Source organism: Pseudomonas cremoricolorata, assembly GCF_000759535.1.
Classification (GTDB): Bacteria; Pseudomonadota; Gammaproteobacteria; order Pseudomonadales; family Pseudomonadaceae; genus Aquipseudomonas; species Aquipseudomonas cremoricolorata_A.
This window is the reverse complement of the sequence record NZ_CP009455.1, coordinates 2809011-2924353: the sequence shown is the minus strand read 5'-3', so window position 1 is coordinate 2924353 and position 115343 is coordinate 2809011. Positions and strand designations below refer to the sequence as shown.

Here is a 115343-nt window from a genome sequence, read left to right as displayed (position 1 = left end):
GCCGCTGATTCTGCGCATCGCCAGGCTGTCGCCGATGACCGTCTGGGCGCAGGTCTCGGAAGCCGACATCGGCCAGGTCAAGCCGGGCATGAGCGCCTACTTCACCACCCTGGCCGGTGGTAAGCGCCGCTGGAGCAGCACGGTGCGGCAGATTCTGCCGATTCCGCCACGCCCGCTCGAGCAGACCAGCCAGGGCGGCGGCAGCCCGGCCAGCATCGGCAATGGCGCCGGCGCCAGCCAAGTGGTGCAGTACACGGTGCTGCTGGATGTCGACAACCCCGACGGCGCGCTGATGGCCGAGATGACCACCCAGGTGTTCTTCGTCGCCGGCCAGGCGCAACAGGTGCTGACCGCGCCGCTGGCGGCGCTGGAGGACGGCCCCGAGCCGGACCTGCGCCTGGCCCAGGTGCTCAATGACCAAGGCAAGGTCGAACAGCGCCAGGTACGCACCGGCCTCAGCGATCGCCTGCGCACCCAGGTGCTCGACGGTCTGCGCGAAGGCGAGCGGGTGCTGATCGGCAACGCCAGTGGAGGCTGAATGTCGCAACCGTTGATCGAGCTGCGCGACATTCGCAAGGTCTATGGCGGCGTCGATTCGCCGACCGTGGAAGTGCTGCGCGGCATCAGCCTGAGCATCCATCCGGGCGAGTTCGTCGCCATCGTCGGCAGCTCAGGTTCAGGCAAGTCGACCTTGATGAACCTGCTCGGCTGCCTCGACCGGCCAACCTCCGGCACCTACCACTTCGCCGGCAAGCCTGTCGCCGAGCTGGATGTCGACGAACTGGCCTGGCTGCGCCGCGAAGCGTTCGGCTTCGTGTTCCAGGGCTATCACCTGATCCCCTCAGGCTCGGCCCAGGAAAACGTCGAGATGCCGGCCATCTACGCCGGCATCCCCGCCGAACAGCGCCACGCCCGCGCCGCCAGCCTGCTGCAGCGTCTGGGCCTGGCCGAGCGTACCGGCAACCGCCCACATCAACTTTCCGGCGGCCAACAGCAGCGGGTGTCGATTGCCCGCGCGCTGATGAACGGCGGGCACATCATCCTGGCCGACGAACCCACCGGGGCCCTCGACAGCCATAGCGGCGCCGAGGTCATGGCCTTGCTCGACGAATTGGCCAGCCAGGGCCATGTGATCATCCTCATCACCCACGACCGCGAAGTGGCGGCGCGGGCGCAGCGGGTGATCGAGATTCGCGACGGACAGATCGTCAGCGACTCGGGTGCCGAGCCACCGCCTGCAGCCAGCGCCGAGCACCTGCAGGCCAACGAGCTGCGCCAGCGCCTGGACCGCGGCGCGACCCTGCGCGGGGCCTGGAAGGGCGAGTTGCTCGAATCGCTGCGCGCGGCCTGGCGGGTGATGTGGATCAACCGCTTCCGCACCGCGCTGACCTTGCTCGGCATCGTCATCGGCGTGGCCTCGGTGGTGGTCATGCTTGCGGTCGGCGAAGGCAGCAAGCGCCAGGTGATGGCGCAGATGGCAGCGTTCGGCTCGAACATCCTCTACCTCAACGGCAAGCACGCGACCCTGCGCGAGACCGCCGGCATCGTCACCCTCGACGATGTCGAGGCGATCGGCCAACTGCCGCAGGTTCAGCGCATCATGCCGGTGATCGGCGGCGAGCTGAGCGTGCGTTACGGCAACAATCATCAGCAGTTCTATGTCGGCGGCAACAACACCCAGTTCGCGCAGATCCTCAACTGGCCGGTGGTCGAAGGCAGTTTCTTCAGCGAAGCCGACGAGCGCCGCGGCGCGGCGGTGGCGGTGATCGGGCAGAAGGTCCGGGAAAAACTGCTGGCCCCCGGCAGCAGCGGCATCGGCGAATACCTGCTGATCGGCAACGTGCCGTTCCAGGTGGTCGGCATCCTCGCCGGCAAGGGCGCCAGCTCCGGCGACCAGGACAGCGACGAGCGTATCGTGGTGCCCTACTCCGCTGCAGCGATCCGTCTGTTCGCCAAGCACGACCCGGAATACGTGATCATCGCCGCCGCCGATTCCAGCCGGGTGGCCGAGACCGAAGCGGCCATCGATCACCTGATGCGCCAGCGCCACCAGGGCAAGAAGGATTTCGACCTGACCAACGACGCCGCGCTGATCCAGGCCGAGGCGCGCACCCAGAACAGCCTGTCGCTGATGCTCGGCGCCATTGCGGCGATTTCGCTGCTGGTGGGCGGCATCGGGGTGATGAACATCATGCTCATGACCGTGCGCGAACGCACCCGCGAGATTGGCATCCGCATGGCCACCGGCGCCCGTCAGCGCGACATCCTGCGCCAGTTCCTCAGCGAGGCGGTGATGCTGTCGATGGTCGGCGGCATCACCGGTATCGTCCTGGCCCTGAGCATCGGTGCCGGCCTGCTGCTGGTCGACATCGCCGTCGCCTTCGCCCTGCCGGCGATCCTCGGCGCCTTCGCCTGCGCCGTCGTCACCGGCGTGGTGTTCGGTTTCATGCCGGCACGCAAGGCCGCCCGTCTCGACCCGGTCAAAGCCCTTACCAGCGAATAATCCATGACCCTGCCCAGCCGTATCAGCCTGTTGACCCTGAGCCTGTGCCTGGCGGCCTGCAGCACGCCGCCCGCCCCCGATGCCGGCATCCAGGCGCCTGCCCAGTGGCAGAGCGGCGCGCCCCAGGCCAGCCAGGCCTGGCCCGACGCACAGTGGTGGCAAGCCTTCGCCAGCCCGACCCTGAACACGTTGATCGAACGTGCCCGGCGCAACAGCCACGACCTCGCCGCTGCCACCGCACGCGTACGCCAGGCCCAGGCCCAGGCGGTAATCGCCGGCGCCGCGCAGTTGCCCGACCTGCAAGGCCGACTCGATGCCGGCCGCCAGCACCTTTTGCACGGGCGTGGTTACGATGGCCTGGATGTCGGCGAACGCTACCGCACCAACACGCGCTTCGACGCGGTGCTGAGCACCCGTTACGAAGTGGACTTCTGGGGCGGCGTGCGGGCGGCCCGCGACAGCGCCCAGCACAGCCTGCAAGCCAGCCGCTTCGAGCGCCAGACCGTCGAGCTGACTTTGCTCGGCGCCGTGGCCGACAGCTACCTGCGCGACCTGAGCCTGGATGAACAACTGCGCATCGCCAGGCTCAACCTGGACAACGCCGGCGACGTGCTGCGGGTGGTGCGCAGCCGCCAGGACTCCGGCGCCGCCAGTCGCCTGGAACTGGCCCAGCAGCAAGGCCTGCGCGCCGCCCAGCAGCGTCAGGTCGAATTGCTCGAGCAGCAGCGCCAGGACAACCGCGTGACCCTCGCCACCCTGCTCGGCGAACCGGTGCAGAACCTGCCCACCACCCAGGAAACCTTCGCCGCGCTGCGCTGGCCGAGCATCGCCCACGGCGTGCCCAGTGAGCTGCTCAGCCGCCGCCCGGACATCGCTGCCGCCGAAGCGCGGCTGGCCGCCGCCCAGGCCGACGTGCAGGTGGCGCGGGCCGCGATGCTGCCCAAACTGCTGCTCGGCGCCAACCTGGGCAGCGGCGCGCGCACCCTGCCAGCGGTGCTCGACAGCCCGTTCTATACCCTCACTGCCGGCCTTGCCGCGCCGATCTTCGACCATGGCCGACTGCGCGCCGAGCGCGACAAAGCCCACGCTCGCCAGCAGGAGCTGCTGGAGGACTACCGCAAAGGCATCACTGCTGGCTTCGCTGATGTCGAGAAAGCCCTCAACACAATTGCTGGGGTCGATCGTCAACGGCAGTGGCAGGACCAAGAGGTGGCGCAGGCGCAACTGGCCTTCGACCTCGCCCAGCAACGCTACAGGGCCGGTGCGGAAACCCTGCTGGTGGTGCTGGAGGCGCAGCGCACGCTGTTCGCCGCCCAGGACCAACAAGCGCGCCTGCGCCTCGAACGCCTGCAAGGCAGCGTGGCGTTGTACAAGGCCCTGGGCGGTGGCTGGCAGGTGGCGCAGGTCGGCGGCGAAACGCCAGAGGGCTGAGCGCCGTTAAAAATCCATGCCAGCCACTGACAGATGCCGCGCATACCACGGCCGCTTCGGCACGCGCCGCACCAGCCCGGCGATGCCGTCATCTTCATTGGCGAAGATGATGCGCAGCGCAAGCTTCATGGTCTCGACGTCCATTTCCACCGACTTGCCCGGCCGCACCCCTGGCACGCTGCTGCAGCCGTGGGTGTCCGGGCCCAGCCATGGGTCAGCCACTTCGACCCAGCGGCCCGGGGCGAACCATGCCACGCCATTGACCACCAAGCGCCGTACCTGGCCGGGGTGGAAGCGTTCGTGGGCGGCGAACCAGTCGTCGATACGGTCGTCGATCCAGCCGTGGAAGCGCCAGAACACCGGGTGCACGTGGGAGGAAAACGGGTCGCCGAGAAAGTCGTTCTCGGCGCTGAACCAGCGCGGCGCGAAGTCGTCCTGGCTGCGCCCATAGGGCACCGGCACGCCACTGGACGGATCGCGCGGCACGGCCGCCCAGCGCATGTGCAGCCAGTCGTGCAGGCCCAGTTCCATTTCCGAGCCGAGCTGGCCCAGGGTCAGCCCGGCCAAGTAGCGCGGATCACGGTACTGCGATTCCCACAGGGCGAAGTTGGCGTGGAAGGTTTCTTCGCGCTTGATGCCGCTGACCCACTCGGTGTAGGTCTCGTCCTCGTCGGCCAGCCAGGTCGGTGGCAAGGCGTTGCCGTCATGGTTGTCGAAATAACGGGCGAAGCCCAATCGGTCGCGCTCCAGCGGCGGCTGCGGCAAGGGGAAGTGCTGCCAGGCAGGCAGCGGCTGCAAGGCGCGGGCGCTGGCCAGCATGTGCCGGTGCATGAAGAAGAAGTCCACGCCCGAGCCATTGCGGTCCTTGTGCCGGCCACGGGCGTCGCGTTCGCGGCTGCGCGGCCCTGGCTGCCAGCCCAGGCCGCGCAGGGCCTCGCGTTTGTCTTCAGGCAGCTTGTGCCACTGGTCGCGGCTGGCGTGCCAGAGCTGGTGGAACAGGCGGTGTTCAGGCGAGATCAGCCAGTCGAGCAACACTGGCTCCAGCCCGGTGCGCAGGCGTGCCTCGGGAAACAGCTGCTTGGTGGCGACGAAGCGGTTGTCCTGCTCGGCCAGGGCCAGCGGCCGTTGCAGGTCGAGCACCTGGCCGCTGAAGGTGTCGCTGCCAGCGTTGCCGAACTGATCCCAGACCTCGTCGATCTTGATCGCCAGCTCCCAGCGCGGCGCGCTGGTGTTGGCCGGCACCAGGCGCCAGTAAAGCAGGCCGGCATCGTCGCGGCGCAGGTCACCGATCAGTTGATAGGCCGGCGCCGGCTCGCCGCGCAGGCGCTCGGGGGTGTCGAGGCAGCCGCGGATGCCGCGGCCGCGGGCGGCGATGTCGATGAACAGTTGCAGCGGCTGCTCGGGCACGCCGGGCAAGCCGGCGTCATGGCCGAACAGGCGCAGGTCCCAGATGCCGCGCAAGCGGTTGGCCAGGTGTTGTTCGGCCACGTCAGCCAGGTCCACCGTGGCTTCGCCGGGGGTCTCCGGTTCCTCGTCGTCCGGCCTGGTCAGTTCGCGGTGGCCGTAGTAGCTCGCCGGCACGGCAGCGCCCAGCAGCGCTGCAGCGGCCATGAAGCCGCGTCGAGAAATCGTCATCACCCCACCTGTGTTCGCCATGAAGCAGGCGCCATCCCAGCAAGAACGTACGCTGGGCCGGCAAATTTAGCGGGCCGACCGCCCAGCGCCCGGTAAATTTGCCCGCGCCATGCTCGTCCTCCCCTGATAGCCCAGGCCCCGCATCCGTGACCCGTATCGAGATGGCAATGACAAGATCGCGCAGCAACAAGACCCTGTATTTCGGCCTGCCCCTGGCGCTGCTGCTCGGGGTAGGTGGTTATGTCGCCTGGCGTCTGCTCGAGCCGACCCCGGCCTACCCGGCAAAAGTAGTGCGCCAGGCCAATGAACTGCAGGAACGGCTGATCTCGTTCGACAGCCATATCACCTTGCCGCTGAGCTTCGGCACCGAGGGGCGTGAGGCGGATAAGTCCGGACCCGGTCAGTTCGACCTGGCCAAGGCGGCGCAGGGCCGCTTGTCGGGCGCGGCGCTGACCCTTTTCGGCTGGCCGGAAATCTGGAACGGCCCAGACGCGCCGCATCGCCCCACCCCAGGCTTCGTCGAGGAGGCGCGCAACCAGCAGGAAGTGCGCTACAAGGCCATCACTGGCATGGTCCGCGACTTCCCGCAGCAAGTCGGCATCGCCTACAACCCCGACGACATGCGGCGCCTGCACGGTGAGGGCAAGTTCGCGATTTTCATCAGCATGCTCAACGCCTATCCGCTGGGCCACGACCTCGACCGCCTCGATCAGTGGGCGGCGCGGGGCATGCGCATGTTCGGCTTCAACTACATCGGCAACAACGACTGGTCCGATTCCTCGCGCCCGCTGCCGTTTCTCAACGACTCGCCTGACGCCCTGGGCGGGCTCTCGGACCTGGGCAAGCAGGCGGTAGCGCGGCTCAACGATCTGGGCGTGATCATCGATGTGTCGCACATGTCGACGCCTGCGCTGGAGCAGGTCGCAGCCTTGAGCCGTGCGCCAATCGTCGCCTCGCACTCGGTGCCGCGGGCCTTCGTCGACATTCCGCGCAACCTCAGCGACAAGGAAATGCGCCTGATCCGCGACAGTGGCGGTGTGGTGCAGATCGTGGCGTTTTCCGCCTACCTCAAGCCGATGACGCAAAAGACCCAGGACAAACTCAACGCCCTGCGCAGCCAGTTCGACCTGCCGCCACTGCCCAACCAGGCCATGGCGCTGATGCCGGGCGACCCGGTGATCGCCGCCTGGAGCGAGCAGAAGTTCGGCAGCTATGCCAGCCAGTTCTACGCCCTGCTCGAAGAAGAACCCAAGGCCAGCCTCAAGGAGTTCGGCGACGCCATCGACTACGCCGTGCGCAAGATCGGCATCGACCACGTCGGCATCGCCTCGGACTTCAACGAAGGCGGCGGCATCGACGGCTGGAACGATGTCAGCGAGTCGCGCAACGTCACCGCCGAACTGCTGCAGCGCGGCTATTCCGAAGCCGATATCGGCAAGCTCTGGGGCGGTAACTTCCTGCGCACCTGGGCCCAGGTGCAACAGGCTGGTCAATCCCCCTCGTCCTCCGTGCAGTGACCCCACCATGAGCGACCGTCGTACCTTCCTCAAACAGGCGGGCCTGCTCGCCGTGGCGCTGCCGCTTGGCGCGAGCCTAGAAGGCTGCGTGCATGCAGCACCCCAGGCCAGCAGCAGCGCGAGCAAATGGACGCACCTGCAAGGGCTGTTCGACCTCGACCCGGACTACCTGCACTTCGCCAATTTCCTCATCACCTCGCACCCGCGCCCGGTGCGCGAGGCCATCGCCCGCCACCGCGCCTGGCTCGACCGCAACCCGGCAGTAGCCATGGACTGGGACCGCCAGGAGACCTGGCGGCACGAGGCGCAGGTGCGCGAATGGGCCGGGCGCTACCTCAACGCCCGGCCGGGACAGATCGCCCTGACCGGCAGCACCACCGAGGGTCTGGCGATGATCTACGGCGGCATCCAGGTGCGCCCGGATCAGGAAATCCTCACCACCAAGCATGAGCACTACTCGACCCATTACACCCTGGCCTTTCGCAGCGAGCGCGAGGGCACCCAGGTGCGCAAGATTCGCCTGTTCGATGATCCGGCGCAGGTGTCAATCGAGCAGATTCTCGACACCATCGACCGCGCCATTGCCCCGAACACCCGCGTGCTGGGCATGACCTGGGTGCATTCGAGCAGTGGCGTGAAACTGCCGGTCGAGCAGATCGGCGCGCTGGTGGCGCGGCATAACCGCAACCGCAGCGAAGCCGAGCGCATTCTCTATGTGATCGACGGCGTGCACGGTTTCGGCGTGGAAGACTTGGATTTTGCGCGCATGAACTGCGACTTCTTCATCGCCGGCACTCACAAGTGGCTGTTCGGCCCGCGCGGCACCGGAATCATCTGCGCGCGCAGTGAAACCGTGGAAAACCTCACGCCGCTGATCCCCACGTTCTCTGAAGACGACAGCTTCGCCACCCGTTTCACGCCCGGTGGTTACCACGCCTTCGAGCACCGCTGGGCGCTGGATGAGGCCTTCAAACTGCACCTGCAACTGGGCAAGGACCAGGTGCAGGCACGCATCCACCAGCTCAACGGCTACCTGCGCGAGCAATTGCTCAGCCGGCGCGATATCGAACTGGTGACGCCGCGCAGCCCGGCGTTGTCGTCGGGCTTCACCTTCTTCCGCGCCAAGGGCCGTGACTGCGATCAGGTGGCTGCGGCGCTGCTCGCGCGCAAGGTCAACGTCGATGCCGTGGCGCGCGACGTTGGCCCGGTGATTCGCACCGCGCCCGGCCTGCTCAACGATGAAGCGCAGATCGATCGATTGATGGCGCAGTTGTCGGCCGTACTGGCCTGAATCCGTTGTCGCTGCGCACGGTTTGCACCCGTGCAGCGTTTGCCAAGAGGAACCCGCTATGCCGCTGGACCCCGACCTGGAAGGTTTTCTGGAACTGGCCGAACTCGGCCGCATGACCGGCAAGAGCCAGCCGATGCACCACCTGAGCGTGACCCTGGCGCGTGAAGAGTTCGAGCGCAGCTCGCAGGTTCTCGACCCCTTGCCTCCCGCTGCGCTGGAGGTTGTCGTGCACAGCCTCGACATGCGCGACGGCGCGTGCATCGAGGCGCGGCTGTATCGCGCTGCGGGCACAGGTGAATGTGCGCTGCCGTGCATCCTGTATCTGCATGGCGGCGGCTACGTAGTCGGCAGTCTCGATTCGCACGACTCGATCTGCCGGCGCCTGGCCGCAGACGGCGAATTTGCCGTGCTGGCCCCGGCCTACCGACTGGCCCCCGAACAACGCTTCCCGGTGGCGGTGAATGACGCCCAGGACAGCGCCGAGTGGCTGTACGCGCATGCCGAGTCGTTCGGCCTCGACCCGCAGCGCCTGGTGGTGGCCGGCGACAGTGCCGGCGCGACCCTGGCCACGGTACTGGCCATCGCCGCTGCTCGCGAGCCTCGAGCCAAGGGCTTCGCACCCTGCGCACAATTGCTGTTCTACCCGGTCGCCGACGTGGCGCAGACCCACCCTTCACACCAGCGCTTCGCCGAGGGGTATCTGCTGGAAAGCGACACCCTCGAGTGGTTCTACCAGCACTACCTGGGCGACCCGGCCCAGCGCGAGGACTGGCGCGTCTCGCCGCTGCGCGCCGAAAGTCTGCCAGCGCTGGCCCCGGTCTACCTGAGCCTGGCCGAGTACGATCCGCTGCATGACGAGGGCCTGGCCTACGCCGAGCACCTGCGCGCCAGCGGCACGCCGCTGACCCTGGTGACCCAGCACGGGCTGACCCATGACTTCCTGCGCATGTCCGGCATCAGCGGGCAGGTCGAGGGCATTTATCGCGCGGTTCGCGAGTGGCTGCGTGCGCAGCTCCATTCCTAGTCGATAAATCGACCTGTGCGGCGCTCGTTCCTTCAGGGAACCCGCCGCACAGGAACCCTGCCATGTCCTCCGCCTCCGCCAGCGCCCAGGCCGACCGCGCCGAGCCCTCGCCCGCAGCGCAACCGCCCAGCGGCTATCGCCTGTTCGACCTCAGGGTCAAGCGCCGCCTGCCCATCACCCCATCGCTGCTGCGCCTGGTGTTCACCGGCGCCGACGTGGCGCAGATGAACACCCTGGCCCCCGATCAGCGGGTAAAGTTGCTGTTCCCTGCCGCAGATGGCTCGCTGCCGGCCTTCGACAACCGCCTGCACTGGAACGACGCGCGACGCCAGCTACCGCTCGACCAGCGCCCGCCAATGCGCACCTACACCATTCGCGCCCTGCGCCGCGATGCAGCGGAAGTGGATGTCGATTTCGTCCTGCACGGCATCAACGGCCCGGCCTCGGCCTGGGCGACCCATGCCACGGAGGGCGACCGGGTGCAGATGGTCGCGCCCAACCTGGCCTTTGCCGGCGACCCCGGCGGCTACGAATGGAAGCCACCGCAGGGCCTGCAACGGCTGTTGCTGGTGGGCGATGAAACCGCCTTGCCGGCCATCGCCGGGATTCTCCAGCAACTGGCCGAACAGGCCAGCCAGGCCCGTGTGCAAGCGTTCATCGAGGTGCCATTGCTGGCCGACTGTCTTGAGCTGGCGCGCCCGGCGCATACCGAACTGCACTGGCTGGCCCGCGAGCAACTGCGCAGCGAGCACGGCCAGGCCATGCTCGAGGCCGTGCGCGAACAGGCCTGGCTGCCGACCGCAGCGGCTTCGGCGGCTGGTGAACTGGATGAGCTGAATATCGACGAAGACATTCTCTGGGAACAGGCCAGTGGCGAGGGCGGTGAGTTTCACGCCTGGATCGCGGGCGAGTCGTCGACGGTGATGACCTTGCGCCGCTGGCTGATCCAGGAGCGCGGCCTCGATCGCCGCACCCTCAGCCTGATGGGCTACTGGCGCGCCGGGCGCAGCCTCGACTAAGGCCGTTGCCGAGCCGTACACACAAAAGCCGCGAACCGCCCAGCAGCGTTTCGCGGCTTTTGCCTTGCAGTCAGGCGGCCAGCGCGGCGCGCACAGCCTGGGCGAAGCGCTCGGCCACTTCGTCGATCTGCTCGGCGCTGATGATCAGCGGTGGCAGGAAGCGCACCACCGCACCATGCCGGCCGCCCAACTCGACGATCAGCCCGCGGCGCAGGCATTCACGCTGCACCTTGGGCGCCAGCTGGCGACAGGCCGGCGGGTGACCTTGGGCATCCGCCGCCCCTGCCGGATCGACCAGCTCGACGCCCAGCATCAGGCCGCGCCCGCGGATATCGCCCAACTGCGGGTAGTCGCGCTGCAATTGGCGCAGATGCCCACAAAGGCGCTCGCCCATGGCGGCGGCGTGGCTGGCCAGGTCGTGTTCGAGCAGGTAATCGATGACCGCAGAACCCGCGGCCATGGCCATCTGGTTGCCGCGGAACGTGCCGGCGTGGGCGCCTGGCCCCCACTGGTCGAGCCATTCACGGTAGACCACCACCGCCAGCGGCAGGCTGCCGCCGATGGCCTTGGACAGCGTCACCACGTCGGGAACGATGCCGGCATGCTCGAAGGCGAACAGCTTGCCGGTGCGGGCGAAGCCGCTCTGGATTTCGTCGACGATCAACGCCACGCCATGCTGCTCGGTGATACGCCGAAGACCGCGCAGCCATTCGACATCGGCCGGGATCATACCGCCCTCACCCTGCACCGCCTCGACGATCACCGCCGCTGGCAGCTGCACGCCCGATTCGGGGTCGTTGAACAGGTTCTCCAAGTAATGCAGGTTGGCCCGCACCCCGGCAGCGCCGCCCAGGCCGAACGGGCAGCGGTAGTCATAAGGGAAAGGCAGGAACTGCACGTTGTTGTTGAGCAGCGCGCCCAGTGCCTTCTTCGGCCCCAGGCTGCCCATCAGGCTCAGCGCGCCCTGGGACATGCCGTGATAAGCACCGTGGAAGGCCAGCACGTTACTGCGCCCGGTGGCGATGCGCGCGAGCTTCAAGGCTGCTTCCACGGCATCGGTGCCGGTTGGGCCGCAGAACTGCACCTTGGCTTCGCGGCGTAGTGCGTCGGGCAGCACGCCGAACAGGTCCTGGACGAAACGGTCCTTGACCGGGGTGGTGAGGTCGAGGGTGTGCAGCGGCAGCTCGTCTGCCAGCACGCGCTGAATCGCCTCGATCACCACCGGATGGTTGTGCCCCAGGGCGAGGGTGCCGGCACCGGCCAGGCAGTCGATGAACTGCCGCCCCTCGACATCTTCCACGTAGATGCCGCGGGCGCGCTTGAGCGCCAGGGGAATACGCCGTGGATAGCTGCGGGCGTTGGATTCCTGTTGCTGCTGACGCAGCAGCAACGGGGAGTCGCTGAATTCGTACAAGGGCTGCGGCGCGGTAGCCGGCAGCACCTGGGCAAGGCTGGAAGCGCTAGACATCGAAGGATCCTCGCAAGCATGCGTCAGTGGCCCGCCCAGCTCTGTTACCGGATATGTGCGGGGCAATGCTTGGAGAACGCTTCGCCCAAGGGCGGATTTAGCGCTACGCAACAGATTTTTACCGGGCGCCGCTCACGCCTCGACGCGCGCGGGCACTTGCAGGCACACGCGCAGGCCGTCGGCCTGGTTGTCGAAACGCAGTTGCCCGGCGCAGCGCTGGGCGATGGCTTCGACGATGGCCAGACCCAGGCCGCAGCCGGCACTTTGGCTGTGCCGCCAGAAGCGCTCGGTGAGGTGCTGCAAATCGGCATTGGCGATGCCGGGGCCGTGATCACGCACCACGAACCCCACCTCGCCCTCGCTCATCTGCACCTCCAACTCCACCGGCGCCTGTTGCCCGCCGTGACGCAGGGCGTTGTCCAGCAGGTTGCGCAAGGCGGTGACGGCGAGCGGGCCGGGCATGCTCAGGTAGGTTCGCGTGGCGGCCTCGGGCAGGTGCAAAACGATGCGCCGGTTGTCGCCGCCACCGGCGTCGTGAATGGCCTGGCGCGCCACCTGCTCGGCGCTGCACTGCACACCGTCGTCGAACGACAGGCTGCCCTCGACACGGGCCAGCATCAGCAATTGTTCGAGGGTGCGGTGCAGCCGGTCGGCGCCCTGCTCGGCATGTTCCAGAGCCTGCTCGCGCACCGCGCCGTCGGTCATGCGTGCCACTTGCAGGTGGGTCTTGATCACCGTCAGGGGGCTGCGCAGTTCATGGGCGGCATCGTCGGTGAGGCGACGCTCGCGCTCCAGAGTCTGGGCGATACGCAGGAACAGCTGGTTCTGGGTATCGAGCAGCGGCTGCAATTCGCTGGGCAAGCCGGCCACCTGCAACGGCTCGACGCTGTCGGCGCGGCGCCGACGCAGCGCATCGCGCATGCGGTTGAGCGGCTCCAGACCCTTGCCCAGACCAATCCACAAGAGCCCCAGGCTGCCGAGCAGGGCCATCAGTACCGGCGCCGAAGCCACCAGCAGGATCGAGCGATTGAGCGCTTCGCGCTCCTGATGGCGGTCGGCGGTGGTGATGCGTACATCGCCGTGGCTGAAGGTGAAGGTGCGCCAGGACGCACCGTCGATGAGCTGGTCGTTGAAGCCATTGCCCTGATCGTCGAGGTTGGCGTCGTGCTGGTGGTTACTGGCCAGGATTTCCCCGCGCAGCGAGGTGACCTGGCAGGCCATGCCATCCGGCACGCTGAGCTGGTCGGCGGAAATGCGCGCATCCTGGCCCTTGGCGCTCAGCGGCTGCGGCAGTTGGTCGATCAGCCCGGCGACCATACGCGCCGAGGCCACCAAGCGCTGATCGAGGGAGAACATCATCTGCTGGCGCAGGTCGCAGAGCATCCACGCCGCCGCCAGCGCCCAGATGAATACGAAGGCGCTGCCCAGAATCAGCGACAGGCGAACGCGCAGGCTCATGACGCCGGCCCCAGACGATAGCCCAGCCCGCGCACGGTCTCGACGATGCCTGCACCGAGTTTGCGCCGCAGGTGGTGGATGTGCACGTTGAGGGCGTTGCTCTCGACTTCATCGGTGAAACCGTACACGCAATCCTTGAGCTGCTCGCTCGACAGCACCCGGCCGGGGTTCTGCAGCAGCGCCTGCAACAGCGCCTGCTCGCGCCGCGACAGGTCGACGGTCTGGCCGTGCAACCAGGCTTCGCAGCTGCTGGGGTCGTAACGCAGGGCGCCGTGCTCGATGGTGTTGACCGCGCGCCCGGCGGCGCGGCGCAGCAGGCTGTGCAGGCGCGCGGCCAGCTCGCGCAGATCGAAAGGTTTGAGCAGGTAGTCGTCAGCGCCGGCCTGCAGGCCATCGACCCGGTCGCTGACGGCATCGCGCGCGGTCAGCACCAGCACCGGCAGCGCCTCGCCCTGCTGGCGCAGGCGCTGTAACAGCTTGAGGCCGTCTTCATCGGGCAGGCCCAGGTCGAGGATCATCACGTCGAATTGCGCGGTCTGCAGCAACTGCCGCGCCGCCGAGGCGGTGGCCACGCGGTCGACGGTCAGGCCCTGGGCGGTAAGCCCGGCACAGATGCCACTGGCGATGAGGTCGTCGTCCTCGCATAGCAGTACGTGCATGGCGGCGGTTCCTGGAGAAAGTGCGGCATTGCAGCGGATGAGGATTAAGCCAGGATTATGCGCCCTCGCGCCGGCATTTGCCCCCCGCCTGCGCGTGCCTCAGCGCTATCGAGGCGAAAAAAAGCCCGCCAGTGTGAGAGCGGGCAAGAACCTTCGATGCGCGTTGCGGCGGCGATCAGCTACCGCGATAGGTGGAATAGCTGTACGGCGAAATCAGCAGCGGCACGTGGTAGTGATCCTGTGCGGCATCGATGCCAAAACGCAGCACCACCACGTCGAGAAAGGCCGGGTCGGGCAACGCCACGCCGCGCGCACGGTAGTAGTCGCCGGCGGCGAACTGCAATTGGTAGACCCCGGAGCGATACTCATCACCCTGCAACAGCGGCGTGTCGAGGCGGCCATCGGCGTTGGTCAGGGCACTGCCGAGCAGCTCCAGACGCTGGCCGTCGACACGGTAAAGCTCGACGCGAATGGCGCTGCCGGGGCAGCCGTGGGCGGCATCCAGTACGTGGGTAGTCAGACGTCCCATATGGCGTAAGGCCTCATGTTGGAGATAGACAGGGGCAATGCAAGGGCGCTCATTAAGACACCGCAACGGAAAATTGTACACAATTTTATAGACCCTTAAGCCAGGGCACTTAGAGCCTTGTGCACCCATTGCAAAGCCACGACATGCGCTATACCTATAGACAATAGCTGACCGATCAGGCAAGTTTGTCGACACGCGCTTGTGGAGGACCGATGGGCGTCTGTAGCGAAAATCGGGCTTACAAAGAAATTATTATCTTGTATACAATCAGCACCACACATGGTGCGACATCCCGACGCGGGTCCGCCTATTCTCTGCACCAACGCACAAGAAGGAAGATTGCAGTGAGCGCCAACTACCCTCGCGACCTGATCGGCTACGGCAACACCCCTCCTCACCCGCAGTGGCCGGGCAACGCCCGCATCGCCCTGTCGTTCGTGCTCAATTACGAAGAAGGCGGCGAGCGCAACATTCTCCATGGCGACAAGGAGTCGGAAGCGTTTCTGTCGGAAATGGTCGCGGCCCAGCCGCTGCAAGGCCAACGCAACCAGAGCATGGAATCGTTGTACGAGTACGGCAGCCGCGCCGGAGTCTGGCGCCTGCTCAAGCTGTTCAAGGACACCGGCGTGCCGCTGACCATCTTCGCGGTGGCCATGGCGGCGCAGCGTCACCCCGATGTGATTCGCGCCATGGTCGACGCTGGCCACGAGATCTGCAGCCACGGCTACCGCTGGATCGACTACCAGAACATGGACGAGGCCCAGGAACGCGAGCACATGCTCGAAGCCATCCGCATCCTCACCGAACTGACCGGCGAACGCCCGCTGGGCTGGTACACCGGCCGCACCAGCCCCAATACCCGGCGCCTGGTGATGGAAGAAGGCGGTTTTCTCTACGACAGCGACACCTACGACGATGACCTGCCCTACTGGGAACGCAACAACCCCACCGACAAGCCGCACCTGGTGATTCCCTACACCCTCGACACCAACGACATGCGCTTCACTCAGGTGCAAGGCTTCAACTGTGGCGAGCAGTTCTTCCAGTACCTGAAGGACGCCTTCGATGTGCTCTACGAAGAAGGTGCCGAAGCACCGAAGATGCTTTCCATCGGCCTGCACTGTCGCCTGGTCGGCCGTCCGGCGCGCCTGGCCGCCCTCAAGCGCTTCGTCGACTACGCGAAAAGCCACGAGCAGGTGTGGTTCGCCCGCCGCGTCGACATCGCCCGCCACTGGCACGCCACGCACCCCTGCAAATGAACCCTGACGACGAGACCTGCCGATGACCGCCTTCCGCACCCTGACCCCGTCTTCCCTTGACCGCGATGCCTTCATCGCCGCCTTCGCCGACATCTACGAGCATTCGCCGTGGGTCGCCCAGCGCGTCTTCGATCAAGGGCCGTCGAGTGAACTGGATCAGGTCGAGGGTCTGCACCAGCGCATGAGCGCGGTGCTGCAGGCAGCCAGCCATGCCGAGCAACTGGCGCTGATCAACGCCCACCCGGATCTGGCTGGCAAGGCCGCGGTGCGTGGCGAACTGACCGAGTCGAGCACTGCCGAACAGGCCGGTGCCGGCATCCACCAGTGCACCCCGGAAGAGTTCGCCCGCTTCACCGCGCTCAACCACGCCTACAAGGCACGCTTCGCGTTTCCGTTCATCATGGCGGTGCGCGGCAGTGACCGGCAGCAGATTCTCGCCGCCTTCGAAACGCGCCTGCACAACGATGCAGACAGCGAGTTTCGCGAAGCCCTGAAACAGATCGACCGTATCGCCCTGCTGCGCCTTTCGCAGCTGTAACCCGTGCAACATCGGCCGCCAGGTGCGTGAAGCGTCCGCGCTGGCTGCCGCCTTTTCGCCTCCCCTTTCGATAAAGAGAACAAGACCATGCGCACCCTGATGATCGAGCCCCTGAGCAAAGAAGCCTTCGCCCCTTTCGGTGACGTGATCGAAACCGACGGCAGCGACCACTTCATGATCAACAACGGCTCGACCATGCGCTTCCACAAGCTCGCCACGGTCGAGACCGCCGAGCCTGAAGACAGGGCGATCATCAGCATCTTCCGCGCCGAGGCGCTGGACATGCCGCTGACCATTCGCATGCTTGAACGTCATCCGCTGGGCAGCCAGGCGTTCATTCCGCTGCTCGGCAACCCCTTTCTGATCGTGGTCGCGCCACTTGGCGATGCACCTGTATCGGGTCTGGTCCGTGCCTTCCTCAGCAATGGCAGGCAGGGCGTCAATTACCATCGCGGCGTCTGGCACCACCCGGTGCTGACGATCGAAAAGCGGGATGACTTCCTGGTGGTTGATCGCAGTGGTGCTGGCAACAACTGCGATGAGCATTACTTCACCGAGGAGCAATTGATGATCCTCAGTCCCCACTAATAAGAAAGGGCCGGTCATCGGCACGGTGGCCGGCGAAAGGTACGAACTGTGGAAGCACACCTTCACGAGTGGCTGAACCTGAGCATCCGCTGGGTGCACATGATCACCGGCGTGGCCTGGATCGGCGCGTCGTTCTATTTTGTCTGGCTGGAAAACAACCTCGACCGCAGGCAACCCCGCGAAGGACTGTCGGGCGATTTATGGGCGATCCACGGTGGCGGTATCTATCACCTGGAAAAGTACAAGCTGGCGCCGCCGCAGATGCCCGAGAACCTGCACTGGTTCAAATGGGAAGCCTATTTCACCTGGATGTCAGGCATCGCCCTGCTCTGCGTGGTGTTCTACTGGAACCCGACCCTGTACCTGCTGGCACCGGGCAGCACACTGTCGGGCACTGAAGGCGTGGCCATCGGCATCGGCTCGCTGATCGCCGGCTGGTTCATCTACGACCTGCTCTGCGACTCGCCACTGGGTAAACGGCCGATGCTGCTCGGTGCGGTGCTGTTCGTGCTGATCATCGCTGCCTGCTGGGGTTTCAGCCTGGTGTTCAGTGGCCGCGGCGCGTACCTGCACACGGGGGCGATCATCGGCACCATCATGGTCGGCAACGTGTTCCGCATCATCATGCCGGCGCAGCGCCAGCTGGTCGCCGCCATCGCCGAAAACAAGACGCCCGACCCGCTGCTGCCGGCCAAGGGCCTGCTGCGCTCGCGGCACAACAACTACTTCACCCTGCCGGTGCTGTTCATCATGATCAGCAACCACTTCCCCAGCACCTACGGCAGCCAGTACAACTGGCTGATCCTGGCCGGCATCGCCGTCGCCGCCGTGCTGATTCGCCACTACTTCAACACCCGCCACGCCAGCAACAAGTACGCCTGGACTCTGCCTGCCGGCGCCCTGGCGATGATCTGCCTGGCCTATGTCACAGGTCCCAAGCCGCTGCCCACTGCAGCCGATCAGGCTGCTGGCCAGATTCGCTACCAGCCGCTGCCTGCCACCGCCGTGGGCGGCAAGAGCGCCGCCGAGCATCGCGCCGAGCAGGCTGCACAAGCAGCGGCTGCACCGCCCCAGGCCCCGGCAGACGCCCGCACACCGGCAAGCGCCGAGGCCTTCACCCAGGTTCACGAGGTTATCCAGCAACGCTGCACCGTGTGCCATTCGGCCACCCCCACCAGCCCGCTGTTCAGCACCGCCCCGGGCGGCGTGCTGTTCGACACCCCAGAGCAGATGCATGCCCAGGCTGCGCGCATCCAGGCCCAGGCCGTGGCCAGCCAGATCATGCCGCTGGGCAACATCACCCAGATGACCAACGACGAACGCAAGCTGGTCGGCGACTGGATCGCCAAGGGCGCGCCCCTCGACTAGCGAGGCTGCGGCAAGCTCCAGGACGGGCGCGCACGCTGCTTTTTCTTGCCGCTTGCCGCTCGTAGCTGGCCGCTGCTTGCCGCCGCGCGCTGCCGCGCTTGAGACCCACCCCACAACCCAGTAACCTGCGCGCCTTTTTGCCCATGCAACAGGCCGCGCAGAGGGTTTTTGCTGACTTTAAAGTCAATGAAATCGGGGGTTTAGCGTCGTTTCAACGACGTTTCAGGGTATGCGCTGCCGACCACAGCGCGGCCCGTCCCAGTCCCTCGGCACGACCTTGCACAACGATAACGGCGCCACCCACGAGCGCCGACACTGAACCGACAGGAGCGACTTTCACCATGCGTACTTTCAACAGCCTGATTCTTGCCACCGGCCTGCTGGCCTGCGGCAGCGCCCATGCCGGCGACCTGCTGCAATGGCAGAGCAACAGCCTGACCTATCTGTGGGGCAAGAACTTCAAGGTCAACCCGCCGACCCAACAGACCTTCACCTTCGAGCACGCCGACGGCTGGAAGTACGGCGACAACTTCCTGTTCATCGACCGCATCGGTTATCAGGGCAAGAAAGACGCGCGCAACGGTGGCGACACCTACTACGGCGAGTTCACCCCGCGCCTGTCGTTCGGCAAGATCTTCGACCAGAACCTGTCGTTCGGCCCGATCAAGGACGTGCTGCTGGCACTGACCTACGAGTTCGGCGAAGGCGATGCCGACAGCTACCTGATCGGCCCAGGATTCGACCTCGACGTACCAGGCTTCGACTACTTCCAGCTCAACTTCTACCAGCGCACCACCGACGGCAGCCGCCCGGGCGACAACGTCTGGCAGATCACTCCGGTATGGGCCTATACCCTGCCGCTGGGCGACTCCGATGTGCTGATCGACGGCTACATGGACTGGGTGGTCGACAACGATGAAAACCGCCGCGGCACCTACCACGCCAACCTGCACTTCAACCCGCAGGTCAAGTACGACCTGGGCAAAGCGCTGAAGCTGGGCGAGAAGCAGCTGTACGTCGGCTTCGAATACGACTACTGGAAAAACAAGTACGGCATCGAGAGTTCTTCAGGCTTCAACACCAACCAGAACACCGCAAGTTTCCTGGTCAAGGTGCACTTCTAAGGGTACGCCGCGGCACGGCCTGGGCTTTACCAGGCCAGGCCACCGGCGCCCGCTACTCGGCGCTGCCCAGGCGCCCACGCACCCAGCCAAAGCCGCCGACCAGCAGCGCGGTGACAAAGCCTGCCACTGCACCGATCACGCCGAACAGGCCTAGCTTGACCACCGGACCCCATCCTGCGGTATCGGCCACCAGCGCTTCGACGGCGTGTTCCAACGGCGCGATGCCCTCGGCGACGAACGTGCCGCCGACCAGGAACATCGCCAGCGTGCCGATCCACGACAGCGCCTTCATCAAGATCGGCGCCGCTGCCACCAGCCCCTTGCCGAACGAACGAGTCATGCGCCCCCACAATCCTTGCGCCTGGGTCTTGGCCAGGGCGAAGCCTGCGTCATCGAGGCGCACGATGCCGGCCACCAGGCCATATACGCCCACCGTCATCAGCACCGCAATCAGCGCCAGGGTGATGATCTGCTGATACAGCGGCGCCTCGGCCACCACATTGAGGGTGATGACGATGATCTCGGCGCTGAGGATGAAGTCGGTCTTGATCGCGCCCTTGATCTTGCGCTTCTCATAGGCGGCCAGCGCTTCGGGGGTCTTGGGCGCGGCTTTTTTTTCCGTGTTCTGCTCGCTATCCTTGTTGCGCGAGAACTTGTCCTTGATCGCCTCGAAGCCCTCATAGCAGAGGTAGATGCCGCCTGCCATCAGCAGCCATTTGACCGCCGCCGGCAGCACGGCGCTGAGGATCAGCGCACAGGGCACCAGAATCGCCTTGTTCTTCAGCGATCCTTTGAACACCGCCCACACCACCGGCAACTCACGGTCGGCCTTCATGCCGGTGACCTGCTCGGCGTTCACTGCCAGGTCGTCGCTCAACACGCTGGCGGATTTCTTCGCCGCCACCTTGCTCATCAACGAGATGTCGTCCAGCAACGCGGCGATGTCATCCAACAATGCAAAAAAACTGCTGCCCGCCATGTTCGTTCACCCTGGGTCGATGCTGGTCATTCACCCGGTCTGGCACAGGGTTGCGCCAAGGGTGAAACAGTGACTTACAGACCCATCGTCGACAGAGGAGTTCTGTCGTGAATTGCCGCGCAAAGGCCCTGCCTTGAGCGCCGTTCGAGCACGGTGCTACCATCGCGGGCCTTCCGCAGCCGCGGCCAGACACAGGACGATGCCCGACCATGAGCACCATTCGCGAGCGCAACAAGGAGCTGATCCTGCGCGCAGCCAGCGAGGAATTTGCCGACAAGGGCTTCGCGGCGACTAAAACCAGTGACATCGCGGCCAAGGCCGGGCTGCCCAAGCCCAACGTCTACTACTACTTCAAATCGAAGGAAAACCTCTACCGCGAGGTACTGGAAAGCATCATCGCGCCGATCATGCAGGCCTCGACGCCGTTCAATGCCGAGGGTGATCCGCGCGAAGTGCTGAGCGGCTATATCCGTTCGAAAATCCGCATTTCCCGCGACCTGCCGCACGCCTCCAAGGTGTTCGCCAGCGAGATCATGCACGGCGCGCCGCATCTTTCTGCCGCTCAGGTCGAGCAGTTGAACGCCCAGGCGCAACACAACATCGCCTGCATCGGCCAGTGGGTCGAGCGCGGGCTGATCGCCCCGATCGACCCCCACCACCTGATGTTCAGCATCTGGGCAGCGACCCAGACCTACGCCGATTTCGACTGGCAGATTTCCGCCATCACCGGCAAGGCCAAGCTCGCCGACAGCGACTACGACGCCGCCGCCCAGACCATCATTCGCCTGGTGCTCAAGGGCTGTGAGCCGGAGCCGGCCTGAAGCAATCGGCCCGCCTGGCTAAACCGCCACGCCCGCATCGGCCCGTAGCCCCGCCGCTTCGATTGCGCTGATGGCGCACTGTTCATCGATGTCCGAGGTGTCGCCACTGATGCCCACCGCGCCCAGCACGTGGCCCTCGCCATCGCGAATCAGCACACCGCCCGGCACCGGCACCACCGGCCGCTCGCCCAGGCCGTTGAGGGCGGCGAAGAAGGCCGGGCGTTGTTGCGCATCCAGCGCCAGCAGGCGCGAACCCTTGCCCAGGGCGATGGCGCCCCAGGCTTTGCCGATGGCGATGTCCGGACGAATCAGGCTGGCGCCGTCTTCGCGCTGCAAGGCCAGGAGATGGCCGCCCGCATCGAGCACCGCAACCGTCAGCGGCGCCGCCTCGATGGTGTGGCCTGCGCTTAATGCGGCGTCGACCAGACTCACGGCCGACTTGAGAGTCAAAGGGGTCATGGCTGTGTCCTCTTATTGTTCTACGAGAGCCGATGAATAGAAAAAGGCCTCACAAATAGAGCACACTAAATTGATTTATTGTATACAACATTTTCAAACGATCGTCTTAAATCTCTTCAAAAAGCCTGTCATCTGCCATTCTGACCCTTCATCTAGCCATCTCGCGAAAGGGATTGACCTCAACGAGAAAGGGTGAATAAACTCGGCCTCAGGCAAAGTTGTATACAATTACAATATCAATGAGGCACAAGTCATGAGCAAAATGAGAGCAATCGATGCGGCCGTGCTGGTCATGCGCCGTGAAGGGGTGACCACCGCATTCGGCATTCCTGGGGCGGCCATCAACCCGCTGTACTCGGCCTTGAAAAAGGCTGGCGGCATCGATCACGTCCTCGCGCGCCATGTCGAAGGCGCCTCGCACATGGCCGAAGGCTATACCCGCGCCAACCCGGGCAATATCGGCGTGTGCATCGGCACCTCTGGCCCGGCCGGCACCGACATGGTCACCGGGCTGTACAGCGCCTCGGCCGACTCCATCCCCATTCTGTGCATCACCGGCCAGGCGCCGCGGGCCCGTCTGCACAAGGAAGACTTCCAGGCGGTCGACATCACCAGCATCGTCAAGCCGGTGACCAAATGGGCCACCACCGTGCTGGAACCCGGCCAGGTGCCTTACGCCTTCCAGAAAGCGTTTTATGAAATGCGCAGCGGCCGCCCGGGGCCCGTGCTGATCGACCTGCCATTCGACGTGCAGATGGCCGAGATCGAGTTCGACATCGAGGCCTACGAGCCGCTGCCGGTGCACAAGCCGGCCGCCACCCGCGTGCAGGCGGAAAAGGCCCTGGCCCTGCTCAATCAGGCCGAACGGCCGCTGCTGGTGGCCGGCGGCGGCATCATCAACGCCGATGCCAGCGCGCAGTTGCAGGCCTTTGCAGAACTGGTCGGGGTGCCGGTGATTCCCACCTTGATGGGCTGGGGCACGTTGCCTGATGACCACCCGCTGATGGCCGGTATGGTCGGCCTGCAGACCTCCCACCGTTATGGCAACGCCAACCTGCTGGCCTCCGACCTGGTGTTCGGCATCGGCAACCGCTGGGCCAACCGCCACACCGGCTCCGTGGACGTCTACACCCAAGGCCGGCGCTTCATCCACGTCGACATCGAACCGACACAGATCGGCCGCGTGTTCACGCCCGACCTGGGCATCGTGTCCGATGCCGGCAGCGCCCTGGCGGCGTTCATCGAAGTGGCTGAAGAATGGCACGCCGCCGGCAAGCTCAAGGACCACAGCGCCTGGCTCAAGCAGTGTCAGCAGCGCAAGGCCACCTTGCAACGCAAGACCCATTTCGACCAGGTGCCGGTCAAGCCGCAGCGGGTCTATCAGGAAATGAACAAGGTGTTCGGCAAGGACACCTGCTACATCAGCACCATCGGCCTGTCGCAGATCGCCGGCGCGCAGTTCCTGCATGTGTACAAGCCGCGGCACTGGATCAACTGCGGCCAGGCCGGCCCGCTCGGCTGGACCATCCCCGCTGCCCTGGGCGTGGTCAAGGCCGACCCCAGCCGTCAAGTGGTGGCGTTGTCCGGCGACTACGACTTCCAGTTCATGATCGAGGAACTGGCGGTGGGCGCGCAGTTCAACCTGCCCTACGTCCATGTGCTGGTGAACAACGCCTACCTCGGCCTGATCCGCCAAGCCCAGCGCGGCTTCGACATGGACTACTGTGTGCAACTGGCCTTCGAGAACATCAACGCCAGCGATACCGCCAGCTATGGCGTCGACCATGTGGCCGTGGTCGAGGGCCTGGGCTGCAAGGCGCTGCGCGTGTTCGAGCCGAGCGAGATTGGCCCCGCGCTGCTCAAGGCACAAAAAATGGCCGCCGAGTTGCGCGTGCCGGTGGTCGTGGAGGTGATACTGGAGCGTGTGACCAACATTTCCATGGGCACCGAGATCGACGCGGTGAATGAATTCGAAGACCTGGCCCTGGTGGGCAACGACGCCCCCACCGCCATCTCGCTGCTCGACTGAACCCTCCCCCCGGCGCCTTCGCAGCGCGCGCCGGGTGAGCCATCCATCAGGAGACCGACCATGCCGCGCCTTGCCGCCAACCTGTCCATGCTGTTCACCGAACAGGATTTCCTTGCCCGTTTCAAAGCCGCCGCTGACGCCGGCTTCAGCGGCGTCGAATACCTCTTCCCGTACGACTTCGACGCCGCCGAGATTCGCCAGCAGCTCGATACCCACGGCCTGACCCAAGTGCTGTTCAACCTGCCGGCCGGCAACTGGGCCCAGGGCGAGCGCGGCATCGCCTGCCACTCCGAGCGGGTCAAAGAGTTTCGCGCCGGCGTCGAGCGTGCCATCGACTATGCCCAGGTGCTGGGCAACACCCAGGTCAACTGCCTGGCCGGCATCCGTCCGCAAGGGCTGAGCGATGAGCAGGTGCGACGCACCTTCGTCGACAACCTGCGCTTTGCCGCCGAGCGGCTCAAGGCGGCCGGCATTCGCTTGGTCATGGAGATGATCAACACCCGTGACATCCCGGATTTTTACCTGAACACCACGGCACAGGCACTGGATATTCACGCTGAAGTCGGCAGTGACAACCTGTTCCTGCAGTACGACATCTACCACATGCAAATCATGGAAGGTGACCTCGCCCGCAGCCTGCAAACGCATCTGGCGCTGATCCACCACGTGCAACTGGCCGACAACCCAGGGCGCAACGAGCCCGGCACCGGCGAGATCAACTACCACTTCCTGTTCCAGCACCTCGACCGCATCGGCTACCAGGGCTGGGTCGGCGCCGAATACAAGCCACTGACCACCACTGAGGCAGGCCTGGGCTGGCTGAAAACCTACAACGTGCTCTGAAGCGGCCGTCGTCCCCCTTCGCCGTCAACTTTCATAACTACAAGAGGCAATTTCTCATGGCCAAGATCGGCTTCATCGGCACCGGCATCATGGGCAAGCCCATGGCCCACAACCTGCTCAAGGCAGGCCACGACCTGTTCGTCTCCGAACACCACAGCAAGGCCCCCGCCGACCTGATCGAGGCCGGCGCGGTGGCCCTGGGCAACCCACGTGAAGTGGCTCAGGAAGCCGAATTCATCATCGTCATCGTGCCCGACACGCCGCAGGTCGAAAGTGTGCTGTTCGAGGCCGATGGCGTAGCCGAAGGTTTGGCGGCGAACAAGGTGGTGATCGACATGAGTTCGATCTCGCCCACCGCCACCAAGGCCTTCGCCGAACGCATCGCCAGCACCGGCGCCCAGTACCTCGATGCGCCGGTTTCGGGGGGTGAGGTCGGCGCCAGGGCGGCGACCCTGAGCATCATGGTCGGCGGCAGCGCCGAGGCCTACGAGCGCGCCCTGCCGTTGTTCCAGAGCATGGGCAAGAACATCACCCGGGTCGGCGACAGCGGCGCCGGGCAGACCGCCAAGGTCGCCAACCAGATCATCGTCGCGCTGAATATCCAGGCGGTCGGCGAAGCCTTGCTGTTCGCCGCGAAGAACGGCGCCGACCCAGCCAAGGTGCGCGAGGCGCTGATGGGCGGCTTCGCCTCGTCGAAGATTCTCGAAGTGCATGCCGAGCGCATGATCAACGGCACCTTCGACCCCGGCTTCAAGATCAACCTGCACCAGAAAGACCTCAACCTGGCCCTGCAAGGCGCCAAGGAACTGGGCATCAACCTGCCCAACACCTCCAATGCCCAGCAAGTGTTCAGCACCTGCGTAGCCCTGGGCGGCGGCAACTGGGACCACTCGGCGCTGATCAAAGGCCTGGAGCACATGGCCAATTTCTCGATTCGAGAACGCGACTAGCGGCGTTGCCGCTGGTCGCCAGCGGCAAGCTATGAGCTGCAAGCTGCAAGCTGCAAGCTGCAAGCGAAACCCAACCCAATACTGCTTGCAGCTTGCCGCTAGAAACTTGTGGCTCCCTGTCCCATCCGCTTTTACTTGCAGCTTGTAGCTTCCAGCTCGCAGCTGGCAGCCCGCTGCCCCCCAAAGGAGGCCCAATGTCGGTCGATCCACAATCCCTGCTCCGCTCGTTGTTCGACACCGCCATCGCCGCCGCGCATCCGCGTCAGGTGCTCGAGCCCTACCTGCCTGCCGACCGCAGTGGTCGTGTCATCGTCATCGGCGCGGGCAAGGCTGCTGCAGCCATGGCCGAAGTGGTGGAACAACACTGGCAAGGCGAAGTCAGTGGGCTGGTCGTGACGCGCTACGGGCACGGCGCCAGTTGCCAGAAAATCGAGGTGGTCGAGGCGGCACATCCGGTGCCCGATGCGGCGGGTCTGGAAGTCGCCGGCCGGGTGCTGGAGATGGTCAGCAACCTCAGCGAAGACGACCGGGTGATCTTTCTGCTCTCGGGCGGTGGCTCGGCGCTGCTGGCCCTGCCGGCCGCCGGGCTGACCCTGGCCGACAAACAGCAGGTGAACAAGGCGCTGCTCAAGTCCGGCGCGACCATCGGCGAGATGAACTGCGTGCGCAAGCACCTCTCGGCGATCAAGGGCGGGCGCCTGGCCAAGGCCTGCTGGCCAGCCACGGTGTACACCTACGCCATTTCCGATGTGCCGGGCGACCTTGCGACGGTGATCGCCTCAGGGCCGACCGTGGCCGACCCCAGCACCCGCACCGATGCCCTGGCGGTGCTCAAGCGCTATGCCATCGATGCGCCACAGGCGGTGCTCGACTGGCTCAACGACCCGGCTTCGGAAACCCTCAAGGCCGACGATCCGATGCTCAGCCGCAGTCACTTCCAACTGATTGCCAAACCCCAGCAGTCGCTCGAGGCCGCTGCCGTGAAAGCGCGCCAGGCCGGCTTCAGTGCGCTGATTCTGGGCGATCTGGAAGGCGAATCACGCGAGGTGGCCAAGGTGCATGCCGGCATCGCCCGGCAGATCGTCAAGCACAGCCAGCCGCTCAAGCCACCGTGCGTGATCCTCTCCGGCGGCGAAACCACCGTCACCGTGCGCGGCAACGGCCGTGGCGGGCGCAATGCCGAGTTTCTCCTGAGCCTGACCGACAGCCTCAAGGGCCTGCCGGGGGTGTATGCGCTGGCCGGTGACACCGATGGCATCGACGGCTCGGAAGACAACGCCGGCGCGCTGATGACCCCAGACAGCTATGCCCGCGCCAGCGCTTTGGGCCTGAGCGCCAGCGCCGAGCTGGATGACAACAACGGCTACGGCTATTTCCAGGCCCTCGACGCCCTGATCGTCACCGAACCGACGCGCACCAACGTCAACGACTTCCGCGCCATTCTCATCCTTGAGCAGCCCTATCCATGAACATCGACAAGAAGGTCAAGATTCTCGCTACCCTCGGCCCGGCCACCGCCAGCCTCGATGACGTGCGGCAACTGGCCGAGGCTGGGGTCAACCTGTTCCGCCTCAACTTCAGCCATGGCGAGCATGCCGATCATGCCCTGCGCTACGACTGGATTCGTCAGGTCGAGCAGCAGTTGAACTGCCCGCTGGGCATTCTCATGGACTTGCAAGGGCCGAAACTGCGGGTCGGGCGCTTCGAAGCGGGCAAGGTTGAACTGCGCCGCGGTCAGGCCCTGCGCCTGGACCTCGACCCGACGCCGGGCGATGCCCAGCGGGTCAACCTGCCGCACCCGGAAATCATCGCCGCCCTGCGCCCTGGCATGCACCTGTTGCTGGACGACGGCAAACTGCGCCTGCGGGTGACGGCCACCCATGCCGAGGCCATCGACACCGAGGTCGTGGACGGCGGCGAGCTGTCCGATCGCAAAGGGGTCAACGTGCCCGAGGCGGTGCTGGCGCTGTCGCCGCTCACCGAAAAGGATCGCCGCGACCTGGCCTTTGGCCTGCAGCTGGGGGTGGACTGGGTGGCGCTGTCGTTCGTGCAGCGCCCGCAGGACATCCTCGAAGCCCGAGAACTGATCGGCGACCGCGCCTACCTGATGGCGAAAATCGAAAAGCCCTCGGCGGTCGAACACCTGCAGGCCATCGCCGAGCAGGCCGACGCGATCATGGTCGCCCGCGGCGACCTGGGCGTCGAAGTGCCGGCCGAAAGCGTGCCGCAGATTCAGAAGCGCATCATCGCCACCTGCCGTCAGCTCGGCAAACCGGTGGTGGTGGCCACGCAGATGCTCGAATCCATGCGCTTTGCCTCGACCCCGACCCGCGCCGAGGTCACCGACGTGGCCAACGCCGTGGCCGAGGGCGCCGACACGCTGATGCTGTCGGCCGAGACCGCCTCGGGCGACTACCCGCTCGAGGCGGTGCAGATGATGAGCAAGATCATCCGCCAGGTGGAAAACGGCCCGGACTACCAGGCCCAACTCGACGTCGGCAGACCCAAGGCCGAGGCGACCGTCAGCGACGCCATCAGCTGTGCGATCCGGCGTATCAGCGGCATTCTGCCGGTGGCGGTGCTGGTCAACTACAGCGAGTCCGGCGCCTCGACCCTGCGCGCCGCCCGCGAGCGGCCGCGGGCGCCGATCCTCAACTTGACCCCAAATCTGATCACCGCGCGGCGCCTGAGTGTGGTGTGGGGGGTGCGCTCGGTGGTCAACGACCGCTTGCACCAGGTCGATGAAATCTGCTCGACCGCCTTGGAGATCGCCCAGGCGCAAGGCATGGCGCAGCGCGGTGACACCGTGCTGATCACTGCCGGTGTGCCTTTTGGCAAGCCAGGCACGACCAATACGCTGCGGGTGGAAACCTTGCTGTAACCACTGCGGGTCGCCCGGCGACCCGTGGCTTGAACCTGACACGTGCGGACAACCGTCGCCCACAGAGGCCGACCGCTTCCCTGCTCACCTGACAGACTGCCCCATGCCCCGCCAACCTTCTGCTGTCCCTTGCCCCGACTGGGCCACGGCGCTGCTCAACGGCTTCAGCCAGGTGCTGCTGTTGCGCAGCCCGCTGTGCGGCCTGTGCTGCCTGCTGGCCATTATGCTGACCGATCCGCACCTGGTCGGCGGCGCCCTGCTCGGCGCCCTCGCCGGCCTGCTCACCGCCCAGCGCCGCGGCTACGACCGCGCCGACCGTCAAGCTGGGCTGTACAGCTACAACGGCGTGCTGATCGGCATTCTGATCAGCGCTGTGCTGCCATGGTCGGCCATCGTGCCGCCGCTGATCATCGCCGCCGGTGGCCTGTCGAGCATCATCACCCACCAGTGGCGCAAACGCGGCGGCGAGCTACTGGTGGCTTATACGGCGCCGTTCGTGTTGTTGGGTTGGGGCGTGCTGGCGCTGGTCGAACCGGGCTCGGGCGGGCCAGCTGTAGTCGAGGCGAACCCTGCTCATGCCGTGGCTCGCGGCGTGGGGCAGATCTTTCTGCTCGATCGGCCGCTGGCGGGGTTGTTGATCATCGTCGGAATGTTCCTCGCCCAGCCCTACGCGGCGATGTGGGCGGTGCTGAGTTCAGCGATTGGCGCAGGCGTGGCGCTGCTGGCGGGTCAGGAGCAGGCGGCCTGGATGGGGTTGTATGGGTTCAATGCGGCGTTGGCTGCGCTGGCGTTCAGTCGCCAGGGGGAACGGGCGCGGGTGACGCTGCTGGCAATCGCTTTGGCACTAGTGCTGCAGCCGCTGCTCAGCCTGCTGCCAGTATCTGGATTGACCGCCCCGTTCGTGCTCAGTTGCTGGTTGATGCACCTCAGCGGGCGTGTGCTGCGAGGCAGGTTGCGCCCCGCTTAGGGATTCTCCGATCAAGTCAGCACAGGCCATCTGACCTGTGCTGAAATAGCCCCTCGTCCAACTGCCTTCTACAAGCCCGCCATCCCATGAGTCAGATGAGCTTTTCCGATTTCGAGTACGCCGGTAAGCGCAAGCAAACCCGTCGCGAGCGTTTCCTGGCTGAGATGGAGCAGGTGGTGCCGTGGAGCGGTTTGGTGGCGTTGATCGAGCCGCATTACCCGAAGGCTGGCGGTGGCCGCAAGCCGTATCCACTAGACACCATGCTGCGTATTCACCTGCTGCAGAACTGGTTCTCGTTGAGCGATCCAGCCATGGAAGAGGCGCTGTACGAGATCACTTCGATGCGCCAGTTTGCTCGTCTGACGCTCAGCGCTCCGATCCCCGAAGACACGACGATCATGAATTTCCGACACCTGCTGGAAAAGCATCAGTTGGCGGCGGGCATTCTGGAAACCATCAACAATTACCTGCGAGACAAAGGCTTGTCGTTGCGCCAGGGCACCATTGTCGACGCGACCATCATCCACGCACCCACTTCGACCAAGAACAAGGATGGCAAGCGCGATCCTGAAATGCATCAGACGAAGAAAGGTAATCAGTATTTCTTCGGCATGAAGGCGCATATCGGTGCCGATGCTGAGTCGGGCCTGGTGCACCACGTCCACGGTACAGCGGCGAATGTGGCCGATGTAACGGAGGTCGCTCACCTGTTGCATGGCGACGAAAATGTTATCTGTGCCGATGCGGGTTATACCGGCGTGGAGAAGCGACCGGAGCATGAAGGGCGGCCGGTGATCTGGCAGGTCGCAGCCCGCCGCAGTACCTACAAGCACTTGAGCAAACGCAGCGTGCTCTACAAAGCCAGACGCAAGATCGAGAAGCTCAAAGCGCAGACGCGAGCGAAAGTCGAACATCCATTTCGTGTGATCAAGCGTCAGTTCGGCTATGTGAAAACCCGCTTCCGTGGCTTGGCCAAGAACACGGCGCAACTGACCACGCTGTTTGCCCTGTCGAATCTGTGGATGGTGCGCCGGCAATTATTGCCGGCTACGGGAGAGATGCGCCCGTGAGGGCAGAAAACCAAGGCTATGCCTTGGTTTTCCAATAATCAGCGACTGAAAATCGGGCTTTTCGGCATCCCTCAACCGCTCACTTCCGGCTGATGAGCAACTTGTTCGGAGTTTCCTTAGACGGGTCAAGTCCGTTGCAACGCTCGTTCAGGACTTCGCACTTTTTCATTACGCATGCCACCCCTCGCCTATGCGCTAACGCTTGCCTCTCGGAACGAGCAGCGATCCTGAAGTAACTATCAACTCTTACGAATTGCCGAGTTGGCACTGCCAGGTTTAACAAGGCGTGGCTCCCAGTCGCGCACGAACCCCTCCTGCCCTTGTTCAACGTGGCCTGGAGGGTAATAGTAATTCCCGTCTGCCATGAAGTGGTTTCGATACCTATTGGTCTCGCTTTCCCAGAAGCCATGTTCGGCCCAGGTTTGTTCGTCACCACTTACGAGAGACCGTCCAATCGACTTTTTATCCGTGATGCCATAAATCAGAACCTGTTCTTTAGTGTTGACAAAATATTTGCCGCTATCAATGTCGTTGACCTGGTGCTCTCCGAGGATCGCTGGCTTGCCTGGATTGCGCGGATGGTCCTGAGGATTGATCGTAGCCTCAAACTGTACGTACATCTTTTGCTTCGAGCTCCACGCAACGCCACTCAATCGTTTTGTCGGATCGGCAACAAGTCTGCGGTGGATATCAAGTTTCGGTTCCATCACCAGCCTGACCACAGCATCCCTCCAATACTTCCCAGAGGGGTCGACCCGATTCACCGGGTCCGCCCCACAGTAGCTGTAAGCATTCAGCCCACCACGAGCAAACGGGCTCAACGTATCCGGGCTGTGGAATCGCATCAGTCGTGGCGAATACAGGCGATGGCCGTTTCCCAACAGATAGGCATCCGACGTGACGTCGTAACGTTCACCCACGAAGGCGAGCATATCCGCAGCGTGCGCCCCAGGCTTGAACCCATACGCTGTGAACGCTGAGGTGGCTGCCGGCGTCGATTCGCGGCGATCGAGAACTGTTCCCTGAACATCCGACTGCAGCAACGATACCGCCCTGGGCGTGACAATCGCCTGTGCAGAGGTTGGTCCGCGCAATACCCGGTGGAATCCATCATCGGCCAGCACCTGGTTCAGCCAGCTTTGCCCATAGAAAAATTTGATATTCCCTTTCATGTCCTTTTCCCAGAAAAATCATTTGAGGAGGTCACGCTATTCCCCTTGGTTCTCATGACTCAACTGGCACATTTAACAGGGGGGGTGGATACGCTGGCCGATCGATTGCCGATGAGCGATCCAGTCATTAGTCTTGACCATCGTCTTGCGGATCGATATTCATGCCCAGCCATCCCACCCTGCGCCAACGCCTCTACGTCATCGTCTTCCAGAACGACACCCCTGCCGGCCGGCGCTTCGACAAGCTGTTGCTGCTGGTCATCCTCGCCAGCCTGGTGACGGTGATTCTCGACAGCATCGGTGAGGTTCATCGTGATTACGCTCACCTGCTCGCCGCCATCGAGTGGGGGTTCACCACGGTGTTCCTGCTCGAATACCTCACTCGCCTGTACTGCTCGCCCAGGCCGCTGCGCTATGCCTTCAGCTTCTACGGGCTGGTCGACCTGCTGGCGATCGTGCCGGGGATCATCGCCCTGTATTACAGCGACGCGCAGTACCTGTTGATCATCCGCGTCATCCGCATGCTGCGCATCTTCCGTGTGCTCAAGCTCGGCCCGTACCTGAGCCAGGCCGATTACCTGCTCAAGGCCCTGCGTGGCAGCAAGCAGAAGATCATCGTCTTTCTGCTCAGCGTCTCGACCCTGGTGACGGTATTCGGCACGCTGATGTACGTGATCGAAGGGCCGGAACATGGCTTCACCAGCATTCCCAAGGGCATCTACTGGGCCATCGTCACCCTGACCACGGTGGGCTTTGGCGACATCGTGCCGCAGACCGCGCTGGGTCAGGTGCTGTCGTCGCTGGTGATGATTACCGGTTATTCGATCATCGCTGTACCTACCGGCATCTTTACCGCAGAGCTGGCCAATGCCATGCGCGGCGAGCAGGTGCAGCACGCCTGCCCGCGTTGCGCCAAGCCGCGACACGAGCAGGCGGCGGCGTACTGTTCGCGCTGCGGCAGCGCTCTGTACCTTGGGGCTGAGAAAACCCCAACGCGGGCAGATCGCTGAGCAGCAAGGCCCACGTGAGTGCAAGCGTTCGGCTGCAAGGCCGGACGGCGCAGTCAGGAATGCCCCGTCGTGCGAACCTGATTGACCTGCATTACCATCGCAGCCGGTACCCTCGGTGCGGCCAGTTGGTCGAGGATCGCCCCCGTGCGTGTACGCACGGCGGTCCATGCGTGGTTGAGCTCCTGCCGGGCAACCTGTCCAATTAAGCCAAGAACCTGCTCGCCCGGCACGTGAGCCTCGCCCCTGTAAACCATGCTTGTCAGTTGCTCGGCGCTAACCAGGAGTGTCCCCACTGTACGCGCTGGCGTGACAAAGGGTTCGCTGATCCGATTGCCCAGCAGTGCCAATTGATCCCGGCGAGGCACACGTGCAGTGACACCGCTGCTACCGAGCGTGACCTGGCTGTTGGGAAGGCCAAAAGCATTCAGGGAAACAGCGAGCACACGCCGTTCGCGGTCGAAGGTGACTGCGCTGGCCAGTTGCGAGTAGGCCCAAGGCTCCAGATGCACGTTCACACCGCTGGAGCTGATCCGCAGCCGGCTTCTGGGCGCGGCAGGCGCGATAAGTCCTTGGAGAAATGACCAAACCCCGAAATGCCCACTGGGATCGACCTGGTTGACCGGATCACCCGCGCAATAGCTGAAGGCATTGATGCCACCCGCGCCGAATGGGCTACTGCCGTCGGCCTGGCAAAAGCGCATCAACGCCGGGCGATACAGCCGCTGACCATTGCCCAGCAGATACCCCTGCGTACAAGGATCGGCAAGTTGTCCGGTATATGCGACCCGTCGCTCCCTCCTGCCGACATGATGCCCATACGCGGTATACGCCGGCGACCCAGCGTCGCGCGTGGGTGCAGAACTGAAGTTGCCTGTGCGGGCTCTTGGCTTTTGCATGCGTGCACCCTGATTCTGAGTGAGGGAGGCTTCAGCATTCACCAACCTCCAGAGCCCTACACCTGACAAAAAAATCAGGTGCAGACCACCAGGCACCCCTACCAACCGATCGATTCTCCTCACCACCGCACCGCCACCGGCAAGCATAACCACACCACTTTTTGTTCTTTAGCTGTGCACCAGTGAACCGCTATAGTCGCTGGCACATTGCCCTCTACTGGACCCAAAAAGGAACGCGTCGTGAAAAAACTGTTTACCGCCTCGCTGCTGGCCGCGGGCCTTGCCCTGAGCACCCTGGCCCAGGCCGCGCCGACCCTGCTGAACGTTTCCTACGACGTGATGCGCGACTTCTACAAGGATTACAACCCGGCGTTCCAGAAGCACTGGGAGGCCGAGCACAACGAGAAGGTCAACCTGCAGATGTCGTTCGGCGGTTCGAGCAAGCAGGCGCGTGCCGTGATCGACGGCCTGCGCGCCGACGTCATCACCATGAACATGGCCACCGACATCAATGCCCTGGTCGACAACGGCGCGCTGGTGCCGGACAACTGGGTCACGCGCCTGCCCAACAACAGCGCGCCGTTCACCTCGGCAACGGTGTTCATCGTGCGCAAGGGCAACCCCAAGGCCCTGAAAGACTGGCCCGATCTGCTCAAGGAGGGCGTGCAGGTGATCGTGCCCAACCCCAAGACCTCGGGTAATGGTCGCTACACCTACCTGTCGGCCTGGGGCTACGTGCTCAAGCAGGGCGGCGATGAAGCCAAGGCACGTGATTTCGTCGGCAAGCTGTTCAAGCAGGCGCCTGTGCTCGATACCGGCGGCCGCGCCGCTACTACCACCTTCATGACCAACCAGATCGGCGATGTGCTGGTGACCTTCGAGAACGAGGCCGAGATGATCGCCCGCGAGTTCGGCCGCGACCAGTTCGAGGTGGTCTACCCCAGCGTGTCTGCCGAAGCCGAACCGCCGGTGAGCGTGGTCGACAAGGTAGTCGACAAGAAAGGCACCCGCGCCGTGGCCGAGGAATACCTCAAGTACCTGTGGTCGCCGGCGGCCCAGGAAATCGCCGCGCAGAACTACCTGCGTCCGCGTGACGCCACGGTGCTGGCCAAGTACACCGACCGTTTCCCCAAGGTCGACTTCCTTTCGGTGGAGAAAACCTTCGGTGACTGGCGCACCGTGCAGAAGACCCACTTCAACGATGGCGGCGTGTTCGATCAGATCTACAGCGGCCAGTAAGCCTGCGGCTCGCCAGCCGGCCGAACCTGCAATCGCTGCAGGGGCGACCGGCCGGCCCAGCGAGCCAGACGCGAACGCCCCGCTACCCCAGCCGAACTTTCCAGCCTTCTGCCTATCAGTTCCCTGAGTAAACCTGCCCCGCTCATCCCGGTCCGAGGATTATTCAGTGCTGCGATTCATCACCCCGTTTCTGCTCGGCTGCCTGCTGAGCACGCGACTGCTGGCTGCCGATCCGGCACCTGCCGAGGAACCCGCCGCCGAGCCTGAACCGGTGCTGCAAGGCGGCCTGCTCGGCGCCTTGGCCGACGGCCTGGACAGCGCGGCCAAGGAGCTCGACCTCGACGCCCACCTGGTCGATGCCTGGCGCCTGCGCACCGACCGTGCCGGCAAGGAAGTCGAGCGCCTGGTGGATCGCCATTCGGTCAGCGACACCCTGCAACTGGTGGTCGACTTCACCACCCTGACCGTGGCCTGGGCGGGCAGTTTTGCCGTGCTCAACCTGCTCGGGCGCTGGGTCTTCGCGCGCAGTCAGCGCACTCGCTGGCTGCAGCCACGCAACCGGGTCAAGGGCCTGCTCGGCTACCTGCTGCCCTACACCCTGCCGGCGCTGGCGGCGCTGCCCCTGACGCTGTACGCCAGTCGCTTCCTCGACCCCTCGATCGCCCGCGCCATGGGCCTGAGCCTGTCGTACGCCACCAGCAGCGGGCTGTTCTCCACCTCGATCATCCTTTGCCTGATCACCTTGTTCGATGCCGGGCACAAGCGCCGGGCAGTGGCAGCGATTCGTCGTCTGGCCCCACGGCCACTGTTTCTGATCGGCTTTCTGGCCGCCTGGAGCGACGCGCTGACCAGCCCGCAGATCGCCCGCCAGCTGGGCGGCAACATCACCAGCAGCATCGCCGTACTCACCGGCCTGACCGCCACCTTCATCTTTGCAAGCCTGGTGCTGCGCCTGCGCCGCCCGGTGGCGCACCTGATCCGCAACCGCAGCCTCAAGGATCGCCTCGGCCACCGCGCGGTGCAGGAAACCCTGCGCATTTTCTCCAACCTCTGGTACCTGCCGATCCTGCTGATGATCCTGGTCTCGGCGGTTCACCTGATCGGTGCCGGGGAGGAGAGCCAGAAGGCCTTGCAGAACGCCTTGCTGACCACCGTGCTACTGGTGGCCGGGGTGTTTCTGAGCACCACGCTGCAGCATTTTCTGGCGCCCCAAGGCAACGACAACGGCGCCCGCGCCCGCCCCTACATGGAGCTGCTGCGCAGCCTGGCGCATGCGTTGCTGCGGGTGGTGATGGCGGTGGCGTTCATCGAACTGCTCGGGCGCATCTGGGGCTTTTCGGTGCTGGATTTTGCCATGAGCAACAGCCTGGGCAAGGCGATCAGCAACTCGGTGTCGACCATCGGCCTGATCCTGATGGTCACCTGGCTGCTCTGGGTGGTGCTCGACACGGCGATCCAGGAAGCGCTGAAACCGGCCGTGGGCCGCCGGGCGGCGCGTCAGCCGAGCACCCGGGTGCGCACCATCCTGCCGATGCTGCGCAATGCGGTGAAGGTGATTCTGATCGTCATCTGCACCATCACCACCATGGCCAACCTGGGCATCAACGTCGCGCCGCTGCTGGCCGGCGCCGGGGTCATCGGCCTGGCCATCGGCTTCGGTTCGCAGCAGCTGGTGCAGGATGTCATCACCGGGCTGTTCATCCTCATCGAGGACACCATTTCCATCGGTGATTGGGTGGTGCTCGATTCCGGGCACGCCGGCACCGTCGAAAGCCTGACCATCCGCACCCTGCGCCTGCGCGACGGCAAGGGCTTCGTGCACTCGGTGCCGTTCGGCCAGATCAAGGCGGTGACCAACCAGTCGCGGCAGTTCGCCTATGCGTTCTTCTCGGTGCAGTTCACCTACGACAGTGATGTCGATGCGGCGCTGAAGCTGATTCACGACGTGGGCGAGTCGATCAGCGGCGATCCATTGCTGAGCATCAACCTGCAAGGCCCCTTGCAGGTCTTCGGTGTCGAGCGCATGGACCTCAACGGCTTCGTCCTCACCGCGCAGTTCCGCACCATCTCGGGCGGGCAATACGCGGTGAGTCGAGCGTTCAACGAGCGGTTGAAAAAGAAGGTCGACCAGACCGACAACGTCAGCTTCGCCCAGCTTTACCCCATGCGCCTGCCTGGCACCGAGACACCGGCATGAGCCGGCATCTTCAGCGGCGTGCGAACACCAGGGCCTTGAGACCGCCGTCCGGGTCGGCGTCGGGAAACTCGGGGGGATTGGCCAGGCGCTCGACGAACTGCAGCTCGGGCGCCGCCTCGGCCATACCGTCCAACAGGAACTGCGGACCGACCCCCGGATCGTTGACGCAGGCCAGCACCGTACCGCCGTCCGCCAACAGCTCGGGCAGGCGCCGGAGAATCTTCGCGTAGTCCTGGGTCAGCACGAAGCTGCCGCGCTGGAAGGTCGGCGGGTCGATGATGATCAGGTCGTACGGGCCGTACTTGCGCACCTTGCCCCATGACTTGAACAGCTCATGCCCCAAGTACGCCACCCGCGATGCGTCATGGCCATTGAGCCGGTGGTTGTCACGCCCCCGCGCCAGGGCCGATTTGGCCATGTCGAGGTTGACCACCTGCTCGGCGCCGCCAGCAATCGCCGCCACGGAAAAGCCGCAGGTATAGGCGAACAGATTCAGCACACGCTTGCCGGCAGCCTGTTCACGCACCCAGCGCCGGCCATAGCGCATGTCGAGGAACAGGCCGTTGTTCTGCCGCACGCCAAGATCGAGCAGATAGCGCAGGCCATCTTCGACCACTTCGTGCTGCGCGCACGGCTCACCGAGCAGCCACTGGGCGGGGCTGTCGGGCAAATAGCGATGCTGAATCAAGACGGCTTGCGCCGGCCACTGCGGGCGTTGTGCCAGGCTCTGCAGCATGGCCTCCAGCTCAGCCAGCTGACCTGCCGGAGGCTCACGAAACAGCGCCACCGACAGCACCCCGTCCAGCCAGTCGACGGTGATCTGCTCGAGCCCCGGCCAGCAGCGGCCACGGCCATGGAACAGGCGACGGGTTTGGTTCGGTGCGGGATCGAGGGCGGTCAGCAGGTGCTGTTCGAGGGTCTGGATAGGCGTGGTCATGGCTAGGTCGCAAGGCAAAAGTGCGCATTCTAGCGCCTTTGGCGAATGCGGCCAGACCAACGGCAGGATCTGCATCCTCGCCCGATTAGCGATGCGGTCGATGAAACAGCTCGCCATCTATACACCCACGGTATTTACCAAACAAATGTTAGTCATTAACTCTGTACACACTAATGTCACCTTAAGTGCCATTTTTGTGTGCACTTTATCGGGGTAACGCCCTGTGAAGTTACACTGATGCGACGGAAAAAGTTGACCTGACAATCAGGAAAGCACCCTTGGCAAAAATATAAGGGTGAAAATATAAAAAATTATATTCAATAAAATCAAAAACTTAACAAAATATATCGCGACTATATCGTTAGTAGGGTGAGCGCAGGGAAAGCGCGTGGCATGGAACTCGCTTCTTTGCGCTTGTGTTTTGTATACAACTTATTCAAAACATATACACACAAGAACCCGCAGCGCCGACTCAACGCCGGCAGTTGCGCCCAGAACCCAGTGATGCCCACGCTGCACTGACGAGAAGCCCGGCCCTGTGCCTCGCCGCTCATCGCAGTTCACGCGCATCAGGAGCCTGCCGGAATGAGCACCAGCCTCAACCTTGCCCCTGAACACCCCATCGCCCAAGACACCACCCTTTCCCAACCCGCCCAAGGCATGCCCGCCGACCTGGAACTGAGCCCGCGCCTGCACAACCGCGACCTGGCGCCCACGCGCCTGGCCGGACGTCGCTGGGGCGGCTACAGCATCTTCGCGCTGTGGACCAACGATGTGCACAACATCGCCAACTACTCCTTCGCCATGGGCCTGTTCGCCCTGGGCCTGGGTGGCTGGCAAATTCTGTTGTCGTTGGCCATCGGCGCTGCGCTGGTGTATTTCTTCATGAACCTGTCGGGCTACATGGGACAGAAGACCGGTGTGCCGTTTCCGGTCATCAGCCGCATCGCCTTCGGCATCCATGGCGCGCAGATTCCGGCGCTGATCCGTGCCGTCATCGCCATCGCCTGGTTCGGCATTCAGACCTATCTCGCCTCGGTGGTGCTGCGGGTGCTGCTGACCGCCGTGTGGCCGCAGGTGGCGGCGTACGACCACGACAGCGTGCTTGGCCTTTCCAGCCTGGGCTGGGCCTGCTTCCTGACGGTCTGGCTGGTGCAACTGGTGATTCTGGCCTACGGCATGGAAATGGTCCGCCGCTATGAGGGCTTCGCTGGCCCGGTGATCCTGCTGACCGTGGCCAGCCTGGCGATCTACATGTATTTCAAGGCCGATGCGCGCATCGCCTGGTCGGTGGCCGAGCCGCTGACCGGCTATGAGATGTGGCGCAACATCTTCGCCGGGGGCGCGCTGTGGCTGGCGATCTACGGCACCCTGGTGCTCAACTTCTGCGACTTCGCGCGCTCTTCGCCATGCCGCAAGACCATCCGCGTCGGCAACTTCTGGGGCCTGCCGGTGAACATCCTGGTGTTCGCGGTAATCACCGTAGTGCTGTGCGGCGCGCAGTTCCAGATCAACGGGCAGATCATCGACAGCCCGACGCAGATCGTCGCGGCGATCCCCGACACCCTGTTCCTGGTGCTGGGTTGCCTGGCCTTCCTGATCGTCACGGTGGCGGTGAACATCATGGCCAACTTCGTCGCCCCGGCGTTCGTGCTCAGCAACCTCGCCCCGCGCCACCTCAATTTCCGCCGTGCCGGCCTGATCAGCGCCACCGTGGCGGTGCTCATCCTGCCGTGGAACCTGTACAACAGCCCGGTGGTGATCGTGTACTTCCTGTCCGGCCTGGGCGCCCTGCTCGGCCCGCTGTACGGGGTGATCATGTCCGACTACTGGCTGCTGCGTAAGGGCTGCATCAACGTGCCTGAGCTGTACAGCGAAAACCCTGCCTGCGCCTACCACTACAGCCGCGGCGTCAACCTGCGCGCGGTGGCGGCGTTCGTGCCGGCGGCCTTGCTGTCGATCGTGCTCGCCCTGGTGCCGAACTTCCACAGCGTGGCGCCGTTCTCCTGGCTGATCGGCGCAGGCATCGCCGCAGCGATCTACCTGCTGATCGCCCCGCGTCGTTGCCACTACCAAGACGTCAGCGGCGAGTGCATCGCCGTCGACCACAGCAGTCACTGAAGCAAGGATCTTTCGATGCGTATTCTGATCGTCAACGTCAACACCACCGAGGCCATCACCGAGGCCATCGCCGAACAGGCGCGCAGCGTGGCGGCACCGGGCACCGAGATCGTCGGCCTGACACCCTATTTCGGCGCCGAGTCGGTAGAAGGCAATTTCGAGAGTTACCTGGCCGCCATCGCCGTGATGGACCGCGTGCTGAGCTACGACCAACCGTACGATGCAGTGATCCAGGCCGGTTACGGCGAGCACGGTCGTGAGGGCCTGCAGGAGTTGCTCGACGTGCCGGTGGTGGACATCACCGACGCTGCCGCCAGCACCGCCATGTACCTGGGCCACGCCTACTCGGTGGTCACCAGCCTGGACCGCACCGTGCCGCTGATCGAAGATCGCCTGAAGCTGTCCGGTCTGTACGAGCGCTGCGCGTCGGTGCGTGCCAGCGGCCTGGCAGTCCTGGAATTGGAGGCCGACCCACAGCGCGCGGTCGCAGCCATCGTCGAGCAGGCCGAGCGCGCGGTGCGCGACGACAAGGCCGAGGTGATCTGCCTGGGGTGCGGCGGCATGGCCGGGCTCGATGAACAGATTCGCCAGCGCACCGGGGTGCCGGTGGTCGACGGCGTCAGCGCCGCGGTGACCATTGCCGAATCGCTGGTGCGCCTGGGCTTGAGCACCTCGAAGGTGCGCACCTACGCCACGCCGCGGCCGAAGAAGGTCATCGGCTGGCCGCCGCGGTTCGGACGCTGATAGGATCGGTGCCGATGTGATCGGGTGAAGGCGTGGCGCGGACAGGGCGGCCTATCGGGGTGACACCCGATAGGCCGCCCTGCTGTTGTGGTCAGGTCGGACAGTCGTGCTCGCCGCCATCCAGGCCCTGACGCACGTTACGGGTCAGCAGGCTGGCCTCGCCGTCGTGCCAGGTCAGGGTCAGCACGTACAGGCTGTCGAAGTCTTCGTTATGCCAATCGTCGGTGATGGTCTGTTTCTCGCCCAGTGCCTTGCCTGCCACGGCGTTGATCAGGTCGGGCAAATACCCATGTGACCAGGCGGTGTACACCGTGGCGTTGCGGTACTTGTCGCGCATCAGCTCGTCGGCCAGATCATCGACCTCGTTGGCATCGAAGTCGATGTTCACTGGCAGACCCAGACGGATGGCGCTGGGGCTGACGGTCATCAGCGGACGCAGGTAACTGTAGCTGTTGTCCTGACTGCCTTCCTCGACATGCCGCGTCGGATTGGCGGCGAACACGTAGTCGGCATTGCCGAAGCGCTCGGGCAGCACCGTGGCGAGGTCGATTGCGCGATTGAGCCCCTGGCAGTTGAGCTGCCCCAGGCCTTCGCCGGGTTTTTCGGCGTGGCGCATGAAGACCAGGGTCTGGGTACCATCGACCGGTTCGGCGCGGCTGTCGAGCACTTGCAGCGCCACCGGCACACTGACCGCTGCAAGGGTCAGACCCAGCAGCAGGTGGCGGCGGCGGCGGAAAAAGGCGGGCAACGTCATAATCGGGCTCTTGCGGCAAAAGAAGAAACCCGCGCGCAGACCGTAGTGCACCTCAGGAATATCAGGGTCCTGCGGGGCGTGGGGTCAGGCGTGCGGCGCAATGTCTGAGTGCCATGATCGGATTTGGTTCCCCGCCACGGCCTCAGACACCCCGAGCCTGACACGGTCGTGTTGCCACAATGTGTCGCGTCAATCGTCTCGGGTGAGCACTTCCAGTACCTCGATTTCGAACGTCAGCTCGGCGTTCGGTGGAATGCGCCCGACGGCGCGCTCGCCGTAGCCCAGGGCTGCCGGCACCACCAGCCGGCGCTTGCCCCCGGCCTTCATGCCCATCAGCCCCTGGTCCCAGCCCTTGATCACCCGGCCGGTGCCGATCACACATTGAAACGGTTTTCCCCGCGACCAGGACGAATCGAACTCGCTGCCGTCGGCCAACCAGCCGGTGTACTGGGTGATCAGCAGCGCGCCCTTGACCACCACCTTGCCTTGACCTTCGACCAGGTCAGTGATGTGTACGGTATCGTTCATCGGAAACTCTCTTCCTCAGTGGCAGGCCCCGCCGCATGACAGCGTCAGGGCCTGAAGCGAGCGACTCAGCGCAGGGTGATGCGCCAGGCGCAGTGGATGCGGTTGTTGCGGGCGAAGTCCGGGTCAAGCGTCTGCGCAGTGATCTCTTCCACGGCATAGCGCTGGCTCAGGTGCTCGTCGAGCTGGAACTTGCGGAAGTTGTTGGAGAAATACAGCACGCCGCCCGGCGCCAGGCGGGCCATGGCCAGGTCGAGCAGCTCGACATGGTCGCGCTGGACATCGAACACCCCTTCCATGCGCTTGGAGTTCGAGAAAGTCGGCGGGTCGATGAAGATCAGGTCATAGCTGTCGCTGGCCGCCTGCAACCAGGCCATGACGTCGCCCTGCTCCAGACGGTTGCGCTCGGAAAAGCCATTGAGCGCCAGGTTGCGCCGGGCCCAGTCGAGGTAGGTCTTGGACAGGTCGACGCTGGTGGTGCTGCGCGCGCCACCTTTGGCCGCATGCACCGAGGCGGTGGCGGTGTAGCAGAACAGATTGAGGAAGCGTTTGCCGGCCGCCTCGCGCTGAATGCGCATGCGCATCGGCCGGTGATCGAGGAACAGGCCCGTGTCGAGGTAGTCGGTGAGATTGACCAGCAGCTTGACGCCGCCTTCGCTGACTTCCTGGAAGCGCCCCTCAGTGGCCTGACGCTCATACTGGCGCGTGCCGCTCTGCCGCTCGCGGCGCTTGAGCACCACTTGCTGCGGGGCAACGCCGAGCACCTGGGGGATCGCTGCCAGCGCATCGAGCAGACGGCTCTGGGCCTTTTCCGGGTCGATGGAGCGCGGCGCAGCGTACTCCTGCACATGTACCCACTCCTGGTACACATCCACCGCCAGGGCGTACTCGGGCATGTCGGCATCGTACACGCGGTAGCAGCCGATCTGCTCACGGCGCGCCCATTTGCCCAACTGCTTGAGGTTCTTCTGCAAGCGGTTGGCGAACATCTGCGCGCCTTCAGAGAGGCGCGCCGCTTCAGCAGGCATGGCCTGCGGCTGCTGGACCTGTTCGGCATCAGCACCGACCGTGCTGCCGGCCGCGCGGCGCTCGCCGGTGACGAAGTGATCGGAAGTCAGCTTGAACAGCAACAGCTTGCACGGCAGCGCGCCGTTCCAGAACGCGTACTGCTTGTGGCTGCGAATGCCCATGCGCTTGCCCAGCTCCGGGGCGCCAGTGAACACCGCCGCCTCCCAGCCCATGCAGGCCTGGCGCAGACGCTCGCCGAGGTTCTGGTAGAGGTACAGCAGGCTGGCCTCGTCACCCAGACGCTCGCCATATGGCGGGTTGCTGATGACCAGGCCCTTCTGGTTCTGGTCGGGACGCGGCTCGAAGGTGCCCACCTCGCCCTGGTAGATCTTCACCCAGTCGCTCAGGCCCGCGCGCTCGACGTTGTTGCGCCCCGGCTGAATCAGCCGCGGGTCAGCCTCATAGCCGCGAATCCACAGCGGCGGCCTAGCCAGGCCGGCGTCGGCACGGGCCTGGGCTTCATCATGCAGCTTGCGCCACAGCGCCGGCACATGGCCCAGCCAGGCGCTGAAGCCCCAGCGCTCGCGCTTGAGGTTGGGGGCGATATCGGCTGCGATCATCGCCGCTTCGACGAGGAAGGTGCCGACCCCGCACATCGGGTCAGCCAGCGCCCCGCCTTCAGCGGCGATGCGCGGCCAGCCGGCGCGAATCAGCACTGCCGCAGCGAGGTTTTCCTTGAGTGGCGCGGCGCCTTGCTGCAGGCGGTAGCCACGCTGGTGCAGGCTGTGCCCCGAGAGGTCGAGCGAGACGATGGCCTCACCACGGTCCAGGCGCAGGTGCACGCGCAGATCGGGGTTGAGCTTGTCAATCGAGGGGCGCAGGCCCTCGCGGTTGCGCAGCCGGTCGACGATGGCATCCTTGACCTTCAGCGCGCCGAAGTGGGTGTTGTCGATGCCCGAACCATGGCCGCTGAACTCCACCGCCAGGGTGCCGTCGGCTGCAAGGTGGTCCTGCCAGTCGATGTCGTGCACGCCGTGGTAGAGGTCTTCGGCGTTGCTCATCGAGAAGCGCGCCAGCACCAGCAGCACACGGTTGGCCAGGCGCGACCACAGGCACAGGCGGTAGGCGGTTTCCATATCGGCCGCGCCGCGAATGGCCGAGGTGTGTTCACGCACCTCGGTCAATCCCAGTTGGCGGGCCTCCTCGGCCAGCAGGCCTTCGAGGCCCTTGGGGCAGGTGAGGTAGAGTTCGATACGGTCCGACATGAGTAATCCAGTGCCTGATGGCTAAGTTGATGGCGTTCGACCTTGGGTCCCCGCCGCGGTTATCAAGCACGCTTTTCAGGGAGCGTGCAATGCGCCTGCCGGTTACCAGGCGGGCGCCAGGGCCACCCGAGCGAACAGCTTCGCCCAAGGCAAAGCGTATTTGATCGTCAGGCAGCATGAAAAATTCGTTCTACAGCGGTCGTGCATGACCCTTCGTCGAATCGACGCACATTAGACCATGGACGTACAACGCAATGGCCTAGAGATTCCAAATGCCTCTAAGCCCCTGATGATGCCGGGCTTTGCCGAAGATGAGGCTGAGTCGCATTTCTTTACTTATCCCCTCACCTTCGGAAAGGTTACCTTCTTATGACAAATCGATCATTCACACACCCGGCACGTTTGGTTAGAACTGACCTCAGGCCGCTTCGCAACGAAGTGGCACTTTCAGCTCGCCACGCCGGCAGCGAGCGCAAACCGGCAGAACGATTCTGCCCGACCTCAGTGAGGTCGACGGGACATTACAGTCAACAAGTGAGGGCAACACCCTATGAGAAGACTAAAGCGTGATCCGTTGGAAAGAGCATTTTCACGTGGTTATCAGTATGGCGTGACCGGCAAATCGCGCGAACTCTGCCCCTTCAGCCTGCCCTCGGTGCGTCAGGCCTGGATCAATGGTTGGCGGGAGGGTCGTGGCGACAACTGGGACGGCATGACCGGTACCGCGGGTATTCATAGACTCAACGAAAATCACGCCGTTGGCTGAACGAGGACTTTGAATTCGAGTCATCCTATGCGCCCTCTACGGGCGTCGGGCCAAGGCCCAAGGCCCCCGTCAGGGGGCCTTTTTTTTGCCTGCGACTCAGCCGCGCTTGAGCGCAGCGATGGCATCGACCGCCTCGCGAATCAACGCAGGACCCTTGTAGATGAATCCGGAATAAATCTGCACCAGGCTCGCCCCCGCTTCGATCTTCTGCGCAGCATGACGACCCTCGGTGATCCCTCCGGCTGCGATGATCGGCATCTTGCCGCCCAGCTCGCCGGCCAGCACCCTCACCGTGTGCGTGCTCTTCTCCAGTACCGGCGCGCCGGACAACCCACCCGCCTCCCCCGCATACGGCAAGCCTTCGACGCCCTCACGGCTCAAGGTGGTGTTGGTGGCGATCACCGCATCCATCCCCGAGGCCAGCAGCGCGCTGGCCACCAGTGCGGTTTCCTCGTCGTTCATGTCAGGGGCGATCTTGATCGCCAGCGGCACACGCTTGCCGTGCTCAAGAGCCAACTGCTCACGCCGCACTGCCAGAGCGTCGAGCAGTTGCTTGAGCTGATCGCCGAACTGCAACGTGCGCAACCCCGGCGTGTTCGGCGAACTGACGTTGACGGTGATGTAGCTGGCGTGGGCGTAGACCTTCTCCAGGCAGATCAGGTAGTCATCCTGGGCACGCTCCACCGGCGTGTCGAAGTTCTTGCCGATGTTGATGCCCAGAATGCCGCGATAGTTGGCCGCCTGCACCCGCCCCAGCAAATGATCGACGCCGAGGTTGTTGAAGCCCATGCGGTTGATGATGGCAGTGGCCTCAGGCAGACGGAAGAGGCGCGGCTTGGGATTGCCCGGCTGCGGGCGCGGGGTCACCGTGCCGATCTCGACGAAACCGAAGCCCAGCTGGGCGAAGCCATCGATGGCAGCGCCGTTCTTGTCCAGACCTGCAGCGAGCCCGACGGGGTTGGCGAAGTTCAGCCCCATCACCGTCACTGGCGCTGCCGAAGGACGCTTGCACAGCAGGCTGTTGAGCCCCAGGCGGCCGCCGGCACCGATCAGGTCCAGGGACAGGTCATGGGAGGTTTCCGGAGACAGTTTGAACAGCAGCTGGCGGGCCAGGTTATACATGGGCAGGCAAGACTCGAGGGGCGTGGGGTGGCGATTATAGCCAGCCCTTCGGCGCAACGACAGTTCAGTCGATGCGATCATGTCGCTGAGCGGACGCACGCATGGTTCAACCGGCGCCACCAAATCCCAGGCAAAGAAAAACCCGGCCGAAGCCGGGTTTTTCATGAAGCGTCAGACCAATTACTTGGCTTGGGCTTCTACTTGAGCTTCAACGCGACGGTTGATAGCGCGACCTTCTTCGGTGGCGTTATCGGCAACCGGACGGGACTCGCCGTAGCCAACCGAATCAACACGGCTGGATTCCACGCCGTACTGCTGGGTCAGTACTTGCTTGACAGCGTTGGCACGACGCTCGGAGAGCTTCTGGTTGTAAGCGTCTGGACCGACGGAGTCAGTGTGACCTTCCACGGTGGTGGTGGTCTGTGGGTACTGCTTCATGAAGTCAGCCAGGTTCTTGATGTCGCCGTAGCTATTAGGCTTGACGACCGACTTGTCGAAGTCGAACTTGACGTCCAGCTCAACGCGAACGACTTCGGCAACAGCCGGGCAGCCATCAGCGTCAACGGTAACGTTGGCTGGGGTGTCTGGGCACTTGTCGACGTTGTCGCAGACGCCGTCGTTATCGCTGTCGGTGCAGACGTCAGCAACGGGTGCTGGGGTCGGAGCGACTTCCTGCGATTTCGGGCTGCCACCGAAGTTCAGACCAACGCCAACGCTCGGTGCCCACTCGGTGTCACCTTGGTCGATGTTGTACTGAGCTTCAACGCCTGCACGGGCGTAGAACATGTCGGTGATGTACCACTTGGCACCAGCGCCCAGGTTGGCGAAGGTGGAGTGGTTACGACCGCCGCGGAAGCTCTGGCCGATCGACTGGTGAGAGAAACCAGCCGATACGTACGGACGGATAGCGTCGTACGGGTTGTTGAAGTGGTAAACGGCGTCCAGGGCGGTGTTAGAGCCCTTGATGTTCTTGCCGTCGTCGCCACGGGCGTTGTGCACTTCGTCGTAGCCCAGACGCAGTTCAACGTCGTCGGTCAGGAAGTAACCGATCGAACCACCGAACAGGTTGCCGTCGTTTTTGAAGTCACGCTGGCTGTCGAAGTATTCTTTTTTGTAGAAGATCTCGGTTTCAACAGCGCCCTGGCCTTGAGCCATGACACCAACCGAGGTAGCTGCGATGAGCGAGCCAATGGCCAAGCCCAAGGTATTTTTCAGTTTCATCCGTTAAATCCCCATCTGATGGTAGTTAAGCAGTCCCGCCACCATCCGGGTGGGGGCACAACTCGACGGCAAGTCTAGCAGAACTCACCGGCTGGTTAGAGGTATTTGCCATCGACTAAGTTTCAGCCAGACCCGCAAATTTTTCCCTCAATTTATCGAGTGCGCGCTTGTACCGCATTTTCGTTGCGCTCAGCCCCATGTGCATGATGTCAGCGATCTCCTGAAACTCCAGCTCTGCGACAAAACGCAGCACCAGGATTTCCCGATCAATCGGGTTGACATGCACCAGCCACTTATCCAGTCCGCCTTTTTCTTCTGGCTGCGGCGCCTTGTCTTCGGTGGCCTCTTCGACCGGGTCGAGACTCAGGGCATCCATCAGCCGTCGTTTGCGTCGCTCCTTGCGATACTGGGTAATGCACTCGTTGTAGGTGATGCTGTAGAGCCAGGTCTTGAACTTCGATTTCCCCTCGAAATTCTTCAACCCGTACAGCACCTTCAGCATCACTTCCTGACAGACATCATCCGCGTCACGGTCGTTCCCCAAATAACGCGCACACACGTTGAACAGGGTGCGCTGGTAACGCCGCATGAGCTCTTCATAGGCGCGGGTGACGTGGAAAAGCTCCTCATGCGAGCGCGCCACCAACTCTTCGTCCGTGAGTTCGCGGGGGTCATAGCGCATGGGCAGCGAATGGACTTTATTCAAAACGCATCTGGCCGACAGTCAGGTCAATGTCGCCGCTCGGCCCCCAGGGCCCTTTTCAGCGGCGGCATACATTAACAGCTTTTCCCCGATTAGCGGCGGGTGACGCGCTGTTCGAGCAGTTGCCGGTTGGACAGCGACACCAGCTCACCGTCGTCGGTCAGCAGCGTCGTCTTGACCGTGCCGATCTCCTCGATCAACCCTTCTACCTCGCCGATCTGCACGCTCTGACCGACCTGAAACAGCTCACGCACGTAGATACCGGCAAGAATCTGCCCCGCGATTTCCCGACTGCCCAGCCCCATCGCCAGGGCAATCGCCAGACCAACGGTAATCAGACCGATGACGATGACATGGTTGAGCAGGTCGGTCTTGACCTCCAGCTGGCTGATCGCCACCGAAATGGCAATGATGATCACCAGGCCCTGGACGATGCGTCCGACGCCCGCCGCGTACTCCAGGCCGATGCCCTCGGCGGCGCCGCGGACCAGGCCATTGGCCAACTGCGCCAGGAGCACGCCGGCAAGCAGCACCAGTGCCGCGCCGAACACTTTGGGCAGGTACAGGGCGAGCATGTCGAGGGTTGCCGAAACCCGCTCCAGGCCAAGCGACTCGGCGGCCGATACGAGGAAGATCAACAGCACGAACCAGTAGACGATCTTGCCGATCAGGGTCGAGACCGGCACCTGAATGCCGACCCGGTTGAACATCTTGGTCAGGCCGGTACCGCTCATCAGGCGGTCCAGGCCAAGCTTGGCGAGCAGTTTCGAAAGCAAGGTGTCGAGCAGCTTGGCCACCACGAAACCGAGCAGTACCACCACCAGCGCACCGAACAGGTTCGGGATGAAGTTCGCCACTTTAGTCCACAGGGCGGTCATTGCAGTGACCAGGCTCTGGGTCCAGAGATCGAGTTCCATAATCAGTCAGCCTTATCAGCTTTGCTGCCACCGGCAGCGGTGCGACGCACCGGCGCAACGTGCGCCGAGCCATTGTTGAGGGCGACCATCAGCGCCTGGCCACAGCGGCCGAGCAAGGTGAACAGGTCGCCGGCGCCAACCTGGCGGTTGGCCGTCTTGAGTACGCGTCCCAGGCAAGCAGCGTCATCACGGTCGTGGCCGGACGGCGAAGCCTTGAGCAGGTCGCGCAGAGATTCTTCAAACGGATCGTGCATGGGCACCTCGCGCAATGTCAGTCAGAGACGAGGCCGTAGCGCCACAGGTCACAAACCCTACACCCCGAGCGGCACCCCTCACCTGCCTCATACCCAGCGCAAACGCCGGAACAGCCACCACTGGCCAAGCGCCAGGGCAAGCACCACAAGGCTGGCGAAGATGAAGCCATTGGGGCTTTGCGACCACGGGATACCGCCGACGTTAATGCCCAACAAGCCGGTGACGAAGCTCATCGGCAGGAAGATGCAGGTGATGATTCCCAGGCGATACATGGTGCGGTTCATCCGCTCGTCGCGCTTGCGGTCCTCGCTTTCCAGCAGCAGCGCCGCCCGTTCACGTGCCAGTTCAAGCTCTTCGAGGTAGCGAATCAGGCTGTTGTTGAGTTCGTTCCAGTAGTCGGCATCGCGCTCGGCGAACCAGCTCCACTTGTGCCGCGAAAGCTGCGCATAGATGTCGCGCTGCGGGGCCAGAAATCGCCGCAGTGCCGCGGCGCGGCGGCGTATCAGTTGCAGGCTGCCCTGGGCCGGGGCGTGGCGATCGTCAGCCTCGACTTGCTCTTCTTCCAGGTCGACCTCTTCGGTCAGCTCGGTGACCAGCGCCTGGACCTTCTCGGTGAGCAGCTCGCCCATCACCACCAGCAGCTCGGAGGCGGTCTTCGGCCCCCGCCCTTCAGCCAGTTGCTGAAGGATTTCGTCGCTGGCGCGCAGGGGACGCAGGCGCAGGGAAATGACCCGCTGCGCTTGGGCGAAGATGCGCACCGACACCATGTCCTCGGGTTCAGCACCCGGGTTGAGGTTCACTCCGCGCAAGAACAGCAATAGCTGTTCATTGGCCAGTGGCAACAGCCGGGGTCGGGTATTTTCTTCCAGCAGCAGCTCGCAGGCGAACTCGCTCAGGCCGCTGTCACGCAACAGCCAGGTGCGCGTCTGCGGGTGACTGCGATCCCAATGCAACCACAGACTCTGCTCGGGTTGCAGTTGCAGGTCGCTCAGTTCGGTACGGGCGACCGCGCGACCGCCACCGTTACCGTCGAGCAGCAGGGCATGCACCAGCCCCCACTGCGCGTTGTCTTGCTCGAACATTGAAGCTCCATCAGCGCCGCTGGCGCGTCACTCGGGCATGGCCAGGCATTGCGTCGAAACGATCACGCCATTGTTGTCGGCATACAGGTACTCGCCTGGCCGGAAAGTCACGCCAGCGAAGCTGACCACCACGTTCAGTTGGCCCTCGCCGCGCTTATCGGTCTTGAGCGGGTGACTGGCCAGTGCCTGCACGCCGACGTCGATCTGGATCAGAGCGTCGACATCACGCACGCAACCGTAGATCAGCAGCCCTTCCCAACCATTCTTCGCGGCTTTCTCGGCAAGCATGTCACCCAGCAGTGCACGGCGCAGCGAACCACCGCCATCGACCACCAGCACCTTGCCGCTGCCGTCTAGCTCGACCTGCTCGCGCACCAGTGAGTTGTCTTCGAAACACTTGAGGGTGACGATCTCCCCGCCGAAGGAATCACGGCCACCGAAGTTGCTGAACATCGGCTCGAGCACGTGGATGTGTTCGGGGTTGGCATCGCACAGGTCGGGGGTGAGGTAGTGCTGCATGGCGAACTCCTGTCAGTCGTGACCAAAGGTAAGTTGTTGCAGTAGCGGGGGCCAAGGCTACACCGCCGAGGGCACCTCGGTCACCCGCGACGCATCAACCTGCTCAGCGCCTGGCAGCGGCGCGAACGGCTGTTCGAGCCAATGCCGAACCAAGGGCCAGACCGCGGTTTGTGCCGCCTTGCTCACCAGCATGTCGACATGGCCGAAGGCCTGACTGCCCGGAGCCTGGCCCAGGCACAGGTACTGCTTGTGTACGCTGCCGACCTGCTCGAACAGTGCACGACATGCCCAAGGCGGATCCTGCCGATCGGCTGCGCCGGACACCGCCAGCACCGGCACCTGGACATTCGCCAGGCCTTGCCACCAGTCGTTGCCTTTCTCGCCGAAGCGGCCGAACAGGCCCTGCCAGCGCAACGCTTCGAAGACCAGGCTCATGGGCTCGTCCTCGGGTCCGCGCTTCAGGCGCGTTCCGCAGACATGGGAAAATCGCTTGAGCAGCAGACGCAAGGCCCATACCAGCGGCGGAATCTTCAGCGGCCAGCGACGGCGGCTCACCTGGGTGCCGAAAAACGCTGCGCTGGCCACGTGGGTGGCATCCAGGTAACCGCCGCCCAAGGCGGCCGCCAGGGTGATGCCGCCCAGCGAATGACCCAGCCAGTGCGGCGCCTGGCCGGTCTGCTCCATGACGAACGCGGCGATCAGCGGCAGATCCTCAGCGGCATAGTCGGCCACGCGGTTGCGCGCCCAGCGCCGGTTGCGCGGCGACAGGCCATGACCACGCATCTCTGGAATCCACACATCGAACCCGGCGCGAGCGAGAAACGCCCCAAGGCCGATGCCCTTGGGCGAGAACCAGAAGCGGCGGTTGGAAAAGCTGCCATGCAGCAGGATCACCGGGACACCCTGGGCGTTGGGCTGTTCGACCTTGCCCAGGCGCGTCAACGCAAGTTCCACGCTGGGGTCGGAGCGATTACCGGCCTTGATGCGGTAGACATCTTCACTGAGGTCGCCGCGCCGCTCGGCACTGAGCAAGGCGACGGGAAAGAGAGCACTGCTGCTTTGCATGGAATCTGGCGCACGAAAAAACGGCGAGTATAAATGCACACGCGGGCGCTGCCCAATGCCAATCAAGCCGGCATCGGGCGGCGCCCGCGCATGCATCGCGATGATCCGCTGCGGCCAGCGCCGCAACGGCTGTCGGCATCAGCCGGCGACTTGCTCTTCGGCGAGGAAGAACCAGGTTTCCAGCACCGAGTCAGGGTTGAGCGAAACGCTCTCGATGCCCTGCTCCATCAGCCACTTGGCCAGATCGGGGTGGTCGGATGGGCCCTGACCACAGATGCCGATGTACTTGCCGGCCTTGTTGCAGGCGGCGATGGCATTGGCCAGCAGCTTCTTGACCGCAGGATTACGCTCGTCGAACAGGTGGGCGATGATCCCGGAGTCGCGGTCCAGGCCCAGGGTCAGCTGAGTCAGGTCGTTGGAGCCGATGGAGAAGCCGTCGAAGTATTCGAGGAATTCCTCGGCCAGAATGGCGTTGGACGGCAGCTCGCACATCATGATGACGCGCAGGCCGTTGTCACCCCGGGCCAGGCCGTTTTCGGCCAGCAGATCGACCACCTGGCTGGCCTCGCCCAAGGTGCGCACGAACGGCACCATGATCTCGACGTTGGTCAGGCCCATGACGTTGCGCACGTGCTTGAGCGCGCGGCACTCCAGCTCGAAGCAGTCACGGAACGACTCGCTGATGTAGCGCGACGCGCCGCGGAAGCCCAGCATCGGGTTTTCTTCTTCCGGCTCGTACAGCTTGCCGCCGATGAGGTTGGCGTATTCGTTGGACTTGAAGTCCGACAGCCGCACGATGACCTTTTTCGGGTAGAACGCCGCGGCCAGGGTACTGATGCCCTCGACCAGCTTGTCGACGTAGAAGCTGACCGGGTCGGCATAGCCGGCCACGCGCTTGTCGACGCTGTCCTTGAGCTCGGGCGGCAGACCGGCGTAGTTGAGCAGCGCCTTGGGGTGCACGCCGATCATGCGGTTGATGATGAATTCCAGACGCGCCAGGCCTACCCCTTCGTTGGGTAGCTGGGCGAAGTCGAACGCGCGGTCGGGGTTACCGACGTTCATCATGATCTTGAACGGCAGCTCGGGCATGGCGTCGACCGAGTTCTGCTTGACGTCGAAGCCCAGCTCACCCTCGAAAATGAAGCCGGTGTCACCCTCGGCGCACGAGACGGTCACGCCCTGGCCATCCTTGAGCAACTGGGTGGCGTTACCGCAACCGACCACGGCCGGAATACCCAGTTCGCGGGCGATGATCGCCGCGTGGCAGGTGCGTCCGCCACGGTTGGTGACGATGGCGCTGGCGCGCTTCATCACCGGCTCCCAGTCCGGGTCGGTCATGTCCGAGACCAGTACGTCGCCAGGCTGGACCTTGTCCATTTCCGACACGTCGTTGATCACCCGGACCTTGCCGGCGCCGATGCGCTGACCGATCGCCCGGCCTTCGACCAGCACGGTGCCTTTTTCCTTGAGCAGGTAGCGCTCCATGACATTGGCGCTGGCCCGGCTCTTGACCGTCTCGGGACGCGCCTGAACGATGTACAGCTTGCCGTCGTCACCGTCCTTGGCCCACTCGATGTCCATCGGACGCTGGTAGTGCTTCTCGATGATCATCGCCTGCTTGGCCAGCTCGGCGACTTCCTCGTTGCTCAGGCAGAAGCGCGCGCGCTCGGCGCGGTCGACGTCGACGGTCTTCACCGAACGGCCGGCCTTGGCTTCCTCGCCGTAGATCATCTTGATCGCCTTGCTGCCCAGGTTACGCCGCAGGATCGCCGGACGCCCGGCCTCCAGGGTCTGCTTGTGCACGTAGAACTCGTCCGGGTTGACCGCCCCCTGAACCACGGTTTCACCCAGGCCGTAGGCGCCGGTGATGAACACCACATCGCGGAAGCCCGACTCGGTATCGAGGGTGAACATGACCCCGGCGGTACCGGTTTCCGAACGGACCATGCGCTGCACACCGGCCGACAGGGCGACCAGCTTGTGGTCGAAGCCCTGGTGCACGCGATAGGCGATGGCGCGGTCGTTGAACAGCGATGCGAACACTTCCTTGGCGGCGCGGATGACGTTGTCGACGCCGCGGATGTTGAGGAAGGTTTCCTGCTGACCGGCGAACGAGGCGTCTGGCAAGTCTTCGGCGGTGGCCGACGAGCGCACGGCGACTGCCATGTTGTCGTTACCGGCGGCCATGCTGGCGAAGGCAGTGCGGATTTCCGCGTCCAGGCGCGGGGGGAATTCTGCATCCATGACCCACTGGCGAATCTGTGCGCCGGTGTGCGTCAGGGCTGCGATGTCATCGACATCCAGGGCGTCGAGTGCGGCATGGATGCGATCGTTCAGGCCACTTTGCTCAAGAAAATCGCGGTACGCCTGGGCCGTAGTGGCAAAGCCGCCCGGCACCGAAACGCCAGCGCCGGCAAGGTTGCTGATCATCTCGCCCAGGGAAGCGTTCTTGCCCCCTACGTGCTCTACATCATGGACGCCGAGCTTATCGAGGGAAACTACGTACTCTACCAAGGTGATCTCTCCACTAACTGTGTTGGGAAAAGCTCAAAGAGGCGCCGCCGACCGATGCTGGCCGGACCGGACGCTTGTGGCCTGGACGTGCAAATTGAGTAAGAATGCCGGACATCGTGTTCGGCAAACCGAACCTATCATATCCAGAAACATTCAGCAGCTTAAGGCCCAAGGCGCACATGAAACGAACCGCGTTCTTCATCTCCGACGGTACCGGGATCACGGCCGAAACACTCGGGCAAAGCCTGCTGGCTCAGTTCGATACTACCCCGTTCAACAAATTTACCCGTCCTTATATCGACACTGCCGACAAAGCCCGCGCCATGGTTGCGCAAATCAACCTGGCGGCGGAACGTGATGGCGTGCGGCCAATCATCTTCGACACCATCGTCAATCAGGACATCCGCGAGATACTCGCCACCTCCAATGGCTTCATGATCGACATCTTCTCCTCGTTCCTTTCCCCGCTGGAGCAGGAACTGATGGCCAGTTCCTCCTATTCGGTGGGCAAGTCGCACTCCATCGGCGGCAACTCCAACTACATGGAGCGCATCGAGGCGGTGAACTTCGCCCTGGACAACGACGACGGCGCCCGTACCCATTATTACGACAAGGCCGACCTGATCCTGGTGGGCGTCTCGCGCTGTGGCAAAACCCCGACCTGCCTGTATATGGCCATGCAATTCGGTATTCGCGCAGCCAACTACCCATTCACCGAAGACGACATGGAGCGCCTGCAACTGCCTGCCGTGCTGCGCAAGCACCAGAGCAAACTGTTCGGCCTGACCATCGACCCCGACCGCCTTACCGCGATTCGCCATGAACGCAAGCCCAACAGCCGCTACTCGAGCTTTGCCCAATGCGAGTTCGAAGTACGCGAGGTCGAAGGCCTGTTCCGTCGCGAGAACATCGCCCACATCAACTCCACACATTTCTCGGTGGAAGAAATCGCCGCGAAGATCCTTGTCGAGAAAGGCGTCGAACGGCGCTTCAAGTAACCCTAAGGGCGCAGGCTCGCGCGCCGTTGGCTGAGAGCGACGGCGTAGCACGCGGTTACGACATATCCATGACAGACCCGACCTCGGGGCAAAAAAAACCTCAACAAAAACGCCAGCGTGCCGATAGTTCAAAAAACCTTGCGACTATCTTCGGACACCTGCCGCCATGCGTAACAACCAACCGATCACTCAGAGAGAACGGACTTTCCCTGCCCAGCAGCGGTTGATCTCCACCACCAACGTGAAGGGCGTGATCAGCTACTGCAACGACGCCTTCGTCGAGATCAGCGGCTTCGAGCGTGACGCCCTGATTGGCTCGCCGCACAACCTGGTGCGCCACCCCGACGTGCCTGAAGCGGTATTCGCCCACATGTGGCAGACCCTCAAGCAAGGCCTGCCGTGGATGGGCATCGTCAAGAACCGTTGCCAGAACGGCGATCACTACTGGGTCAACGCCTACGTCACGCCGATATTCGACAATAACCAAGTGGTAGGCTACGAATCGGTGCGGGTCAAACCGACTGCCGAGCAAGTGCGTCGCGCCGAAGCGCTGTACCAACGGCTGAACCAAGGCAAGTCGGCCGTTCCGCGCCGCGACAAATGGCTGCCGGTGGCGCAAGACTGGCTGCCATTCATTCTGGTCAGCCAGATTGGCTTCGTCATCGGCAGTTATTTCGGCCACGGCGCAGGCTTCGCCCTGGCGGCGGGACTGTCGGTGCCGCTGGGCCTGATTGGCCTGAGCTGGCAGCAGCGCGGGCTCAAGCGCCTGCTACGCCTGGCCGAACAGACCACTTCCGACCCGCTGATCGCGCAGATGTACACCGACAGCCGTGGTGTCCAGGCACGCCTGGAAATGGCCATGCTCAGCCAGGATGCGCGGATGAAGACCTGCCTGACGCGTCTGCAGGACAGCGCCGAGCACCTCAGCGAGCAGGCCAGGCAGTCCGACAGCCTGGCCCATCAGAGCTCGGCAGGTCTTGAGCGGCAGCGCGTGGAAACCGAGCAGGTTGCGGCGGCAGTCAACCAGATGGCGGCAACCACCCAGGAAGTCGCCAGCCACGTGCAGCGCACCGCCGACGCCACCCAGCAAGCCAATCGCCTGACCAGCGAAGGTCGCACCATCGCCGGAGAAACCCGCGACGCCATCGAACGGCTGTCCAGCGCGGTCGGTGACACCGGGCGCACGGTGACGCAACTGGCCAAGGACAGCGATGAAATCGGCGGCGTGGTCGATGTCATCAAGGGTATCGCCGACCAGACCAACCTGCTGGCGCTCAACGCAGCCATCGAGGCGGCCCGCGCCGGAGAAATGGGCCGTGGCTTTGCCGTGGTGGCCGATGAGGTTCGTCAACTGGCGCAGCGTACCGCCGAATCCACCGGGCAGATCCACACCTTGATCGCCAAGTTGCAGCAGACCGCCAACAACGCCGTGCAAACGATGGAAACCGGCCATCGCCAAGCCCAGGAAGGTGTCGAGTGGGTGATGCAGGCTGACCAGGCGCTGGTCGGCATCAGCGATGCCGTGGCCAATATCACCGACATGACCACGCAGATCGCAGCGGCCACCGAAGAACAGAGCGCGGTGGCCGACGAGATCAGCCGCAACATCAGCACCATCGCCGACCTGGCCGACCAGACCTCCGGACAGGCGCAGCGCTCGGCGCTGCTCAGCGAGGAACTGACCAGCACCGCGGGCACGCAATACTCACTGGTCGAGCGCTTCAACCGCTGACCCATCCAAGGCCCTGGCGCAATGCCGGAGCCAACGCTACCAGTCCAGGGTCAGCCGGGACTGGTAACAGCGCTCCCCTCCCCCCAGCGGATCTTCGAAACGCAGTTGCTGGGCCAGCAGCTTGAGCGGGCGCTGGTAGTCGTCCTGATCGTTACGCAGCGTCGGGTAGAACGGGTCGTTGCAGATCGGCGCACCCAGTGCCGCCATGTGCACTCGTAGTTGGTGAGTCTTGCCGGTGATCGGCAACAGGCCATAGCGCCACCACTGGCCATTGCGCTCGAGCACCTGGGCGTGGGTTTCACTGTTGGCGTCTCCGGGCACTTCCTGCATGCGAAAGAACGGCTCGCCATGTTCCAGGCGACTGCAGTGCACCAGTGGGAACTGACGCTGCGGCAGTGCCGCGGCGATGGCCTGGTAATGTTTTTCGATGCGCCGTTCGGGGAACAGTCGCTGATACAGGCTGCGGCTCTGCGGATTGGCGGAAAACAGCACCAGGCCGGCGGTGTGGCGGTCGATGCGGTGCAGCGGCACCAGATGCGGATTGTCCAGGCGGCGGATGAGCCGACGCAGCAAGGTCTGCTCGACGTACCCGCCTGACGGGGTCACCGGCAGAAAGTGCGGCTTGTCGACCACCACCAGGTGCTCGTCCTGAAACAGCACCTGCTCGTGTACCGGAATGGGTTTTTCCTCGGCAACCTCGCGAAAGTAATGCACCCGCATGCCACGCCGATAGACGTGCCCGACACCCAGCGCACGGCCATCGGCATCCAGCACACGGCCTCTTGAGAAGCGGTCGCACCACTGCTCACGGCTGATGGCAGGAAAGCGTTCGCACAGACAATCGAGTACCGTGGGCCAGTCACCGGGGGGCAGGCACAAGGTGCTGGCTTGCTGCTGGGCGGGGTCGAAGGTGGAAGTCATGGGGTGCCTGGGTCGGAATCAAACGCCGGATTATCCGCGATGCGTGGCGCCTCAGCCAGCCTGCTCGACCGGCTCGCAGCGCGCCTTGAGCCAGCGCAGCACCTGCACGGCATCCCAGCGTGCCGGGTCGTACAAGGCATAGGCCAGCCCCTGGTAACCCACCACATCCAGCGGCCGATGATAGCCAGCACGCTGAAACGACGCCTCGACCTCGGCAAAGCAGGTATTGAAATGCACCTTGCCGAATGGGGTACGTTCGTCGAGCACCAGGCCCTCCAGGCGTAGTTCCAGCACGGCATCTTCGAGCCGCCTGACATCCATACGGTTGACGCTGTACTTGAGTTGCTCGACATTGAGCATGGGCGCTTCCCGATACTGTATTTACATACAGCATACGGAGTTGCTCGGCTGCCCGTCAAATCGTCGAGGTGTGCAGAAATGCGACGACCTGCGCGGTATCGAACGGCCAGTCCAGCTCTGCGCCAGTGTCTGCGCGACGCAGCACCGGAATGCGCAGGGCGAGCCGTTCGCAGGTCGCCGGATCGTCGGTGATATCCAGCAGTTCGACCAGCAGGCCATGTTCGACCAACGGCATGAGCATGGACTCGGCCACTTCGCACAGATGGCACCCAAGGGTGCCGTACAGTTGGCATTCGGGCAGCATGGTGGTTTTGCGCCTAGTCTGGATGGGTGTTGTGTATCGAGGCACTATTCTAGTTCGGCACCGGGCCATGCGCATCTGCGCCAGATCAGCTCGGACCCGCGGCCACGCTGTAACACTTGCACTGCACGGGCCGTTGCCCGGCCCACCACTATCTGGCGCAACCATGCCCAGTGAACCTTCCGTACGGCGAGTCACTCGAACTACCCACAGACACTTACAGGGAGCGCCATTCATGGCCAGCAAATCGGCAAATACTGCACAAGACATCCTCATGGCTGACTTCCAGGCTCTGGTGCGCGATACGGAAAAACTGCTCGCCGACACCGCCAATCTGGCCGGGGACCAAGCTGATGAGCTGCGCGAGCAGGTTCACGAGCGTCTGGTGCAGGCCCGAGAGAGCCTGCAGCAAACCCAGGAAAACGTTCGCGAGCGAGGCCAGGAAGCGTTGCTGACCGTGGAAACCTATGTCCAGGAAAAACCTTGGCACGCCGTCGGCATCGCTGCAGGCGTAGGCCTGTTGATCGGCCTTCTGGCCAACCGTCGCTGAGGATCGGGTAATGGATAAGGACGCCGTCGGTACAGCAGCGACCGGCAAACGCCTGGGCGCTGCCGTGCTTGGATTGCTTCATAGCCACGTCGAACTGTTCGGCATCGAGTTGCAGGAGCAGAAAGGCCGCACCCTGCGCCTGCTGCTATTCGCAGGCTTTGCCCTGGTGTTCGGTCTGCTGCTGCTCTCTGCCCTCTCCGGGCTGCTGCTGGTACTGGTCTGGGACAGCTATCGCCTGGCTGGCATCATCGGCTTGTGCGTGTTCTACGCCCTGGCAGCGGTTTTCTGCGCGCTGCGCCTGAAATCGGCAGTGTTCGATGAATCATCACCTTTCAGCGCCACGCTCGAAGAGCTGGCCAAGGACCGGGAGCGCCTGTTGCCATGAGCCTGCCGCAAATGCCAACCAGCCGAGACCCCAAGGAAATGCGCAAGGCGCTGCTGCGCCTGCGCATGGAGATGCATCGCCAGGAAGTACGCCTGGAGACCGCGCAACTGCTCGACCCGATCCGCCGTCTGCGTAACATGGGCAGTTCGGTGCAGCACGGCCTGGATGGCCGTCGCCTGTCGTTCTGGAACCTGGCAGCCGTCGTGGCGCTGGGCTTTGTGACCGGCAAGGGCGTCCGTGGCGGCGGCCTGGCCCGCCTGCTGGGCATGAGCAGCAGCCTGGTACCGCTGGTACGCGCCCTGATCGAAAGCCGTCGACGCTGAACCTTCTGACTTGCGCGGGCATCCCCTACCCGCGCAAGCTCAGCGCTCGACCCGATGGAGATGCAGCCTTGGACTGGCATAGCCTGCTGAACCGCGAGCGTTTGGGCAAAGCCCATTCCAGCCCGCAGGAAATGGGCCGTAGCCCATTTCACAAGGACCACGACCGAATCATCTTTTCCGGTGCGTTTCGCCGTCTGGGGCGCAAGACCCAGGTGCACCCGGTGTACAGCAACGATCACATCCATACCCGCCTGACCCACTCGCTGGAGGTCAGCTGCGTGGGCCGCTCGCTGGGCATGGGCGTTGGCCAGACGCTGCGCGATCAGTTGCCGGACTGGTGCGAGCCAAGCGACCTGGGCATGATCGTGCAGTCGGCCTGCCTGGCCCACGATATCGGCAACCCGCCGTTCGGACATTCGGGCGAGGATGCGATCCGCTACTGGTTCCAGCAGGCCGCAGGACGTGGCTGGCTGGATGACATGAGCGATGCGCAACGCGCCGACTTCCTCAACTTCGAAGGCAATGCGCAAGGTCTGCGCGTCCTCACCCAACTGGAGTATCACCAGTTCGACGGCGGCATGCGCCTGACCTATGCCACCCTCGGTACCTACCTCAAGTATCCCTGGAGCGCGCGCCATGCCGACGCCCTTGGCTACAAGAAGCACAAGTTCGGCTGCTACCAGAGCGAGCTGCCCCTGTTGCAGACCATCGCCGACAAGCTTGGCCTGCCACAGCTGGAAGCGCAGCGCTGGGCGCGCCACCCTCTGGTCTACCTGATGGAGGCGGCAGACGACATCTGCTATGCCTTGATCGACCTGGAAGACGGCCTGGAAATGGACCTGCTGCACTACACCGAGGTCGAGGCGTTGTTGCTCGATCTGGTGGGTGATGACTTGCCCGACACCTACCGCCTTTTGGGCCCGAATGACTCACGTCGACGCAAGCTTGCCATCCTGCGCGGCAAGGCCATCGAGCACCTGACCAACGCCGCCGCCGAGGCGTTCGTCGAGCAACAGCCTGCTCTGCTGCGTGGCGAGCTGACAGGCGACCTGGTCGAGCATATGCACGGTCCGGCCCAGCGTTGCGTGCTGCAGGCCAAGGACATGGCGCGCAAGAAGATCTTCCAGGACAAGCGCAAGACCCTGCATGAAATCGGCGCTTATACCACCCTGGAAATACTCCTCAACGCCTTCTGCCTGGCGGCGCTCGAGCAACAGGGCGGACGCACGCCGTCGTTCAAGAGCCGGCGCGTGCTCGACCTGCTGGGCAATCATGCCCCCGACCCCAATGGCTCGCTGCACAGCGCCTTTTTACGCATGATCGACTTCATCGCCGGCATGACCGACAGCTACGCCAGCGAGATGGCCTGCGAAATGACCGGGCGCTCCAGCCCGGTGTGATCGGTATGCACTGCGTCGCTATGTCGCCGCGCAGTGCACTAGGAATCATCCTACAGTGCAATCAGTAGTAATAAACAGTAACTGCGAAATTTACATATATAGAAAACAACTGCGACTTGACACTTCAATACTCAGGGAAACTTCGTAGCCAGACTTCGATTTTACTGTAAGCCATTTCCTATATCCGTCTGATTGACCCAACCGCCATGTGCGACCCTCATCAACTACGTTAAGGTGCCGGCTGCCCACTTCTCCCGCATGGAAAGCCGATATGCATTCAATCCTCATTGTGGACGATCATCCGGTCATTCGTCTGGCTGTTCGGATGTTGCTGGAGAACCAGCACTACAAGATCGTCGGTGAATCCGACAATGGCGTCGACGCCATGCAGATGGTTCGCGAGAGCAAACCCGATCTGGTGATCCTCGACATCAGCATTCCCAAGCTCGATGGCCTTGAGGTGCTGTCGCGCCTGCAAAGCATGGGCCTACCCATGAAGGTGCTGGTGCTCACGGCGCAATCACCTGCGCTGTTCGCCGTGCGCTGCATGCAGTCCGGCGCTTCGGGCTATGTGTGCAAACAGGAGGATCTTGGTGAATTACTCAGTGCGATCAAAGCCGTACTTTCTGGTTACAACTATTTTCCGAGTCAGGCCATCAATACGACCTTGCAGCAGGACAATCGTGACCTTGAACTGTTTCGCCTGATCAACGACCGTGAGTTGATGGTATTGCAACTTTTTGCCCAGGGACGCAGCAACAAAGACATTGCCCGCGGGATGTTTCTCAGCAACAAGACGGTCAGTACCTACAAGAAGCGACTGATGCAGAAGCTGCAGGTCGAAACACTGGTCGAGCTGATCGACATCGCCAAGCGCAATGCGTTGGTCTGAGGCACGACCATGAATGCCCATGCCGGTCTGCTGCTGGCCCTGATCCTCTGCTGGTTCGCAGGCCAGGCCCAGGCACGCCCTCTCGATGCGCATACCTATCTGCTGCTAAGCCGCGCCAGTGCCCAGGCCATGGACATTCCATTGACCCCACGGCAGCGTCAGTGGATCAGCAGCCGCCAGCGGCTGGTGGTCGGCACCACCGCTCCGGACAATCCTCCCTTCGACATCACCATCGGCGGTCGCGAGTACCAGGGGCTGACGGCCGACTATGTGGGGCTGATCAGCACCGCCTTGGGGTTGCCCGTGGAGATCCTTCGTCTGCCAGACCGCAAGGCAGCGATCGAGGCGCTCAAGCGCGGACAAATCGACCTGCTGGGCAGTGCCAACGGCTTTGAAGCGGCGAAAGCCGGATTGGTGCTTTCAAGGCCCTACGCTGTCGACCAGCCCGTGCTGGTCACCCGCGAGGATGAAACCCGCCCTCTGGACATGGGCCTGGAGGGCATGCGTCTGAGCATGCTCTACCACTATCTGCCCAATACCGAGATCAGCGCCGCCTACCCCAATGCGCAACTGCAGACCTATGAATCGACCACGCAGGCGATCAATGCCGTAGCGTTCGACCAGGCCGATATCTTCATCGGCGATACCATTTCAACGCACTATCAGATCAACCAGGGGCACGTCCCCCACCTGCGCATGGCCAGCTTCGGCAAGCACGAGATGGTCGGCTTCAGTTTCGCCATGCGACAGAACGAGACCCTGCTGCTCGAGCTGGTCAATACCATTCTCGATGCCTTGCCCAGCAATACCCGCACGGAAATTTCCAGACGCTGGAGCGCCGGCAGCGACAACCTGCTGACCGACCGCAAGCTGCAGCTGTCAGAACGCGAAGCGCGCTGGCTGCGCAACAATCCCGTGATGCGTGTGGTAGTCAACGAGAATGCAGCACCGCTCTCGTTTCTCGACAGCAACGGCCACCTGCGTGGCATCGCGGCCGACCTGCTGGAACTGATCCGCCTGCGCACCGGCTTGCGCTTTCAGGTGCAGCGCGGCGGCGACATCAACGACATGATCGCCGGGCTGGTGCACGGTAGCAGCGATGTCATCGCCACCTTCGCAGACAACGAAGGTATCGGCAAAGGGCTGGGCATCACCCGCCCTTACCTGGAAACCTCACACGTCCTGGTGACCCGTGCCGACGCCGGCCAGCCTACCTCGCTCGATCAATTGGCCGGCAAGCGAGTAGCCGTTGCGGCGCACGGCAGCATCGAGCGCAAGCTCAGCGCAAGCCATCCGCAGATCGTGCTGGTGCCGACACAGAGCTCGTTGTATTCCATCGGCCTGCTGGCCAGTGGCGCAGTGGACGCCGCCGTGACCACGCTGATCGACGCCAACCATGCGCTCACCACCCGCGACAACCTGGTCATCCGCATGACCGTCGGCAGCGAGCCGGCGAGCTTCGCCATGGCCACGGCCCCGGGTGCGACGGAACTGGCTTCGATACTCGACAAGGCGCTGCTGAGCATCACCCCCGAAGAGCTTGGCGTGATCCACAGTCGCTGGCGCAGCTATAGCCTGTTCGACGATGCACAGTGGCCACTGTACCGGCGCATCATTCTTCAGGTGGTCTTGATTACCGCCGCCATGCTGGTCCTGGCGTTGATGTGGAACGCTCGCCTGCGTCGGCAGATCGGCCAGCGTCGTCTGGCCGAGCGAGCCTTGAGCGATCAGCTCGAATTCATGCGCGCGCTGCTCAACGGCACGCCGCATCCGATGTACGTTCGTGATCGCGAGGGGCGCCTGCAAAGCTGCAACGAAAGCTACCTGGAAGCGGTCAATGCCCAGGCCGATGACGTCCTGGGCATGCGCCTTGAAGAAAGCGCATTGACCAACTGCGCCTACACGCGGCAGATGCAGTGCGACTACCAGACCGTCATGGAGCAAGGCACGCCGTTGATTCTCGATCGACCGATGCGCTTCAACGACGAGGAGAAAACCCTTTACCACTGGATACTGCCTTACCGCGACTCGCTCGGCGAGGTGCAGGGCATCATCGGCGGCTGGATCGACATCAGTGACCGCCGAGAACTGGTCCAGGACCTGCGCCTGGCCAAGCAACAGGCAGACGATGCCAACCGAGCCAAGAGCACCTTCCTCGCGACCATAAGCCACGAGATCCGCACGCCGATGAACGCGGTGATCGGCATGCTGGAACTGGCCTTGCGCAGAGCCGATCACGGCGAGCTCGATCGCCCGGCCATCGAAGTCGCCCACCAGTCGGCCAAGGATCTGCTGGGTCTGATCGGCGATATTCTCGACATCGTTCGCATCGAATCCGGACACCTCTCGCTGAACCCGGAGGTGGTCGACCCCATCGAGCTGGTCGAATCGGTGGGCCGCGTGTTCGATGGTCTGGCGCGGCAGAAGGGTCTGGCGCTCCAAGTGGTGATAAGGCCCGGCCTGCGCAGCCATGCATGGGTAGACCCGCTGCGGTTCAAACAGGTGATCTCCAACCTGGTCAGCAACGCCATCAAGTTCACCGAACAAGGGCAGGTGCGCATCAGCGTAGCCTTGTGCGAGACCGCCACAGCGGGCTCACTGATGCTCGAACTGGAGGTCCACGACACCGGCATCGGCATCGGTGAAGACCAGCTCCGGCGCCTGTTCAGCCCATTCGTGCAAGCCAATCCGAACAGCCAGGAAGCCCGCAACGGCACAGGCCTGGGGCTGGTGATCAGCAAGAACCTGTGCGAGATGATGGGCGGCAGCCTGACCCTGGAGAGCCTGCAGGGCGTGGGCACGCGAGTGCGCATGCAGATGAGCCTGCGGCACGCGGAGCCTCCAGCGCCGCCGGCGATCTGTGAAGAAAAGACGCCACCGCTCGATCCGCACCTGCACGTACTGGTGATCGACGATCATCCGGCCAACCTGATGCTGATGACGCAGCAGCTCGACCAACTCGGGCTGAGCCATGAAAGTGCCAGCAATGGTCGCGAGGGGCTCAACACATGGCGAGCGGGTGACTTCGATGTGCTCATCCTCGACTGCAACATGCCGCACATGAGCGGCTACCAACTGGCACGCATCCTTCGCGCAGAAGAGCAGCTGCAGGGCCATCGACGCTGCACGATCCTGGGCTATACCGCCAACGCGCAGCCCGAAGTGCGCCAGCAATGCATCGATGCCGGGATGGACGACTGCCTGCTCAAGCCGATCTCGCTGTCAGCGCTCAACCAGCGCCTGAGCGGGATCAGCGCAGCCGGACAGCGTCAACCAGGGCACTCGCGACCTTTCGACTTGAGCGGTCTGAGAGCGGTGGTCGGCGACAGCGAGGCCGACCGCAGGCGGCTGCTGGAAACCTTGCTTTCGAGCCTTCAGCACGACTTCCATGAGCTGATGCGCATCGACCCGCAGGAAGCGCCCGACGCCCTGGCCGACCAGGCACACAAGATCCTGGGTGCGGCCCGCATGCTTGACGCCAGGGCGCTGATGCAGGCGTGCGAACTGCTGCAGCAACACCGCCAGGTGCAGCCTCTGCGAAACCACCGCCAACGCCTGGCACGTCATATGCGGCGAGTGGAAAAAGCGCTGAGACGAGAACTGCAGGTCAGCACTGCATAGAACTGAAACGGCCACCCGAGGGTGGCCGTTTTGCGTGGTTCAGGAAGCCGAGTTGATCGGTTTTTCCGGATACCAGGCGTCCAGCAGTGGGCTGACTTCGACCTTGGTCAGTTCGCTACGGGCCTTGAGCCATGCTTCGACTGCAGCGCGCTGCTCTTCGCTGACCGAGCCACGCTCGGCCAGGCAGACCAGACCGAAGTCATCACCGCCGACGTAGTCCAGACCATTGGCATCCATGGCCTCAGCCAGGAAAGCGTCGAGGAAAGCGTCGATGGCTTCGTCAGACAGGTCTTCCTTGAAAGCCAGGTTCAGCTCGAAACCCAACTCCTGGAATTCATCCACGCACAGCTTCTTGCGCAGTCGACGGGAACGGTTGGTAGCCATGAAACAATCCTCTTGAGTAATTACGCGCGGCACTTTAGCAGTTTCCGCGGGGCGGCGGCGCTTTTGTCTCAAAGCTGACGCATGTGGCCTACGCTTGGGGCATAATGCCAACGCTGTTTTCACGGGGCCATCATCTCATACAGCCCCTCTGCCCATTTCTTCCGTGCGCAGGTTTTTCCGACCCATGATCACATCTCTTCGTCCCCTTCTGCTCGCCGGTCTGCTGCTGCCGCTGGCGTTTTCCAGCCACGCAGCACCGGTCAACACCAGTCTCTCGCCCAAGGTGCAACAGGCACTCAAGACCAACAAACTGCAGGAATCGGCGTTGTCGCTGGTGATGCTGCCGCTCGACGGTCCGGGCGCTGCCACGGTGTACAACGCCGATGTCTCGGTCAACCCAGCCTCGACCATGAAGCTGGTGACCACCTACGCGGCACTCGAGCTGCTCGGCCCGACCTACCAGTGGAAAACCGAGTTCTACACTGACGGCGCGCTGAGCAATGGTGTGCTCAATGGCAACCTCTACCTCAAAGGTGGCGGTGATCCGAAACTGAACATGGAAAAACTCTGGCTGCTGATGCGCGACCTGCGCGCCAACGGCGTGCGCACCATCACCGGCGACCTGGTGCTGGACCGCAGCCACTTCGTCCAGCCGAACCTGCCCGCCTTCAATGACGATGGCGGTGACGAAAACAAGCCCTTCCTGGTCAAGCCCGACTCGCTCCTGGTCAACCTCAAGGCGCTGCGTTTCGTCGCGCGCAACGACGGCGGCAAGGTATCGGTATCGGTGGAGCCCCCCATCGCCAGCATCCGCATCGACAATCAGGTCAAGGCCGTGGCCTCCAAGCAGTGCAGTGGCGATGTGCGCTACAACCCGGTGCAGCAAGCTGACGGCATGAGCGTGGTGGTCAGCGGGCAGTTGGGCGATGGCTGCAACTCACAGACCTACCTCTCGCTGCTCGACCACCCCACCTACGCCGCGGGCGCCGTACGTGCCATCTGGAATGAACTGGGCGGCACCATTGCCGGCCGCGATCGGATCGAGAGTGTGCCCAAGAGCGCCCGCCTGCTGGCACGCGCCTTCTCGCCGGATCTGGTGGAAGTCATCCGCGACATCAACAAGTACAGCAACAACACCATGGCCCAACAGCTGTTCCTGAGCATTGGCGCGCGTTTCCGTACCGACGCCGATGGTGACGATGCCCGTGCCGCGCAGCGGGTCATCCGTCAGTGGATGGCCAAGAAAGGCATCACCTCACCGCACCTGGTCATGGAAAATGGCTCGGGGCTATCTCGCGCCGAGCGTGTCAGCACGCGGGAAATGGCCATGCTGCTACAGGCCGCCTGGAAAAGTCCGTACGCTGCCGAGTTCATCAGCTCCATGCCGCTGGTGGGCATGGACGGGACCATGCGCAAACGCCTGAAAGGAACGGCTCTGCGCGGTGAGGGCCACATCAAGACCGGCACCTTGAACACGGTGCGCGCCATTGCCGGCTTCACCCGCGACAGCAACGGCAACACCTGGGCCGTCTCGGCGATTCTCAACGATCCAAAGCCTTGGGGCGCCGCATCAATCCTTGATCAGGTTCTGCTGGACGTCTACCGGCAACCAAAGCTGGCTGGCAGCACCGCACAAGTGCCTTGATGGGCATCTGACTCAAGGAATGGGCCGCCGGACGGCGGCCATGGTTCAGGTGGCCAGCGCCTGTGTGCTCCCCTACTGTGCAAACGCCCTGCCCAGTCCACCCGGCACGCCACTGCTGTCGGTTTCCTGCCAGGGCCCTTCCGGGTTGACCGACCAGCTCCAGCCGTTGTTCCAGCGGTAGTAGGTGCGCTGGCGGTAGAAGGTATTGGGCTGCTTGTCGAGTACGTAGACGCCCATCTTCGGGTCCCAGTGACTGGCGCCACCCGGTGGCGGCGCGAAACTGGCAGAGGTGCGCGGCATGGGTTTGGGCGCCGCTGCCGGCTGGTTAGCCTTTGGCCCGCCGGGTTTTGGTCCGGGTAGCGGTGTGACCACTGGCCCCTTGGGGGGTGGCGCGGTTTCGATGGGCGGTGCGGGCTGCTCCACCGGGCGATGGCCGGTACAGGCTCCCAGCCCCAGAGCCAGGGCGATCACGGTCAGGCGGGCGAAGCTGTTCATGGCGCGGTCTCTCTAGAATCTGGGCGATCGATGATCAGGTGCTGAGCAGCCTGGGTCGAGGTCGCCAGCGGCGCGCTCTGCCCGATCCACTCACCCTGAGTTGGCTGCCCGCTGCGGGAGATGCGGGCTACCAGTTCGACTTGCCCGGCATCGGACAGTTTCATCTGCGCCATCATCGCATCGGCATCGCTCAGTTCGACCTCGACCGGCAATTGCGCGACCGTCACCCGCTTGGCGGCAAGCGGCATCCCCGGACCACTGCTGGCGCGGGCGAAGATGAACACGCTGTCGTCAGGCTTGACCTTGCCTTGCAGCGCGGGCGCCAGTTCGACGCGCACCTTGAGCTGTACCGCCGCGGTCGGCTGTCCGCCCGCCGCACGCAGCTTGTCCGCCGCCCGGTCGATACCGCCTTGCAAGGCGGCACGTGAGCTGTCGCCAGCCGGCAGCTGTGCCAGCAGACGCTGCCAGTAGGCGATCGCATCGTTGAAGCGCTCGCCCTCGAAGGCGGCGATGCCCAGCAAGCCCAGGCTGGTCACTTCATTGGGGTCGGCCTTGAGCGCCTCATCAGCCAGTGCCTGTAGCTGCGGGCTCCAGCGTTTGTCGTTGGCGAAATATTGCGCCTGTGCCCACTGCCCGAGCAGCTCGGGCTGGCGCCCGGCAAGTGCCACAGCGCGCTCGAAAGCCTTGGCGGCATTGTTCGGACGCTGCTCTGCCATGTAGGCGCGGCCAAGGAAATACAGGCTTTCGGCCGAATCGGGCTGGGCCTCGACGGCGCGCTCCAGACGGGTGGTCATTTCCGCCAGCGATGCCGGCGGCTCGGCGAACTCCTGGGTCAGCTTGACCTGTTCAGCCGCACCGAAATGCCAGTACAGCCCCAGGGCCAGCAACGGCATCGCCACCGCCAGCAACAGTGGAATGGTGATACCCAGCGAGCGCTGGCGCGTCGGCTCGGCCTGCTCGGTATCGGCCAGCAGCTCGCGAGCGGCTTCGGTACAGCCCCGTTCGAGCTGCGCCGAGTCGAGCACACCCCGCTCGGCCTGGGCACTGAGCTCCGCCACACGCTCCTGATACAAGGCCACGTTGAGCGCGGTCCGGTCCTGCTCCCGCTGCTGACGACGGCCGCGCAGGATGGGCAACAACAACACGCCGAACGCTGCGAGCAGCAGCAGGCCGGCGCCAAGACAGAATTCAGTCATGGGGATGATCTTTTTTCAGCAGATGGGCCAGACGCTCGCGCTCGGCCGGTGAAAGATGGTCAGCAGCGCTCGAGCTCGCGCCGCGTCGGCGCCGCACGATCACCGCCAGCACCACCAGCCCGCCCGCCAACAACAGGCCGGGGCCGAACCACAGCAGCCAGGTACGGGAGGTCAGGGCGGGCTTGTAGCGGACGAAGTCGCCATAGCGGTCGACCATGAAGTCGACGATCTGCTGGTTGTCCTTTCCCTCGCCGAGCATGCGGAAAATCTCTCTACGCAGATCGGCGGCAATCGGCGCGTTGGAGTCGGCGATGTCCTGGTTCTGGCATTTGGGGCAGCGCAGCTCCTTGGTCAGTTGCTGGTAGCGCTCACGCTCGGCCTGGTCACGGAACTGGTAGGTGTCGATGGCCGCCTGAGCAGCGCCCGCCAGCGTGATACCGAGCAACAGTGCAGTGATCCAGCCCCTCATGGCCGCCCCTCGTCAAGCAAGCTCTGATAGCGCGGGGCCAGCTGTTCACGCCAGACCGTCGCGTCGACCACACCCACATGCTTGTAGCGAATGACGCCCTTGGCATCGATCAGGAACGTCTCGGGCGCGCCATAGACGCCCAGGTCCACACCCAAAGTGCCCTGGGCGTCATCGATGTTCAGCTGGTAGGGGTTGTGGAACTCCACCAGCCACTTCAGCGCCGCGGGGTTGTCGTCCTTGTAGTTGATGCCATGAATCACCACGCCCTGCTCGGCGAGCTGGTTCAGGTACGGATGCTCGACCTTGCACGAAGGGCACCAGGTGCCCCAGACGTTGACCAGGGCCGGTTTGCCGAGCAGGTCGCGCTCGGTCAGGGTGCGCTCGCCCTGCACCGATTGCAGGGAAAAGCTCGGGAACGGCTTGCCGATCATCGCCGAGGGCAGTTCGTCGGGCTTGAGGAACAGCCCTTTGTACAGGAACACCGCCAGCAGCAGGAACGCCGCCAACGGCAGCACCATCATCCAACGTTTCATGCAGCAGCTCCGGCCATGCCCAGGGCTTCGCGCACCCGGGTCTTGATCTTGACGCGGTAGCGTCGGTCGAGCGCCGCCAGCACCCCACCCAGGCCGGTCAGCAGACCACCCAGCCAGATCCAGCGGACATAGGGTTTGACGTGTACGCGCACCGCCCAGGCGCCGTTCTCCAGCGGCTCGCCGAGGGCGACGTAGAGGTCGCGGGTAAAGCCTGCATCGATGCCAGCCTCGGTCATCATCGACTGCTGCACGGTGTACAGGCGTTTCTCGGGGTGCAGCACCGCCACCTCGCGACCGCCACGGGACACCCGCAGCGTGCCTTTGTCGGAAATGAAATTGGGGCCTTCGAAATGCCGAGCGCCTTCGAACAGGAACTGATAGCCGGCGAGCTCGACGGTATCGCCGGGGGCCATGCGCAGGTCGCGCTCGGCGCTGTTGTTGCTCGACAGCACCACGCCCAGGGCACACACCACCAGGCCCAGGTGCGCCACCTGCATGCCCCAGTAACTGCGACTCAGCCCGGCCATGCCTTTTAGCAAACCTTTGTGGCGGGTCTTGTCGAGCAGGTCGCGCAGACCACCGAATACCACCCAGGCGCCGAGGGCGAAGGTGCTCAGCACCGGCCAGTCGAAATCGTCCACCAGCCAACCGGCCAGGGGGGCGGCCAGAGCCGTGGCGATCAGCACCGGGGTGATCATGCTCACCAGCCATTGCCCGGGGGTGTCTTTCCAGCGCACCAGCACGCCGACGCCCAGCACCAGCATCAGCAAGGCCATCAAAGGCAGGAACAGTGCATCGAAATACGGTGGGCCGACCGACAGCTTGGCCCCGGTCAGCGCATCGAGCACCAGGGGGTAGAGGGTGCCGAGCAGAATCATCGACGCGGCCACCACCAGCACCAGGTTGTTGGCCAGCAACAGGGTTTCCCGCGACCACAGGGCAAAGCCCACCTGGCTCTTGACCACCGGTGCGCGCAGGGCGAACAGCGTCAGTGAGCCACCCACCACGAACAACAGGAAGATCAGGATGAACACGCCGCGCGACGGGTCGGCAGCGAATGCGTGTACCGAGGTCAGCACGCCCGAACGCACCAGGAACGTGCCGAGCAGGCTGAGGGAAAACGCGGCGATCGCCAGCAGCACCGTCCAGCTCTTGAACACCCCGCGCTTTTCTGTCACGGCCAGGGAATGGATCAGCGCAGTGCCGACCAGCCACGGCATGAACGAGGCGTTTTCCACCGGATCCCAGAACCACCAGCCGCCCCAGCCCAGTTCGTAGTAGGCCCACCACGAACCCAGGGTGATGCCAACGCCGAGAAAGGCCCAGGCGACCAGGGTCCACGGACGGGACCAACGCGCCCAGGCCGCGTCGAGACGGCCGCCGAGCAGCGCGGCGATGGCGAAAGCGAAGGCCACCGAGAAGCCGACATAGCCCATGTACAGCATCGGTGGGTGGACGATCAGGCCGATGTCCTGCAGCAACGGGTTGAGATCACGGCCATCGGTCGGCACCTGGGGTAACAGGCGCTGGAATGGATTGGAGGTGACGATGAGAAAACTCAGAAAGCCCACGCTGATCAGGCCCATGACCGCCAGCACCCGCGCCAGCATGACCTGCGGCAATTGCCGCGAACACACCGACACGGCGAAGGTCCAGCCGCCGAGGATCAGCGCCCAGAGCAGCAGCGACCCCTCGTGGGCGCCCCACACTGCGCTGAACTTGTAGTACCAGGGCAAGGCGCTGTTGGAGTTGCTGGCGACATACGCCACCGAGAAGTTGTCGGTCATGAAGGCATGGGTCAGACACGCGAAGGCGAAGGCCAGGAAAGCGAACTGCCCCCAGGCTGCCGGGCGCGCCAGGCTCATCCACAGGCTGTCGCCGCGCCAGGCGCCGACCAGAGGAACGACGGCCTGCACCAGCGCGAAGCAGATCGCCAGGATCATCGCCAACTGACCCAGTTCAGGCACCAGCAGAGCGGCGTTCATGGGCGGGCCTGCGTGGCGGCGGCCTGGCCGTTTTCCTTGAGGGCCTTGGTGACTTCAGGCGGCATGTACTTCTCGTCATGCTTGGCCAGCACCTCGTCGGCCACCACCACGCCTTCGGCGTTGAGCTTGCCCAGGGCGACGATGCCCTGCCCCTCGCGGAACAGGTCAGGGAGGATGCCGCGGTAGGTGATCGGCACCGACTTGTTGAAATCGGTGACCACGAAACGCACGTCGAGCGAATCACCCGAGCGCTGTAGCGAGCCCTGCTCGACCATGCCCCCGGCGCGAATGCGGGTATCCTGCGGCGCCTCGCCATTGGCGATCTGCGTCGGCGTGTAGAACAGGTTGATGTTCTGTTGCAGGGCGCTCAGGGCCAGGCCTACGGCCAGGCCGAACCCGGCCAGCAGACCGAGGATGATGAACAGGCGTTTCTTGCGCTGCGGATTCACGACTTGCTCTCCCGGCGCAGACGACGCGCCTCTTCTTGCAGGTAACGACGCCGGGCCAGCACGGGCGCTGCGACGTTCACGGCCAGCACCAGCAGGCACACGCCATAGGCCGACCACACATACAGGCCATGGTGACCCATGGCGAAAAAGTCGCTCAAGGATGCGAAGTTCATCGCCGTGCCCCTCGACCCAGGTTTTTCAGTACCTCGTCCTTGACCCAACTGGCGCGCGCCTCGCGCCGCAACACTTCCAGGCGCATCCGCGCCAGCAACACCGCGCCGAAGAAGCAGTAGAAGCCCAGCGCGGTCAGCAACAGCGGCAGCCACATTTCCGCCGGCATGGCCGGCTTTTCGGTGAGGGTGAAGGTCGCGCCCTGGTGCAGGGTGTTCCACCACTCCACCGAATACTTGATGATCGGAATGTTCACTACACCGACGATCGCCAACACCGCACAGGCCTTGGCCGAGCTGTCACGATTGCTGATCGCCTGGCCCAGGGCAATGATGCCGAAGTACAGAAACAGCAGGATCAGCATCGACGTAAGTCGCGCATCCCAGACCCACCAACTGCCCCAGGTGGGCTTGCCCCACACCGCGCCGGTGACCAGCGCCAGGGCGGTCATCCAGGCACCGATGGGCGCGGCGCATTGCAGCGCGACGTCGGCCAGTTTCATCTTCCACACCAGCCCCACTACTCCGGCCACGGCCAGCATCACATAGCACGACTGGGCCAGCATGGCGGCCGGCACGTGGATGTAGATGATGCGAAAGCTGTTGCCCTGCTGGTAATCCTGCGGGGCGAAGGCCAGCCCCCAGACCATGCCGACCAGCAACAACAGACCGGCGGCGATGGACAGCACCGGCAGCAGGCGGCCGCTGATGGCGTAGAACCATTTCGGCGAGCCGAGTTTGTGGAACCATGTCCAGCGTGTCTTCATCACGGTGTATCCAGGCTTATGCCGGGCTCGCAGGCCCGGTACTCGTTATTCACCGACGCTGATCTTCAGCCCGGCGGCAATCGCAAAGGGCGCCAGGGTCACGCTCAGGGCCGCCAGGCTGGCGAGCCAGAGCAAATATCCGGTAGCCGGCATAGCTTGCAACGATGCCTGCAAGGCGCCACTGCCCAGGATCAATACCGGTACATATAGCGGCAGAATCAGCAGCGCCAGCAGCAGCCCGCCGCGCTTGAGCCCCACCGTCAATGCCGCGCCGACCGCGCCCAGCAGGCTCAGTACCGGCGTGCCCAGCAGCAGTGAAACCAGCAGCACCGGCAGGCAGCGCGCCGGCAGGCCGAGCATCAGTCCCAGCAGCGGCGCCAACAATACCAGTGCCAGCCCGGAAAAGATCCAGTGCGCCAACACCTTGGCCAGCACCAGCAGCGGCAGCGGCTGTGCCGAGAGCAGCCACTGTTCCAGCGAGCCGTCCTCGAAATCGCTGCGAAACAGGCCGTCCAGCGACAGCAGAACGGCCAACAGCGCGGCGACCCACACCAGGCCCGGTGAAAGGGTTTGCAACAACTGGGTTTCCGGACCGACCGCCAGGGGGAACATCGCGACCACGATGGCGAAGAACACCAAGGGGTTGAGCAGCTCCGACGGACGCCGACACAGCAGGCGTGCTTCACGGCGCAGCAACAGGCTGAAGACACTCATGCGGCCCATTGCCCCAGATTCAGTTCGCGATACCCCGACGGTCGCAGCGCGAGACTGTGGTGGGTGGTGAGTACCACCGCACCGCCCTGCTGGCAATGCGCAGCCAGGTGCGCTTCGAGTTGCGCCACGCCGTGTTTGTCGAGCGCAGTGAAGGGCTCGTCGAGAATCCACAGCGGGGAACCGTCCAGGTACAGGCGAGCCAGCGCCACACGACGTTGCTGGCCGGCCGAGAGGGTATGACACGGCACGTCTTCGAAACCGCGCAGACCCATCGCCGCCAACGCCTGGCCGATGGCAGTGGCGCTGACCGGCCGATGCAGGGCGCACAGCCAGGCAAGGTTTTCCTCGGCGGTGAGCAGATCCTTGATACCGGCGCTGTGGCCGATCCACAGCAACAGCTCGGCCAGGGCCTGGCGGCGCTCGGCCAGCGGTGCGCCATCGAGCAGCAGTTGCCCGGCGGTGGGTTGCATGAGCCCGGCCAGCACACGCAGCAGGCTAGTCTTGCCACTGCCGTTGGGCCCGCTGACCTGCAGCATGTCGCCGGGGCGCAGGTCGAGATCGAGGCCCTCGAACAGCAGACGCCAGTCGCGTTCGCAGGCAAGGCCAAGGGCCTGGAGATGAAAGGTCACGGTTTCGCCTTATGCTGTACAAGGTGTGTCGCATCGCGCGTTGCAGCGTCGGGGTCGATTCCAGGCCGTCGATGCCGGCTCAAGTCGTCGCACCGGCTGCCGTTACACTGGCAGCGACAGACGTCGGGCGGAGCGCGCAACGGCCGGCATTATACATGTACGGTGCCGAGGCCAAGAGGGCTTGGCTCAACAGGTTGTATACAATCATGACCGAAATCAATAGTCTTGCGCCTTTGTTGCCGTCCGGCGCCGCTGGCGCCAAGCCCGCCGCCAGCGGCGAGGTGCTGCGCCTGACCCAGCCCCAGGGTGAGCTGCTGCCCCCGGGCACCACCGCCCAGGCCGATGTGCTGAGCGTGCGCCAGGCCGGGCAGGACTTCCAGATGCTGCTGCGCCTGACCCTGGCCAATGGCAATCAGGCCAACGTGCAGGCCACCGCCAGCCAGCCATTGCCACCTGGTAGCCAGGTGACCGTGAGCCAACCCTACAGCAGCCAGTTGGCGTTGCTCAGCCAATCCCTGGGCAGCGACAAGCTGGCTGCGCTGACCCGCCTGGACAGCCGTGATACCCCCCCGGGCACCCTGCTGCAAGGCAAGGTGCTGACCACCCAGGCACTGCCCCAGGTCGCCGGTCAGGCCGCCGTCTACCGCTCGCTGGTGAGCCTGCTCAACACTCCCCAGGCCGGCGCCACGCTGAGTATCGACAGCCCGCGTCCACTGGCCGTGGGCAGCCTGTTGAGTGCACGCGTCGAAGGCGACCAGTCGCTGCGCTTCGTGCCGCTCAGCGGTCGCCAGGAACAACTTGCGGTTACCCAGCAACTGCTCAGCCAGCAAGGTCGACAAGCCAGCCTCACGGGCGTGCTCGATGCGCTGCTGCGCCTGCCGAGCGACACCACCAGCAGTGAACTGCGCAGCGCCGCCGAACGTTTGCTGGCCGGCCTGCCGGATATCCGCCAGCTCGGTGACGCCAAGGCCGTGGCCCAGGCGTTGAGCAACAGCGGCAGCTTCTTCGAAGCGCGCCTGATTGCCGGGCAACCGGTGGCCACCGACCTCAAGGCGAACCTGCTGCAGCTGGTCGGGCACACCAGCCTGGCCACCGGCAACGCCCCGTTCAATCCGGCGTCCAGTGCCCTGGCCGCCACCCTGCCCGCCCTGCCAGGGCTGGCTCGCGCCGCCCTGGGCATGCTTGGCAATGCTGCGCCACGCAACCCCTCAGGTGGCTTCCCGCTGCCAGCACGGCTGTTGCAGGGGCTGGCCGGTGAAGGTGACGTGCAACAGTTGCTGCGCCTGGCTGCCGCTGCCATCGCCCGCCTGCAAAGCCACCAGCTCGGCAGCCTGCAGCAGAGCGGCATCGATCAGAACGGCAACCTGCAGACCACCTGGCAGACGGAGCTTGCGCTACGCAGTGGCCAGGAATTCGTGCCGGTACAGGTCAAGCTGCAACGCCAGGACGCCAGCGAGCCCGACAGTGAACGCGCACCCGCTGCGCGGGAAACCCCCGAACCGTTGTGGCGCATCGAACTGGCTTTCGACCTGCACCCACTGGGACCTTTGCAGGTGCTGGCACAACTGAGCCAGGGCCAGCTGTCCGGGCAACTGTGGGCCGAGCGCCCGGCCACCGCGCAGTTGCTCGACAGCCAGCTCGACGCCCTGCGCGAGCGCTTGCTCGACCGTGGCCTGCAGGTTGGCGAACTGGCGTCCCATCCGGGTACCCCTCCCCTGGGGCCGCGCACACGCCTCGAACAGCGCTGGGTAGACGAAAACGCATGAACAGTACACCGCGCCAGGCCATAGCCCTGAGTTACGACGGCGAACAGGCGCCGACCCTCAGCGCCAAGGGTGACGACGAATTGGCCGAAGCCATCCTTGCCCTCGCCCGCCAGCACGAAATCCCCATCTACGAAAACGCCGAGCTGGTGCGCCTGCTGGCGCGTCTGGAACTGGGCGAGCAGATTCCCGAGGCGCTGTATCTGACCATCGCCGAGATCATCGCCTTCGCCTGGCAACTGCGCGGTAAAGTGCCTGCAGGCTTCGATGGCAGCCCACGTCAGCGCGACGTCACGCCAGCGCCGCTGGCCTTGCCACCGGGCACTATGTAACACCCGCGCAGACGGGCATTGACCAAGGTGGCGGCTTTGCATCCACTGAGGTTTTGCCATGCAAGCCATCCCCGCCGAAAACCTGCCACTGGTCAGCGCCGCGCTGCGCGACTTCCCCCGTCCTGACAGCCTGGCGCTCAACGCCCTGCGCCAATGGCTGGCCGAGCGAGATATCGAAGACTCACCGCTGAATATCGATGTGGTGACCTTCCATTACCAGCTCGAGCCTTTGGGCGAAGGGCGCACGCATTTTCGCGAAAATGCCGTGATCACGCAGAAAATGAACCTGGTCGAGGCGTTGCTGTGCAACTGGCAAGGCGAGACTGCGGCAGGCTATGGCGGGTTTCATTATGGCGACTGGGCTGGCTTGGCCCCTAGCGGGACGCTGCGCCTGGTCGAGCGCCTGGAAACCCATCAGGTTTTTTCCAATGCCTCCGATCACCTGGTGTTCAATGGCCTGTACCGGCAAACAGAACCTGCTGAATTTGGCCCCCATACCCGCCTGACGATCCGCGCCGAGGATTTCCAGGGGTTCATCTGGAGCCTGCACTTCCACACGGCGTACAAAGCCCTGCTGGACAAATACTGGCGCTCCAGCCTCGACTTGTATCGCCGTGCGTTGAAGATCAACTTCATCGCTGCCTGCAATCGCCAGGTCAGCCATGCCAGCCTCAGCGAGCCTGGCCGGCAACTGGCGTGGCAGGCGGCGGGTCTGCTGCCACCTTCCCATGCGCCGTTGCGCGTCTCGATGCTCAACGTCTACGGCTATGCCAGCAGCTCGATTCTGTGCCTGCATAACACGCACACGGGGCTGACGCTGCTCTACATCCCCGGTAACAGCTATCCGTTCCACGAATTCATCGACCGTTCGAGCATGCAGCGCTGGTTCGCCGAGCAGTGTCGCGATTCGGCCAAACGTAAAGCGCTGCTGCACTGTTTCAGCCCGGCCGACTGGCCAGATGGCCTGGAATTCAGTGGGGCGCGCACCGCACTCAAGGGGCTGGGCGTCTACCCCAAGGCTTATCGGCTTTCGACCCAACGTCCAGGCTTCACCACCAGCGGCACCTGGCATCCGGAGGAAATCGTCGACTACCGTGCCGAGCGTTACAGCCCGCCCCTCAGTGGCGACCTGTTCGCCCACCTCGCGCGCCTGCGGCAGAAGCGCTCCTACGCCGACGCCGACAGCCAGATCATCAGCAATCACCAGATCGACAAGGCCAACTGGACCAACTACCTGAACATCGCCCTGGGCATGCTGGCGCCGGTGGCGATGGTGCTACCGGTGCTGACGCCGTTGCTGGCCTTCGGCGGACTTGCGCAGTTCGCCTTGGGCATGGACAAGCTGTTGCACGGGCGCGATGCCGAAGAGCAGGCCGCGGGCGTGCAGCTAGGAGTGTTCGGGCTATTGAACGCTGCGCCTCTGGCGGGCAACGGCATCAGGCTGGCGAACGCGGTGTTTCGCTTCCGCCACCCAGGTTTTTTCTCCAGCGGCCGCCTCGACAGCCTGCTGGGCGAGCGGGTTGGCGCAGCACCCGTGCTCGATGCGTTGGAACTTCAACCGGCGCAGGTCGCCTTCCGTGAATCGCCGGCCCCCGAGGCCGTAGAGCAGGCGGTAATCAGGCGAATCGATTCCGGGCTGCTGCACTGTTTTTCCGCTCGTCTGCTGACCGAAGACGGCATCGTCAATGAATGGGTGGAATACGAACTGGGCAGTGACAGCTTCGTGCGCCAACGGCAAGCTGGCGAGGCTGACGGGCAGCGCTGGATACCGTCCCACGACGACCCCCAGGTACTGGTCAGGCGCGACGATCCAGACCGCCCCGTCACCGACCAGGGACGCATGGCGCGGCTGCGCAGCCTGGGTATCGAAGTCGATCTACCCATCGACTTCAGCTCCTATGCCGCCCTGCCCCGCACGCCGATTCCGCGCCTGGTCAGCAGTCTCTGGGTGGGTGACCGCCTTTTGACCAACCCTTATCTAGAAGCGCTGATCCACAATGCCCGAGCCTTGGAACACAGCGAATACCACTACCGACTGCTGTTGTCGCAACAAGATCTGATCGTCTACCAGGACAACCTCACCCTGCTGCGGACCCGAGCGCCGTCGCTGGAAGTGCTCAAGCTGGAAGAACAGCCGTTCTTCCACGACTTCGTCGAGTCGCCCTACTACCCCCAGTACCAGGCGGCGCTAGGCACGGCGCCCGGCTCGGTGAGCAATTTCGCTTCGGCTTGCGACATCCTGCGCTACCGCCTGCTGGCGCATTACGGTGGGCTTTACCTGGATGCCGACGATCTGATGCTGCTTCCCAATACGGCACAACCAAGTTCGCTGCCTTTGAACCGAATCGAGCTCAGTACCACGGCTGACGGCCTGCTGCTGGCGCCGCCGGTATCCAACGACCAGATGGGCCTGTATATCAAGTTCAACAACAGTCTGATCGGCAGCCACCCCGGCAACCCGACCCTGGATGCGTTGTCCGATGAAGTCGTGGCCCGCTACCAACTGCAGCGCACGTTCTATCAGAGCCGCCCAGACGCCCTGCTGCAACCCGAAGCGTTCGAAGCTTATGCGCGCCAGCTCAGCCAGCTCACCGGCCCGGCCGTGCTCAATGATGTCATCGACCAGCGCCTGCCCTGGCTGCGGCAACTGCGCGAGCTGTGCAACCTGATGGTCTCGCCAGTGCACGATCTGCATGCCACGCTCGACCTCAGTCAATTTCTGACGGTACTGCGTGAGCACGTGCCGCTCAATCAAGTCGCGTCGATCGGCAGCGGGCGCAGCTGGCAGCATCAATAAGCGTTGTCAGGCGCTGCCTATGTACCGTCTGTGGGTGCCGCGACGCGCCGATGCTGAGGCCTTTCCTTCAGCATCGGAGTTGCCATGAACGCCAATCGCATCAACACCGCCGGCATCCAGTACGTTCGCGATCACCTTGCGAACCTGCCGCGTCCGGACCGCGCCGCCAGCCAGGCCATGGGGGTATGGCTGGCGCAACACGGCGTGCACCTGCCGCCGGAACAGGTCGAAGTGGTCACTGTGCACCTGCACCCGCACCAACCCGGGCATTATCAAGCGCAGATCGTGCAGCGCATGAGCCTGACGCAAGCCGTGCTGAGCAATTGGCAAGGCGAATCGAGCAACGATATTTTCGCCGCGTTGATCGAAAGGCCCTGGGCCGGAGAATGGCCGAGCGGCAGTACCATCGAACAGGTCGAGCAATTGCCGCCACAGCCCTCGACCGACAACAGTGCCTGGTATCAGGTCTTCAACGGTCTGTTCCGCCGTACCGAGCCGCCACGCTACGACGACAGCACTCGCCTCGACGTGCCCGCCGAGACACTGCAGAGCTATCTGCAACAACTGGATTTTCACCAGCGTTTTCTAGAGATGCACGAGCGCTACTGGAACGAGCACCTCGCCGAGCATCGCCTGAGCTGCAAGCTCAGCCTGGTGGCGGCCTGCAACAAGCAGGTGGGCGAAGGCAGCCTCAGCGAAGCAGCCAGGCGCATTGTCTGGCGCGCCGCCGGGCTGATGCCGCGCAAACGTGGCTTGCGCCTGAGTACCTTGAACATTTACGGCTATGCCGCTACCGACCTGCTTTACCTGAATGAATCGGCCAGCGACCTGACCGTGCTGTACCTGCCGGGCAACAGTTCGCCACTGCTGGAGTTCGCCAGCGAAGCGCAGATGAAGGACTGGGTTGGCGTGCAGTGCCGCGACCCGGCGCGGCGCGAACGACTCAAGCAGCACTTTCGCCTCGCCGACCGGCCGCAGGGCGTCGACTTCAGCGGCCTGGACACCGCCTTGGAGGGCCTCGGCGCCTACCCCGAACGGCATCAGTTGCCACCGGAACATGGCCCCTTCAACGATGATGGAACCTGGCCGCCGCGTACTTACGTCAATTATCGCCCCGGCAAGTACAACCCGCGGCTGCGCGGCGATCTGTTCCAGGCACTGGCCGAACGCCAGCGTCAGCGCGGCCTCGATGACGCGCAGTGGCTGATCACCAGCCAGGCCGAGATCAACGAGCGCAAATGGCGCGACTACCTCAACACCACGCTCAATCTGGCCTTGCCACTGAGCTTCGTGGTGCCTGGCCTGGCCCCTGTGCTGGCGCTCGGGGGCATCGTGCAGCTAGGCATCGGCCTGGATGAGGCGATCAACGGCAAGACCTTGCAGCGCCAGCTCGAAGGCGTCAGTGACATCAGCTACGGGCTGTTCAACGCGGTTCCGCTGGTGGGAAGCGCGCTGAATAAAGCCGAGTCGGTCTTCCAGACCTGGCAGGATGGCTTCGTGCTCCCCCGCGACATCAACGGCCAATGGGGCTATCCGCTCAGTCCGCTGAGCCCGCCGCACTTGCCGCCGATCGATGTCGCGCCCTATTTCAATCTTCCGGCGCGCATCGAGCCTTTGCCGGGTGCCGATCCCGAAGTGGCGCAGTCGGTATTTCGCCATGCCACCTTCAACAGCAACGCCGACAGCCTTACCGGCTACTACGAGCATCATCCGGGGGTCATTAAGGAGCTTGAGCTGGTCTACGACCTGGACGCAGACCGTTTCATTGATATGTCGCAGCTCAACGACGTGCAACCGACGCTCTACGAGCCTACGCCTGGCGATTACACAGTACGCCCCGCGCAGACGCCAGGCAGTGCCAGCGATGCCAGTCGACGTGCCTCGCTCCTGGCCCTGGGCGTCGACTTGCCGATGCCGCTGCCACTTCCCGCAGCACTGCCAGCCGATGCCCAGGCCATCCCCAAACAGATCCTTTCGCTGTGGGTGGGCGACAAGCACCTGCCAGACGCGGTACTCGACACGCTCGCCAAGAATGCCGAACGCTTGCAGGAAAGCACCTATGCTTACCGACTGTTTCTTTCCGAGGCAAACGCTGAAAGTTACGCGCACAACCTGGCACAACTGAGCGCCAAGGCGCCGGGCATCGAAGTGCTGCCGCTTGAGCAGCAGGCATTCTTCACCCAGTTCCAGCAGGGTGAGAACTACGCGCACTACCAGGCTGCACTGGACGGTAATGGTGGGGTGGCACGCAACTATGCGGCCGCCAGCGATGTGCTGCGCTACCCGATGCTGCACAGTGAAGGGGGACTGTATATGGACGTTGACGACCAGCTACTGAGCGTTCGACAGAGCACCGGCGAAGGCTCTGAGGCAGCAGCCATCGACGACGTCGAGCTGCGCACCACCCCAGACGGCCTGCTGCTGCATCCTCCGGTACAGAACCAACGCCTGAGAATGCACTGCCAGTACAACACCAGCATGATCGGAAGCCATCCCGGCAACCCCACGCTGCGGGCAATCTCCGAGGAAATGCACAGTCGCTACCAGGCGACACCTGACGCTTACCATGTCAGGCCAGACCCTCTGGATGATCCTCAGGGCTATCACCGTTTCGCGGCGCAACAAAGCCGTCTTGCAGGACCTGCCTTGCTCAACGATGTCATCGATCAACTGAGGCCGGAGCTGCGCGTGCTACGGCAGCTGTTCAAGCTGTACTTGATGCCGGTGATCAACACCAACACGCACATCGACTCAGGATTCGTCGCCTTCAGGAATACGCATCTGCCCCTGGTGCATATCGCCGAAATCGGCCACCTGAACTCCTGGAGCTTCAACTGAGGCAAGTGCCTGGCCAGCCCTGCTGAGAGGGCTGGCCAGATCTACGCTCGATGTCAGCTGCTACGGTGCAGCTTGCTCATCAACTGCGCCTCAGCCTGGGTCAGACCACACGTCTGGGTCAGTTCCTCGACACTGGCGCCCATGCCCACCAGCTTGGCCGCCTGGCTGTAGGTGACGTTACTGGGGTCACGCTGTTCGAGCTGTTGCAGTTTGTCTGGCAGCGGTGCCACTACCTTGCGCAACTCGAACAGCGCCTCGCCCATCTGCACCGTGCCGTTCTGGTAATCATCCAGACGTTTGGCCAGGTCCTTGATGCGCTGATCGCGAATGGCATCGCCCAGCGCCTGTTCGGCCATCAGTTGCCGCTGACGCTTGCTGTAATTGAGGAACCACCACAGGCTCAGCGCCCACAGCAACGCCAGCAGAAGCACCGCCACCTCGAAGATCAACTCAGATGTTCTCCAGCTCGGACCACTCTTCTTCGGTCATCATCTTGTCCAGCTCGACCAGAATCAGCAGTTCGCCGTTCTTGTTGCACACGCCCTGGATGAACTTGGCCGATTCGTCGTTGCCGACGTTCGGCGCGGTTTCGATCTCGGACTGGCGCAAGTAGACGACCTCGGCGACGCTGTCGACCAGAATGCCGACCACTTGCTTGTCGGCCTCGATGATGACGATGCGGGTATTGTCGGTGACCTCGGTTGGCATCAGGCCAAAGCGCTGGCGCGTGTCGATGACCGTGACCACGTTGCCGCGCAGGTTGATGATGCCCAGCACGTAGCTCGGCGCACCGGGCACCGGGGCGATCTCGGTGTAGCGCAGCACCTCCTGCACCTGCATGACGTTGATGCCATAGGACTCATTGTCCAGACGGAAGGTGACCCATTGCAGGATCGGGTCTTCGGAGCCCTGCGCAGACGATTTTTTCATTCCCCTAACCCCTCGATGTCCGCCTCTGGCGGTGTATACGGCTGTGTCATTGATGATGAGCGTGCAGTTGCTTGACGGCGCCGCTGGCGATCAGCTCGGCCAGCTCGGCGACGTCGAGCAATGCGCACATGTGTTCGATCACGGTTCCGGCCAGCCAGGGGCGTTGCCCGCGCTGGCTGCGCCATTTGATTTCATCCGGGTCCAGGCGCAGCGAGCGGCTGACCTGGTGCACGGCCAGGCCCCACTCGTAACCCTGTACCGAGATCACGTATTGCAGGCCCTGGCGGAAGTCGTCGCGGTAACGGTCAGGCATCACCCAACGCGCGGTGTCGAGCACCTTGAGGTTGCCACCCTGGCAGGTGAGGATGCCGAGAAACCAGTCGGGCTGGCCGAACAGTGGCGTCAGGTCCTGGCCTGCCAGAGGGTAGATCGAACCCAGGCATACCAGCGGCACCGCCAGGGTCAAGCCGGCGACATCGAACAGCAGGCATTCGAATGGCTCGGCCGCCCAGGCCGGACGACCGTTGCCGGGTGCGGCAGGCGGTGGCGTGACGGCCGCCGGCAGGTGCACTTCGGCGAGCGCGGCGACCGGCGGCTTGTGCGTGGTCTGGGCATTGTGCGCTGGCAGCTCGGACCGCTCTACGCTGACGGCGGTCTCGACCACGCTCAGCGGCGCCTGGGGCATGGCCAGCACCGTGGGCAGGCGGCTCGGCGCTGGCGGCTCGGCAAATGGCCGTGCAGGCGCGGCGGGCTCTGCAGCCTGGCGGTCGGCGTCGCGGCGCTGCTCTTCGCGCACGGCAGCGGCGAACTCATCACCCTCGTCGCTCTCGGGCGTAGCCGCCAATGGGGCAACGTCGTCGAACGCTTCGGTGGCGTCTTGCAACAGGCCATCGAGGTAGGACTGCAACGCCAGTTGCGGTTTGCTGGTAATCGAGCGAATCGAATTCATCACGCCACCTGCAGTGCGTTACGGTAAGTCAACAGGTGCTTGAGCAGCGCCCGGTAAGCGATCAGGCCGCGGCTCTTGCCGTCGTGCTGGCTGGGCGTGACTCCAGCGCGGCTGGCATCGCGCAGGCGCGTGTCGACCGGGATATAACCCTGCCAGACGTGCTCGGGGTAGCTGTCGCGCAGCAGCTTCAAAGTGCCCAGTGATGCCTGGGTGCGGCGGTCGAACAGCGTCGGCACGATCTGAAACGGCAAGGCCTGCTTGCGCGAGCGGTTGATCATCGCCAGGGTGCCGATCATTCGCTCCAGCCCCTTGACCGCGAGAAACTCGGTCTGCACCGGCACCACCAGTTGCTGGCTGGCGGCCAGTGCGTTGACCATCAGCACGCCAAGCAAGGGCGGGCTGTCGATCAGGGCGAAGTCGAAATCCTGCCACAGCTGCGCCAGACTCTTGGCGACCACCAGCCCAAGGCCACTCTGCCCAGGCGATTGCCGCTCGAGCACCGCCAGCGCAGTGCTCGAAGGCAGCAGCGAGATCCGCTCATCGCTGGTCGGCAGCAACAGTTGCCCAGGCAGGCCATCGGGCACCGCGCCCTTGTGCAGGAACAGGTCGTAGCAACTGTGCTCCAGGGCATCGGGGTTGTGCCCGAAATAGCTGGTCATCGAGCCGTGCGGGTCGAGGTCGACGACGACCACGCGCTTGCCCGCCTCAGCCAGCAACCCGGCCAGAGCGATGGTGGTGGTGGTCTTGCCGACCCCACCCTTTTGATTGGCGACTGCCCAGACTCTCATCGTGCGCTGCTTCCTCCCGGGTAGGCGCAGCGCCAGGCCGGGATTGGTCGATTGATTCGGTGACGAAGAATTGACGGCATCAGGACTCTCCTGCCGTCGCTTGGCTGGCTGGTGCACTTTGTGTGCCAGCCCGGCGCAGGGCCGCATCGGGGGTGGCATTGGCCGCGCCGGTCGCGGTCAGGCTGCGGCGCACCTCCAGGTTGCGGGAAATCACCAGCACCACGCGGCGGTTCTGCGCACGTCCATCGGCGCTGTCGTTACTGGCCACCGGTTGGTACTCGCCATAACCGACCGAAGCCATGCGCCCGGGGTCGATGCCATTGAGCGCCAGCAGGCGCACGATGCTCGCCGCCCGCGCCGAAGACAGTTCCCAGTTGGTCGGGTACTGAGCGGTGCGGATCGGCTGGTTGTCGGTGAAGCCTTCGACGTGAATGGGGTTGGCGAATGGTTTGAGGATGCCGGCCACCCGGTCGATGATGGAAAACGCCGCGTCGCTGGGCATGGCATCGCCACTGCCAAACAGCAACGAGGAGTTGAGCTCGATCTCGATCCACAGCTCGTTGCCGCGCACGGTCATCTGCTTGGAGGCGATCAGGTCACCGAACCCGGCGTTGACGTCATCACTGATGGTCTTGAGGGCGCCACTGGGGGTTTGCCCCAAGCCCGCGTCGTCTTGCTCGCTGTCCTTGATCAAGGGTTGCGCCGGGCGCACGCTCAGTGGACGTTCCTCACCGATGGGAATGGCGCGCAGGCTGCGCTCCGGGTCGTTGAATACCCCCAGCAGCGCTTGCGAGACAACCTTGTACTTGCCCTCGTTGATCGAGGAAATCGAATACATCACCACGAAGAAGGCGAACAGCAAGGTAATGAAGTCGGCATACGACACCAGCCAGCGTTCATGGTTTTCGGGCTCTTCGACGGGGCGACGGCGGCGCATGGGCTACTCCATGAAGCCTTGCAGCTTCAGCTCGATCGAGCGCGGGTTCTCGCCTTCGGCGATCGACAGCAGGCCTTCGAGAAGCATCTCCCGGTAGCGCGACTGGCGCATGACGATGGCCTTGAGCTTGTTGGCAACCGGCAGCAGCACCAGGTTGGCACTGGCCACGCCATAGATGGTGGCGACGAACGCCACGGCAATGCCACTGCCCAACTGCGCGGGATCGGCCAGGTTGCCCATGACATGGATCAGCCCCATGACCGCGCCGATGATGCCGATGGTCGGCGCGTAGCCGCCCATGCATTCGAAGACCTTCGCCGCCTGAATGTCGCGGCTTTCCTGGGTGATGAAATCCACCTCGAGAATACTGCGCACCGCCTCAGGCTCGGCGCCGTCGACCAGCAATTGCAGCCCCTTGCGCGCATAGGGGTCCGGCTCCAGGTCAGCCACCCCTTCCAGGCCCAGCAGGCCCTCCTTGCGCGCGGTCAGACTCCAGTTCACCACCCGGTCGATGCCGCCGGCCAGGTCGACCTTGGGCGGAAAGAGAATCCAGCGCAGGATGTACAGGGCCCGCTTGAACGCCGGCAGCGGCGACTGCAACAACGCCGCCGCCAAGGTGCCGCCCAGCACGATCAGCGCTGCCGAACCGTTGATCAGCGCCCCGGCATGGCCGCCCTCGAGAAAATTGCCGCCAACGATGGCGACGAATGCCAGGATCAGGCCGATCAGGCTCAGCACATCCATCAGATGCAGGCCTCGACCAAGTGCCGGCCGATGTCATCGAGGCTGTACACCGCATCGGCCAGGTTGGCCTTGGCAATGGCCATGGGCATGCCATAGATCACGCAACTGGCCTCATCCTGCGCCCACACCGTGCTGCCGGCCTGTTTGAGCAGGCGCGCGCCTTCGCGGCCGTCGGCGCCCATGCCGGTCAACACCACGGCCAGCACCTTGTCGCTGTAGGATTTGGCCGCAGAGCCGAAGGTGATGTCCACGCAGGGCTTGTAGTTCAGGCGCTCGTCGCCGGGCAGAATCTTCACCGTACCGCGCCCATCGACCATCATCTGCTTGCCGCCGGGGGCCAGCAGCGCCAGGCCTGGGCGCAGTACGTCGCCGTCCTCGGCTTCCTTGACGCTGATGCGGCAGAGTTTGTCGAGGCGTTCGGCGAACGCTTTGGTAAAGGCCGCAGGCATGTGCTGGATCAGCACGATCGGTGCCGGGAAGCCGGCCGGCAACTGCGTCAGTACCCGCTGCAGGGCCACCGGCCCGCCGGTCGAAGTGCCGATGGCGACCAGCTTGTAGGCCTTGCGCCGGGGTGCCGGGGTGCTGACTGCGGGCGCTGGCGCGGCTGCGGGTGCGCGGCTGGCGATGCTGGCACGGGGGCTGGCGTGGGGCACAGGGGGCGCGGCGCTGGGCGTCGCGGCCGCAGGCGCCGGGGCAACCGCCGGGGCGCTGTAACTACCGAAGCGGCGATTGCTGCGCGCCAGGGTATGCACCTTGTCGCAGAGCATCTGCCGCACTTTGTCGGGGTTGCGCGAGATGTCTTCGAAATTCTTCGGCAGGTAGTCGACGGCGCCAGCATCCAGGGCGTCGAGCGTGACCCGCGCGCCCTCATGGGTAAGCGAGGAGAACATCAGCACCGGGGTCGGGCAGCGCTGCATGATGTGCCGCACCGCAGTGATGCCATCCATCATGGGCATTTCGTAGTCCATGGTGATGACATCAGGCTTGAGTGCCAGCGCCTGGTCGATCGCTTCCTTGCCGTTGGTCGCGGTGCCGACGACGGTGATCGTCGGATCGCCCGAGAGGATTTCCGAGACGCGGCGGCGGAAGAAACCCGAATCATCCACCACCAGGACCTTGACTGCCATAAACACTCCGTTAGGCGGCGCGCCGCTCAGGGTGCGCCGCCGAAATCAAATACGCCGTGCTGCGTAACGCTTGAGCATGCTCGGCACATCGAGGATCAGCGCGATGCGCCCGTCACCGGTGATGGTGGCCCCCGACATGCCCGGCGTGCCCTGCAACATCTTGCCCAGCGGCTTGATTACCACCTCTTCCTGGCCGACCAGTTGATCGACGACAAAGCCGATCCGCTGCGTGCCGACCGAGAGGATCACCACGTGGCCTTCTGGCTGTTCCTCGTGGGCCTGGCCCTGTACCAGCCAGCGCTTGAGGTAGAACAGCGGCAGCGCCTTGTCGCGCACGATCACCACTTCCTGGCCGTCGACCACGTTGGTGCGCGACAGGTCGAGGTGGAAGATTTCATTGACGTTGACCAGCGGGAAGGCGAATGCCTGGCTGCCCAGCATCACCATCAGCGTCGGCATGATCGCCAGGGTCAGCGGCACCTTGATGACGATCTTCGAGCCCTGGCCCTTGGCCGAGAAGATGTTGATCGAGCCGTTGAGCTGGGAAATCTTGGTCTTGACCACGTCCATGCCCACGCCACGACCCGAGACATCGGAAATTTCGGTCTTGGTCGAGAAGCCGGGGGCGAAGATCAGGTTGTAGCAATCCGATTCGCTCAGGCGATCGGCGGCGTCCTTGTCCATCAGGCCCTTTTCCACGGCCTTGGCGCGCAGCACGTTGGGGTCCATGCCCTTGCCGTCATCGGAGATCGACAGCAGGATGTGGTCGCCCTCCTGCTCGGCCGACAGCACCACCCGCCCGGTACGCACCTTGCCGGAGGCTTCGCGCTCTTCGGGCATTTCGATGCCGTGATCGACGGCGTTGCGCACCAAGTGCACCAGCGGGTCGGCCAGGGCCTCGACGAGGTTCTTGTCGAGGTCGGTCTCTTCACCGACCAACTCCAGGTTGATGTCCTTCTTCAACTGCCGAGCCAGGTCACGCACCAGCCGCGGGAAGCGCCCGAAGACCTTCTTGATCGGCTGCATGCGGGTTTTCATCACTGCGGTCTGCAAGTCGGCGGTGACCACATCGAGGTTGGACACGGCCTTGGACATGGCCTCATCGCCGCTGTTCAGGCCCAGGCGCACCAAACGGTTACGCACCAGCACCAGCTCGCCGACCATGTTCATGATCTCGTCCAGCCGGGCGGTATCGACGCGCACGGTGGTTTCCGCTTCGCTGGCATGTTTCTCTGCCGGAGCTGCGCCGCCACGGGCGGCAGGCGCAGGGCTGCGCGCCGGCGCGGCGGCGGGCTTGGCGGCGGTTGCACTGGGCGTGCTCGCGGGTGCTGCGGCTGCGGGTGCTGCGCTAACCGGCGCGGCGCTGGCGGTGGCCGAGAACTGGCCCTTGCCGTGCAACTGATCGAGCAGCGCTTCGAATTCGTGTTCGGTGATGTGCTCTTCGCTCGCGCCACCGAGCGCCGGTGTCGGCGCATCGACCACGGCGGCGCCGGCGTTCGACGCCGCGCTCACCCCTGGCAGCGCATCGGCGGTGAAGGTGCCCTTGCCGTGCAGTTGATCGAGCAGCGCTTCGAACTCGTCATCGGTGATGTCGTCGCTGGCGCCAGCCGCGGGCGCCGCCTCAGGCGCAGCGGCAACCGCCTGCGCCGAGAACTGGCCTTTGCCGTGCAGTTGGTCGAGCAGCGACTCGAACTCGGCGTCGGTGATCTCGTCACCCTCGCCGCCGGCAGGAACGCTGAGCGCCGCAGCAGGCGCCCGTTCGGCGGCAGCGGCCTCGGCTTTCACCGCATCCAGCGAGTCGAGCAGTTGCTCGAACTCATCGTCGGTAATGTCCGCGTCAGCGGCGCGTGCCTCTACCGCTGCCGGCGCCACCGGTTCAGGTGCAGGGGCTGCAGCGGCAGGTGCTGCGGCAGCTGGCGCTGGAACCGGTTGCTCGGCACTGGCAGGTTCAGCCAGGCGCGACAAGGCAGCGAGCAGCTCCGGGGTGGCCGGGGTGACTTCGCTGCGCTCGCGGACCTGCCCGAACATGCTGTTGACCGTGTCCAGAGCTTCCAGGACCACATCCATCAGCTCGGAATCGACGCGCCGTTCGCCCTTGCGCAGAATGTCGAACACGTTCTCGGCGATGTGACAACACTCCACCAGCTCATTGAGCTGAAGGAAGCCGGCGCCCCCCTTTACCGTGTGAAACCCGCGAAAGATCGCATTGAGCAGGTCCGCATCGTCGGGTCGGCTTTCCAGCTCGACCAACTGCTCGGACAACAGCTCGAGAATTTCGCCGGCTTCTACCAGGAAATCCTGGAGGATTTCTTCATCGGCGCCGAAGCTCATTGAACGTGCTCCTTAAAAACCAAGGCTGGATAGCAAATCGTCTACATCGTCCTGACCGGACACGACGTCCTCACGCTTATCGGCATGAATCTGCGGACCTTCACCTCGGGCGGGATGTTTTTCATGATCTTTTTCATCGCGCAGCTGCTGATGGTCATGTTCGATGCCGGCGAAGCGATCGACCTGACTGGCCATCAACACCAATTTGAGCAGGTTGCTTTCGACCTCGGTCACCAGCGCGGTGACGCGTTTGATCACCTGGCCGGTCAGGTCCTGGTAGTCCTGGGCCAGTAGAATGTCATTGAGATGGCCGGAGACCTTGCGGTTGCCTTCGGCGCTGTGCGTCAGAAAACCGTCGACACGCTTGGCCAGGTCACGAAACTCGCTGGCCGAGACTTCCTTGCGCATGAAGCGCTGCCAGTCGTGGCTCAGGGCCTTGGCTTCGTCGCTCAGGCCGTTGAGCACCGGGGTGCTTTCCTCGACCAGATCCATGGTGCGGTTGGCAGCGTTTTCCGTGAGCTTGACCACGTAGCTCAGACGCTCGGTGGCGTCGGTGATCTGCGAGACTTCCTCGGCCTGCGGCATGCGCGGGTCGATCTGGAAACTGACGATGGCGCTGTGCAACTCGCGGGTCAGCTTGCCGACCTCGTGATACAGGCCGCGATCGCGGGTCTGGTTGAGCTGGTGAATCAGCTGCACGGCGTCGCCGAAGTGGCCGCGCTCGAGGCTGTCCACCAGTTCCCGGGCATGTTTTTTCAGGGTGCCTTCGAACTCACCCAGAGAGGTATCGATAGATTGCATTGCGCCCTCCGGCGACTCAGCCATTCACGCGCTCGAAGATCTTTTCGATCTTTTCTTTCAGCACTTGGGCGGTGAAAGGCTTGACCACATAGCCGTTCACACCGGCCTGGGCCGCTTCGATGATCTGATCGCGCTTGGCTTCGGCGGTGACCATCAGTACCGGCAGGCTTTTCAGGCGCTCGTCGGCGCGCACCTTGCGCAGCAGGTCGATGCCGGACATGCCCGGCATGTTCCAGTCGGTCACCAGGAAGTCGTAGTGGCCTTTTTCCAGCATCGGCAGCGCCGTGGTGCCATCGTCGGCTTCATCGGTGTTGGTGAAGCCCAGATCACGCAACAGGTTCTTGATGATCCGCCGCATCGTCGAGAAATCGTCAACGATGAGGATTTTCATGTCTTTGTTCAATTAACCATCTCCAAACAGTCTCATCACGCGCTCGGCGCCGAGCGCGCCCCCAAATTTCCAGCGGCAAGTTGTGAGCGGCAAGCGGCAAGCGAACCGGTTTCGCCTGAACTGCACGGTGTCACAGGGGCTGCGCGGAACGCTCACTTGCAGCTTGCAGCTTGTAGCTCGCAGCTTGCGCGCGCTACCGCGCGCGCCATTCCCCAAGGCGACTGCGCAGGCGCGCGGCGCACTGGCTGTGCAACTGGCTGACGCGCGACTCGCTGACCCCCAGCACCTCGCCGATTTCCTTGAGGTTCAGCTCTTCGTCGTAGTACAGCGCCAGCACCAGGCGCTCACGCTCCGGCAGGTTGGCGATGGCCTCGGTCAGGGCGCTCTGGAAGCGTTCCTCCTCCAGATCGCGGCCCGGCTCCAGTTGGCCGCTGGCGCCATCCTCGTGCAGCCCCTCGTGCTCACCGTCCTGCAGCAGGTCGTCGAAACTGAACAGACGACTGCCCAAGGTATCGTTGAGAATGCCGTAATAATCGTCCAGCCCCATCTTGAGTTCGGCAGCAACCTCGTGATCTTTAGCGTCACGTCCAGTTCTGGCTTCCACTGTGCGCATGGCGTCGCTGACCATACGGGTATTGCGGTGTACCGAACGCGGTGCCCAGTCGCCCTTGCGCACCTCATCGAGCATGGCGCCGCGGATGCGAATGCCAGCGTAGGTCTCGAAGCTGGCACCCTTGCTGGCGTCATACTTGTTAGCCACTTCCAGCAGGCCGATCATGCCGGCCTGGATCAGGTCTTCGACCTGCACGTTGGCCGGCAGGCGCGCCAGCAGGTGATAGGCGATACGCTTGACCAACGGCGCGTAGCGCTCGATCAGTTCGTACTGCGCATCCTTGGACGCTCGGCTGTACATCTTGAACCCGCTCGCGCTCATAGCACCGGCCCTGCGCTGGTGGGTTGCACCAGGCGCTCGACAAAGAATTCCAGGTGGCCGCGCGGGTTGGCCGGCAGCGGCCAGCTGTCGACCTTCTGCGCGATGGCCCGGAAGGCCAGCGCGCACTTGGAGCGCGGGAAGGCTTCGTACACGGCGCGCTGCTTCTGCACCGCCTTGCGTACGCATTCGTCGTAGGGCACGGCACCGACGTATTGCAGCGCCACATCGAGGAAGCGATCGGTAACCTTGGTCAGCTTGGCGAACAGGTTGCGCCCTTCCTGCGGGCTCTGGGCCATGTTCGCCAGCACGCGGAAGCGGTTCATGCCGTAATCGCGGTTGAGCAGCTTGATCAGCGCATAGGCATCGGTGATCGAGGTGGGCTCATCGCAGACCACCAGCAGCACTTCCTGGGCGGCGCGGACGAAGCTGACCACCGAGTCGCCGATACCGGCGGCGGTATCGATGACCAGCACGTCGAGGTTGTCACCGATTTCGCTGAACGCCTGGATCAGCCCGGCATGCTGAGCCGGTTGCAAGTGCACCATGGTCTGCGTGCCGGAGGCGGCCGGGACGATGCGTACGCCGCCTGGCCCCTGCAACAGCACGTCGCGCAGCTCGCAGCGGCCTTCGATGACGTCGGCCAGGGTGCGCTTGGGGGTCAGACCGAGCAGCACGTCGACGTTGGCCAGACCCAGGTCGGCATCGAGCAGCATGACTCTGCGCCCGAGTTCGGCCAGCGCCAGAGACAAGTTGACTGAAACGTTGGTCTTGCCGACGCCGCCTTTACCGCCGGTGACGGCGATTACCTGTACGGGATGCATGCTACCCATGTCTGTTATTTACCTTGTCTCGCTTGGACCCATGCCACATGTGGAGCAAACCGCCCGCCCCGTTCTGTAGGTACTTTTCGCAGCACACCGCTCAACCCACCCGCTTCCCGGGATGGTGATAGAGATCAGCGAACATGTCGGCCATGGCCTCTTCGCTGGGCTCGTCCTGCATCTGCACGCTGACCGCACGGCTCACCAGCTGGTGTTTGCGCGGCAGGTGCAGGTCATCGGGAATACGCGGCCCATCGGTGAGATAGGCAATCGGCAACTGGTGACCGATGGCCAGGCTGAGCACTTCGCCCAGGCTGGCGGTTTCATCGAGCTTGCTCAGGATGCAGCCGGCCAGGCCACAGCGCTTGTAGCTGTGATAGGCCGCCGACAGCACCTGTTTCTGGCTGGTGGTGGCCAGGACCAGATAATTCTTCGAGGCGATGCCGCGCCCGGCCAGGGTGTCGAGCTGCATGCGCAGCGCCGGATCACTGGCTTGCAGGCCGGCGGTATCGATCAGCACCACACGCTTGCGCAGCAGCGGCTCGAGCGCCTGGGCCAGCGACTCGCCGGGGTCGACGTAGGTCACCGGCACGTTGAGGATGCGGCCCAGAGTTTTCAGTTGCTCCTGGGCACCGATACGGAAACTGTCCATGCTCACCAGCGCCAGGCTGCTGGAACCGTACTTGAGCACGTAGCGCGCCGCCAGCTTGGCCAGGGTGGTGGTCTTGCCCATGCCCGCCGGCCCCACCAGGGCGATGACGCCGCCCTGTTCGATCGGCTCGACATCCGGCACATCGATGCGCCGTGCCAGGTGCGCCAGGACCATGCGCCAGGCGTGCCGCGGATCGTCGATCTCGGCGGTCATGCCCAGCAGTTCGTGGGCCAGGGCGCCGCTCAGGCCAATGCGTTGCAGGCGACGCCAGGCGTTGGCCTGTTGCGGCTTGCTGCCCTGCAACTGCGACCAGGCCAGCGAACCGAGCTGCACTTCGAGCAGCTCCCGCAGGCCCGACAGCTCGGCGCGCATGGCATCGAACAGGCGCGGATCGACCGCCGCAGGGGCTGCTGCCGGGGCGCTGGCCGGGGCCTCGGTGTGCGGCTCGACCAGTGGCTCGGAGGCGGTCAGCGACAGCCCCGCGAACAGCTGGCGGTTGCCTTCATCGGTGTCGTTGCGGCTGGACAGCTCGGCCTGGGCGGTGACGATGCGCGACTGGGTCTTGCGCAGCTCTTCTTCGAGGGCGACGTTGGGCACCCGCGGCGCCAGCGCCGAGGGTTTGTAGTCGAGCGCGGCAGTGAGTTCGACGCCGCCGGCAATGCGCCGGTTGCCGATGATGGCCGCATCAGCGCCCAGCTCATCGCGAACCAGCTTCATGGCCTGTCGCATATCGGCGGCGAAAAAACGCTTCACTTGCATATCCCACTACCTCAGCCGTTAGGGCCCACAGTGGCAACGATGGTGACTTGCTTGTTGTCCGGAATTTCCTGGTACGCCAACACGTGCAAGTTCGGTACAGCCAGCCGGCCAAAGCGCGAGAGCATGGCGCGGATCGGGCCGGCCACCAGCAGGATGGCAGGTTGACCCTGCATTTCCTGGCGCTGGGCCGCTTCGATCAACGAACGCTGCAGCTTCTCGGCCATGCTCGGTTCCAGCAAGACACCGTCTTCCTGGCCTTGTCCGGCCCTCTGCAAGCTATTGAGCAAAATCTGTTCCAACCTTGGCTCCAAGGTGATCACCGGCAGCTCGGACTCAACGCCGACAATGCTTTGCACGATGGCGCGACACAATCCGACACGCACCTGCGCCACCAGAGCGGCGGTATCTTGACTCCGACCCGCATTGTTGGCGATGGCTTCGGCGATGGTGCGAATATCCCGCACCGGCACCTGTTCGCTGAGCAATGCCTGTAGGACTTTGAGCAACCCCGACAGAGAAATGACGCCCGGCACCAGCTCTTCTGCCAGTTTAGGCGAAGCCTTGGCCAGCACCTGCAGCAACTGCTGCACTTCCTCATGGCCGATCAGTTCATGGCAGTGCTTCTGCAAGATCTGATTGAGGTGAGTCGCCACCACGGTACTGGCGTCGACCACGGTATAGCCCAACGACTGCGCCTGGGAACGCTGCGCGATGTCGATCCACACCGCTTCCAGGCCAAAGGCCGGGTCGCGTGCGGCGATGCCGTTGAGGGTGCCGAACACCTGCCCGGGGTTGATCGCCAATTCGCGGTCCGGGTAGATCTCGGCTTCGGCGAGAATCACCCCCATCAGGGTCAGGCGATAGGCGCTCGGTTGCAGGTCGAGGTTGTCGCGGATATGCACGGTGGGCATGAGGAATCCGAGGTCCTGGGAGAGCTTCTTGCGCACCCCCTTGATTCGCGCCAGCAACTGCCCACCCTGGTTGCGGTCGACCAGCGGAATCAGCCGGTAACCGACTTCCAGGCCGATCATGTCGATCGGGGTGACGTCGTCCCAGCCCAGTTCCTTGGTTTCCTGGGCGCGCTGCGGCGAGGGCAGCAGATCCTGCTGGCGCTTGACCTCTTCCAGGGCCACGGCCTGCGCCTGCTCTTTCTTCTTCCACACCAGGTAGGCACCGCCGGCGGCTGCCAGACCCAGGCCGATGAAGGCCACGTGGGGCATGCCCGGGACCATGCCGATGACCATCATCAGCGCGGCGGAAACGCCCAGCGCCTTGGGCGAATCGAACATCTGCCGGTTGATCAGCCTGCCCATCTCTTCGGAGCTGGAGGCACGGGTGACCATGATCGCCGCGGCGGTAGAGAGCAGCAGCGACGGCAGCTGCGCCACCAAACCGTCACCGATGGTGAGCAAGGCATACACCTTGCCGGCTTCGCCGAATGGCATGCCGTGCTGCAAGATGCCCACCAGCATGCCGCCGATCAGGTTGATGAACAGAATCAGCAGGCCGGCGATGGCGTCACCGCGCACGAACTTGCTGGCACCGTCCATCGAGCCGTAGAACTCGGCCTCCTGGGCAACCTCGGCACGGCGCAGCTTGGCCTGGTTCTGGTCGATCAGGCCCGCGTTGAGGTCGGCGTCGATGGCCATCTGCTTGCCAGGCATGGCGTCGAGGGTGAAGCGTGCGCTGACCTCGGAGATGCGCCCGGCACCTTTGGTCACCACCACGAAGTTGATGATCATCAGAATGGCGAACACCACCGCACCGACCACATAGTTGCCGCCGATCACCACCTCACCGAAGGCCTGGATCACCTGGCCTGCCGCCTGGTGCCCTTCATGACCATGCAGCATCACCACCCGCGTCGAGGCGACGTTGAGCGCCAGGCGCAGCAGCGTCGCCACCAGCAGAATGGTCGGGAACGCCGCGAAATCCAGCGGGCGCAGAGCGTACACACAGACCAGCAGCACCACGATCGACAACGCGATGTTGAAGGTGAAGAACACGTCGAGCAGAAACGGCGGGATCGGCAACATCATCATTGCCAGCATCACCAGCAACAACAGCGGCACGCCCAGGCTGCCCCGACCGAGACCGGCGAGGTTGTTGCGGGCATGACTGATCAGATGCGAACGATCCACCGAGAGTCCTCTTCAAGCAAAACTTTGACGCCAGCGCGGCGCCTGGGCGTGGCTTTGCAAGAAGCTTTCCACTTTTGAAGCGTTACGTTTGTTTTTTCAGAATGGCTGTACCGTCAAGAGAGCTTCTGCTTTGCACGATGGCATACCGCGGCCAACTCCGAAGGAAGGTCCGTTCGGAGCTGGGCAGTCCTAAGCGACTCTAACGGCTATCCTCAGTCCTACATAAGGTTGGGCGCCTTACACTTCCGCGGGCTTTAACTGGAGCGGCTTACTGCCTCTCACAATACCGACTTCAAGCGACACACGGGATAGGATCCTTGGCAATAACCCGAACTGGAAAAAGTACGGTGTTTCAGGATAAGGAGGCTTTTCAGCATGCTTGAGCAAGCCTGCATGATAATGCAATCCGGGCTGCAGACCTTCCGCATTGTCCACATAGACGCTAAAGACTGTGGTCGGCGCAGCGCTCTGGGCGCCCCGTTTTTTTGCATAGAATTGGGCCACCCCTAACTCGCCCGCGTAATGAGCGGCTCCAAACTCGTTATCCGCTCTAAAATAGTAACTGTCTACACCGAACTTTCGATGTTGGCCAAGTGGAGTACGCAACACGTCCTTACGCCCTTGTAGCGTTGCAGTCAGCGCGTCTTGGTATTGAGTCTTCGCTGCATGGTAACCCACTAACGTTTTCGACGCCGGCCGGTCAAAACCGTTAAATGAATGACGCCGCTGATTAATACCATAAGGTCGGGCCTCCGGCCTGCCGCGATTCTGCAGGTTGCCCTCCACAAAACGTGGACTCATCCAACGGGCGCGGGAGGGCTGCCGAGTACGTCCAGAGTTGTCGCTGTAATTAACAGGGTCACCTGCGCAATAGCTATACGCATTTGTGCCACCTGTCCCGAATGGACTGTCGTGGTCAGCCCTCAAGAACCGCATGAGTCGCGGACTGTAGGCGCGTCGACCCATGCCCAGTAGGTACAACCCTGAGAAGGCCCCCGCCAATTGACCATTGAACCCTAGCGAACCTGAGGCGATGCCTATGTGCCACCCAAAGCCATAAGGCATAAACGTGAATGGTTGCCGTCCCTCCCAATCACGATCAAGGGGAGCAGGTGATGAATCTTTGTCTGATAAGCTTGGGGTGCTGTTCCGAGTCTTGAGCATAACAATTCTCCCATTCGACTCACCCAAAATGCACTGATTCATAGGCCAGCGGCAACTGACAAAAATATCAAATGGTCTCTGTTGGCTGCAGATCAAATCAGCCTGAATACGCCGCCGATCGCGAGCGAGACAAACTTTCAAGTCGGTGAGCATCGCGAGATGCCCATCAACTATCCCGCCGCAAATCCGGCGGAATCGGCAAGTCTGGCTTAAGTGGCTCCGGCGCCTTGCCCCGCCCACTGCGGTATTGGCGGATCTGGAAGACGTAGGCCAGCACCTGCGCCACGGCCAGGTAAAGGCCAGCGGGGATTTCCTGTTCGATCTCGGTGGAGTGGTAGATGGCCCGGGCCAGGGCCGGCGATTCGAGGATCTGTACCTTGTGCTCGACGGCGATTTCGCGGATTTTCAGGGCGATGAAATCGGTGCCCTTGGCTAACAGCAATGGCGCACCGGCACCCTTCTCCGGGTCGTATTTGAGCGCCACAGCGTAATGCGTCGGGTTGGTGATGATGACATCAGCATCGGGCACGGCAGCCATCATGCGCCGCTGCGACATCTCGCGCTGCAACTGGCGAATGCGCTGCTTTACCTCGGGCTTGCCTTCGCTGTCCTTGAACTCGTCGCGCACTTCCTGTTTGGTCATCTTGAGTTTCTTGTGCGCCTGGAATAGCTGGAACGGCACGTCCACCGCAGCGATCAGCAGCAGGCCTGCGGCCATCCACAGCGCACTCCAGCCCACCACCTGCACGCTGTGGATGATCGCCTGCTCCAGCGGCTCGTTGGCGATGTCGAGCAGCGCCTGGCGATCATTCGACAGCACCACCACGGCCACGAGCAGAATCACCACGAACTTGGCGATGGCCTTGAGCAGCTCAGTCAGGGCATGCATGGAGAACATGCGTTTGATGCCCGACAGCGGGTTCATGCGGCTGAACTTGGGTTGCAGCAGGCTGCCGGAGAACAGGAACCCGCCCAGGGCGATGGGCGCCACGAACGACACCACGAACAGCACCACCAGCACCGGCTGGATGGCCCAGATCGCCATCTTGCCGGCGCTGAGCAGGAAGATGCCCATCGAGCGCTCGTCCACCACTACCTCGCGGCTCAGGGTGAAGCTCATGCGCATCACCTCCATCAGCGTCTGCGCCAGAAAGCCGCCGAACACCAGCAGGGCAATGGCGCCGCCGAGGGTCACCGCAACCGTGTTGAGTTCCTTGGAGCGCGCGGTCTCGCCCTTCTCGCGGGCGTCGCGTTTTTTCTTCTCGGTGGGTTCTTCGGTCTTGTCCTGACCGCTCTCGCTCTCGGCCATGCTCAGCGCGCCCTCGCCAATTCACGCAGCCATTGTAGGGTTTCGCTGGCTAGGCCCTGATAATGCGAGAGCATGTCGGCCAGGCTCATCCAGAAGATCACCATGCCCATCACCAGGGTCAACGGAAAGCCGATGGAGAAGATGTTCAGTTGCGGCGCCGCGCGGGTCATCACGCCGAAGGCGATGTTGACCACCAGCAAGGCAGCGATGGCCGGCAGAATCAGCAACAGCCCTGCACCCAGCACCCAGCTCATGCGCCCGGCCAGCTCCCAGAACTGGTTGACCACCAGCGCGCTGCCCACCGGCAAGGTGGTGAAGCTTTCGGTCAGCACTTCGAACACCACCAAATGGCCATTCATCAGCAAGAACAGAATGCTCACCAGCATGGTCATGAACTGGCTGACCACGGTGACGTTGACGCCGTTGGCCGGGTCGACCATGGAAGAAAAGGCCATGCCCATCTGCACCGCGATGATCTGCCCGGCGATGACGAAGGCCTGGAACAGCATCTGCAAGGCCAGGCCGAACAAGGCGCCGACGATGATCTGCTCGGCGCACAGCAGCAGCCCTTGCAGGCTCAGCGGATTGACCTCGGGCAGCGGCGGCAGCCCGGGCACGATGACGAAGGTGATGGCCACCGCCACGTACAGACGCACCCGCGCCGGCAACATGCGCGTACCGATGATCGGCATGGTCATCAGCACCGCGGTGACGCGGAACAACGGCAGCACGAAGGTGGCGACCCAAGTGGAAATCTGCGCGTCGGTCAGCTCGAGCATGGCCGCGTCAACCGATCAGCTGCGGAATGCTGGTGTACAGCGTGTTGATGTATTCCATGAACTTCTGCACCAGCCAGGGACCTGCGACGATCAACGTCACCAGCATCACCAGCAGGCGCGGCAGGAAGCTCAGGGTCTGTTCGTTGATCTGCGTGGCGGCCTGGAACATCGCCACCATCAGGCCGATCAGCAAGCTCGGCACCACCAGCACGGCGACCATCAGGGTGGTCAGCCACAGCGCTTCGCGAAACAGGTCGACGGCAACTTCAGGGGTCATTGGGTCGTTCTCCCGGGTGATGTCACACGCCGCCGAAGCTGCTGGCCAAGGTGCCCATGATCAGCGCCCAGCCATCGACCAGCACGAACAGCATGATCTTGAACGGCAGCGAGATGATCAGCGGCGAGAGCATCATCATGCCCATGGCCATCAGCACACTGGCCACCACCAGGTCGATGACCAGGAACGGAATGAAGATCATGAAGCCGATCTGGAACGCGGTCTTGAGCTCGGAGGTGACGAACGCCGGTACCAGGATGGTCAGCGGTGCCTGGTCGGGGCTGGCGATGTCGGTGCGTTTGGACAGGCGCATGAACAGGTCGAGGTCGTTCTGCCGGGTCTGCGCCAGCATGAAGTCCTTGAGTGGACCCTGTGCCTTGTCGATGGCCTGCTGGGCGGTGAGCTGCTCGTTCAGGTAGGGCTGAATGGCGCCCTCGTTCACCTTGTCGAACACCGGCGCCATGATGAACAGGCTGAGAAACAGCGCCATGCCGGTGAGGATCTGATTCGACGGTGTCTGCTGCAGGCCCAGGGCCTGACGCAGAATGGAGAAGACAATGATGATGCGGGTGAAGCTGGTCATCAGAATGACGAACGCCGGGATGAAGCTCAGCGCGGTCATGATCAGCAGAATCTGCAGGCTGACCGAATATTCCTGCTGACCGTCGGCAGTGTTCGACAGGGTGATCGCCGGAATCGACAACGGGTCGGCGGCCAGGGCCAGGGGCGCTGCCAAGAGCAGCGTCAGGGTCAACAGCGTGCGCGCGGCGCGAGTCATCAGCGCTTGTCCTTGTGGTCCTTGCCCATCAGCTTGAGCAGCTGCTGAGCGAATTCCGGCGTCGCCGGGCGATTGCCAGGCGGTAGGGCGACCGGCTCGGTGAGTACATGCAGCGCCTTGATGTCGCCGGGGCTGTGGCCGAGCAGGATCTGTTCCTTGCCGACCTGAACCAGCAGCAGGCGGTCCCGTGGGCCAATGGCGCGACTGCTGATCACCTCGATCAACTGGTTATTGCCCGGCGCCACACCCTGCACCCGCCGCAGCAGCCAGGCGAGCAAGAAGATCAGCCCCACCACCAGCAGCAGGCCGAGCACCAGTTGCAGCACCTGCCCGCCCAGTCCGGCAGGCGTCGAAGCGGCGGCGGTCTGCACCGGCGCCGCCCAGCCCGCGCCACTGACCAGCACTGCGGCCAAGGCGAACACGCCCGTGAGTGCGCGCCTCATTCAGCGCAGCTTCTTGATGCGTTCGCTGGGGCTGATCACGTCGGTCAGGCGAATGCCGAACTTCTCGTTGACCACCACCACCTCGCCATGGGCGATCAGCGTGCCGTTGACCAGCACATCGAGTGGCTCACCGGCCAGGCGATCGAGCTCGATCACCGACCCCTGATTGAGCTGCAGCAAGTTGCGGATATTGATTTCGGTGCTGCCCACTTCCATCGAGATGCTCACTGGGATGTCCAGGATGACATCCAGGTTCGGCCCATCCAGGCTGACGTTCTCATTGGGCTTGGGCGCGCTGGCGAACTCTTCCATGGGCAGGCGGCCGGGGCCTGCGCTCTTGCCGGCATCGCCGTTGAGCAACGCGTCGATGTCGGCCTGCCCGGCGCTGCCGGTCTCTTCCAGGGCCGCGGCCCATTCATCGGCCAGGGCCTGGTCTTCGGCGGAGGTGATTTCGTTGTCGTTGGCCATGCTGTCCTCGACTGGCATTCAATTCTGGGGGAAAACGAGCCGGGCGCGATCAACGCCGCTCGATCGGATCGATGATCTGCAAGGCCAGCGCGCCCTTGTGCGAGCCGAGCCGCGCCTTGAACGAGGGCACGCCATTGGCACGCAGCACCAGGTGCTCGGGCAGATCGACGGGAATCACATCGCCCGGCTGCATGTGCAGGATGTCGCGCAATTTCAGCTGACGACGGGCAACGGTGGCGGTGATCGGCACGGCAACGTCCAGCACGTCTTCGCGCAGGGCCTTGACCCAGCGCTCGTCCTGGTCGTCGAGGTCGGACTGAAAACCCGCGTCGAGCATTTCCCGCACCGGCTCGATCATCGAATACGGCATGGTCACGTGCAGGTCGCCGCCGCCGCCGTCCAGCTCGATATGGAACGTCGACACCACCACCGCCTCGCTGGGCCCGACGATGTTGGCCATGGCCGGGTTGACCTCCGAGTTCATGTACTCGAAGTTCACCGGCATGATCGCCTGCCAGGCTTCCTTGAGATCGACGAAGGCCTGGTCGAGCACCATGCGCACCACGCGCAGTTCGGTCGGGGTGAACTCACGGCCCTCGATCTTGGCGTGACGACCATCGCCGCCAAAGAAGTTGTCCACCAGCTTGAACACCAGCTTGGCGTCGAGGATGAACAGCGAGGTGCCACGCAGTGGCTTGATCTTCACCAGGTTGAGGCTGGTGGGCACGTACAGCGAATGCACGTACTCGCCGAATTTCATCACCTGCACGCCACCCACGGCGACGTCGGCCGAGCGGCGCAACAGGTTGAACATGCTGATGCGGGTGTAGCGGGCGAAACGCTCGTTGATCATCTCCAGCGTCGGCATGCGCCCACGCACGATGCGATCCTGGCTGGTCAGGTCGTAGCTTTTCACGCTGCCGGGTTCGGCGGCGGTCTCGGTCTGCACCAGCCCATCGTCCACCCCGTGCAACAGGGCATCGATCTCATCCTGGGACAGCAGATCCTGCACGGCCATCGGGCGCTCCTACTGCAATACGAAATTGGTGAACAGCAACTGGTCGATGACCGGCTTGCCGACTTCTTTCTGCGCCACTTCCTGCACCACCGCGGTGGCTTTCTGACGCAGCATTTCCTGGCCCACCGGGCTGCCGGCCAGGGTGTCGAAGCCTTGTCCGGAGAACATCATCACCAGATTGTTGCGAATCACCGGCATGTGCACTTTCAACGCGTCCAGGTCGGCCTGATTACGCGCCTGCAAGCTGATGCTCACCTGCATGTAGCGCTGGCGTCCGTTCTGATTGAAGTTGACCACGAACGCCGGCGACAGAGCCTCGTAGATCGCCTTGGGCTTGGCATTGCCAGCAGCGGCCTCGGCAGGCGCGGCGGCTTCGCCCTTATGCATGACGAACCAGGTGGCACCTACCGACAGACCGATCGCCAGCAGCAGGCCGACCACGGCCAGGATGATCAGCTTGAGTTTGCCTTTTGCAGCGGGGTCTTTGTCCGTTTCGCTCTTGGCCATGCCAATAATCCGTCATCCGTAAGGGGTTGAAAGGAAGATGACGGGGTTGAGCAAGTGTTGTGCCAGATTGCCAAGGTCGTAGTCGTCGAGCTGTTCGGGATCGGACTTTGGGTTCCAGGCTGGTGAGGTGAATGGGTTGGGTTGGGTTGGCTGGTGTAAGCCTGTAAGCGCTGCAGTTGCCTTCACGGGCCAGGTTTCGCCTGGCGGCGACCGACTTTTGAGGGCAAAAGTCGGCAAAACCCCGTGCTCCACTAGCCGGCCCTGCACTGCGCTTCGCTCCGTGCCGGGTTCCCTGCGCTCCGGCCGGCTACAGTCGCGGCCTGTGGCGCTTGGACGATTGAGGTACAAGAGCCTTCGCGCGCCCGAGCCATCGCAGCTGTCGCTTGCAAGGATCTGGTTCTGGCGTCACGAGGCTGAGCGGCGGCTGCCCGGGATATTTGAATCGTGAACTTGTCGAAATCCATCTGACTGATCGCAACAACATCGGCATAGCGCTTTTTGTACACAGATCGCTCAGACAACACCGATCGCGACTGTAGCCGGCCTTCGTTCCGGTGCTCGTAGGGCCGTGCGCGCAGCGCACCCGAGGCGCAGCCGAGGACGCGAGGTGTTAGGGTTGCGCAGCAACCCTTGCCCGCGCTGGCCCGAAGAGTGCCGGAACGAAGGGGACCCGAAACGGAGCGAAGCGCAGAGTAGGGCCGGCTAGTGGAGCATGGGGGTTTTGCCTACTTTTTCCCCAAAAAGTAGGTCGCCGCCAGGCGAAACAGGGCCTGAAAGCCAACAACTCTCTAGCAGTTGCTTAGCCTTCACTTGATAGCTAGATCGGCACCTGCCGTCGACGCTGATGAGCGCCAGTCACATCGCAGATTTCGCCTAACGGCAGCCTTGCTCTCAGGCTACGCAGGACATGATCAGGCGTAATAATCCACCGCACTATCACCAAGTACCACCTGCTGCTCCTGCACACCACCGACCTGCCCGACTGGCGCACCCTCCCTGCCTTCAGCACGACGCGCAGCGACGCCAGACAGCTGCGGCGCGTCCTGCTGCTGGTTCGGCTGATGCTGCTGACGCGAGTGGTCGGCGACGTTGACGTCAGGCTGCTGCAGGCCCTGCTGGGTGAACAGCTCGCGCAGGCGGTGCATCTGGCTGTCGAGGGCGTCGCGCACGCCGGCGTGGCCGCTGATGAAGGTGATCTGGGTGGAGTGGTCGCTGGCGACGTTGACGCGGATGTCCAGGCGCCCGAGTTCGGCCGGCGCCAGCTGGATATCCGCCGACTTGAGGTTCTGGCTGGACAGGTACATCACCCGGTTGACCAGGTTCTCGGTCCACGCCCCCTGATTCATCGGCAAGGGCTGGTTCATGGCGGCGGGCTGAGTACTGGCGGTTTTCGCGGTGACCGCCTCGCTGAGGTTCGCCAGGCGATTGGCGAAATCATCCACACGCGTGTCGCTGCCGGTGGCCTTGAGATCTTTCAGGCCATCGTCAAGCAAGGCGCCGAACGACTTGCCGCCCGATTCGCCAGCCGTCTCGTCCGTCTCGGCGCCCTCTGCGGGAATCGCCAAGGGATTGACGGCGAGTCGGTCGTTGGCTGCCTCACCGTCATCGGCATGCACCGAGGTCGTCCCCTGGGCCTTGGCGTTCTGCTCCAGCGCCAGGCGCAAGGCAGGCATGTCCGCCAGGGCATCGCCCTGCGGATCGAACGCCGCCTGCGATTCTGCACCTTCGGCGTCAGCGCCGGTCAACGGCGCAGCCTGCAGCAGCGGGGTGACGAACTCGGCCTGGGCCTGCAGCAACTGCGCACCGGGGGCAGCATCATTGACCTGCCCGGCCACCAGGTCGGCATCACGCGGCTTGCCGGCCTGCTCGCTGGAGGACGCTCGCTCTGCCGGATCCGGCAACGCCTTGCCGTCGGCGGCAACGCTGACCGCCTTGGCGGGCACGCCCTTGCCGTTACCCGCCTTCGCCGGGGCGTCATTGTGCGAACCCTTGGCGCTGTCACGCCCCTGCCCGGCCATGACCTGCTCGAAATCACCGGCGCCGCCCTGCGAAGCCTTGTCGGCGGGCGCCGAGCTGGCCTTGGAAGGTGCGCTGAGGCTGCTGGCTTGCAGCAAGGGATTGGGTGCGACGGGCATCGAGGGGTCTCCGTGCCAGGGTGGCTGACATCAGTGGCTTGGCGTATCAGCACAGGTACAGGCAAAACTCGCGCCACATTCACCCATGCCGCACCCGATTCAGCCGGCGACCAGACGCCTTTGCTCGTCACGGTAGAACAGTTGCACCTCCTGGTACTCCAGGTCGATGCGGTTGATGAGGTCTTCGATACCGTACAGCGGCTGCTGGCGCACCCGTTCTTCGAGCTGGCGGCACAGCTCGGCCAGGCCCACGGCGCCCATGTTGCTGCTGCTGCCCTTGAAGCTGTGCGCGGCCAGGCCCAGCTCGGCCGCATCGCGGGCATCATGCAGCTGGCTCAAGCGTCGTTCGGAATCTTCGAGAAAGGTCTCCAGTAACTGCAGGTAGCCGCCCTCCATGACCTCACGCAAATCGTTCAACATCTCATGGTCGATATGTACGTTCACCACTTGCTCACTCCTTGATCAAGCTCGTCTGCCTGGCTGAACCCAATGGCCAGCCGGCGCCTTTTCGTTGCTGTACATCCTTGCTCATCCTGGCAACGCTCGGTGATCTGTCGACGATCAGACGAGTGCTTGCCGATCAGGTTCCACAAAGTGGTCGAAGTGTAGCGCCCTCAACCGGGAACGCGCGCCGATCAGCGCGACTTCGTCGGATCGACAGGCTGCACCGACTGAACGGTCATGGGAATTCGTGTCGCGGCAAGCGCTGCGACAGTTCATCGAGCAGTTTCTGCTCGCGTTTGTCCTCGATCCGCCGCGCTTCGTCCAGATAGCGCTGCACCAGCTTGCGCAAGCCCTCGACCCGCGCGTAGGCCTGCTGCCACGTGTCGCGGGCATTGTTCAGGTTGTTCTGGTGCCAGGTCAGGCTCTGGCGCTGCTGGGTCATGGCCGTCTCCAGCTGGCCGAGGAAGCGCTGGTAGTTGACCAGCCACGAGCCGTTGACGCCCTGCCCCCCGCGATTCAACCACTGCTGCTGGTAGTCCTCGCGGAACTGCTCGAGCTCACGTAGCTTGGTCTGCGCCAGGCTCACCTGCTGCTGAAACTGACCAAGACGCTGCGCAGCTTTGCGCTCGCCCTCCTCGGCCATTTCCACGACCGGCGCCAGGCGCGCGGCACGGCTAGGGGTCGCCATGGCTTAGGCGCCCGGCGCCGGGGCCGCGAACACCTCGGCCAACTGCGCACGGCTCTGCGCCATGCTGACGTTTTCGTCCAGCGCCTGGCGCAGGTAGCTGACCAGCTTGCCCTGCAAGGCAATCGCCAGGTCGGTTTCCGGATCGCCCCCGGCGACGTAGGCGCCGACGCTGATCAGATCGCGACTCTGCGACAGGCGCGACCACAGCTGCTTGAATTTCTGCGCCTCACGCAAATGCTGGTGCTCGACCACCTGCGGCATCACCCGGCTGATCGAGGCTTCGATGTCGATGGCTGGGTAATGACCTTCCTCGGCCAACCGCCGCGACAGCACGAAATGGCCGTCGAGCACACCACGCGCCGAGTCGGCGATCGGGTCCTGCTGGTCGTCACCCTCCGACAGCACCGTGTAGAACGCCGTGATCGAACCACCGCCCGCCTCACCATTGCCGGCGCGCTCCACCAGCTTGGGCAGCTTGGCGAACACCGAGGGCGGGTAGCCGCGGGTCGCCGGTGGCTCGCCGATGGCCAGGGCGATTTCCCGCTGGGCCTGGGCGAAACGGGTCAGCGAGTCCATCAACAGCAGCACGTTCTTGCCCTTGTCGCGGAAGTATTCGGCGATGCGCGTGCAATACATGGCGGCGCGCAGACGCATCAGCGGCGCGTCGTCGGCGGGGGATGCGACCACCACCGAGCGCTTCAGGCCCTCTTCACCGAGAATGTGCTCGATGAATTCCTTGACCTCACGGCCCCGTTCGCCGATCAGACCGACGACGATGATCTCGGCCTCGGTAAAGCGCGTCATCATGCCCAGCAGCACCGATTTACCCACACCGGTACCGGCGAACAGGCCCAGACGCTGCCCACGGCCGACGGTGAGCAGGCCGTTGATGCTGCGGATGCCGACATCCAGTGGCTGGCTGATCGGCTCGCGGTTGAGCGGGTTGATGGTCGGGCCTTCCATCGGTACCCAGTCCTCGGCCTTCATGCCGCCCTTGCCGTCCAGTGCGCGGCCGGCGCCGTCCAGCACACGGCCAAGCATGCTCATGCCCATCGGCAGGCGACCGTTATCGTCCAGCGGCACCACCCGCGCACCCGGGGCGATGCCCGCGACACTGCCGACCGGCATCAGAAACACCTTGCTGCCGGAAAAGCCCATCACCTCGGCTTCGACTTCCACCGCGTGATAACCGTCGTCGTTGATCACCCGGCAACGGCTGCCGACCGCCGCGCGCAGGCCTTCGGCTTCCAGGGTCAGCCCGACCATGCGCAGCAGACGGCCCTCGGCCACCGGCTGCGCGGGCAACGCGATGGCCTCGGCATAGGCGCCGATGCGCTTGGCGAAACTGGTGCGGTCAAGGCGCATCGGCGGTGTCCGGCGCGCTGGAAATGTCGATGGACAGGTCGGCCGGCGCCGGATGCAGGGCCTGTTCGTGCAACTGGTCGAACAGCTGCGCCACGGCTTTTTCCATGCGCGTTTCCATGCTCGCGTCGATGCGGCTATGGGCGGTCTCGATGCGGCAGCCGCCCGGCAGCAGCGACTCGTCTTCGAGCAACTTCCACTGTTCTTCATGGCGTTCGCGCAGGGCCTTGGCTGCGGCAAAATCCTGGGGATTGAGGTGAATGCGAATATTGTCGGCGCCCATTGGCAGCAGTTTCAGCGCCTCACGCAGCACCTGGGTGATCTGGCTGGAATCGGTATGCAGCTCGCGGCCAATCACTTGGCGGGCGATGTGGCTGACCAGGTGCACCATACCGCGCTCGATCTGCGTATCCTGCTCGGCAATCGGCTCGAGCAGGTGCTGCATGACCTGTTCAAGACTGGCGAGCTTGGCGCTCAACGCCACCTCGGCCTCCTGACGCACTTTAAGCTGGGTGCTGTGAAAGCCCTCGCGCTCGCCGGTGGCGAAGCCCTCGTTGTAGGCCTCCTGGCGGATCGCTTCGAGGTCTTCGAGGGTCAGGGGCTGCACCTCGTCGATCGGCACCTCTTCGATCTCGTCCTCGACCGGCTGAGGTTGCTCAGGCACTTCTGCGGCTGGCGGTGGCGCGGGGTCGAAGCTGGGCAGCGCCCACACATCGACGCCCTCCAGGTCGCGGGCGCGGATCAGGTCACTGGGGTGTTCGGTGGAGGACATGGCAACGCCTTAAAAGAATTCGCGCCGTGCCCTCAGGCGGCACGGCCACAGTCGACGCGACGCAGCGCGCGGTCAGACTCAGATCATTTCCTCGCCGCCCTTGCTGCCGAGCATGATCTCGCCGGCATCGGCCATGCGTCGGGCGATGGTGAGGATTTCCTTCTGCGCCGCCTCCACGTCGCTGACGCGCACCGGGCCCTTGGCCTCGAGGTCGTCGCGCAGCAGTTCCGAAGCGCGCTTGGACATGTTCTTGAAGACCTTGTCCTTGACCCGGTCGTCGGCGCCCTTGAGGGCCACCACCAGCACGTCCGAGGACACCTCGCGCAGCAGCGACTGAATACCGCGGTCGTCGACGTCGCCCAGGTTGTTGAACACGAACATCAAGTCTTCGATCTGCTCGGACAGGTCGCCATCGACCTCGCGGATCGAGTCCATCAGTTGACCTTCGACCGAGCTGTCGAGGAAGTTCATGATGTCGGCGGCGCGCTTGATGCCGCCCAGGGTGGTGCGGGCGGCGTTGGAGTTGCCGGAGAACTGCTTTTCCAGAATCTGGTTGAGTTCCTTGAGCGCCGCCGGCTGCACGGTGTTGAGCGACGACACGCGCAGGATGATGTCCAGGCGCACCTTGTGGTCGAAGTTGCTCAGCACCTCACCGGCCTGGTCGGGGTCGAGGTAGGCGACGACGATGGCCTGGATCTGCGGGTGCTCGTAGCGAATGACGTCGGCTACGGCCCGCGGCTCCATCCATTTGAGGCTGTCCAGGCCGCTGGTGTTGCCGCCCAGCAGGATGCGGTCGATCAGGCCGTTGGCCTTGTCTTCGCCCAGGGCCTGGTTGAGCATCTTGCGAATATAGCCATCGGAGCCAACGCCCAGACTGGTCTGATCGCCGACGGTTTCGACGAACTCGCTCATGACCTGCTCGACCTGGTCGCGATGGATGTTACCCATCTGCGCCATGGCCACACCGACCCGTTGCACTTCCTTTGGACCCATGTGGCGCAGCACTTGGGCAGCGTCGGTTTCGCCCAAGGACAGCAGGAGAATGGCCGCCTTGTCGACGCGGCTGAGCTTGGCAGTTACGGCGCGGTTATCACTCATCGGCGTTGATCCAATCCTTCACGACTTGGGCGACACGGCCCGGGTCTTCGGCCACCAGGCCTTTGATTGCGTTGAGCTGCGCTTCGTAGCCCTCGGTCGGGCTTGGCAGCAGGATGCTTTGCGGGCCGCCGAGGCTGACCCGATCGTTGCCCAGCTCGCCGTCCAGGCCGAGCATGCCGCCCAGCTCGCCGTCGCCTTCGCCGCCAGCGGCCTGCTTGCCACCACCGGTGATGTTGTTGAGCACCGGGCGCAGCACGCCGAACACCAGCACGAGAATGAACAGCACCCCCAGCACTTGCTTGACGATGTCCCAGAACCAGGGCTGCGAGTAGAACGGAATGTCCACCAGCACCTCGCCACGGTCGGCGGCGAATGGCACGTTGATCACGCTGACGCTGTCGCCGCGGCTGGCGTCGAAACCGACCGCATCCTGCACCAAGCGGGTGAAGCGGGCCAGGTCGTCACTGCTCCACGGCGTGCGCGTGGCCTCGCCGGTGGTGGCATCGAGCTTGACCTGATCGTCGACTACCACCGCTACCGACAGCCGGGTCAGGCGCCCCTGCTGCTGGCGGGTGTGGCTGATCGAGCGGTCCAGTTCGAAGTTCTTGGTGCTCTGTTGACGCTTGTCGCTGGGGTACGGTGCGAGCATCGGCTGGCCGGTGGCCGGGTCCATGACCTGCTGGCCGTTGGCATCGAGCAGCGGCTGGCCAGGCTGAATAGCGCCGGCGGCAGCGGCTGCGGCGGTAGCGTTCTGCGGCGCGGTCGCGGCCCCCGGCGGCTGGTTGCTCAAGGCCCCCGGCACGCCCTGCGGGCCCTGGCTGCTGGAGCGCTGCTCGTCGACCGACTGCTCGCTGCGCAGCGCCGGCTGCTCGGGGTTGAACTGCTCAGAGGTCGATTCGACGGCGCTGAAGTCGACATCGGCGGACACTTCGGCCTTGTAGCGGTCATTGCCCAGCACCGGCTGCAGGATGCTCTGCACGCGCTGGGTCAGCAGGCCTTCCATGCGTCGGCTGTAGTCGTACTGCTTGCCGGCCATGGTCAACGCGGTGTCCTGCAACTGCTCGGAGAGCAGGTTGCCCTTCTGGTCGACCACGGTGACCTGCGACTTGTCCAGCTCCGGCACGCTGGTGGCGACCAGATTGACGATGGCCATCACCTGGCCGTTGTCCAGGGTGCGCCCGGGGTACATCTCGACCAGCACCGAGGCACTGGGCTTGCGTTCGTCGCGGACGAACACCGAACTTTTCGGAATCGCCAGGTGCACGCGGGCAGCCTTGACGTTGTTCAGGCTCGACACGGTGCGCGCCAGTTCACCTTCCAGGCCGCGGCGATAGCGCGTGGCCTCCATGAACTGGCTGGTGCCCAGGCCCTGATCCTTGTCCAGCAGTTCGAAGCCGACGTTGCCGTCACTCGGCGCCACGCCGGCGGCGGCCAGCTTCATGCGCGCACGGGACAAATCATCGGCCTTGACCAGCAGCGCGCCGGAGTTGGGTTCGACGCGATAGCCGATGTCGGCAGCGCCGAGGGCTTCGATGACCTGCTTGGTGTCGAGCCCGGCGAGGCTGCCATACAGCGGACGGTAGTCCGGCTGCTGCGACCACAGCACCACGGCGAAGCCCACCGCCACGCTTGCGGCCAGCCCGACCAGCAGGCCGACCTGGCGCAGCGCCGGCATGCGCGAGATGTTTTCCAGGAACGCCAGGCCTGGCAGGCCTTTGCCTGCACGCAGACCGCTCTTGGCGGGTGGATTGTCGACAGCTGCATCGGCCACTTACTGAGCCCTCAAACTGGCATCTGCATGATGTCCTGGTACGCCTGGACCAGCTTGTTGCGTACCTGAGTGAGCGCCTGGAACGACACCGAGGCCTTCTGCGAGGCGATCATCACGTCGGTCAGGTCGACATTGCCCTTGCCGACTTCGAAGGCATTGGCCAAGGCGTTGGACGACTGCTGAGTCTCGTGCACCTTGCCAATCGCCTGGCCGAGCATGTCGGCGAACGAGTTCTGCCCCAGCTCAGGCGCAGCGGCGGCTTTGGGCATGGACATGGCGTCGGCCTGCATGGCGCGCATGTCGAGCATCAGACGATTGAATTGAACACCTTGGGTCATGGATTTCTCTCTCCGGCGGCCGCATTTTTTTGACACTCATGCGGCAGGTAGAGAGGAACTAGCAACAAGAATGCCAGCCCGCTCGCAACCCTTTGGAAAAGCCTCAGATGTCGAGGCTGGCGTCGACGTCGAAACCGGCGTCGCGCATCTGCGCCAGCTTGTAGCGCAGGGTTCGCGGGCTGATGCCGAGACGCTCGGCGGCTTCCTTGCGCCGGCCCCGTTCGGCGCGCAAGGTGTCGAGGATCATCTGGAATTCGTGACGGCGCAGATCATCGCCCAGCCCCGAGGCTTCAGCGCCTTCCACGCTGCCCAAGGGCACGGCGTGGGCCGGGGCAGCGCCGATCCCAGGCAGACAGAAATCCGCCACCTCGATCAGCCCCCCCTGCTGCAGAATCAACGCCCGCTGCATCGCGTTGTCCAGCTCACGTACGTTGCCCGGCCAGGGATAATCGCGCAGGCCGGCGGCGGCTGCCGGCGACAGACGCACCGGGGCATGACGCATCTTGCTGGCATGGCGCGCCAGCAGACGCTCGGCCAGCGGCAGGATATCGTCGCGACGCTCGCGCAGCGGCTGCCAGGCCAGGGGGAAAACCGAGAGACGGTAATAGAGGTCTTCACGAAAACGCCCCGCCGCCACTTCAGCGGCCAGGTCACGGTTGCTGGTAGCAAGCACGCGGATATCCAGGGCGATCGGCTTGCGTCCGCCCACTCGCTCCACTTCACGCTCTTGCAACACCCGCAGCAGTTTGGCTTGCAGGCTCAAAGGCATTTCGGAAATCTCATCGAGCAGCAGGCTGCCGCCGTCGGCCTGTTCGAACTTGCCCGGCTGCGCGGCGATGGCACCAGTAAAGGCGCCTTTCTCGTGGCCGAACAGGGTCGCTTCGAGCATGTTGTCCGGAATCGCCGCGCAGTTGATCGCCACGAACGGCCCTTGGCTGCGCGCCGATTGCTGGTGAATGTAGCGGGCCAGCACCTCCTTGCCGGTGCCGGACTCGCCGCAGATCATGACCGTCGACTCACTGCGCGCCACCCGCGCGGCCAGGGCCAACAGTTGCTGACTGCTGGCGGCGAAGGCGACCGGACCTGCGTCATCGACCACGCGATTGGCAGCATGGCGAGTGACCAGATCGAGCAGCGCGCGCGGCTCGAACGGCTTGACCAGGTAATCCACCGCGCCCTGGCGCATGGCGTCGACCGCACGCTCTACCGCCGCGTGGGCGGTCATCAACAGCACCGGCAACTGCGGCTGGCGTTGGCGCAGTTCGGCGAGCAGTGCATGGCCGTCCATGCCGGGCATGTTGACGTCGCTCACCACCAGGCTGAAGGCCTGCTGGCTGACGGCCTGCAGCGCCGCTTCGGCAGAACCGACCGCATGCCAGGCGAAGCCACCGATCTCGAGGGTATCGGCCAGGGCCTGGCGCAGGTTGCGGTCGTCCTCGACCAGCAGCACGGCACCGGTCATGCCAGTGCCTGGCTGGCAGGTGTGGCGATCAACGGCAGGATCAGGGTGATGCAGGTGCCGCGTCCGAGCCGCGAACGCACACGCACCTGGCCCTGATGGGCACGCAGCACCGCCTTGACCACCGCCAGGCCCAGCCCGGTGCCGTTCGATTTGGTGGTAACGAAAGGCTCGCCCAGGCGCGCCAGCACCTGCGGTTCGATGCCGCTGCCGGCATCGCTGACGCACAGATGCAAGTACTGGTCACGGCGCCACAGGTGCACCTTCAGGCGAGCACCACCGCTGCTGGCCTGCACTGCGTTGTCGATCAGGTTGAGCATGGCGCCGACCAGGGTGTCGCGATTGCACAACACCTCGCCGAACCGCGCATCGCACTGCCAGCGCACGGCATGGCCTTGCAGATGACTGTGGGCGGCCTGCTGCAAGGCCTGAAAGAGCGCCTTGGGTGCCAGGCGGTCGGTCAACGGCAGTTCGCCGCGGGCGAATACCAGCATGTCGCGCACTTGGTGCTCAAGCTCGTGCAGGCGCTCCTTGAGCTGAGTGGCGAAGCGCACACGGGTGGGCTCGGGCAACTGCTGGGCACCATCGGCCAGATGCGCGGCATAAAGCATCGCAGCCGACAGCGGCGTGCGGATCTGATGGGCCAGCGAGGCCACCATGCGCCCCAGGGTCGACAGCCGTTCGTTGCGTGCGAGCTGGTCTTGCAGGCGCCGGGTTTCGGTCAGGTCGGTGAGCAGCACCAACTGGCCCGGCTCATCGCCCAGCGAGCGGGTGGCGATGGACAGACGCCGACCATCGCGCAGTGACACCTCATGACCGTCATCCTGGCGCGGGGCAAAACTGCGGGCGATGACCTCGCGCCACAGCTCGCCGAGCAAAGGCTCACCCAGTAGCTCGGCGGCCGCAGGGTTGGCTTCGGCGATCCGTCCCTGAGCATCGATGACGATCACGCCACCGGGCAACACGTCCAGCAGGCTCAGCAAGCGATTGGCAAGCCGTTCTTTTTCCGCCAGTTCGGCCATGCGCTGGGCACTGACCACCGCCAGTTCACCCTTGAGCTCACTGACCCTCGCCTCGAGCATGCCGTACGACTCGTTGAGCTGGCTGGAGACTTGGCTGAACAGCGCGAACGCTTGC

Annotated in this window: 108 protein-coding genes and 1 pseudogene (2 of these 109 cut by a window edge); 39 read left to right on the top strand and 70 right to left on the bottom strand. The window is 63.9% G+C overall.

Annotated features, from left to right (window positions below):
* The 3 genes in view from LK03_RS12945 to LK03_RS12935 are tightly spaced (at most 3 nt apart) and all read left to right on the top strand, a layout consistent with a single transcriptional unit that may run on beyond the window.
* Positions 1–538, top strand: the 3' portion of a protein-coding gene (locus tag LK03_RS12945; protein ID WP_038412789.1) for an efflux RND transporter periplasmic adaptor subunit. 632 nt of this gene lie to the left of the window's left edge; the window shows 538 of its 1170 coding nt (coding positions 633–1170); its start codon lies off the left edge, out of view; it ends in the stop codon at positions 536–538.
* Positions 539–2503: a MacB family efflux pump subunit gene (locus tag LK03_RS12940; RefSeq protein ID WP_038412788.1), complete on the top strand. Its 1965-nt coding sequence runs from the start codon at positions 539–541 to the stop codon at positions 2501–2503.
* Between the two features lie 3 nt (positions 2504–2506).
* Positions 2507–3934 carry an efflux transporter outer membrane subunit gene (locus tag LK03_RS12935; RefSeq protein WP_038412787.1) on the top strand — a complete coding sequence of 476 codons (1428 nt, stop codon included), beginning with the start codon at positions 2507–2509 and terminating at the stop codon, positions 3932–3934.
* A 6-nt stretch (positions 3935–3940) separates the two neighbouring features.
* Here LK03_RS12935 and LK03_RS12930 read toward each other — a convergent pair whose 3' ends face one another.
* On the bottom strand, positions 3941–5569 hold the full coding sequence (locus LK03_RS12930) for a hypothetical protein (protein ID WP_038412786.1): 1629 nt from the start codon (positions 5567–5569) through the stop codon (positions 3941–3943).
* A 167-nt stretch (positions 5570–5736) separates the two neighbouring features.
* On the opposite strand from LK03_RS12930, the gene pvdM reads away from it, so the two are divergent.
* From pvdM to LK03_RS12910, 4 genes are all read left to right on the top strand, one after another.
* Positions 5737–7086: a pyoverdine-tailoring dipeptidase-like protein PvdM gene (gene pvdM / locus LK03_RS12925; protein WP_038412785.1), complete on the top strand. Its 1350-nt coding sequence runs from the start codon at positions 5737–5739 to the stop codon at positions 7084–7086.
* 7 nt (positions 7087–7093) lie between these two features.
* Complete coding sequence (locus LK03_RS12920) at positions 7094–8377, top strand: aminotransferase class V-fold PLP-dependent enzyme (protein ID WP_038412784.1); 1284 nt, start codon at positions 7094–7096, stop codon at positions 8375–8377.
* A gap of 58 nt (positions 8378–8435) precedes the next feature.
* Positions 8436–9401 (top strand): alpha/beta hydrolase, encoded by a 966-nt coding sequence (locus tag LK03_RS12915; RefSeq protein ID WP_038412783.1) that lies wholly within the window; start codon positions 8436–8438, stop codon positions 9399–9401.
* A gap of 62 nt (positions 9402–9463) precedes the next feature.
* Positions 9464–10420, top strand: a complete 957-nt coding sequence (locus tag LK03_RS12910) for a siderophore-interacting protein (RefSeq protein WP_038412782.1) — start codon at positions 9464–9466, stop codon at positions 10418–10420.
* A 70-nt stretch (positions 10421–10490) separates the two neighbouring features.
* On the opposite strand, the gene LK03_RS12905 is transcribed toward LK03_RS12910, so the two are convergent.
* The 4 genes from LK03_RS12905 to uraH form a co-directional block, all read right to left on the bottom strand.
* Positions 10491–11888, bottom strand: coding sequence for an aspartate aminotransferase family protein (locus tag LK03_RS12905; RefSeq protein WP_038412781.1), 1398 nt, complete (start codon positions 11886–11888; stop codon positions 10491–10493).
* A 132-nt stretch (positions 11889–12020) separates the two neighbouring features.
* Positions 12021–13346 (bottom strand): ATP-binding protein, encoded by a 1326-nt coding sequence (locus tag LK03_RS12900; RefSeq protein WP_038412780.1) that lies wholly within the window; start codon positions 13344–13346, stop codon positions 12021–12023.
* Positions 13343–14005 carry a response regulator gene (locus tag LK03_RS12895; protein ID WP_038412779.1) on the bottom strand — a complete coding sequence of 221 codons (663 nt, stop codon included), beginning with the start codon at positions 14003–14005 and terminating at the stop codon, positions 13343–13345. Before LK03_RS12895 ends, LK03_RS12900 begins: the two co-directional genes overlap by 4 nt.
* A 175-nt stretch (positions 14006–14180) precedes the next feature.
* The gene (uraH, locus tag LK03_RS12890; protein ID WP_038412778.1) at positions 14181–14534 is read right to left on the bottom strand and encodes a hydroxyisourate hydrolase; all 354 of its coding nucleotides are present in this window, start codon (positions 14532–14534) and stop codon (positions 14181–14183) included.
* Positions 14535–14878: 344 nt separating this feature from the next.
* Here uraH and puuE point away from each other — a divergent pair, with 344 nt between their 5' ends.
* From puuE to LK03_RS12865, 5 genes are all read left to right on the top strand, one after another.
* Positions 14879–15793, top strand: coding sequence for an allantoinase PuuE (puuE, locus tag LK03_RS12885; protein WP_038412777.1), 915 nt, complete (start codon positions 14879–14881; stop codon positions 15791–15793).
* Positions 15794–15815: 22 nt separating this feature from the next.
* Positions 15816–16331: a 2-oxo-4-hydroxy-4-carboxy-5-ureidoimidazoline decarboxylase gene (gene uraD / locus LK03_RS12880; RefSeq protein WP_038412776.1), complete on the top strand. Its 516-nt coding sequence runs from the start codon at positions 15816–15818 to the stop codon at positions 16329–16331.
* An 87-nt stretch (positions 16332–16418) separates the two neighbouring features.
* A complete protein-coding gene (locus LK03_RS12875; protein WP_038412775.1) occupies positions 16419–16919 on the top strand; it encodes an ureidoglycolate lyase in 501 nt (166 codons plus the stop codon).
* A 48-nt stretch (positions 16920–16967) separates the two neighbouring features.
* Positions 16968–18287, top strand: coding sequence for a urate hydroxylase PuuD (locus tag LK03_RS12870; protein ID WP_038412774.1), 1320 nt, complete (start codon positions 16968–16970; stop codon positions 18285–18287).
* Between the two features lie 341 nt (positions 18288–18628).
* On the top strand, positions 18629–19411 hold the full coding sequence (locus LK03_RS12865; protein ID WP_038412773.1) for an outer membrane protein OmpK: 783 nt from the start codon (positions 18629–18631) through the stop codon (positions 19409–19411).
* Positions 19412–19463: 52 nt separating this feature from the next.
* Here the strand turns inward: LK03_RS12865 and LK03_RS12860 are convergent, their stop codons facing one another.
* Complete coding sequence (locus tag LK03_RS12860; protein ID WP_038412772.1) at positions 19464–20390, bottom strand: DUF808 domain-containing protein; 927 nt, start codon at positions 20388–20390, stop codon at positions 19464–19466.
* A 209-nt stretch (positions 20391–20599) separates the two neighbouring features.
* Between LK03_RS12860 and LK03_RS12855 the strand changes: the two genes are divergently transcribed.
* Positions 20600–21211, top strand: coding sequence for a TetR/AcrR family transcriptional regulator (locus LK03_RS12855; RefSeq protein WP_038412771.1), 612 nt, complete (start codon positions 20600–20602; stop codon positions 21209–21211).
* Positions 21212–21229: 18 nt separating this feature from the next.
* Here the strand turns inward: LK03_RS12855 and LK03_RS12850 are convergent, their stop codons facing one another.
* Positions 21230–21670, bottom strand: a complete 441-nt coding sequence (locus tag LK03_RS12850) for a GlcG/HbpS family heme-binding protein (protein ID WP_038412770.1) — start codon at positions 21668–21670, stop codon at positions 21230–21232.
* Positions 21671–21923: 253 nt separating this feature from the next.
* Here LK03_RS12850 and gcl point away from each other — a divergent pair, with 253 nt between their 5' ends.
* The 7 genes from gcl (at position 21924) to LK03_RS12815 (ending at position 30410) form a co-directional block, all read left to right on the top strand.
* Entirely contained in the window at positions 21924–23699 is a 1776-nt protein-coding gene (gene gcl / locus LK03_RS12845; RefSeq protein WP_028694458.1) for a glyoxylate carboligase, read from the top strand.
* 60 nt (positions 23700–23759) lie between these two features.
* A complete protein-coding gene (gene hyi / locus LK03_RS12840) occupies positions 23760–24542 on the top strand; it encodes a hydroxypyruvate isomerase (RefSeq protein WP_038412769.1) in 783 nt (260 codons plus the stop codon).
* A gap of 56 nt (positions 24543–24598) precedes the next feature.
* Entirely contained in the window at positions 24599–25492 is an 894-nt protein-coding gene (locus tag LK03_RS12835) for a 2-hydroxy-3-oxopropionate reductase (RefSeq protein WP_038412768.1), read from the top strand.
* A gap of 194 nt (positions 25493–25686) precedes the next feature.
* Complete coding sequence (locus LK03_RS12830) at positions 25687–26961, top strand: glycerate kinase type-2 family protein (RefSeq protein ID WP_038412767.1); 1275 nt, start codon at positions 25687–25689, stop codon at positions 26959–26961.
* Complete coding sequence (pyk, locus tag LK03_RS12825) at positions 26958–28373, top strand: pyruvate kinase (RefSeq protein ID WP_038412766.1); 1416 nt, start codon at positions 26958–26960, stop codon at positions 28371–28373. The genes LK03_RS12830 and pyk overlap by 4 nt, the downstream gene beginning before the upstream one ends.
* 103 nt (positions 28374–28476) lie before the next feature.
* The gene (locus LK03_RS12820) at positions 28477–29340 is read left to right on the top strand and encodes an urea transporter (RefSeq protein WP_038412765.1); all 864 of its coding nucleotides are present in this window, start codon (positions 28477–28479) and stop codon (positions 29338–29340) included.
* A gap of 86 nt (positions 29341–29426) precedes the next feature.
* Positions 29427–30410 carry an IS5 family transposase gene (locus tag LK03_RS12815; RefSeq protein ID WP_081951595.1) on the top strand — a complete coding sequence of 328 codons (984 nt, stop codon included), beginning with the start codon at positions 29427–29429 and terminating at the stop codon, positions 30408–30410.
* A 239-nt stretch (positions 30411–30649) separates the two neighbouring features.
* Here LK03_RS12815 and LK03_RS21585 read toward each other — a convergent pair whose 3' ends face one another.
* On the bottom strand, positions 30650–31582 hold the full coding sequence (locus tag LK03_RS21585) for an RHS repeat-associated core domain-containing protein (protein WP_049870484.1): 933 nt from the start codon (positions 31580–31582) through the stop codon (positions 30650–30652).
* 161 nt (positions 31583–31743) lie between these two features.
* Here LK03_RS21585 and LK03_RS12805 point away from each other — a divergent pair, with 161 nt between their 5' ends.
* On the top strand, positions 31744–32592 hold the full coding sequence (locus tag LK03_RS12805) for an ion transporter (RefSeq protein WP_049870483.1): 849 nt from the start codon (positions 31744–31746) through the stop codon (positions 32590–32592).
* Between the two features lie 53 nt (positions 32593–32645).
* Here the strand turns inward: LK03_RS12805 and LK03_RS21580 are convergent, their stop codons facing one another.
* Positions 32646–33530, bottom strand: coding sequence for an RHS repeat-associated core domain-containing protein (locus LK03_RS21580; protein ID WP_240478607.1), 885 nt, complete (start codon positions 33528–33530; stop codon positions 32646–32648).
* A gap of 198 nt (positions 33531–33728) precedes the next feature.
* Here LK03_RS21580 and LK03_RS12795 point away from each other — a divergent pair, with 198 nt between their 5' ends.
* Together LK03_RS12795 and LK03_RS12790 are read left to right on the top strand one after the other, a co-directional pair.
* Positions 33729–34727 carry a sulfate ABC transporter substrate-binding protein gene (locus LK03_RS12795; protein ID WP_038412763.1) on the top strand — a complete coding sequence of 333 codons (999 nt, stop codon included), beginning with the start codon at positions 33729–33731 and terminating at the stop codon, positions 34725–34727.
* A 166-nt stretch (positions 34728–34893) separates the two neighbouring features.
* On the top strand, positions 34894–36924 hold the full coding sequence (locus LK03_RS12790) for a mechanosensitive ion channel family protein (RefSeq protein ID WP_038412762.1): 2031 nt from the start codon (positions 34894–34896) through the stop codon (positions 36922–36924).
* A gap of 10 nt (positions 36925–36934) precedes the next feature.
* Here the strand turns inward: LK03_RS12790 and LK03_RS12785 are convergent, their stop codons facing one another.
* A complete protein-coding gene (locus LK03_RS12785) occupies positions 36935–37861 on the bottom strand; it encodes a class I SAM-dependent methyltransferase (RefSeq protein WP_038412761.1) in 927 nt (308 codons plus the stop codon).
* A gap of 585 nt (positions 37862–38446) precedes the next feature.
* On the opposite strand from LK03_RS12785, the gene LK03_RS12780 reads away from it, so the two are divergent.
* Positions 38447–39982, top strand: coding sequence for an NCS1 family nucleobase:cation symporter-1 (locus LK03_RS12780; protein WP_038412760.1), 1536 nt, complete (start codon positions 38447–38449; stop codon positions 39980–39982).
* A 15-nt stretch (positions 39983–39997) separates the two neighbouring features.
* Positions 39998–40726 (top strand): aspartate/glutamate racemase family protein, encoded by a 729-nt coding sequence (locus LK03_RS12775; RefSeq protein ID WP_038412759.1) that lies wholly within the window; start codon positions 39998–40000, stop codon positions 40724–40726.
* Positions 40727–40817: 91 nt separating this feature from the next.
* Here LK03_RS12775 and LK03_RS12770 read toward each other — a convergent pair whose 3' ends face one another.
* From LK03_RS12770 to rlmKL, 3 genes are all read right to left on the bottom strand, one after another.
* Entirely contained in the window at positions 40818–41480 is a 663-nt protein-coding gene (locus LK03_RS12770) for a histidine phosphatase family protein (RefSeq protein WP_038412758.1), read from the bottom strand.
* Between the two features lie 189 nt (positions 41481–41669).
* Positions 41670–42008, bottom strand: a complete 339-nt coding sequence (locus LK03_RS12765) for an FKBP-type peptidyl-prolyl cis-trans isomerase (protein ID WP_038412757.1) — start codon at positions 42006–42008, stop codon at positions 41670–41672.
* Between the two features lie 65 nt (positions 42009–42073).
* A complete protein-coding gene (gene rlmKL / locus LK03_RS12760; RefSeq protein WP_038412756.1) occupies positions 42074–44278 on the bottom strand; it encodes a bifunctional 23S rRNA (guanine(2069)-N(7))-methyltransferase RlmK/23S rRNA (guanine(2445)-N(2))-methyltransferase RlmL in 2205 nt (734 codons plus the stop codon).
* Positions 44279–44828: 550 nt separating this feature from the next.
* On the opposite strand from rlmKL, the gene rmf reads away from it, so the two are divergent.
* The gene (gene rmf, locus LK03_RS12755) at positions 44829–45044 is read left to right on the top strand and encodes a ribosome modulation factor (protein WP_038412755.1); all 216 of its coding nucleotides are present in this window, start codon (positions 44829–44831) and stop codon (positions 45042–45044) included.
* Positions 45045–45140: 96 nt separating this feature from the next.
* Here rmf and LK03_RS12750 read toward each other — a convergent pair whose 3' ends face one another.
* The 9 genes from LK03_RS12750 to ppsA all read right to left on the bottom strand — a co-directional run bounded on the left by LK03_RS12750 (position 45141) and on the right by ppsA (position 54442).
* On the bottom strand, positions 45141–46166 hold the full coding sequence (locus tag LK03_RS12750) for a quinone-dependent dihydroorotate dehydrogenase (protein WP_038412754.1): 1026 nt from the start codon (positions 46164–46166) through the stop codon (positions 45141–45143).
* 180 nt (positions 46167–46346) lie between these two features.
* Positions 46347–47387 carry an OmpA family protein gene (locus tag LK03_RS12745; RefSeq protein WP_038412753.1) on the bottom strand — a complete coding sequence of 347 codons (1041 nt, stop codon included), beginning with the start codon at positions 47385–47387 and terminating at the stop codon, positions 46347–46349.
* A gap of 115 nt (positions 47388–47502) precedes the next feature.
* Positions 47503–48069, bottom strand: a complete 567-nt coding sequence (sigX, locus tag LK03_RS12740; RefSeq protein ID WP_033727558.1) for an RNA polymerase sigma factor SigX — start codon at positions 48067–48069, stop codon at positions 47503–47505.
* Positions 48070–48182: 113 nt separating this feature from the next.
* On the bottom strand, positions 48183–49007 hold the full coding sequence (locus LK03_RS12735) for a mechanosensitive ion channel family protein (RefSeq protein ID WP_038412752.1): 825 nt from the start codon (positions 49005–49007) through the stop codon (positions 48183–48185).
* Positions 49008–49009: 2 nt separating this feature from the next.
* A complete protein-coding gene (locus tag LK03_RS12730) occupies positions 49010–49261 on the bottom strand; it encodes a hypothetical protein (RefSeq protein WP_038412751.1) in 252 nt (83 codons plus the stop codon).
* An 87-nt stretch (positions 49262–49348) separates the two neighbouring features.
* Positions 49349–50344: a CorA family divalent cation transporter gene (locus LK03_RS12725; protein WP_038412750.1), complete on the bottom strand. Its 996-nt coding sequence runs from the start codon at positions 50342–50344 to the stop codon at positions 49349–49351.
* A gap of 27 nt (positions 50345–50371) precedes the next feature.
* A complete protein-coding gene (gene rraA, locus LK03_RS12720) occupies positions 50372–50863 on the bottom strand; it encodes a ribonuclease E activity regulator RraA (protein ID WP_038412749.1) in 492 nt (163 codons plus the stop codon).
* Between the two features lie 57 nt (positions 50864–50920).
* Complete coding sequence (locus LK03_RS12715) at positions 50921–51928, bottom strand: alpha/beta fold hydrolase (protein WP_038414708.1); 1008 nt, start codon at positions 51926–51928, stop codon at positions 50921–50923.
* A gap of 138 nt (positions 51929–52066) precedes the next feature.
* Complete coding sequence (gene ppsA, locus LK03_RS12710) at positions 52067–54442, bottom strand: phosphoenolpyruvate synthase (protein ID WP_038412748.1); 2376 nt, start codon at positions 54440–54442, stop codon at positions 52067–52069.
* Between the two features lie 179 nt (positions 54443–54621).
* Here ppsA and ppsR point away from each other — a divergent pair, with 179 nt between their 5' ends.
* Positions 54622–55440 (top strand): posphoenolpyruvate synthetase regulatory kinase/phosphorylase PpsR, encoded by an 819-nt coding sequence (gene ppsR / locus LK03_RS12705; protein WP_028694484.1) that lies wholly within the window; start codon positions 54622–54624, stop codon positions 55438–55440.
* Between the two features lie 166 nt (positions 55441–55606).
* On the top strand, positions 55607–57172 hold the full coding sequence (locus LK03_RS12700; protein WP_038412747.1) for a methyl-accepting chemotaxis protein: 1566 nt from the start codon (positions 55607–55609) through the stop codon (positions 57170–57172).
* Between the two features lie 36 nt (positions 57173–57208).
* Here LK03_RS12700 and LK03_RS12695 read toward each other — a convergent pair whose 3' ends face one another.
* The 3 genes from LK03_RS12695 to LK03_RS12685 are packed head-to-tail and all read right to left on the bottom strand — an operon-like array spanning position 57209 to position 58757.
* A complete protein-coding gene (locus LK03_RS12695; RefSeq protein ID WP_038412746.1) occupies positions 57209–58093 on the bottom strand; it encodes a pseudouridine synthase in 885 nt (294 codons plus the stop codon).
* Between the two features lie 51 nt (positions 58094–58144).
* Positions 58145–58453: a hypothetical protein gene (locus tag LK03_RS12690; protein WP_038412745.1), complete on the bottom strand. Its 309-nt coding sequence runs from the start codon at positions 58451–58453 to the stop codon at positions 58145–58147.
* A 55-nt stretch (positions 58454–58508) separates the two neighbouring features.
* Positions 58509–58757 (bottom strand): glutaredoxin family protein, encoded by a 249-nt coding sequence (locus LK03_RS12685; RefSeq protein ID WP_038412744.1) that lies wholly within the window; start codon positions 58755–58757, stop codon positions 58509–58511.
* Positions 58758–58989: 232 nt separating this feature from the next.
* On the opposite strand from LK03_RS12685, the gene LK03_RS12680 reads away from it, so the two are divergent.
* From LK03_RS12680 to LK03_RS12655, 6 genes are all read left to right on the top strand, one after another.
* Positions 58990–59304 carry a DUF883 family protein gene (locus LK03_RS12680; RefSeq protein ID WP_038412743.1) on the top strand — a complete coding sequence of 105 codons (315 nt, stop codon included), beginning with the start codon at positions 58990–58992 and terminating at the stop codon, positions 59302–59304.
* A gap of 10 nt (positions 59305–59314) precedes the next feature.
* Positions 59315–59689: a phage holin family protein gene (locus tag LK03_RS12675; protein WP_038412742.1), complete on the top strand. Its 375-nt coding sequence runs from the start codon at positions 59315–59317 to the stop codon at positions 59687–59689.
* Positions 59686–60012 (top strand): hypothetical protein, encoded by a 327-nt coding sequence (locus LK03_RS12670; protein WP_038412741.1) that lies wholly within the window; start codon positions 59686–59688, stop codon positions 60010–60012. Before LK03_RS12675 ends, LK03_RS12670 begins: the two co-directional genes overlap by 4 nt.
* A gap of 68 nt (positions 60013–60080) precedes the next feature.
* Positions 60081–61412 (top strand): deoxyguanosinetriphosphate triphosphohydrolase, encoded by a 1332-nt coding sequence (locus LK03_RS12665; RefSeq protein ID WP_038412739.1) that lies wholly within the window; start codon positions 60081–60083, stop codon positions 61410–61412.
* Between the two features lie 271 nt (positions 61413–61683).
* Positions 61684–62304, top strand: a complete 621-nt coding sequence (locus LK03_RS12660; RefSeq protein ID WP_038412736.1) for a response regulator transcription factor — start codon at positions 61684–61686, stop codon at positions 62302–62304.
* Positions 62305–62313: 9 nt separating this feature from the next.
* Positions 62314–65925, top strand: coding sequence for a transporter substrate-binding domain-containing protein (locus tag LK03_RS12655; protein ID WP_038412735.1), 3612 nt, complete (start codon positions 62314–62316; stop codon positions 65923–65925).
* Between the two features lie 39 nt (positions 65926–65964).
* Here LK03_RS12655 and LK03_RS12650 read toward each other — a convergent pair whose 3' ends face one another.
* Positions 65965–66309, bottom strand: coding sequence for a YggL family protein (locus LK03_RS12650; RefSeq protein WP_038412734.1), 345 nt, complete (start codon positions 66307–66309; stop codon positions 65965–65967).
* Positions 66310–66493: 184 nt separating this feature from the next.
* Between LK03_RS12650 and dacB the strand changes: the two genes are divergently transcribed.
* On the top strand, positions 66494–67954 hold the full coding sequence (gene dacB, locus LK03_RS12645; protein WP_038412733.1) for a D-alanyl-D-alanine carboxypeptidase/D-alanyl-D-alanine endopeptidase: 1461 nt from the start codon (positions 66494–66496) through the stop codon (positions 67952–67954).
* A 72-nt stretch (positions 67955–68026) separates the two neighbouring features.
* On the opposite strand, the gene LK03_RS12640 is transcribed toward dacB, so the two are convergent.
* From LK03_RS12640 to ccmA, 10 genes are read right to left on the bottom strand one after another with little or no spacing between them, the layout of a single operon-like run.
* Positions 68027–68449 carry a lipoprotein gene (locus tag LK03_RS12640; RefSeq protein WP_038412732.1) on the bottom strand — a complete coding sequence of 141 codons (423 nt, stop codon included), beginning with the start codon at positions 68447–68449 and terminating at the stop codon, positions 68027–68029.
* Complete coding sequence (gene ccmI, locus LK03_RS12635) at positions 68446–69645, bottom strand: c-type cytochrome biogenesis protein CcmI (protein WP_038412731.1); 1200 nt, start codon at positions 69643–69645, stop codon at positions 68446–68448. The genes LK03_RS12640 and ccmI overlap by 4 nt, the downstream gene beginning before the upstream one ends.
* Positions 69638–70114, bottom strand: coding sequence for a cytochrome c-type biogenesis protein (locus LK03_RS12630; protein ID WP_038412730.1), 477 nt, complete (start codon positions 70112–70114; stop codon positions 69638–69640). The genes ccmI and LK03_RS12630 overlap by 8 nt, the downstream gene beginning before the upstream one ends.
* Positions 70111–70647 (bottom strand): DsbE family thiol:disulfide interchange protein, encoded by a 537-nt coding sequence (locus LK03_RS12625; protein ID WP_038412729.1) that lies wholly within the window; start codon positions 70645–70647, stop codon positions 70111–70113. The genes LK03_RS12630 and LK03_RS12625 overlap by 4 nt, the downstream gene beginning before the upstream one ends.
* Positions 70644–72617 (bottom strand): heme lyase CcmF/NrfE family subunit, encoded by a 1974-nt coding sequence (locus LK03_RS12620; RefSeq protein ID WP_205621245.1) that lies wholly within the window; start codon positions 72615–72617, stop codon positions 70644–70646. Before LK03_RS12620 ends, LK03_RS12625 begins: the two co-directional genes overlap by 4 nt.
* An 11-nt stretch (positions 72618–72628) precedes the next feature.
* Entirely contained in the window at positions 72629–73081 is a 453-nt protein-coding gene (gene ccmE / locus LK03_RS12615; protein WP_038412725.1) for a cytochrome c maturation protein CcmE, read from the bottom strand.
* Positions 73078–73254 carry a heme exporter protein CcmD gene (gene ccmD, locus LK03_RS12610; RefSeq protein WP_038412724.1) on the bottom strand — a complete coding sequence of 59 codons (177 nt, stop codon included), beginning with the start codon at positions 73252–73254 and terminating at the stop codon, positions 73078–73080. The genes ccmE and ccmD overlap by 4 nt, the downstream gene beginning before the upstream one ends.
* Entirely contained in the window at positions 73251–74018 is a 768-nt protein-coding gene (locus LK03_RS12605; protein ID WP_038412723.1) for a heme ABC transporter permease, read from the bottom strand. The genes ccmD and LK03_RS12605 overlap by 4 nt, the downstream gene beginning before the upstream one ends.
* Before the next feature lie 45 nt (positions 74019–74063).
* Positions 74064–74732, bottom strand: coding sequence for a heme exporter protein CcmB (ccmB, locus tag LK03_RS12600; RefSeq protein ID WP_038414707.1), 669 nt, complete (start codon positions 74730–74732; stop codon positions 74064–74066).
* The gene (ccmA, locus tag LK03_RS12595; protein ID WP_038412722.1) at positions 74729–75361 is read right to left on the bottom strand and encodes a cytochrome c biogenesis heme-transporting ATPase CcmA; all 633 of its coding nucleotides are present in this window, start codon (positions 75359–75361) and stop codon (positions 74729–74731) included. Before ccmA ends, ccmB begins: the two co-directional genes overlap by 4 nt.
* 206 nt (positions 75362–75567) lie before the next feature.
* Between ccmA and LK03_RS12590 the strand changes: the two genes are divergently transcribed.
* From LK03_RS12590 to LK03_RS12575, 4 genes are all read left to right on the top strand, one after another.
* Positions 75568–77127 carry a flagellar hook-length control protein FliK gene (locus LK03_RS12590; RefSeq protein WP_038412721.1) on the top strand — a complete coding sequence of 520 codons (1560 nt, stop codon included), beginning with the start codon at positions 75568–75570 and terminating at the stop codon, positions 77125–77127.
* Positions 77124–77456 (top strand): EscU/YscU/HrcU family type III secretion system export apparatus switch protein, encoded by a 333-nt coding sequence (locus tag LK03_RS12585; RefSeq protein ID WP_038412720.1) that lies wholly within the window; start codon positions 77124–77126, stop codon positions 77454–77456. Before LK03_RS12590 ends, LK03_RS12585 begins: the two co-directional genes overlap by 4 nt.
* Before the next feature lie 58 nt (positions 77457–77514).
* Positions 77515–80253 carry a dermonecrotic toxin domain-containing protein gene (locus tag LK03_RS12580; protein ID WP_038412719.1) on the top strand — a complete coding sequence of 913 codons (2739 nt, stop codon included), beginning with the start codon at positions 77515–77517 and terminating at the stop codon, positions 80251–80253.
* A gap of 84 nt (positions 80254–80337) precedes the next feature.
* A complete protein-coding gene (locus LK03_RS12575; protein WP_038412718.1) occupies positions 80338–83091 on the top strand; it encodes a dermonecrotic toxin domain-containing protein in 2754 nt (917 codons plus the stop codon).
* Positions 83092–83144: 53 nt separating this feature from the next.
* Here LK03_RS12575 and LK03_RS12570 read toward each other — a convergent pair whose 3' ends face one another.
* The 34 genes and pseudogenes from LK03_RS12570 to LK03_RS12415 form a co-directional block, all read right to left on the bottom strand.
* Entirely contained in the window at positions 83145–83540 is a 396-nt protein-coding gene (locus LK03_RS12570; protein WP_038412716.1) for a DUF2802 domain-containing protein, read from the bottom strand.
* A 1-nt stretch (position 83541) separates the two neighbouring features.
* Entirely contained in the window at positions 83542–84021 is a 480-nt protein-coding gene (locus LK03_RS12565; RefSeq protein WP_028694511.1) for a chemotaxis protein CheW, read from the bottom strand.
* 46 nt (positions 84022–84067) lie between these two features.
* The gene (locus LK03_RS12560) at positions 84068–84970 is read right to left on the bottom strand and encodes a CheW domain-containing protein (RefSeq protein WP_038412715.1); all 903 of its coding nucleotides are present in this window, start codon (positions 84968–84970) and stop codon (positions 84068–84070) included.
* A complete protein-coding gene (locus LK03_RS12555; RefSeq protein ID WP_038412714.1) occupies positions 84970–85758 on the bottom strand; it encodes a ParA family protein in 789 nt (262 codons plus the stop codon). Before LK03_RS12555 ends, LK03_RS12560 begins: the two co-directional genes overlap by 1 nt.
* Positions 85759–85837: 79 nt before the next feature.
* Entirely contained in the window at positions 85838–86695 is an 858-nt protein-coding gene (motD, locus tag LK03_RS12550) for a flagellar motor protein MotD (RefSeq protein ID WP_038412712.1), read from the bottom strand.
* A 3-nt stretch (positions 86696–86698) separates the two neighbouring features.
* The gene (locus LK03_RS12545; RefSeq protein ID WP_028694515.1) at positions 86699–87439 is read right to left on the bottom strand and encodes a flagellar motor protein; all 741 of its coding nucleotides are present in this window, start codon (positions 87437–87439) and stop codon (positions 86699–86701) included.
* Positions 87439–88566: a protein-glutamate methylesterase/protein-glutamine glutaminase gene (locus tag LK03_RS12540; RefSeq protein ID WP_038412711.1), complete on the bottom strand. Its 1128-nt coding sequence runs from the start codon at positions 88564–88566 to the stop codon at positions 87439–87441. The genes LK03_RS12545 and LK03_RS12540 overlap by 1 nt, the downstream gene beginning before the upstream one ends.
* A gap of 45 nt (positions 88567–88611) precedes the next feature.
* Positions 88612–90897 carry a chemotaxis protein CheA gene (locus LK03_RS12535; protein WP_038412710.1) on the bottom strand — a complete coding sequence of 762 codons (2286 nt, stop codon included), beginning with the start codon at positions 90895–90897 and terminating at the stop codon, positions 88612–88614.
* A gap of 12 nt (positions 90898–90909) precedes the next feature.
* Positions 90910–91698: a protein phosphatase CheZ gene (locus LK03_RS12530; protein WP_038412708.1), complete on the bottom strand. Its 789-nt coding sequence runs from the start codon at positions 91696–91698 to the stop codon at positions 90910–90912.
* A 16-nt stretch (positions 91699–91714) separates the two neighbouring features.
* A complete protein-coding gene (locus LK03_RS12525) occupies positions 91715–92089 on the bottom strand; it encodes a chemotaxis response regulator CheY (RefSeq protein WP_154660632.1) in 375 nt (124 codons plus the stop codon).
* Between the two features lie 193 nt (positions 92090–92282).
* Positions 92283–93023 carry an RNA polymerase sigma factor FliA gene (locus LK03_RS12520; RefSeq protein WP_038412707.1) on the bottom strand — a complete coding sequence of 247 codons (741 nt, stop codon included), beginning with the start codon at positions 93021–93023 and terminating at the stop codon, positions 92283–92285.
* Positions 93020–93862, bottom strand: coding sequence for a flagellar synthesis regulator FleN (gene fleN, locus LK03_RS12515; RefSeq protein ID WP_205621244.1), 843 nt, complete (start codon positions 93860–93862; stop codon positions 93020–93022). The genes LK03_RS12520 and fleN overlap by 4 nt, the downstream gene beginning before the upstream one ends.
* 82 nt (positions 93863–93944) lie before the next feature.
* Complete coding sequence (gene flhF, locus LK03_RS12510; RefSeq protein ID WP_038412703.1) at positions 93945–95255, bottom strand: flagellar biosynthesis protein FlhF; 1311 nt, start codon at positions 95253–95255, stop codon at positions 93945–93947.
* Positions 95256–95266: 11 nt separating this feature from the next.
* Positions 95267–97396 carry a flagellar biosynthesis protein FlhA gene (flhA, locus tag LK03_RS12505; protein WP_038412702.1) on the bottom strand — a complete coding sequence of 710 codons (2130 nt, stop codon included), beginning with the start codon at positions 97394–97396 and terminating at the stop codon, positions 95267–95269.
* 237 nt (positions 97397–97633) lie between these two features.
* Entirely contained in the window at positions 97634–98197 is a 564-nt protein-coding gene (locus LK03_RS22510) for a hypothetical protein (protein ID WP_240478682.1), read from the bottom strand.
* A 42-nt stretch (positions 98198–98239) separates the two neighbouring features.
* Positions 98240–98461: pseudogene (locus LK03_RS22505) on the bottom strand (RHS repeat-associated core domain-containing protein); the annotation flags it as partial.
* Between the two features lie 265 nt (positions 98462–98726).
* Positions 98727–99869 (bottom strand): flagellar biosynthesis protein FlhB, encoded by a 1143-nt coding sequence (gene flhB, locus LK03_RS12500; protein WP_038412701.1) that lies wholly within the window; start codon positions 99867–99869, stop codon positions 98727–98729.
* Between the two features lie 2 nt (positions 99870–99871).
* Positions 99872–100648: a flagellar biosynthetic protein FliR gene (gene fliR, locus LK03_RS12495; RefSeq protein WP_038412700.1), complete on the bottom strand. Its 777-nt coding sequence runs from the start codon at positions 100646–100648 to the stop codon at positions 99872–99874.
* 7 nt (positions 100649–100655) lie between these two features.
* Positions 100656–100925, bottom strand: a complete 270-nt coding sequence (gene fliQ / locus LK03_RS12490) for a flagellar biosynthesis protein FliQ (protein ID WP_028694528.1) — start codon at positions 100923–100925, stop codon at positions 100656–100658.
* Between the two features lie 22 nt (positions 100926–100947).
* The gene (fliP, locus tag LK03_RS12485) at positions 100948–101703 is read right to left on the bottom strand and encodes a flagellar type III secretion system pore protein FliP (RefSeq protein WP_038412699.1); all 756 of its coding nucleotides are present in this window, start codon (positions 101701–101703) and stop codon (positions 100948–100950) included.
* The gene (gene fliO, locus LK03_RS12480; protein ID WP_038412698.1) at positions 101703–102146 is read right to left on the bottom strand and encodes a flagellar biosynthetic protein FliO; all 444 of its coding nucleotides are present in this window, start codon (positions 102144–102146) and stop codon (positions 101703–101705) included. The genes fliP and fliO overlap by 1 nt, the downstream gene beginning before the upstream one ends.
* On the bottom strand, positions 102147–102614 hold the full coding sequence (gene fliN, locus LK03_RS12475) for a flagellar motor switch protein FliN (RefSeq protein WP_038414706.1): 468 nt from the start codon (positions 102612–102614) through the stop codon (positions 102147–102149).
* Positions 102615–102663: 49 nt separating this feature from the next.
* Entirely contained in the window at positions 102664–103632 is a 969-nt protein-coding gene (gene fliM, locus LK03_RS12470; protein ID WP_028694532.1) for a flagellar motor switch protein FliM, read from the bottom strand.
* A gap of 9 nt (positions 103633–103641) precedes the next feature.
* The gene (fliL, locus tag LK03_RS12465) at positions 103642–104139 is read right to left on the bottom strand and encodes a flagellar basal body-associated protein FliL (protein ID WP_038412697.1); all 498 of its coding nucleotides are present in this window, start codon (positions 104137–104139) and stop codon (positions 103642–103644) included.
* Between the two features lie 911 nt (positions 104140–105050).
* Entirely contained in the window at positions 105051–106274 is a 1224-nt protein-coding gene (locus LK03_RS12460; protein ID WP_038412695.1) for a flagellar hook-length control protein FliK, read from the bottom strand.
* A 99-nt stretch (positions 106275–106373) separates the two neighbouring features.
* Positions 106374–106721 (bottom strand): Hpt domain-containing protein, encoded by a 348-nt coding sequence (locus LK03_RS12455; RefSeq protein WP_038412694.1) that lies wholly within the window; start codon positions 106719–106721, stop codon positions 106374–106376.
* 232 nt (positions 106722–106953) lie between these two features.
* Entirely contained in the window at positions 106954–107406 is a 453-nt protein-coding gene (gene fliJ, locus LK03_RS12450) for a flagellar export protein FliJ (protein ID WP_038412693.1), read from the bottom strand.
* 3 nt (positions 107407–107409) lie between these two features.
* The gene (gene fliI / locus LK03_RS12445; protein ID WP_028694537.1) at positions 107410–108771 is read right to left on the bottom strand and encodes a flagellar protein export ATPase FliI; all 1362 of its coding nucleotides are present in this window, start codon (positions 108769–108771) and stop codon (positions 107410–107412) included.
* Positions 108761–109540, bottom strand: coding sequence for a flagellar assembly protein FliH (gene fliH / locus LK03_RS12440; RefSeq protein ID WP_038412692.1), 780 nt, complete (start codon positions 109538–109540; stop codon positions 108761–108763). The genes fliI and fliH overlap by 11 nt, the downstream gene beginning before the upstream one ends.
* Before the next feature lie 78 nt (positions 109541–109618).
* Positions 109619–110638, bottom strand: a complete 1020-nt coding sequence (fliG, locus tag LK03_RS12435; protein WP_038412691.1) for a flagellar motor switch protein FliG — start codon at positions 110636–110638, stop codon at positions 109619–109621.
* Positions 110631–112409 carry a flagellar basal-body MS-ring/collar protein FliF gene (gene fliF / locus LK03_RS12430; protein WP_038412690.1) on the bottom strand — a complete coding sequence of 593 codons (1779 nt, stop codon included), beginning with the start codon at positions 112407–112409 and terminating at the stop codon, positions 110631–110633. The genes fliG and fliF overlap by 8 nt, the downstream gene beginning before the upstream one ends.
* A gap of 11 nt (positions 112410–112420) precedes the next feature.
* The gene (fliE, locus tag LK03_RS12425; RefSeq protein ID WP_038412689.1) at positions 112421–112747 is read right to left on the bottom strand and encodes a flagellar hook-basal body complex protein FliE; all 327 of its coding nucleotides are present in this window, start codon (positions 112745–112747) and stop codon (positions 112421–112423) included.
* A gap of 103 nt (positions 112748–112850) precedes the next feature.
* Positions 112851–114209, bottom strand: a complete 1359-nt coding sequence (locus LK03_RS12420) for a sigma-54-dependent transcriptional regulator (protein ID WP_038412687.1) — start codon at positions 114207–114209, stop codon at positions 112851–112853.
* Positions 114206–115343: the 3' portion of a sensor histidine kinase gene (locus tag LK03_RS12415; RefSeq protein WP_038412686.1), read on the bottom strand. 83 nt of this gene lie beyond the right edge of the window; only the last 1138 of its 1221 coding nucleotides appear in the window; its start codon lies off the right edge, out of view; it ends in the stop codon at positions 114206–114208. Before LK03_RS12415 ends, LK03_RS12420 begins: the two co-directional genes overlap by 4 nt.

Bases quoted from the DNA above. Each gene is read 5' to 3' on its own strand.
- fliO (WP_038412698.1), bottom strand. From the start codon at position 102,146: ATGAGGCGCGCACTCACGGGCGTGTTCGCCTTGGCCGCAGTGCTGGTC.
- LK03_RS12835 (WP_038412768.1), top strand. From the start codon at position 24,599: ATGGCCAAGATCGGCTTCATCGGCACCGGCATCATGGGCAAGCCCATG.
- LK03_RS12860 (WP_038412772.1), bottom strand. From the start codon at position 20,390: ATGGCGGGCAGCAGTTTTTTTGCATTGTTGGATGACATCGCCGCGTTG.
- LK03_RS12830 (WP_038412767.1), top strand. From the start codon at position 25,687: ATGTCGGTCGATCCACAATCCCTGCTCCGCTCGTTGTTCGACACCGCC.
- flhB (WP_038412701.1), bottom strand. From the start codon at position 99,869: ATGGCCGAGAGCGAGAGCGGTCAGGACAAGACCGAAGAACCCACCGAG.
- LK03_RS12900 (WP_038412780.1), bottom strand. From the start codon at position 13,346: ATGAGCCTGCGCGTTCGCCTGTCGCTGATTCTGGGCAGCGCCTTCGTA.
- LK03_RS12920 (WP_038412784.1), top strand. From the start codon at position 7,094: ATGAGCGACCGTCGTACCTTCCTCAAACAGGCGGGCCTGCTCGCCGTG.
- LK03_RS12805 (WP_049870483.1), top strand. From the start codon at position 31,744: ATGCCCAGCCATCCCACCCTGCGCCAACGCCTCTACGTCATCGTCTTC.
- uraH (WP_038412778.1), bottom strand. From the start codon at position 14,534: ATGGGACGTCTGACTACCCACGTACTGGATGCCGCCCACGGCTGCCCC.
- LK03_RS12420 (WP_038412687.1), bottom strand. From the start codon at position 114,209: ATGACCGGTGCCGTGCTGCTGGTCGAGGACGACCGCAACCTGCGCCAG.
- fliG (WP_038412691.1), bottom strand. From the start codon at position 110,638: ATGAGTGATAACCGCGCCGTAACTGCCAAGCTCAGCCGCGTCGACAAG.
- LK03_RS12545 (WP_028694515.1), bottom strand. From the start codon at position 87,439: ATGGATGTGCTGAGCCTGATCGGCCTGATCCTGGCATTCGTCGCCATC.
- gcl (WP_028694458.1), top strand. From the start codon at position 21,924: ATGAGCAAAATGAGAGCAATCGATGCGGCCGTGCTGGTCATGCGCCGT.
- LK03_RS12785 (WP_038412761.1), bottom strand. From the start codon at position 37,861: ATGACCACGCCTATCCAGACCCTCGAACAGCACCTGCTGACCGCCCTC.
- LK03_RS12715 (WP_038414708.1), bottom strand. From the start codon at position 51,928: ATGCAAAGCAGCAGTGCTCTCTTTCCCGTCGCCTTGCTCAGTGCCGAG.
- LK03_RS12590 (WP_038412721.1), top strand. From the start codon at position 75,568: ATGACCGAAATCAATAGTCTTGCGCCTTTGTTGCCGTCCGGCGCCGCT.
- fliH (WP_038412692.1), bottom strand. From the start codon at position 109,540: ATGTCCTCCACCGAACACCCCAGTGACCTGATCCGCGCCCGCGACCTG.
- LK03_RS12935 (WP_038412787.1), top strand. From the start codon at position 2,507: ATGACCCTGCCCAGCCGTATCAGCCTGTTGACCCTGAGCCTGTGCCTG.
- LK03_RS12660 (WP_038412736.1), top strand. From the start codon at position 61,684: ATGCATTCAATCCTCATTGTGGACGATCATCCGGTCATTCGTCTGGCT.
- hyi (WP_038412769.1), top strand. From the start codon at position 23,760: ATGCCGCGCCTTGCCGCCAACCTGTCCATGCTGTTCACCGAACAGGAT.
- LK03_RS12520 (WP_038412707.1), bottom strand. From the start codon at position 93,023: ATGAGCGCGAGCGGGTTCAAGATGTACAGCCGAGCGTCCAAGGATGCG.
- dacB (WP_038412733.1), top strand. From the start codon at position 66,494: ATGATCACATCTCTTCGTCCCCTTCTGCTCGCCGGTCTGCTGCTGCCG.
- rmf (WP_038412755.1), top strand. From the start codon at position 44,829: ATGAGAAGACTAAAGCGTGATCCGTTGGAAAGAGCATTTTCACGTGGT.
- fliI (WP_028694537.1), bottom strand. From the start codon at position 108,771: ATGCGCCTTGACCGCACCAGTTTCGCCAAGCGCATCGGCGCCTATGCC.
- fliP (WP_038412699.1), bottom strand. From the start codon at position 101,703: ATGACTCGCGCCGCGCGCACGCTGTTGACCCTGACGCTGCTCTTGGCA.
- LK03_RS12915 (WP_038412783.1), top strand. From the start codon at position 8,436: ATGCCGCTGGACCCCGACCTGGAAGGTTTTCTGGAACTGGCCGAACTC.
- LK03_RS12640 (WP_038412732.1), bottom strand. From the start codon at position 68,449: ATGAACAGCTTCGCCCGCCTGACCGTGATCGCCCTGGCTCTGGGGCTG.
- LK03_RS12690 (WP_038412745.1), bottom strand. From the start codon at position 58,453: ATGCTCAATGTCGAGCAACTCAAGTACAGCGTCAACCGTATGGATGTC.
- LK03_RS12855 (WP_038412771.1), top strand. From the start codon at position 20,600: ATGAGCACCATTCGCGAGCGCAACAAGGAGCTGATCCTGCGCGCAGCC.
- ccmD (WP_038412724.1), bottom strand. From the start codon at position 73,254: ATGAACTTCGCATCCTTGAGCGACTTTTTCGCCATGGGTCACCATGGC.
- LK03_RS12695 (WP_038412746.1), bottom strand. From the start codon at position 58,093: ATGACTTCCACCTTCGACCCCGCCCAGCAGCAAGCCAGCACCTTGTGC.
- LK03_RS12580 (WP_038412719.1), top strand. From the start codon at position 77,515: ATGCAAGCCATCCCCGCCGAAAACCTGCCACTGGTCAGCGCCGCGCTG.
- fliE (WP_038412689.1), bottom strand. From the start codon at position 112,747: ATGACCCAAGGTGTTCAATTCAATCGTCTGATGCTCGACATGCGCGCC.
- LK03_RS12930 (WP_038412786.1), bottom strand. From the start codon at position 5,569: ATGACGATTTCTCGACGCGGCTTCATGGCCGCTGCAGCGCTGCTGGGC.
- LK03_RS12820 (WP_038412765.1), top strand. From the start codon at position 28,477: ATGCCCCGCCAACCTTCTGCTGTCCCTTGCCCCGACTGGGCCACGGCG.
- LK03_RS12730 (WP_038412751.1), bottom strand. From the start codon at position 49,261: ATGCACGATCCGTTTGAAGAATCTCTGCGCGACCTGCTCAAGGCTTCG.
- LK03_RS12865 (WP_038412773.1), top strand. From the start codon at position 18,629: ATGCGTACTTTCAACAGCCTGATTCTTGCCACCGGCCTGCTGGCCTGC.
- LK03_RS12770 (WP_038412758.1), bottom strand. From the start codon at position 41,480: ATGACGTTGCCCGCCTTTTTCCGCCGCCGCCGCCACCTGCTGCTGGGT.
- ccmI (WP_038412731.1), bottom strand. From the start codon at position 69,645: ATGACTGAATTCTGTCTTGGCGCCGGCCTGCTGCTGCTCGCAGCGTTC.
- LK03_RS12650 (WP_038412734.1), bottom strand. From the start codon at position 66,309: ATGGCTACCAACCGTTCCCGTCGACTGCGCAAGAAGCTGTGCGTGGAT.
- LK03_RS12540 (WP_038412711.1), bottom strand. From the start codon at position 88,566: ATGGCAGTCAAGGTCCTGGTGGTGGATGATTCGGGTTTCTTCCGCCGC.
- LK03_RS12555 (WP_038412714.1), bottom strand. From the start codon at position 85,758: ATGAGAGTCTGGGCAGTCGCCAATCAAAAGGGTGGGGTCGGCAAGACC.
- pvdM (WP_038412785.1), top strand. From the start codon at position 5,737: ATGACAAGATCGCGCAGCAACAAGACCCTGTATTTCGGCCTGCCCCTG.
- flhF (WP_038412703.1), bottom strand. From the start codon at position 95,255: ATGCAAGTGAAGCGTTTTTTCGCCGCCGATATGCGACAGGCCATGAAG.
- LK03_RS12630 (WP_038412730.1), bottom strand. From the start codon at position 70,114: ATGAGGGGCTGGATCACTGCACTGTTGCTCGGTATCACGCTGGCGGGC.
- LK03_RS12765 (WP_038412757.1), bottom strand. From the start codon at position 42,008: ATGAACGATACCGTACACATCACTGACCTGGTCGAAGGTCAAGGCAAG.
- LK03_RS21585 (WP_049870484.1), bottom strand. From the start codon at position 31,582: ATGAAAGGGAATATCAAATTTTTCTATGGGCAAAGCTGGCTGAACCAG.
- fliQ (WP_028694528.1), bottom strand. From the start codon at position 100,925: ATGACCCCTGAAGTTGCCGTCGACCTGTTTCGCGAAGCGCTGTGGCTG.
- LK03_RS12745 (WP_038412753.1), bottom strand. From the start codon at position 47,387: ATGAAACTGAAAAATACCTTGGGCTTGGCCATTGGCTCGCTCATCGCA.
- ccmB (WP_038414707.1), bottom strand. From the start codon at position 74,732: ATGAGTGTCTTCAGCCTGTTGCTGCGCCGTGAAGCACGCCTGCTGTGT.
- LK03_RS12530 (WP_038412708.1), bottom strand. From the start codon at position 91,698: ATGCAATCTATCGATACCTCTCTGGGTGAGTTCGAAGGCACCCTGAAA.
- LK03_RS12560 (WP_038412715.1), bottom strand. From the start codon at position 84,970: ATGAATTCGATTCGCTCGATTACCAGCAAACCGCAACTGGCGTTGCAG.
- LK03_RS12725 (WP_038412750.1), bottom strand. From the start codon at position 50,344: ATGTTCGAGCAAGACAACGCGCAGTGGGGGCTGGTGCATGCCCTGCTG.
- fliR (WP_038412700.1), bottom strand. From the start codon at position 100,648: ATGCTCGAGCTGACCGACGCGCAGATTTCCACTTGGGTCGCCACCTTC.
- motD (WP_038412712.1), bottom strand. From the start codon at position 86,695: ATGCGCCGCCGTCGCCCCGTCGAAGAGCCCGAAAACCATGAACGCTGG.
- fliJ (WP_038412693.1), bottom strand. From the start codon at position 107,406: ATGGCGACCCCTAGCCGTGCCGCGCGCCTGGCGCCGGTCGTGGAAATG.
- ppsR (WP_028694484.1), top strand. From the start codon at position 54,622: ATGAAACGAACCGCGTTCTTCATCTCCGACGGTACCGGGATCACGGCC.
- LK03_RS12625 (WP_038412729.1), bottom strand. From the start codon at position 70,647: ATGAAACGTTGGATGATGGTGCTGCCGTTGGCGGCGTTCCTGCTGCTG.
- LK03_RS12780 (WP_038412760.1), top strand. From the start codon at position 38,447: ATGAGCACCAGCCTCAACCTTGCCCCTGAACACCCCATCGCCCAAGAC.
- LK03_RS12850 (WP_038412770.1), bottom strand. From the start codon at position 21,670: ATGACCCCTTTGACTCTCAAGTCGGCCGTGAGTCTGGTCGACGCCGCA.
- LK03_RS12735 (WP_038412752.1), bottom strand. From the start codon at position 49,007: ATGGAACTCGATCTCTGGACCCAGAGCCTGGTCACTGCAATGACCGCC.
- LK03_RS12575 (WP_038412718.1), top strand. From the start codon at position 80,338: ATGAACGCCAATCGCATCAACACCGCCGGCATCCAGTACGTTCGCGAT.
- fliL (WP_038412697.1), bottom strand. From the start codon at position 104,139: ATGGCCAAGAGCGAAACGGACAAAGACCCCGCTGCAAAAGGCAAACTC.
- fliN (WP_038414706.1), bottom strand. From the start codon at position 102,614: ATGGCCAACGACAACGAAATCACCTCCGCCGAAGACCAGGCCCTGGCC.
- fliM (WP_028694532.1), bottom strand. From the start codon at position 103,632: ATGGCCGTGCAGGATCTGCTGTCCCAGGATGAGATCGATGCCCTGTTG.
- LK03_RS12775 (WP_038412759.1), top strand. From the start codon at position 39,998: ATGCGTATTCTGATCGTCAACGTCAACACCACCGAGGCCATCACCGAG.
- LK03_RS12460 (WP_038412695.1), bottom strand. From the start codon at position 106,274: ATGCCCGTCGCACCCAATCCCTTGCTGCAAGCCAGCAGCCTCAGCGCA.
- LK03_RS12680 (WP_038412743.1), top strand. From the start codon at position 58,990: ATGGCCAGCAAATCGGCAAATACTGCACAAGACATCCTCATGGCTGAC.
- LK03_RS12655 (WP_038412735.1), top strand. From the start codon at position 62,314: ATGAATGCCCATGCCGGTCTGCTGCTGGCCCTGATCCTCTGCTGGTTC.
- LK03_RS12910 (WP_038412782.1), top strand. From the start codon at position 9,464: ATGTCCTCCGCCTCCGCCAGCGCCCAGGCCGACCGCGCCGAGCCCTCG.
- LK03_RS12525 (WP_154660632.1), bottom strand. From the start codon at position 92,089: ATGAAAATCCTCATCGTTGACGATTTCTCGACGATGCGGCGGATCATC.
- LK03_RS12585 (WP_038412720.1), top strand. From the start codon at position 77,124: ATGAACAGTACACCGCGCCAGGCCATAGCCCTGAGTTACGACGGCGAA.
- LK03_RS12700 (WP_038412747.1), top strand. From the start codon at position 55,607: ATGCGTAACAACCAACCGATCACTCAGAGAGAACGGACTTTCCCTGCC.
- LK03_RS12940 (WP_038412788.1), top strand. From the start codon at position 539: ATGTCGCAACCGTTGATCGAGCTGCGCGACATTCGCAAGGTCTATGGC.
- LK03_RS12875 (WP_038412775.1), top strand. From the start codon at position 16,419: ATGCGCACCCTGATGATCGAGCCCCTGAGCAAAGAAGCCTTCGCCCCT.
- rraA (WP_038412749.1), bottom strand. From the start codon at position 50,863: ATGCAGCACTACCTCACCCCCGACCTGTGCGATGCCAACCCCGAACAC.
- LK03_RS12895 (WP_038412779.1), bottom strand. From the start codon at position 14,005: ATGCACGTACTGCTATGCGAGGACGACGACCTCATCGCCAGTGGCATC.
- LK03_RS12750 (WP_038412754.1), bottom strand. From the start codon at position 46,166: ATGTATAACCTGGCCCGCCAGCTGCTGTTCAAACTGTCTCCGGAAACC.
- LK03_RS12605 (WP_038412723.1), bottom strand. From the start codon at position 74,018: ATGAAGACACGCTGGACATGGTTCCACAAACTCGGCTCGCCGAAATGG.
- LK03_RS12535 (WP_038412710.1), bottom strand. From the start codon at position 90,897: ATGAGCTTCGGCGCCGATGAAGAAATCCTCCAGGATTTCCTGGTAGAA.
- pyk (WP_038412766.1), top strand. From the start codon at position 26,958: ATGAACATCGACAAGAAGGTCAAGATTCTCGCTACCCTCGGCCCGGCC.
- LK03_RS12565 (WP_028694511.1), bottom strand. From the start codon at position 84,021: ATGAAAAAATCGTCTGCGCAGGGCTCCGAAGACCCGATCCTGCAATGG.
- rlmKL (WP_038412756.1), bottom strand. From the start codon at position 44,278: ATGTCGGACCGTATCGAACTCTACCTCACCTGCCCCAAGGGCCTCGAA.
- LK03_RS12685 (WP_038412744.1), bottom strand. From the start codon at position 58,757: ATGCTGCCCGAATGCCAACTGTACGGCACCCTTGGGTGCCATCTGTGC.
- LK03_RS12905 (WP_038412781.1), bottom strand. From the start codon at position 11,888: ATGTCTAGCGCTTCCAGCCTTGCCCAGGTGCTGCCGGCTACCGCGCCG.
- uraD (WP_038412776.1), top strand. From the start codon at position 15,816: ATGACCGCCTTCCGCACCCTGACCCCGTCTTCCCTTGACCGCGATGCC.
- sigX (WP_033727558.1), bottom strand. From the start codon at position 48,069: ATGCGCTATGACCCCCGCGAACTCACGGACGAAGAGTTGGTGGCGCGC.
- LK03_RS22510 (WP_240478682.1), bottom strand. From the start codon at position 98,197: ATGAGTCCACGTTTTGTGGAGGGCAACCTGCAGAATCGCGGCAGGCCG.
- LK03_RS12815 (WP_081951595.1), top strand. From the start codon at position 29,427: ATGAGTCAGATGAGCTTTTCCGATTTCGAGTACGCCGGTAAGCGCAAG.
- LK03_RS12675 (WP_038412742.1), top strand. From the start codon at position 59,315: ATGGATAAGGACGCCGTCGGTACAGCAGCGACCGGCAAACGCCTGGGC.
- LK03_RS12670 (WP_038412741.1), top strand. From the start codon at position 59,686: ATGAGCCTGCCGCAAATGCCAACCAGCCGAGACCCCAAGGAAATGCGC.